108 protein-coding genes and 2 riboswitches (2 of these 110 cut by a window edge) are annotated in these 115,343 nt (G+C 38.5%); of the genes, 30 read left to right on the top strand and 78 right to left on the bottom strand.

Translation table 11 applies throughout. The features are described 5' to 3' along the window. The 6 genes from IGI64_RS09250 to IGI64_RS09275 all read right to left on the bottom strand — a co-directional run. Positions 1–44: the beginning of a DUF5597 domain-containing protein gene (locus IGI64_RS09250; RefSeq protein WP_429940251.1), read on the bottom strand. Its footprint begins 1,462 nt before the window's first position; the window shows 44 of its 1,506 coding nt (coding positions 1–44); its start codon is at positions 42–44; its stop codon lies beyond the left edge, outside the window. Between the two features lie 180 nt (positions 45–224). Beyond that, entirely contained in the window at positions 225–1,298 is a 1,074-nt protein-coding gene (locus tag IGI64_RS09255; RefSeq protein WP_429940252.1) for an ABC transporter substrate-binding protein, read from the bottom strand. Beyond that, the gene (locus IGI64_RS09260) at positions 1,295–2,122 is read right to left on the bottom strand and encodes an ABC transporter permease (RefSeq protein ID WP_429940253.1); all 828 of its coding nucleotides are present in this window, start codon (positions 2,120–2,122) and stop codon (positions 1,295–1,297) included. The genes IGI64_RS09255 and IGI64_RS09260 overlap by 4 nt, the downstream gene beginning before the upstream one ends. Next, the gene (locus tag IGI64_RS09265) at positions 2,119–2,928 is read right to left on the bottom strand and encodes an ABC transporter permease (protein WP_034861427.1); all 810 of its coding nucleotides are present in this window, start codon (positions 2,926–2,928) and stop codon (positions 2,119–2,121) included. The genes IGI64_RS09260 and IGI64_RS09265 overlap by 4 nt, the downstream gene beginning before the upstream one ends. 11 nt (positions 2,929–2,939) lie before the next feature. Continuing rightward, positions 2,940–4,025, bottom strand: coding sequence for an ABC transporter ATP-binding protein (locus IGI64_RS09270; RefSeq protein WP_429940254.1), 1,086 nt, complete (start codon positions 4,023–4,025; stop codon positions 2,940–2,942). 20 nt (positions 4,026–4,045) lie between these two features. Beyond that, on the bottom strand, positions 4,046–4,588 hold the full coding sequence (locus tag IGI64_RS09275) for an XRE family transcriptional regulator (RefSeq protein ID WP_034861424.1): 543 nt from the start codon (positions 4,586–4,588) through the stop codon (positions 4,046–4,048). 225 nt (positions 4,589–4,813) lie between these two features. Between IGI64_RS09275 and IGI64_RS09280 the strand changes: the two genes are divergently transcribed. Genes IGI64_RS09280 through IGI64_RS09295 form a run of 4 tightly spaced genes read left to right on the top strand, consistent with a single transcriptional unit; the run spans position 4,814 to position 7,723 of the window. Next, on the top strand, positions 4,814–5,803 hold the full coding sequence (locus IGI64_RS09280) for an acryloyl-CoA reductase (RefSeq protein WP_429940255.1): 990 nt from the start codon (positions 4,814–4,816) through the stop codon (positions 5,801–5,803). Beyond that, the gene (locus IGI64_RS09285) at positions 5,800–6,540 is read left to right on the top strand and encodes a phosphopantothenate--cysteine ligase (RefSeq protein WP_429940256.1); all 741 of its coding nucleotides are present in this window, start codon (positions 5,800–5,802) and stop codon (positions 6,538–6,540) included. Before IGI64_RS09280 ends, IGI64_RS09285 begins: the two co-directional genes overlap by 4 nt. Continuing rightward, on the top strand, positions 6,537–7,088 hold the full coding sequence (coaC, locus tag IGI64_RS09290) for a phosphopantothenoylcysteine decarboxylase (protein ID WP_429940257.1): 552 nt from the start codon (positions 6,537–6,539) through the stop codon (positions 7,086–7,088). The genes IGI64_RS09285 and coaC overlap by 4 nt, the downstream gene beginning before the upstream one ends. A 17-nt stretch (positions 7,089–7,105) precedes the next feature. Beyond that, positions 7,106–7,723, top strand: a complete 618-nt coding sequence (locus IGI64_RS09295) for an ECF transporter S component (protein ID WP_429940258.1) — start codon at positions 7,106–7,108, stop codon at positions 7,721–7,723. Between the two features lie 567 nt (positions 7,724–8,290). Here the strand turns inward: IGI64_RS09295 and IGI64_RS09300 are convergent. The 13 genes from IGI64_RS09300 to IGI64_RS09360 form a co-directional block, all read right to left on the bottom strand. After that, the gene (locus tag IGI64_RS09300; protein WP_429940259.1) at positions 8,291–9,271 is read right to left on the bottom strand and encodes an NAD(P)H-quinone oxidoreductase; all 981 of its coding nucleotides are present in this window, start codon (positions 9,269–9,271) and stop codon (positions 8,291–8,293) included. Further along, positions 9,268–9,918 (bottom strand): SDR family oxidoreductase, encoded by a 651-nt coding sequence (locus IGI64_RS09305; RefSeq protein ID WP_429940260.1) that lies wholly within the window; start codon positions 9,916–9,918, stop codon positions 9,268–9,270. The genes IGI64_RS09300 and IGI64_RS09305 overlap by 4 nt, the downstream gene beginning before the upstream one ends. 100 nt (positions 9,919–10,018) lie before the next feature. Continuing rightward, positions 10,019–10,480 carry a 6,7-dimethyl-8-ribityllumazine synthase gene (ribH, locus tag IGI64_RS09310; protein ID WP_016623342.1) on the bottom strand — a complete coding sequence of 154 codons (462 nt, stop codon included), beginning with the start codon at positions 10,478–10,480 and terminating at the stop codon, positions 10,019–10,021. A 14-nt stretch (positions 10,481–10,494) separates the two neighbouring features. Continuing rightward, complete coding sequence (gene ribA, locus IGI64_RS09315) at positions 10,495–11,670, bottom strand: GTP cyclohydrolase II (RefSeq protein WP_429940261.1); 1,176 nt, start codon at positions 11,668–11,670, stop codon at positions 10,495–10,497. An 18-nt stretch (positions 11,671–11,688) separates the two neighbouring features. Next, positions 11,689–12,288, bottom strand: coding sequence for a riboflavin synthase (locus IGI64_RS09320; protein ID WP_429940262.1), 600 nt, complete (start codon positions 12,286–12,288; stop codon positions 11,689–11,691). A gap of 1 nt (position 12,289) precedes the next feature. Then, the gene (gene ribD, locus IGI64_RS09325) at positions 12,290–13,345 is read right to left on the bottom strand and encodes a bifunctional diaminohydroxyphosphoribosylaminopyrimidine deaminase/5-amino-6-(5-phosphoribosylamino)uracil reductase RibD (protein WP_429940263.1); all 1,056 of its coding nucleotides are present in this window, start codon (positions 13,343–13,345) and stop codon (positions 12,290–12,292) included. 120 nt (positions 13,346–13,465) lie between these two features. Then, positions 13,466–13,600, bottom strand: a riboswitch (FMN riboswitch). A 99-nt stretch (positions 13,601–13,699) separates the two neighbouring features. After that, the gene (gene folP, locus IGI64_RS09330; protein WP_429940264.1) at positions 13,700–14,485 is read right to left on the bottom strand and encodes a dihydropteroate synthase; all 786 of its coding nucleotides are present in this window, start codon (positions 14,483–14,485) and stop codon (positions 13,700–13,702) included. Then, on the bottom strand, positions 14,478–15,056 hold the full coding sequence (locus tag IGI64_RS09335; RefSeq protein WP_429940265.1) for a non-canonical purine NTP pyrophosphatase: 579 nt from the start codon (positions 15,054–15,056) through the stop codon (positions 14,478–14,480). Before IGI64_RS09335 ends, folP begins: the two co-directional genes overlap by 8 nt. Continuing rightward, positions 15,053–15,616 (bottom strand): GTP cyclohydrolase I FolE, encoded by a 564-nt coding sequence (gene folE / locus IGI64_RS09340; protein ID WP_429940266.1) that lies wholly within the window; start codon positions 15,614–15,616, stop codon positions 15,053–15,055. The genes IGI64_RS09335 and folE overlap by 4 nt, the downstream gene beginning before the upstream one ends. A 6-nt stretch (positions 15,617–15,622) precedes the next feature. Further along, a complete protein-coding gene (folK, locus tag IGI64_RS09345) occupies positions 15,623–16,108 on the bottom strand; it encodes a 2-amino-4-hydroxy-6-hydroxymethyldihydropteridine diphosphokinase (RefSeq protein ID WP_429940267.1) in 486 nt (161 codons plus the stop codon). Then, positions 16,105–16,473, bottom strand: a complete 369-nt coding sequence (gene folB / locus IGI64_RS09350) for a dihydroneopterin aldolase (RefSeq protein WP_429940268.1) — start codon at positions 16,471–16,473, stop codon at positions 16,105–16,107. Before folB ends, folK begins: the two co-directional genes overlap by 4 nt. A 208-nt stretch (positions 16,474–16,681) precedes the next feature. Then, a complete protein-coding gene (gene murB, locus IGI64_RS09355) occupies positions 16,682–17,587 on the bottom strand; it encodes a UDP-N-acetylmuramate dehydrogenase (RefSeq protein WP_429940269.1) in 906 nt (301 codons plus the stop codon). 104 nt (positions 17,588–17,691) lie between these two features. Then, positions 17,692–18,609 (bottom strand): Gfo/Idh/MocA family protein, encoded by a 918-nt coding sequence (locus tag IGI64_RS09360; protein ID WP_429940270.1) that lies wholly within the window; start codon positions 18,607–18,609, stop codon positions 17,692–17,694. A gap of 99 nt (positions 18,610–18,708) precedes the next feature. Between IGI64_RS09360 and IGI64_RS09365 the strand changes: the two genes are divergently transcribed. Next, entirely contained in the window at positions 18,709–19,464 is a 756-nt protein-coding gene (locus tag IGI64_RS09365) for an exodeoxyribonuclease III (protein WP_429940271.1), read from the top strand. A 62-nt stretch (positions 19,465–19,526) separates the two neighbouring features. Continuing rightward, positions 19,527–20,060, top strand: a complete 534-nt coding sequence (locus tag IGI64_RS09370) for a 3'-5' exonuclease (RefSeq protein WP_016623329.1) — start codon at positions 19,527–19,529, stop codon at positions 20,058–20,060. 554 nt (positions 20,061–20,614) lie between these two features. Here the strand turns inward: IGI64_RS09370 and IGI64_RS09375 are convergent. The 4 genes from IGI64_RS09375 to IGI64_RS09390 form a co-directional block, all read right to left on the bottom strand. Next, positions 20,615–21,136 (bottom strand): N-acetyltransferase family protein, encoded by a 522-nt coding sequence (locus IGI64_RS09375; RefSeq protein ID WP_429940272.1) that lies wholly within the window; start codon positions 21,134–21,136, stop codon positions 20,615–20,617. 1 nt (position 21,137) lies between these two features. Continuing rightward, positions 21,138–21,602, bottom strand: a complete 465-nt coding sequence (tsaE, locus tag IGI64_RS09380; protein ID WP_429940273.1) for a tRNA (adenosine(37)-N6)-threonylcarbamoyltransferase complex ATPase subunit type 1 TsaE — start codon at positions 21,600–21,602, stop codon at positions 21,138–21,140. A gap of 404 nt (positions 21,603–22,006) precedes the next feature. Then, positions 22,007–22,987 carry a phosphate acetyltransferase gene (pta, locus tag IGI64_RS09385; protein WP_016623326.1) on the bottom strand — a complete coding sequence of 327 codons (981 nt, stop codon included), beginning with the start codon at positions 22,985–22,987 and terminating at the stop codon, positions 22,007–22,009. A gap of 152 nt (positions 22,988–23,139) precedes the next feature. Then, entirely contained in the window at positions 23,140–23,820 is a 681-nt protein-coding gene (locus tag IGI64_RS09390) for a uracil-DNA glycosylase (protein ID WP_429940768.1), read from the bottom strand. A 125-nt stretch (positions 23,821–23,945) separates the two neighbouring features. On the opposite strand from IGI64_RS09390, the gene IGI64_RS09395 reads away from it, so the two are divergent. Together IGI64_RS09395 and IGI64_RS09400 are read left to right on the top strand one after the other, a co-directional pair. Beyond that, the gene (locus tag IGI64_RS09395) at positions 23,946–24,815 is read left to right on the top strand and encodes a Cof-type HAD-IIB family hydrolase (RefSeq protein WP_034861407.1); all 870 of its coding nucleotides are present in this window, start codon (positions 23,946–23,948) and stop codon (positions 24,813–24,815) included. Positions 24,816–24,843: 28 nt separating this feature from the next. After that, positions 24,844–25,368, top strand: a complete 525-nt coding sequence (locus IGI64_RS09400; protein ID WP_016623323.1) for an LURP-one-related/scramblase family protein — start codon at positions 24,844–24,846, stop codon at positions 25,366–25,368. Positions 25,369–25,818: 450 nt separating this feature from the next. Here the strand turns inward: IGI64_RS09400 and IGI64_RS09405 are convergent, their stop codons facing one another. From IGI64_RS09405 to gloA2, 3 genes are all read right to left on the bottom strand, one after another. Continuing rightward, positions 25,819–26,382, bottom strand: a complete 564-nt coding sequence (locus tag IGI64_RS09405) for a GNAT family N-acetyltransferase (RefSeq protein ID WP_016623321.1) — start codon at positions 26,380–26,382, stop codon at positions 25,819–25,821. 139 nt (positions 26,383–26,521) lie between these two features. After that, a complete protein-coding gene (locus IGI64_RS09410) occupies positions 26,522–26,701 on the bottom strand; it encodes a hypothetical protein (protein ID WP_034861405.1) in 180 nt (59 codons plus the stop codon). 86 nt (positions 26,702–26,787) lie between these two features. Next, positions 26,788–27,168, bottom strand: a complete 381-nt coding sequence (gloA2, locus tag IGI64_RS09415) for an SMU1112c/YaeR family gloxylase I-like metalloprotein (protein ID WP_429940274.1) — start codon at positions 27,166–27,168, stop codon at positions 26,788–26,790. A gap of 309 nt (positions 27,169–27,477) precedes the next feature. Here gloA2 and pnuC point away from each other — a divergent pair, with 309 nt between their 5' ends. Then, positions 27,478–28,218: a nicotinamide riboside transporter PnuC gene (gene pnuC / locus IGI64_RS09420; RefSeq protein WP_034861402.1), complete on the top strand. Its 741-nt coding sequence runs from the start codon at positions 27,478–27,480 to the stop codon at positions 28,216–28,218. Positions 28,219–28,469: 251 nt separating this feature from the next. Beyond that, positions 28,470–30,326: an RNase A-like domain-containing protein gene (locus IGI64_RS09425; RefSeq protein ID WP_429940275.1), complete on the top strand. Its 1,857-nt coding sequence runs from the start codon at positions 28,470–28,472 to the stop codon at positions 30,324–30,326. A gap of 54 nt (positions 30,327–30,380) precedes the next feature. Here the strand turns inward: IGI64_RS09425 and IGI64_RS09430 are convergent, their stop codons facing one another. The 5 genes from IGI64_RS09430 to pcp form a co-directional block, all read right to left on the bottom strand. Beyond that, a complete protein-coding gene (locus tag IGI64_RS09430) occupies positions 30,381–31,067 on the bottom strand; it encodes a hypothetical protein (RefSeq protein ID WP_429940276.1) in 687 nt (228 codons plus the stop codon). 33 nt (positions 31,068–31,100) lie between these two features. After that, the gene (locus IGI64_RS09435) at positions 31,101–31,787 is read right to left on the bottom strand and encodes a hypothetical protein (RefSeq protein ID WP_429940277.1); all 687 of its coding nucleotides are present in this window, start codon (positions 31,785–31,787) and stop codon (positions 31,101–31,103) included. Positions 31,788–31,799: 12 nt separating this feature from the next. Next, positions 31,800–33,623 (bottom strand): hypothetical protein, encoded by a 1,824-nt coding sequence (locus IGI64_RS09440; RefSeq protein WP_429940278.1) that lies wholly within the window; start codon positions 33,621–33,623, stop codon positions 31,800–31,802. 190 nt (positions 33,624–33,813) lie between these two features. Next, positions 33,814–35,082 carry a hypothetical protein gene (locus IGI64_RS09445; protein WP_429940279.1) on the bottom strand — a complete coding sequence of 423 codons (1,269 nt, stop codon included), beginning with the start codon at positions 35,080–35,082 and terminating at the stop codon, positions 33,814–33,816. A gap of 187 nt (positions 35,083–35,269) precedes the next feature. Beyond that, positions 35,270–35,914: a pyroglutamyl-peptidase I gene (gene pcp, locus IGI64_RS09450; RefSeq protein ID WP_429940280.1), complete on the bottom strand. Its 645-nt coding sequence runs from the start codon at positions 35,912–35,914 to the stop codon at positions 35,270–35,272. 248 nt (positions 35,915–36,162) lie between these two features. On the opposite strand from pcp, the gene IGI64_RS09455 reads away from it, so the two are divergent. The 3 genes from IGI64_RS09455 (at position 36,163) to IGI64_RS09465 (ending at position 39,400) form a co-directional block, all read left to right on the top strand. Then, positions 36,163–36,606, top strand: a complete 444-nt coding sequence (locus IGI64_RS09455; protein WP_429940281.1) for a lactococcin 972 family bacteriocin — start codon at positions 36,163–36,165, stop codon at positions 36,604–36,606. 87 nt (positions 36,607–36,693) lie between these two features. After that, positions 36,694–38,739 carry a bacteriocin-associated protein gene (locus IGI64_RS09460; protein ID WP_429940282.1) on the top strand — a complete coding sequence of 682 codons (2,046 nt, stop codon included), beginning with the start codon at positions 36,694–36,696 and terminating at the stop codon, positions 38,737–38,739. 7 nt (positions 38,740–38,746) lie between these two features. Next, the gene (locus IGI64_RS09465; RefSeq protein WP_429940283.1) at positions 38,747–39,400 is read left to right on the top strand and encodes a putative bacteriocin export ABC transporter; all 654 of its coding nucleotides are present in this window, start codon (positions 38,747–38,749) and stop codon (positions 39,398–39,400) included. Between the two features lie 48 nt (positions 39,401–39,448). On the opposite strand, the gene IGI64_RS09470 is transcribed toward IGI64_RS09465, so the two are convergent. The 3 genes from IGI64_RS09470 to IGI64_RS09480 all read right to left on the bottom strand — a co-directional run bounded on the left by IGI64_RS09470 (position 39,449) and on the right by IGI64_RS09480 (position 42,744). Next, positions 39,449–40,393, bottom strand: a complete 945-nt coding sequence (locus IGI64_RS09470) for a DUF979 domain-containing protein (protein ID WP_429940284.1) — start codon at positions 40,391–40,393, stop codon at positions 39,449–39,451. Continuing rightward, positions 40,394–41,083 (bottom strand): DUF969 domain-containing protein, encoded by a 690-nt coding sequence (locus IGI64_RS09475; RefSeq protein ID WP_016623290.1) that lies wholly within the window; start codon positions 41,081–41,083, stop codon positions 40,394–40,396. A gap of 224 nt (positions 41,084–41,307) precedes the next feature. Further along, on the bottom strand, positions 41,308–42,744 hold the full coding sequence (locus IGI64_RS09480; RefSeq protein WP_429940285.1) for a basic amino acid/polyamine antiporter: 1,437 nt from the start codon (positions 42,742–42,744) through the stop codon (positions 41,308–41,310). A gap of 213 nt (positions 42,745–42,957) precedes the next feature. Here IGI64_RS09480 and nrdI point away from each other — a divergent pair, with 213 nt between their 5' ends. Both nrdI and IGI64_RS09490 read left to right on the top strand, forming a co-directional pair. Further along, positions 42,958–43,410: a class Ib ribonucleoside-diphosphate reductase assembly flavoprotein NrdI gene (nrdI, locus tag IGI64_RS09485; RefSeq protein ID WP_429940286.1), complete on the top strand. Its 453-nt coding sequence runs from the start codon at positions 42,958–42,960 to the stop codon at positions 43,408–43,410. Between the two features lie 13 nt (positions 43,411–43,423). Continuing rightward, positions 43,424–43,744: a DUF6506 family protein gene (locus tag IGI64_RS09490; RefSeq protein WP_429940287.1), complete on the top strand. Its 321-nt coding sequence runs from the start codon at positions 43,424–43,426 to the stop codon at positions 43,742–43,744. A 53-nt stretch (positions 43,745–43,797) separates the two neighbouring features. Here IGI64_RS09490 and IGI64_RS09495 read toward each other — a convergent pair whose 3' ends face one another. The 5 genes from IGI64_RS09495 to IGI64_RS09515 all read right to left on the bottom strand — a co-directional run bounded on the left by IGI64_RS09495 (position 43,798) and on the right by IGI64_RS09515 (position 50,091). After that, positions 43,798–45,762, bottom strand: a complete 1,965-nt coding sequence (locus tag IGI64_RS09495; RefSeq protein WP_429940288.1) for a glucose PTS transporter subunit IIA — start codon at positions 45,760–45,762, stop codon at positions 43,798–43,800. A 13-nt stretch (positions 45,763–45,775) separates the two neighbouring features. Continuing rightward, positions 45,776–46,672, bottom strand: coding sequence for an N-acetylmuramic acid 6-phosphate etherase (gene murQ, locus IGI64_RS09500; RefSeq protein WP_429940289.1), 897 nt, complete (start codon positions 46,670–46,672; stop codon positions 45,776–45,778). 1 nt (position 46,673) lies between these two features. After that, the gene (locus IGI64_RS09505) at positions 46,674–47,735 is read right to left on the bottom strand and encodes a DUF871 domain-containing protein (RefSeq protein ID WP_429940290.1); all 1,062 of its coding nucleotides are present in this window, start codon (positions 47,733–47,735) and stop codon (positions 46,674–46,676) included. 233 nt (positions 47,736–47,968) lie between these two features. After that, on the bottom strand, positions 47,969–48,523 hold the full coding sequence (locus tag IGI64_RS09510) for a histidine phosphatase family protein (RefSeq protein ID WP_429940291.1): 555 nt from the start codon (positions 48,521–48,523) through the stop codon (positions 47,969–47,971). 47 nt (positions 48,524–48,570) lie between these two features. Continuing rightward, entirely contained in the window at positions 48,571–50,091 is a 1,521-nt protein-coding gene (locus IGI64_RS09515; protein WP_429940292.1) for an Lsa family ABC-F type ribosomal protection protein, read from the bottom strand. 403 nt (positions 50,092–50,494) lie between these two features. Between IGI64_RS09515 and IGI64_RS09520 the strand changes: the two genes are divergently transcribed. The 3 genes from IGI64_RS09520 to IGI64_RS09530 all read left to right on the top strand — a co-directional run bounded on the left by IGI64_RS09520 (position 50,495) and on the right by IGI64_RS09530 (position 54,222). Next, positions 50,495–51,436, top strand: a complete 942-nt coding sequence (locus IGI64_RS09520; protein WP_429940293.1) for a 2-dehydropantoate 2-reductase — start codon at positions 50,495–50,497, stop codon at positions 51,434–51,436. Positions 51,437–51,641: 205 nt separating this feature from the next. Continuing rightward, positions 51,642–52,544: an oligosaccharide biosynthesis protein Alg14 gene (locus tag IGI64_RS09525; protein ID WP_429940294.1), complete on the top strand. Its 903-nt coding sequence runs from the start codon at positions 51,642–51,644 to the stop codon at positions 52,542–52,544. 337 nt (positions 52,545–52,881) lie between these two features. Then, positions 52,882–54,222 carry an amino acid permease gene (locus IGI64_RS09530; protein ID WP_429940295.1) on the top strand — a complete coding sequence of 447 codons (1,341 nt, stop codon included), beginning with the start codon at positions 52,882–52,884 and terminating at the stop codon, positions 54,220–54,222. A 61-nt stretch (positions 54,223–54,283) separates the two neighbouring features. On the opposite strand, the gene nhaC is transcribed toward IGI64_RS09530, so the two are convergent. Beyond that, positions 54,284–55,678 (bottom strand): Na+/H+ antiporter NhaC, encoded by a 1,395-nt coding sequence (nhaC, locus tag IGI64_RS09535; RefSeq protein WP_429940296.1) that lies wholly within the window; start codon positions 55,676–55,678, stop codon positions 54,284–54,286. 446 nt (positions 55,679–56,124) lie between these two features. Here nhaC and IGI64_RS09540 point away from each other — a divergent pair, with 446 nt between their 5' ends. Further along, positions 56,125–56,994, top strand: a complete 870-nt coding sequence (locus IGI64_RS09540) for a VOC family protein (RefSeq protein WP_016623274.1) — start codon at positions 56,125–56,127, stop codon at positions 56,992–56,994. 890 nt (positions 56,995–57,884) lie between these two features. Here the strand turns inward: IGI64_RS09540 and IGI64_RS09545 are convergent. Then, positions 57,885–59,621 (bottom strand): fibronectin type III domain-containing protein, encoded by a 1,737-nt coding sequence (locus IGI64_RS09545; protein WP_429940769.1) that lies wholly within the window; start codon positions 59,619–59,621, stop codon positions 57,885–57,887. A 289-nt stretch (positions 59,622–59,910) separates the two neighbouring features. On the opposite strand from IGI64_RS09545, the gene IGI64_RS09550 reads away from it, so the two are divergent. Both IGI64_RS09550 and IGI64_RS09555 read left to right on the top strand, forming a co-directional pair. Continuing rightward, positions 59,911–60,783: a helix-turn-helix domain-containing protein gene (locus IGI64_RS09550; RefSeq protein WP_429940297.1), complete on the top strand. Its 873-nt coding sequence runs from the start codon at positions 59,911–59,913 to the stop codon at positions 60,781–60,783. A gap of 89 nt (positions 60,784–60,872) precedes the next feature. Further along, a complete protein-coding gene (locus IGI64_RS09555) occupies positions 60,873–61,520 on the top strand; it encodes a lytic polysaccharide monooxygenase (RefSeq protein WP_429940298.1) in 648 nt (215 codons plus the stop codon). 295 nt (positions 61,521–61,815) lie between these two features. Here the strand turns inward: IGI64_RS09555 and IGI64_RS09560 are convergent, their stop codons facing one another. The 3 genes from IGI64_RS09560 to mgtA all read right to left on the bottom strand — a co-directional run bounded on the left by IGI64_RS09560 (position 61,816) and on the right by mgtA (position 66,472). Next, the gene (locus IGI64_RS09560; protein WP_429940299.1) at positions 61,816–62,763 is read right to left on the bottom strand and encodes a tocopherol cyclase family protein; all 948 of its coding nucleotides are present in this window, start codon (positions 62,761–62,763) and stop codon (positions 61,816–61,818) included. Positions 62,764–63,070: 307 nt separating this feature from the next. Further along, complete coding sequence (locus IGI64_RS09565) at positions 63,071–63,736, bottom strand: HAD family hydrolase (protein WP_429940300.1); 666 nt, start codon at positions 63,734–63,736, stop codon at positions 63,071–63,073. Between the two features lie 87 nt (positions 63,737–63,823). Continuing rightward, positions 63,824–66,472, bottom strand: a complete 2,649-nt coding sequence (mgtA, locus tag IGI64_RS09570) for a magnesium-translocating P-type ATPase (protein ID WP_429940301.1) — start codon at positions 66,470–66,472, stop codon at positions 63,824–63,826. 249 nt (positions 66,473–66,721) lie between these two features. After that, a riboswitch (M-box (ykoK) riboswitch) is annotated at positions 66,722–66,893 on the bottom strand. Positions 66,894–67,066: 173 nt separating this feature from the next. On the opposite strand from mgtA, the gene ndk reads away from it, so the two are divergent. Then, positions 67,067–67,465 (top strand): nucleoside-diphosphate kinase, encoded by a 399-nt coding sequence (gene ndk / locus IGI64_RS09575; RefSeq protein ID WP_429940302.1) that lies wholly within the window; start codon positions 67,067–67,069, stop codon positions 67,463–67,465. Between the two features lie 153 nt (positions 67,466–67,618). Here ndk and IGI64_RS09580 read toward each other — a convergent pair whose 3' ends face one another. From IGI64_RS09580 to IGI64_RS09590, 3 genes are all read right to left on the bottom strand, one after another. Next, entirely contained in the window at positions 67,619–68,485 is an 867-nt protein-coding gene (locus IGI64_RS09580) for a helix-turn-helix domain-containing protein (RefSeq protein WP_429940303.1), read from the bottom strand. 140 nt (positions 68,486–68,625) lie between these two features. After that, a complete protein-coding gene (locus IGI64_RS09585; RefSeq protein WP_429940304.1) occupies positions 68,626–70,683 on the bottom strand; it encodes an LTA synthase family protein in 2,058 nt (685 codons plus the stop codon). Between the two features lie 188 nt (positions 70,684–70,871). Then, complete coding sequence (locus IGI64_RS09590; RefSeq protein ID WP_429940305.1) at positions 70,872–71,408, bottom strand: hypothetical protein; 537 nt, start codon at positions 71,406–71,408, stop codon at positions 70,872–70,874. Between the two features lie 391 nt (positions 71,409–71,799). Here IGI64_RS09590 and IGI64_RS09595 point away from each other — a divergent pair, with 391 nt between their 5' ends. Continuing rightward, positions 71,800–72,222: a hypothetical protein gene (locus tag IGI64_RS09595; RefSeq protein WP_429940306.1), complete on the top strand. Its 423-nt coding sequence runs from the start codon at positions 71,800–71,802 to the stop codon at positions 72,220–72,222. A gap of 58 nt (positions 72,223–72,280) precedes the next feature. Then, positions 72,281–72,511, top strand: a complete 231-nt coding sequence (locus tag IGI64_RS09600) for a hypothetical protein (protein WP_429940307.1) — start codon at positions 72,281–72,283, stop codon at positions 72,509–72,511. Positions 72,512–72,607: 96 nt separating this feature from the next. On the opposite strand, the gene IGI64_RS09605 is transcribed toward IGI64_RS09600, so the two are convergent. Beyond that, a complete protein-coding gene (locus tag IGI64_RS09605) occupies positions 72,608–73,348 on the bottom strand; it encodes a deoxynucleoside kinase (RefSeq protein ID WP_429940308.1) in 741 nt (246 codons plus the stop codon). Positions 73,349–74,171: 823 nt separating this feature from the next. Continuing rightward, positions 74,172–74,651, bottom strand: coding sequence for a GyrI-like domain-containing protein (locus IGI64_RS09610; protein ID WP_429940309.1), 480 nt, complete (start codon positions 74,649–74,651; stop codon positions 74,172–74,174). A gap of 110 nt (positions 74,652–74,761) precedes the next feature. On the opposite strand from IGI64_RS09610, the gene IGI64_RS09615 reads away from it, so the two are divergent. After that, positions 74,762–75,736, top strand: coding sequence for a helix-turn-helix transcriptional regulator (locus IGI64_RS09615; RefSeq protein WP_429940310.1), 975 nt, complete (start codon positions 74,762–74,764; stop codon positions 75,734–75,736). Positions 75,737–75,792: 56 nt separating this feature from the next. On the opposite strand, the gene IGI64_RS09620 is transcribed toward IGI64_RS09615, so the two are convergent. The 13 genes from IGI64_RS09620 to IGI64_RS09680 all read right to left on the bottom strand — a co-directional run bounded on the left by IGI64_RS09620 (position 75,793) and on the right by IGI64_RS09680 (position 91,019). Next, positions 75,793–76,806, bottom strand: a complete 1,014-nt coding sequence (locus tag IGI64_RS09620; RefSeq protein ID WP_429940311.1) for a sugar kinase — start codon at positions 76,804–76,806, stop codon at positions 75,793–75,795. Positions 76,807–76,816: 10 nt separating this feature from the next. Further along, positions 76,817–77,557, bottom strand: coding sequence for a 2-dehydro-3-deoxy-phosphogluconate aldolase (dagF, locus tag IGI64_RS09625; protein WP_429940312.1), 741 nt, complete (start codon positions 77,555–77,557; stop codon positions 76,817–76,819). Positions 77,558–77,568: 11 nt separating this feature from the next. After that, positions 77,569–78,657, bottom strand: coding sequence for a DgaE family pyridoxal phosphate-dependent ammonia lyase (locus tag IGI64_RS09630; protein ID WP_429940313.1), 1,089 nt, complete (start codon positions 78,655–78,657; stop codon positions 77,569–77,571). Then, positions 78,644–79,753 (bottom strand): amidohydrolase/deacetylase family metallohydrolase, encoded by a 1,110-nt coding sequence (locus IGI64_RS09635; protein ID WP_429940314.1) that lies wholly within the window; start codon positions 79,751–79,753, stop codon positions 78,644–78,646. Before IGI64_RS09635 ends, IGI64_RS09630 begins: the two co-directional genes overlap by 14 nt. A 9-nt stretch (positions 79,754–79,762) precedes the next feature. Next, on the bottom strand, positions 79,763–80,851 hold the full coding sequence (locus IGI64_RS09640; RefSeq protein ID WP_016623251.1) for a DUF871 domain-containing protein: 1,089 nt from the start codon (positions 80,849–80,851) through the stop codon (positions 79,763–79,765). After that, on the bottom strand, positions 80,848–81,111 hold the full coding sequence (locus IGI64_RS09645) for a hypothetical protein (protein ID WP_016623250.1): 264 nt from the start codon (positions 81,109–81,111) through the stop codon (positions 80,848–80,850). Before IGI64_RS09645 ends, IGI64_RS09640 begins: the two co-directional genes overlap by 4 nt. Before the next feature lie 11 nt (positions 81,112–81,122). Further along, entirely contained in the window at positions 81,123–82,466 is a 1,344-nt protein-coding gene (locus IGI64_RS09650; protein ID WP_429940315.1) for a PTS sugar transporter subunit IIC, read from the bottom strand. 237 nt (positions 82,467–82,703) lie between these two features. Then, positions 82,704–83,405 (bottom strand): GntR family transcriptional regulator, encoded by a 702-nt coding sequence (locus IGI64_RS09655; protein ID WP_429940316.1) that lies wholly within the window; start codon positions 83,403–83,405, stop codon positions 82,704–82,706. 73 nt (positions 83,406–83,478) lie between these two features. Next, on the bottom strand, positions 83,479–85,194 hold the full coding sequence (locus tag IGI64_RS09660) for a DUF4091 domain-containing protein (RefSeq protein ID WP_429940770.1): 1,716 nt from the start codon (positions 85,192–85,194) through the stop codon (positions 83,479–83,481). After that, positions 85,194–86,561 carry a glycoside hydrolase family 1 protein gene (locus tag IGI64_RS09665; RefSeq protein WP_429940317.1) on the bottom strand — a complete coding sequence of 456 codons (1,368 nt, stop codon included), beginning with the start codon at positions 86,559–86,561 and terminating at the stop codon, positions 85,194–85,196. The genes IGI64_RS09660 and IGI64_RS09665 overlap by 1 nt, the downstream gene beginning before the upstream one ends. After that, entirely contained in the window at positions 86,545–87,441 is an 897-nt protein-coding gene (locus IGI64_RS09670; protein ID WP_429940318.1) for an ROK family protein, read from the bottom strand. Before IGI64_RS09670 ends, IGI64_RS09665 begins: the two co-directional genes overlap by 17 nt. A gap of 15 nt (positions 87,442–87,456) precedes the next feature. Next, entirely contained in the window at positions 87,457–88,803 is a 1,347-nt protein-coding gene (locus IGI64_RS09675) for a PTS sugar transporter subunit IIC (protein WP_429940319.1), read from the bottom strand. Positions 88,804–88,817: 14 nt separating this feature from the next. Further along, on the bottom strand, positions 88,818–91,019 hold the full coding sequence (locus IGI64_RS09680; RefSeq protein WP_429940320.1) for a glycoside hydrolase family 3 N-terminal domain-containing protein: 2,202 nt from the start codon (positions 91,017–91,019) through the stop codon (positions 88,818–88,820). A gap of 185 nt (positions 91,020–91,204) precedes the next feature. On the opposite strand from IGI64_RS09680, the gene IGI64_RS09685 reads away from it, so the two are divergent. Beyond that, on the top strand, positions 91,205–92,377 hold the full coding sequence (locus IGI64_RS09685) for a helix-turn-helix transcriptional regulator (protein WP_429940321.1): 1,173 nt from the start codon (positions 91,205–91,207) through the stop codon (positions 92,375–92,377). Between the two features lie 226 nt (positions 92,378–92,603). Continuing rightward, positions 92,604–93,341, top strand: coding sequence for a LytR/AlgR family response regulator transcription factor (locus IGI64_RS09690; RefSeq protein ID WP_016623241.1), 738 nt, complete (start codon positions 92,604–92,606; stop codon positions 93,339–93,341). Between the two features lie 48 nt (positions 93,342–93,389). On the opposite strand, the gene IGI64_RS09695 is transcribed toward IGI64_RS09690, so the two are convergent. The 3 genes from IGI64_RS09695 to IGI64_RS09705 form a co-directional block, all read right to left on the bottom strand. After that, entirely contained in the window at positions 93,390–94,391 is a 1,002-nt protein-coding gene (locus IGI64_RS09695; RefSeq protein ID WP_429940322.1) for a GHKL domain-containing protein, read from the bottom strand. An 8-nt stretch (positions 94,392–94,399) separates the two neighbouring features. Further along, entirely contained in the window at positions 94,400–94,627 is a 228-nt protein-coding gene (locus tag IGI64_RS09700) for a hypothetical protein (RefSeq protein ID WP_429940323.1), read from the bottom strand. 158 nt (positions 94,628–94,785) lie between these two features. Then, positions 94,786–95,496 (bottom strand): class A sortase, encoded by a 711-nt coding sequence (locus IGI64_RS09705; RefSeq protein ID WP_429940324.1) that lies wholly within the window; start codon positions 95,494–95,496, stop codon positions 94,786–94,788. Between the two features lie 288 nt (positions 95,497–95,784). Here IGI64_RS09705 and IGI64_RS09710 point away from each other — a divergent pair, with 288 nt between their 5' ends. Further along, the gene (locus IGI64_RS09710) at positions 95,785–96,402 is read left to right on the top strand and encodes a hydrolase (RefSeq protein ID WP_429940325.1); all 618 of its coding nucleotides are present in this window, start codon (positions 95,785–95,787) and stop codon (positions 96,400–96,402) included. A 177-nt stretch (positions 96,403–96,579) separates the two neighbouring features. Here IGI64_RS09710 and helD read toward each other — a convergent pair whose 3' ends face one another. Further along, on the bottom strand, positions 96,580–98,736 hold the full coding sequence (helD, locus tag IGI64_RS09715) for an RNA polymerase recycling motor HelD (protein WP_429940326.1): 2,157 nt from the start codon (positions 98,734–98,736) through the stop codon (positions 96,580–96,582). Between the two features lie 270 nt (positions 98,737–99,006). Between helD and IGI64_RS09720 the strand changes: the two genes are divergently transcribed. After that, positions 99,007–99,858 (top strand): MurR/RpiR family transcriptional regulator, encoded by an 852-nt coding sequence (locus IGI64_RS09720; protein ID WP_016623235.1) that lies wholly within the window; start codon positions 99,007–99,009, stop codon positions 99,856–99,858. A gap of 60 nt (positions 99,859–99,918) precedes the next feature. Here IGI64_RS09720 and IGI64_RS09725 read toward each other — a convergent pair whose 3' ends face one another. The 9 genes from IGI64_RS09725 to IGI64_RS09765 form a co-directional block, all read right to left on the bottom strand. After that, the gene (locus tag IGI64_RS09725) at positions 99,919–100,572 is read right to left on the bottom strand and encodes a hypothetical protein (RefSeq protein ID WP_016623234.1); all 654 of its coding nucleotides are present in this window, start codon (positions 100,570–100,572) and stop codon (positions 99,919–99,921) included. Positions 100,573–100,583: 11 nt separating this feature from the next. Further along, positions 100,584–102,716 carry a hydantoinase/oxoprolinase family protein gene (locus IGI64_RS09730; RefSeq protein ID WP_429940327.1) on the bottom strand — a complete coding sequence of 711 codons (2,133 nt, stop codon included), beginning with the start codon at positions 102,714–102,716 and terminating at the stop codon, positions 100,584–100,586. A gap of 23 nt (positions 102,717–102,739) precedes the next feature. Further along, on the bottom strand, positions 102,740–104,020 hold the full coding sequence (locus IGI64_RS09735; RefSeq protein ID WP_016623232.1) for a citrate transporter: 1,281 nt from the start codon (positions 104,018–104,020) through the stop codon (positions 102,740–102,742). A 10-nt stretch (positions 104,021–104,030) separates the two neighbouring features. Continuing rightward, complete coding sequence (locus IGI64_RS09740; RefSeq protein WP_429940328.1) at positions 104,031–105,440, bottom strand: FAD-dependent oxidoreductase; 1,410 nt, start codon at positions 105,438–105,440, stop codon at positions 104,031–104,033. A gap of 322 nt (positions 105,441–105,762) precedes the next feature. Next, entirely contained in the window at positions 105,763–106,647 is an 885-nt protein-coding gene (locus IGI64_RS09745; protein ID WP_429940329.1) for an ROK family protein, read from the bottom strand. After that, on the bottom strand, positions 106,628–107,776 hold the full coding sequence (locus IGI64_RS09750) for an MFS transporter (protein WP_429940330.1): 1,149 nt from the start codon (positions 107,774–107,776) through the stop codon (positions 106,628–106,630). The genes IGI64_RS09745 and IGI64_RS09750 overlap by 20 nt, the downstream gene beginning before the upstream one ends. Further along, positions 107,777–110,389: a glycoside hydrolase family 38 C-terminal domain-containing protein gene (locus IGI64_RS09755; protein WP_429940331.1), complete on the bottom strand. Its 2,613-nt coding sequence runs from the start codon at positions 110,387–110,389 to the stop codon at positions 107,777–107,779. It lies immediately after the preceding gene. Positions 110,390–110,391: 2 nt separating this feature from the next. Next, a complete protein-coding gene (locus tag IGI64_RS09760) occupies positions 110,392–110,844 on the bottom strand; it encodes a PTS sugar transporter subunit IIA (protein ID WP_429940332.1) in 453 nt (150 codons plus the stop codon). A gap of 90 nt (positions 110,845–110,934) precedes the next feature. Next, positions 110,935–112,401 (bottom strand): PTS fructose transporter subunit IIC, encoded by a 1,467-nt coding sequence (locus IGI64_RS09765; RefSeq protein ID WP_429940333.1) that lies wholly within the window; start codon positions 112,399–112,401, stop codon positions 110,935–110,937. 158 nt (positions 112,402–112,559) lie between these two features. Here IGI64_RS09765 and IGI64_RS09770 point away from each other — a divergent pair, with 158 nt between their 5' ends. Then, the gene (locus IGI64_RS09770) at positions 112,560–113,348 is read left to right on the top strand and encodes a MurR/RpiR family transcriptional regulator (RefSeq protein WP_429940334.1); all 789 of its coding nucleotides are present in this window, start codon (positions 112,560–112,562) and stop codon (positions 113,346–113,348) included. Between the two features lie 59 nt (positions 113,349–113,407). Here the strand turns inward: IGI64_RS09770 and IGI64_RS09775 are convergent, their stop codons facing one another. The 3 genes in view from IGI64_RS09775 to IGI64_RS09785 are tightly spaced (at most 47 nt apart) and all read right to left on the bottom strand, a layout consistent with a single transcriptional unit that may run on beyond the window. After that, positions 113,408–114,835 carry a helix-turn-helix domain-containing protein gene (locus IGI64_RS09775; RefSeq protein WP_429940335.1) on the bottom strand — a complete coding sequence of 476 codons (1,428 nt, stop codon included), beginning with the start codon at positions 114,833–114,835 and terminating at the stop codon, positions 113,408–113,410. Continuing rightward, positions 114,832–115,263, bottom strand: a complete 432-nt coding sequence (locus IGI64_RS09780; protein ID WP_430596456.1) for a hypothetical protein — start codon at positions 115,261–115,263, stop codon at positions 114,832–114,834. The genes IGI64_RS09775 and IGI64_RS09780 overlap by 4 nt, the downstream gene beginning before the upstream one ends. A gap of 47 nt (positions 115,264–115,310) precedes the next feature. Further along, positions 115,311–115,343, bottom strand: partial view of a class A sortase gene (locus IGI64_RS09785; RefSeq protein ID WP_429940338.1) — the 3' portion only. Its footprint extends 723 nt past the window's final position; 33 of the gene's 756 nt are visible here — the last part of the coding sequence; its start codon lies beyond the right edge, outside the window; the stop codon is at positions 115,311–115,313.

Genomic DNA, 115,343 nt, shown 5'->3' on the forward strand with positions numbered 1-115,343 from the left:
TAATACCGATTTTCTTTTTTCTGGATTTTATAACTAACAGCCATAATTTGTCCCCTCACTTCGTTATTTGTATCTACAAGAAAAGTATACTTAGTAACCTTTTTCCTTTATACAAAAAAGAGATATTCTATAGCAGGTAAGTAGTCTTTTTCAGAATTTGATGAGACAAAAAAAGCGGCCATCTCAGCCGCTTTAAAAATCAGAAGTCAGGAATACTCTTAAATCTATTTCCGATACATCTTGAATTCCAAGAAACGATCGTTATAGATTCCTAGATATTTTGGTCCTAAATCTTCATATACTTCTAGATGCGAAATGGTTTCGTCATCTGGATAAAATTGCTTGTCGCCAGAAATCTCTTCCGGCAAAAGTGCTTTAGCTTTTTGGTTTGGTGTCGAATAACCGATATATTCCGCGTTCTGCGCGGCATTTTCAGGCTCCAGCATAAAGTTGATGAAATCATATGCACCTTGTTTATTTTTTGCTGTTTTTGGCATAACTATGTTATCAAACCAAAGATTGGAAGCTTCTGTCGGGATTACATAATGCAGATGTTCATTTTCCCACATCATGTCCGCTGCTTCGCCAGAAAAAGTCACAGCTGCAGATGCTTCTTCATTGATCATATACATTTTGATTTCATCTGCCACGATTGCTTTGACATTTGGCGTCAATGTATTCAGCTTTTTCGCTGCCTCAGTTATTTCTGCATCATTTTTACTGTTCAAAGAATACCCTAAACTATTCAAAGAAAGCCCCATTACTTCTCGTGCGCCGTCAATCAGCATCAAGCTGTCTTTCAACTTAGGATTCCACAAATCGTCCCAGTGCTGGATTTCTCCTTCTTTGAAAACTTTGTCATTGTAGACGATACCCAGGGTGCCCCAGAAATAAGGGATTGAGTATTTATTGTCTGGGTCAAAATCAAGATCCAAGAAACGAGGGTCGATATTTTCTAGTCCTTTGATTTTTGAATGATCTAATGGATACAATAAGTTTTCTTTCATCATCTTTTGGATCATATACTCACTCGGAACAGCAATATCATAGTTCGTGCCGCCCTGTTGGATCTTTGTGAACATCGCTTCATTTGAATCAAATGTCTCGTAATTGACTTTATAGCCATATTCTTTTTCAAATTTTTTGATCAGACTTGGATCGATATAATCGCCCCAATTGTAAATCGTGACGATTTCTGCACCTCTCATACCACTTGATTTCTCAAGCTGGCGTACACCGAAGAACAGCACCAAGATAATCAAAAGGATACCTATGAATAGAGACTGTAATTTTTTCATCGTAGTCTTGCTGCCTCCTCACGAACCCGCCGATTTTTGCGGACTTTTTTTGTGCGGTTTTCTTTACTAATGAAGTAATAGCCGATCACTAGCACCATAGAAAATAGGAAGACAAGTGCGCTTAATGCATTGATTTCCAAACTGATCCCTTGCCGTGCACGTGAATAGATCTCCACAGAAAGCGTTGTGAAGCCATTTCCTGTCACGAAAAACGTTACTGCAAAGTCATCTAAAGAATACGTAAATGCCATGAAATAACCGGCAATGATCCCCGGTGACAAGAACGGTAAAATGATATTTTTGATTACTTGGAAATTGCTGGCACCAAGATCTCGTGCTGCATCGACCATCGAATCATTCATTTCCTGCAGCTTCGGCAGTACCATCAGAACCACGATCGGGATACTAAACGCGATATGCGAAAGCAGTACACTTTGGAACCCCAAACTAAAGCCGATAAGTGTAAAGAAAATCAGAAAACTTGCACCAATAATAACGTCTGGAGAAACCAACAAAATATTATTAGCACTAAGTAACGCATTTCTTGAACGGCGCTTCTGTGTATAATAGATGCCCATCGCTCCAAATGTTCCAATAATCGTTGCCAGTAAAGCAGATAAGAAAGCCAGCATAAAGGTATTCAAAACGATAATGATCAATCGTGTATCTTCAAAAACCGCTTGATAATTCTCCCAAGTGAAACCTGTGAAAGAATTCATTGTGCCGCCTTCGTTGAAGGAATAAAAAATCAAGTAGAAAATCGGTGTATAAAGTAAAAGAAAAACGATTGCTAGGTAAATATAAGACCATTTAAACTTTTTCATTTAGAACGGCCTCCTTTTCTTTTCTCACCAGTCAGCAGCATGACCGCAAACATTGCTAAGATCAAAATCACACCGATCGTGGAACCCATTCCCCAGTTTTGTGTGACTAAGAAATGCTGCTCGATAGCTGTACCCAGCGTGATTACACGATTTCCGCCAATCAAACGTGTCAGCATGAATAAGGATAGTGAAGGGATAAAGACAGCTTGCACACCGCTTTTTACACCATTCAAAGATAAAGGAAAAATCACTCGGCGGAAAGTATCATAATTGTTTGCTCCTAAGTCTCGACTTGCACTGATCAATGACGGGTCCATTTCTTCTAATGCATTGAAAATCGGCATGATCATAAAAGGAATCTCGATATACGTCGCTACAAATAGAAAACTAAAATCGGTAAATAAAATCTGTCTCGGAGCAAGGCCTAAGAAATCAAAAAAATTGTTGACACTGCCATGGATACTGAAAATCCCGATAAACGCATAAGCTTTCAATAAAAGATTGACCCATGTCGGCAAAATAATCAGCATCAGCCACAACTGTTTATGCTTCAGCTTTGTTAAAAAATAAGCAGTCGGATAACTGATAAGCAACGTGAACAATGTGATCAAAAATGCGTACCAAACGGAATTCAGTGTCATTGCCAAATAAGTGCCCGAAGTAAAATAGCGGGTATAATTTGTTAAACTAAACTGGCCATCCATATTAAGAAATGATTGATAGATAATCAATACAACCGGTGCAATAACAAATAATCCCAGCCACAAGATATAAGGAATAGAATAGATTCTTCTGATTGTTTTCAACGATTCCCCTCCTACTCTTCGTAACTTTCAAGTCGTGCGTCAAATTCTTCTTCTGTTTCATTAAAACGCATAACATGGATATCTTCTGGTTCAAAAGAAAGACCTACTTTGCTTCCTTCTTTTGCTTTTTTCGTAGAGTGGACCATCCATTCATTTCCCTGTTCGTCATAACAGATGATTTCATAATGCACACCACGGAACAATTGTGTATCCACAGTTACTACCAGTTTGCCGTTTTCTGGAGCTGTCATTGTCAAGTCTTCTGGACGAAGCACGACTTCGACTGGTTCATTCAGACGCATACCGCCATCCACACATTCAAAACGTTTGCCGACAAACTCAACAAGGTTGTCCTCGATCATCGTCCCGTTGACAATGTTGCTTTCTCCTACAAAATCAGCGACAAAATGGTTGATTGGCTCATCATAAATATCCACAGGCGTACCGCTTTGGATGATGCGTCCTTTATTCATGACAAAAATCTCGTCACTCATTGCCAATGCTTCTTCTTGGTCGTGAGTTACGAAGATAAAAGTGATACCTAAACGCTGTTGAAGTTCGCGTAATTCATATTGCATATCTGTTCTCAATTTCAAATCCAATGCTGAAAGCGGCTCATCTAAAAGCAGGACTTTCGGTTCGTTCACAATTGCTCGTGCAATGGCAACTCGTTGGCGCTGACCACCAGACATCTCACTGATTTCTCGGTTTTCATAGCCGGGAAGCTGAACAAGACGTAAAGCTTCTTTGACTTTTTTTGTGATTTCGTCTTTTGGCAATTTTTTGATTTTCAAACCGAAAGCTACGTTATCGAAGACATTCATATGAGGGAATAATGCATAATCTTGGAATACCGTATTTACTTGCCGCTTGTTTGCGGGAACCTCATTGATTCGCTGACCTTCAAAATAAATACCGCCTTCTGTTGCATCGCTGAATCCAGCAATGATTCGTAAAATCGTTGTTTTTCCGCAGCCGGAAGGACCAAGCAGCGTATAAAATCTTCCTTGTTCAATCTCAAAACTGACGCCTTTCAGCACCGTTTCGTCATCATATCGTTTCACAACTTGGTCAAACGAAATAATTGGTTTTCCCACGATTGCATTCCTCCTGTTTCTTACAAATATGATTTTGTCGCTACGATCAGTACTTTGGTTTTTTTATTCAAATGATTTCTCAATTGATGTTTTTCCGTTGCCTGATAATAGATCGACTGTCCTTTTTTCGCTAAATACACCGTTTCGCCTAACTTTAACTCAACAGCTCCTGTTAAAACAAAAATAAATGTTTCTGATAAAGATGGTTCAAAGGTTTTATATTCTCCTTCTCCCTCAAATGTGAGGAAAACAGGTTCCATTTCTTTTTCATTCGAATCTGGAATCAGCCACTCCAGTTCATAGCCGTTTTCTTCATCCAAATAGATCGTATGGTCTTCTTTAGAATAAACGATTTGCGGTTTTGAAGGATCTTGGCGGAAAAATTCCGCAGGTGAGACTCCTAGAACTTCTAAGATTGAAAAAAATGTCTCCATGGATGGTGAACTTAAATCTCGTTCTAATTGCGAGATATAGCCTTTTGTCAGGTCTGTCCGTTCCCCTAATTCTTCTTGTGTCAAATTCTTTTGGATACGCAGATTTCTTAACTTCTCGCCTATCTCCATAACACACCCCCGCATACAAAGTTTTCTATTAGTAAACTTGGTGTTTACTCACTTGTACTAGTATACGAATTTCTCAAAAAAAGACAACCCTGTTTCTTCAACTTTTTTCTTTTCAGAATGATTTTTTCTGACGGATGGTTTAGTGAACGTATTCTAGGAAAGAAACTCGTAAAAAAAATTTGATTTGTGGTATGATAAAGGAAAATTTTGAAAGGAGTTTCTTACGTGAAATCATTCAAAGCTTTGCGCGTGTTAAACAATGAAAGCCCAGAAACAACTATTATGGATCAAACCATTGCGGACCTTCCAGAAGGAGATGTTTTAGTCAAGGTCTCTTATTCTTCCGTCAATTATAAAGATGCTCTTGCTTGCCACCAGCCTAAGATGATCCTTCGCCAATTTCCCATGACTCCAGGCATCGATTTGTCAGGTACAGTAGAAGAAAGCCAAAATCCAGCATTTATACCTGGTGATCAAGTGCTGCTTACAGGCTATGGCTTAGGCGTCAGCCATCCTGGCGGGTACAGCCAGTATCAACGCGTTCCTGCAGAATGGCTTGTAAAATTGCCCAAAGGATTAAACTTGAAGCAGGCGATGCAGTTGGGGACAGCCGGATTTACTGCGGCTTTAGCCGTTGAAGCTTTGCAGCAGCATGGATTAGAAAAAGAACACCGAATCTTTGTCACTGGTGCAAGCGGCGGTGTGGGCAGTATTGCTATCGCTTTGCTTCGTCATTTAGGTTTTACAGAAATCTATGCCCTTTCAAGAAAACCCGAAGCAGATACTTGGCTGCAAAAATTAGGTGCAAAAGAAGTCTTTCAACCAGAAGAATTCTTGCCAGAGCGCACCAAACCTTTAGGAAAACAGCAGATCGATGGACTTATTGATACCGTCGGCGGACAGCAGTTAACTCGTTTACTTCCTTTGATCCATTACGGCGGCAGTGCCGCTTTATGCGGAAATGCTGGCGGCAGTGAATTGGAAACAACTGTATTGCCATTTATTTTGCGCGGGATCAATTTATTAGGAATCGATTCGGTCAATACAAAAAAAGACGTTCGCGAAGCTATCTGGCAGCAAATGGCAGAACTATCTTTTGCTGATACACTTTTAACCGAAGAAATCAGCTTAGAACAACTCCCGGAAAAAACAGCAGAAGTCTTGGCAGGTAATCATCAAGGCAGATTTTTGGTAAATGTAGGTGAAGAAAGTTGAAAATATTAATAACAGCTGGCGGAACAAGTGAAAGAATCGACCAAGTGCGTTCGATCACCAATCATTCAACTGGTAGATTAGGAAAAGCAATTGCCGAGGCTTTTTCTAGCCAAGATTGTCAGATTGATTATGTGACGACTCGCTCCGCGTTGCTTCCTGAAGCACACGAAGGCTTAACGCTCCATTTTATTGAAACGACACAAGAACTGTTCAATCAATTACAAGAACTATTGACAAAGCATTCCTATGATGCAGTAATCCATAGTATGGCTGTCAGTGATTTTACCCCTGTGATGAATGTTTCTGAAGAAGATTTTCTTGAAAAATGGCAAGGTCGTCCAATTGAACAAGAATCTTTTAACAATTGGCTTGCGGAACCTTCTGACAAAGAAACAGAAACAAAAATCTCATCTAATACACAGCATTTGATGCTGATCATGAAGCAAAATCCTAAGATCATCAGCTATTTGCGCCAATGGCAGCCAAATACTTTGCTGTTTGGGTTTAAGCTCTTAGTTGATGTTCCGAAAGAAGAATTACTTGCCGTCGCACAAAAAAGTCTAGAAAAAAATAAGCTTGATTTTGTTTTGGCAAATGACCTTTCTCAAATAAAGGATTCTTTACATCGCGGTTATTTGCTTGATAAAAACGGGAACGTCGAAGAAGCAGAAACAAAAGCGAAAATCGCTGAATTGATTTATCAGAAAGTAAAAGACAGAAAGGAAAATGTACGTTGAAAACGATCCTTTTAGGTGTTTCCGGCAGTATCTCTGCCTATAAAAGTGCCGATATCACCAACCAACTAGTGAAACTTGGCTACAATGTCGAAGTAATTATGACCGAAAGCAGTACGCATTTCATCACTCCGCTGACTTTGCAGTCTTTGTCTAAAAAAGCGGTCCATCTGGATGTGATGCAAGAAAAAAATCCCAGTGTTATCAATCATATCGAGTTAGCCAAACGAGCAGATCTCTTCTTGATTGCGCCAGCCACAGCAAATATTATCGGCAAGTTGGCAAACGGCATTGCCGACGACCTTCTTTCAACTGTCGCTTTAGCAGTGAAACCAGAAGTCCCAAAACTGATTGCTCCTGCAATGAATACAAACATGTATCAAAATCCGATCCATCAGCGGAATTTAGCATTTTTGAAAGAAAACGGCTATCAGGAAATCGAACCACGAGAATCATTATTGGCTTGCGGCGACTTTGGAAAAGGCGCCTTGGCAGATGTACAAATAATCATTGAACAAGCACGTATGGCTTTAAGCCAAAGAAATGTTTAGATAAAGGAAAAGAAACAATGAAAAATACAAAAAAATTTACTTTGACTGCCATGTTTTTGGCAATCATGATTTTATTAGCAGTAACACCTCTTGGATTTGTGCCTTTAGGTCCGATTAATGCAACAACGATGCATATTCCTGTTATTATTGCTTCAATCGTTTTGGGACCTCGCCTCGGCGGTTTCCTTGGCGGAATCTTCGGATTTATTAGTATGATTCGCAGTACAGTTATCCCGACGCCGCTTTCTTTTGTGTTTTCTCCCTTCATTCCAGTGATCGGCACAGACCACGGCAGCTGGAAAGCATTGCTGATTGCATTTATACCAAGAATCTTGATCGGCATTGTTCCTTTCTTTGTCTACAAATGGACGAAGAAATGGCTGAAGACCCAAAAAAATCCAGTGCCTCTTTTCATTGCTGGAATCGCTGGATCATTAGTAAATACGATTTTAGTCATGAATATGATCTATCTGCTCTTCCAGCAAGATTATGCCCAAGTCATTGGACAAACGGGAAATGCTGTTTATGGAGCAATATTGACTGTGATTTTTACTAGCGGCGTGCCGGAAGCTCTCGTAGCCGGAATAGCGACAGCAGCAGTAACAGGTGTTTTGTTGAAATTACAGAGGTCGTGAAAAAGCTGTTTAGACTCAAGCAATAAGATTCTTTTTCCAGAGAAAATGGCTTCTTACATTTTTTATGGAAAAAGCTTATTGCCGCAGAGGCTAGCTTTTGAACACCGTTTATACAGAGGTCGTGAAAGAACCGTTAAGCTCCGAGCATTAAAGAAGAATTTCGTAAAATAGCTTCTCATATTTTGCGAAATTTTGAATTAATGCCGAAGGAGTTGGTTCTTGAACACCGTTTAAGCAGAGGTTGTGAGCAACATGTTCTGCTTCAAGAATTAAGGACAAAAAAGGAAAAACAGCTTCTCATGTTTTTGGCTTTTTTGAACTTAATTCCGAAGAAGCAATGTTGTGAACACCGTTTAAATAGAGGTTGTGAACTCAGCGCTTTGCTTTGAGCAGTAAGGAAGATTTTTCGAAAGTCGCTTCTCAGACTTTTGTAAAAATTTGACTTAGTGCCGAGAAGCAGCTGAGTGAACACCGTTTGCTAGAGGTCATGAAAAATCTGTTCAGACTCAAGTACAAAAGAAAAAAGGAAGCTCAGCATTTGGCTGAGCTTCCTTTTTTCTATGATAGTTATTCAATCGTCAAAATAATTTTCCCGATATTTTTGTCTGCTTCCATATATTGTTGTGCTTGATGCACGTTTTCTAGCGGGAACGTCCGGTCGATGATTGGACGGATTTTCCCTTCTTCAAAAGCAGAAGCGGCTTTCTGATAAAATTCTTGGGTCAATTCCGCTTTGTATTCATCACTTCTAGGAGTCAGCAATGTGCCTGTAAGCTGCACACGTTTATTCATCAACGCACCAATATCTGCATTTTTCACTACTGAACCGCCTAAAGTTCCAATTAATACCCAACGTCCGTCTATTGCGATCGAAGCCAAATTCTTTTCCCAATACGAAGCACCAATAAAATCCAAAATAACATCTACACCACGATTACTTGTTATTTTTGCGATTTCTTTGTCAAATTCTTGCGACTTATAATTGATTGTTTCGTCTGCACCCAGTTGGCGGCAAAATTCCAATTTTTTTTCAGATCCTGCTGTAACGATAACTTGTGCTTCTGAAAGCTGTTTTGCTAACTGGATTGCAGCCGTTCCTACTCCGCTTGCCCCAGCATGGATCAATACTGTATCGTTCTTTTTCAGTTTTCCTAACCAATAAAGCGTCTGATAAGCCGTCAAAAATACTTCAGAAATCCCTGCTGCTTCAGTATAATCCAAGTTATCAGGTACAATCATTGCCCGATCAGCAGGTAGAAGTGCATATTCTGCATACCCGCCTAGATTAACTAAACCGAAAACGCGAGTTCCTTCTGAAAAACGTGTGTCATTACTGTTATTTTTGACCACTTCTCCTGACACTTCGACACCTAATACTGGATAAGGTGGTTTGAGAGACGCATTTTCCCGCCACAGAATATCTGTGCGATTGACCGATGCAGCGTGTACTTTTACTAATAATTGTCCAGGAAGGGGTTCTGGCATAGGGCGATCTACGACCCTCAACATATCCGCTGATCCTGGACGTTCAACCGTTACAGCTCTCATTTTGCAGCCTCCTCGATGTGTGATAAAGCTTCTTTCACTTGGTTTTCTCCGTTAGATAGGACAAGTGTTGTACGTGAGATTTTTGGAAAATCGATTATTTCAGCTAAGACTTCTGCTACTGAACTTCTGCTGATTGTTTTTCCAGCTGTTTTTCCGGGCTCTGTAAGCTGGATCATTTCTTCTGCCTCATTTGTTAAAGCTACAGGCTGGATGATCACATAATCCAGATTGGTTTGGTTTTTCAGCCATTCATCCGCATAATGCTTTGTAATATAATAATCTGTCATTGATTCTGGCCATTTTTCTCGTTCTTCAGCCCAGACAGCACTGATCATGATGTATCGAGTGACAGACGCTTTTTCTGCAGCAATCATCGTTTTGATGGCGCCATCTAAATCTACTTGTAAAAGATTCTTGCCTTGTGAACCCGCCGTAAATAACAGTACATCGATTCCTTCAAATGCATCTGCCATTTGTTCAACAGACCAACTCAAGTCAAATGACTTATATTGGACATTTTCTGCCTTCACTAAAGATTGTGAAGCAACATCTCGTACGCCAGCTGCAACAGTATGTTCTGTATTTGCTAGTTTTTCGATGAGATGACGGCCGATTTGTCCGTTTGCTCCGATTACAAAAATATTCATGTTCATCACCCTTTCACGTTTATAGTACCACGAAGCAGAAAAAAAGGTTAAGAAAGAGCTATGCAGCTCTTTCTTAACCTTCTAATAAATAGAAATGATTTTAAATCTGTTTATTCAACGAAATCATTTCAAGCATTCCTTGCGCAACTTCGCTTCCTTTGTTCCCCGCTTTTGTTCCAGCTCGCTCAATGGCTTGTTCAATCGTTTCAGTAGTCAAAACACCAAATAACACAGGTATATCTGAATCTAATCCAATGTGAGCGACTCCTTTTGCTACTTCGTTTGTCACTAATTCATAATGTGTCGTCGCACCTCTGATAACTGCACCTAATGTCAAGATTCCATCATATGCTTGTTTCTTTACTAATTTTTTTGTGATAAATGGGATCTCAAATGCACCCGGCACCCAGTAGATATCGATATTTTCTTCTTTTACACCATGACGCAGTAAGTTGTCGACGGCTCCGCTCAATAATTTTGAAGTGATAAATTCGTTAAATCGTGCAATCACGATGCCTACTTTGATATCTTCTCCATGAAACTTGCCTTCAAATGTTGTCATTATTTTCTCCTTTTTTATCCAATCGATAACAGGTGATTGAATTTTTCTTTTTTTGTTTTCAAATATTTTTGATTTTCTGATACTGGTTCGATTTCGACAGCGATACGTTCTGCCACATTTATTCCGAAAGAGTTCAATTTTTCGATTTTATCTGGATTGTTTGTTATAAGTTTGACTGTTTTGATACCAAAAGAATCCAGCATACTTGCTGCGAAATGGTAATCTCTTTCATCTGGTCCAAATCCAAGTTCGACATTTGCTTCGAAAGTATCGCGCCCATTTTCCTGCAGCTGATAGGCACGCAGTTTGTTTTTCAGGCCAATTCCTCGTCCTTCTTGCCGCAGATATAAAATCGCACCTTTTCCTTCTGCTTGGATCATCCGCATCGCTTCGTGCAATTGTTCGCCGCAATCACAGCGGTGAGAACCAAAAACATCACCCGTCAAACATTCTGAATGGAGACGAACAAGGACAGGCTCATCGGTTCCACGAATGTCTCCTTTTGAAAGCAGCAGATGTTCTTTTCCTTCTTCTTCAAATAATGTCAAATCAAAATCGCCATAACTTGTAGGCAATTTAACGGTCAAGAGTTCTTCACTTAAATAAGCAGCCAAATCCTCCACTGTAATCATCGGCATGGACCATTTTTCAGCTAATTTTTCTAATTCTGGACGTCTTGCCATTGTTCCGTCTTCATTTAAGATTTCACAAATATAGGCAGCTTCTGATTCGTTGGTCAATTTTGCTAAATCCAGCGCCGCTTCTGTGTGCCCTCTTCGTACTAGCACTCCACCGTCTTTACCAATCAATGGGAAAATATGTCCCGGACGATGAAAAGCTGCTTGTTCCGTTTCTTCTGCTAAAGCTTGGATCGTGCGAGCACGTTCATGCGCAGAAATGCCTGTTGTCGTGTCTTTGTGGTCCACGCTGATTGTGAATGCCGTGCCGAAACTATCTGTATTTTTTTCGACCATTTCAGCTAACTTTAAACGCTTGGCGATCCGCTGAGAGATAGGTGCACAAATCAGCCCTCTTGCCTGTTTTGTCATAAAGTTGACCGACTCTGCAGTTACTAGATCGGCAATCCCTACTAGATCACCTTCCGCTTCTCGATCTTCATCATCTGCAACAATGATCAATTCGCCTTTTCTTAACCGAGCAATCGCTGCTTGGATTTTTTCTCTTTCCATAAAAAAGCTCCTTTCGGCTTACTTGCCGATTTGTTTTGTTTGGTATTTCAAATATTTTCCAATCATGTCTGTCTCGATATTTACATAATCTCCTTGGTTCAATTTTCCTAGATTCGTCTGGTCTTTTGAATGCGGGATCAGACTGATGGAAAAATTGCGGCTGGAGACATCGGTCACTGTCAAACTGACACCATTGATTGCAACAGAACCTTGCGGAATAATTTCTCCATGTAAAAAAGGGGATAGTTCAAAAGTCAAAATCAATGCGTTTTCTTTCGTTCTCTTTTGTAAAAGTCGAGAAGTCACATCGACATGGCCAGCAACTAAATGCCCTTCTAAACGTCCGTTATACATAAGTGCGCGTTCCAGATTCACTTCATCATTGATCTTCAAACGTGAAAATGTCGTTCGCTGAAAAGTCTCCGGCATGATGTCCACTGTAAACTGCTGATTGTCGATTGTAACAGCTGTCAAACAAACGCCATTGATTGCCATACTATCACCAATTCGATAACCGTTTAACAACTGATTCGAGGCTTGGCAAGTCAGTTTGATCGTCTGTCCAGAACGATGCATTCTAGTGATTTTTCCTTTTTCTTGGATAAGGCCAGTAAACATGTCAAGCTTTCCTCCCAGCAATTCGTATATCGTTTCCTACTGCTTCAACTTGGATTTCCGTTAACAGTATTGTTTTTTTGGTGATGCGCAAACTGGAAAAACTAGGCGTATTATTTCCGCCTAATAATTTCGGCGCAATATAAGTAATCAGCTGATCCCAGCATTCGCTTGCTAAAAAGGCATCGTGGATAGTCGCTCCGCCTTCCACGTAAATAGATTGGACGCCTCGTTTTGCTAGTTCTTCAATCACAGATTTGATTGTGACAGTCGATTGAAAAATAACTTCACTATTTGCAGATAAATTTTCTTTAACGTTTTTTTCGGTAAAAATCAATACTGGACCTGTTTCATCTTGAAAGATCTTCAAATCTTTGCGTTCAAAAAGACGGCCTCTTCGATCCAATACCACACGATACGACGGAAATTCCAAATTTCCCGCCGGAAGCAGTAACGGATCATCAATCAAAACCGTTTCACTTCCTACCAAAATCGCTTGATAATTTCCTCGTTCTTCTCGGACTTTTTTATTCGCTTCTTGTCCTGTCAAAGAGGTGCGCTGCTGCTTTAACGCAACTTTCCCATCCAAAGAAACTGCTTGCTTCAATGTGATGAAGGGGCGCTTATTCTCAAAATAAAAGTTGTAAAAAGGATTCAACTGTCGTACTTCTTCCTCCAACATTCCTGTGGTGACCTCAATGCCATGCTGTTCTAGAAGCGCTTTGCCTTTCCCAGAAACAATGGGATTCGGATCAAGCTGTCCTATAACGACTCTTTTGATCCCACTTTCAATGATTGCATTGACACAAGGCGGCTGTTTGCCAAAATGGCTGCAAGGTTCCAGTGTGACATAAATGGTTGAATTAGATAGTTTTTCGGGAGTTTTACATGATTTAATCGCATTTTTCTCTGCGTGTGCTTCGCCATATCTCAAATGAGCACCAGTTGCGATGATTTTTTCTTGATGAACGATCACTGCGCCTACTAAAGGATTGGTGAATGTACGTCCTTTCCCTTTTTGCGCTTCTTGGATCGCTGCTCTCATAAATAGTTCATGCAAAAAAATTCCTCCTTTCCAAACAAAAAAGCCCCGTGGATTCTATCCACGAGGCAAAAAATAGGCAAACTCAAAGAAGCCATGACAAAAAAAGCATACACTTTCCCTATCATTTTTCGATAAGTTTTTCTTCTCCCATCCAGACTTTAACTGTCGGTTCTAGATTCACACTAGATCAACCGCAAATATTGCGGGTCACGGACTTCAAGTTTCCTTGTCACCGTCGGTCGGGAATTACACCCTGCCCCGAAGAAACATATTTAATTCATTTTTGATTATAGAGAACTTTCAGATTTTCGTCAACGATGTATTAACGATATCCTTGATTGAGTGGTTCAATTGTTATTTTCAAGGTACTCAATGGCAAATCTCCCATACCTTCAACGCATCTTTCATGCCTTTTACATTGTGCACACGGACAATGTTTACTCCTTTTTCCAAAACACAAAGAGAGGCTGAGATTGTTCCGTAATCTCGATTAGCCGGTTCATTTTCACCAGTTAAATGGCCAATCACTCTTTTACGAGAAACGCCATATAAACTAGCTATTCCTGGTATGATGAAGGCTTTGGGGTTTCGGATCATTTCGATATTTTCTTCAGTGGTTTTACCGAAGCCAACACCTGGATCGAAACAGATTTTTTCTCGAGCCAATCCTAATTTTTCACATTCTTCAAGTTTTTCCTCATAAAATCGTTGGATGTCTTGCGCTGCTGTCCATTCTCTTTTTCTTTTTCTCGAATGCATGATGATTACTGGTGGTTGATAGTGATGGACGAGCTCTTTCATACCAAGTGTATCTAAGCCTCTGACATCATTGATGATGGATGCCCCAACTTCAAGCGCTGCTGCGGCTACTTTAGGAAAATACGTATCGACAGAAATCGGAATAGTCGAAAAACGGCGGATTTCTTTGATCACCGGAATCACTCGCGCAATCTCTTCTTCTGCCGAAACCTCTACATAACCCGGACGCGTAGACTGCCCGCCAATATCTAAAATATCAGCTTCTTCTTGGATCAGCAAGCGCCCACGCTCAACGGCTTGGGCAGGATCAACATAACGTCCGCCATCAGAAAATGAATCAGGTGTTACATTCAAGATCCCCATGACCTGCTTCTTTTCCAACATCGTATCAAACATGTTCAAGCCTCCTCAATAATTTACGAAATGCCCGAATTCTTGGACTAAAATGATTCCGTTCTTCTAAAGTCATTTCTCCTAAAGTCCTATTTTTTTCAGGAATCCAAATAATCGAATCAAAACCATAACCATTTGTGCCTGTTTGTTCTAAAGCAATCTCTCCCACAAGCTTTTCGATGATTTGGATAGGTTCTTTCCCCGGTCTATAGTATGCAAGGGCGGCCTGCAATACACAAGAACGTTCTTCTTTTCCTTTAAGCAGCTTCAAGATATATTCATTCTTTTCAGTATCTGTTTTGTAAGATGAAAGTTCTCTTGCCGTATAAAGTCCTAAATGATTGGGAAAAGCGGCAAGTTCCAATCCGCCGTCATCGCCCATTACTGGACGATGCAGAAACTTGCCAACTGTTTCTGCTTTGATTAAGGCATTTTCAAGATAAGATTCTCCAGTTTCTGCCGCTTCTGTTTTTTCTCCGTAGCTAAGATAAGAAACGATTTCAACAGAAGAAGCGGCTTTTTGCAGTTCTTGGATCTTTCCTTGGTTGTTGCTGGCTGCGATGATTTCTCTCATCGCAGCGCCTCTAGGAATTCTTGTCTCAGGAGGGGATCATTTTTGAAATATCCTTCATAATGGAACGTTTTTGTCGTACTTCCGGATGCTTTGATTCCTCTCATTGCCATACAAAGATGCTCTGCTTCGATAGAAACCGCAATCCCTGCAGGACGCACTTCTTCTTTCAGCAATTCAGCAATCTGGATCGTCATATTCTCTTGGACATTCGGGCGTTTGGCACAAAAATCGACCATTCGCGCAAGCTTGCTTAGACCGCTCACTTTTTTGCCTGCTGGGATATAAGCAATATGGACTTTCCCAAAAAATGGTAATAGATGATGTTCACACATAGAATAAAAACCAATATCTTTCACGATAACCATGTCTTCTTCGTTTAAACTAGAAAATACTTTGTTCTCTTCGAATTTGTTTTTTGTTACTGAAGAAAAAATTTCTTCATACATATTGGCTACTCGCGCAGGTGTCTCAATCAATCCTTCACGATGAATATCTTCACCCACTGCTTCCAAAATATCCCGAACGGCGTTTTCGATTTTTTCTTTTTGATAACGTTCCATTTTTTTCTACCAACTTTCTTCACAATCGATAATATCCTCAACATTCTGCGTCTCTTTTATCCATTTTTCAAATGATTGCCCAAATAATTCATCCGTTGGGTAAACGTCTCTTAATGGAACGAGTACGAATGAACGCTTTGTTAATTCTTTGTGTGGAATCGTCAAAACAGGTGTATCCATACTGATTTCGTCCATCAACAAAATATCGATGTCAAGGGTTCTGGGACCCCAGCGAATCGTACGTTCTCTTTTCAGCTGCTTTTCGATTGCATTGACCTTTTTTAGTAAGTCTAATGGCTCCAAGCTTGTCTCGATTTCGATCACTGCATTCAAATAATTTCCTTGCGGCACCTCTCCATAAGGTTTTGTTTCATATAGTTTAGATTTTTTCAGTACACGGATGCCTTCTTGCTGATCTAATAAAAACATTGCTTGGGCAAGGTGTTCTTTTCTATCCCCAAGATTGCTTCCCAATCCTAAATATGCTTTCATTTTTCTAAACTTCTTTCTACTTCGATCTCTATATTGTCAAAAATCCCTGAAATCGGCACATGGTATTTTCTAACGCGAAGCAGAATATGTGTCAGTTTTTCTTGATATTTTTCGCAAATCTCTTCCAAAAGCCTTTGAGCAAGTGTTTCCATCAATTTGAATGAATGGTTTTCAACATAGTTTTTGATCAATGTGTAAACTTCTGCGTAATTGATTGTTTTTTCTAAGTCATCATCTGCACTTGGTGCATCAAAAGGTGTTTCCAGTTGAATATCTATTTCAATGTTTTGTCCCAAAACTTGTTCTTCTTCTAGTACGCCATTGAATGTGTAGAATCGCATGTTGTTTATTCTGATTTTTCCCAATCCATTTCCCTCATCTCGTTGTTTTTTTAAAGTAAGATTTTGCTGCAAAATTTTCTATAAAATCTATTGTAGGATAAGATGGACGAAAAAGATAGCGTAAAAGCACGAGGATCGTTCGTCTTTAGACTCTTTTTTCATTGGAAAAACGTTTTATAAGCAACAAAAAGCCCCGCCAGCTGTTTTTTCCTGGCGAGGTTCGTTTTAAACGTTATTCTTTTTCTTCTCCGATGATACGGACTTCTGTTTCTAATACCACATCGAATTTTTTCTTGATTTCTTCTTGGATATGCGCAATCAGATCCACGTAATCTGTCGCTGTTGCGTGATCGATATTCACGATAAATCCTGCGTGTTTCTCTGAGATTTGTACACCGCCCCAGCGCATTCCTTGAAGACCTGCTTGTTGGATCAATTGTCCAGTATAGTGGCCTTGCGGACGTTTGAAGACACTGCCGCATGAAGGATATTCTAAAGGTTGTTTTGATTCGCGCAATTCTGTCAGTTCGTCCATTCTTGCTTTGATCAGATCATATTCCCCTTGCACCAATTGGAATCTGGCAGCCAAAACGATTGCGTCTTCGTCTTGGATTTGACTATGGCGATACGCAAACCCCATTTCTTCTTGCGTCATCGTCCGGATCGTTCCATCAGCAAATAAAATATCTGCTTCAGCAAAAACATCCTTGATTTCTCCGCCGTAAGCACCTGCATTCATATAGACTGCTCCGCCGACACTTCCGGGGATCCCGCAGGCAAACTCAAAGCCTGTCAATGATTCTGCTAATGCTGCGTAAGTTGTATCGATCAATTTAGCTCCGGCTTCTGCTGTGACGATTGTTCCGTCTACACGAATCTCATTCATTTCTGTCAACATGATGACTAGACCGCGGATACCGCCGTCACGAACAATTAAATTGCTGGCGTTGCCCAAAACAAGCCAAGAGATTTCTTTGTCTCGTGCATAATCGACTAATTTTTTTACTTCTTCCCGATTTTTAGGAAATGCTAATACGTCTGCAGGACCGCCTGTTTTCGTAAATGTGTAATTCATCAACGGTTCATCTATCAGCAAAGTGATTTCTGGTAAGCTTTGTACGATTTCTTTTTTATTCACTGAGGATTTTCCTTTCTTTATCAAACGTCTCCATTATTCTATCATGCTCGCCTCCAACTGGCTAGAGGGGCAGAAGAAACGGTTTTTTTACCTAAAAAAGAAAATCAAAACTGATGACGTTCATATTCTCGGAGCATCTGCTCACAGATTTTATGGCTGAGATAAATATTTTTCTGGCGTAAAGCTTCCAAATCTTGTTTTCCTTGGATTTGTTCAAAAAATGCTTCGACCATTGGCTCAAAGCCTCGTTTTACTAGTGTCGTTTCCCAATCGCCAAATTCAATAACATTTGTTCCTTCTGGATTTTTTTGTTCCAAATGAACAAGATTTTCCAGTCGGTACGTCCCTTGTTTGGCTGTTACTTGATAATTTTCAGTATTCGCTCCGCTGTTCAGATCCATTGTGACGATTGCGGCATGATCTTTTGTTTCTAAATGTAAAAAGGCCCACTCTAGATAGCCGTCTTTTTCGCGAATGCGGCTTTTGATATGAATGATTGGATCATCCAATAAGTAAACAGCTGTATCAACCAAATGTAAAAACAGATCATAAATAACAAACTCTGTGGTCTCTTTAGCAGCTATACGGTTTTTTTCTAATGTAAATACCCGTTTGTCAGGTAAAGATTTCAGCGATTCGACCATTGGTGCAAACCGGCGATTGAAACCAACCATCAATAAAACATTTTTTTCTTCAGCTAACGCTTGAAGCTCTTCGATTTCTTGAAGATTGACACTTAAAGGCTTGTCAATAAAGACATGAATGCCTTGTTCCAAACATTTCTTAGCTAACGTATAATGAGCAGATGTCGCGGCATGGATCATACACGCTTCGATTTTTTGCTCCAGCAGCTCATCGATCGTATGATACAAATGGGTAAATCCATAACGCGCACTGATTCTCTGTAATGTCTCTTCATTTCGTGTTGCAAAATAAAAATCAAGTGTTCCTTGATGTGCCGCATAGGTTGGTAAATAAGCCTTTTCCGCAATATTTCCGATTCCAATAACACCAATTTTCATCTATTTTCCCTCCACTTGTTTTGCCTACTTCCATCTTACACTATTTTTCGTTAGAATGAAGAGAAAGAAACCGAATGAAAACGATGGAGTGTGATTTTTTTGAAACTCATTTCTTGGAATGTTAACGGCTTGCGAGCCATTGTGAAAAAGAACTTTTTAGATGTATTCAATGAATTTGAAGCAGATTTTTTCTGTCTGCAAGAAACTAAACTGCAAGAAGGCCAAATCGAGCTGGATTTTCCAGGTTACCATCAATATTGGAATTATGCTGAGAAAAAAGGCTATTCTGGTACAGCCATTTTTGCAAAAGAACCTGCTCAAAACGTTATTTATGGAATGGGCATCAAGGAATTTGATCAAGAGGGACGTTTGATCACTCTTGAATATCCTGGATTTTACGTTGTTACTTGTTATACACCAAATACCCAAAGCGAACTGCAGCGTTTGAGTTACCGGATGCTTTGGGAAGATGCATTTAGAGAATTTTTGCTTAAGTTGGACGAACAAAAACCTGTGATTATTTGCGGCGATTTGAACGTGGCTCATCAAAATATTGATTTGAAAAACTGGAAAACAAACCAGAAAAGTGCTGGGTTTACGCCAGAAGAACGCGAAAAATTCACTACTTTGCTGGAAAGCGGCTTTACGGATACCTTCCGTCATTTTTATCCAGATAAAGAAGGCGTTTATTCTTGGTGGAGTTATCGCTTCAATGCACGTAAAAATAACGCTGGTTGGCGAATCGATTACTTTTTGACGTCAAAACGTTTAACAAATCAGCTGATCAGTGCTAAAATCCATACAGATATTTTTGGAAGCGACCATTGTCCAGTCGAATTAGAGATCAATTGTTAAGCCGCTGTTGAATTTTTTTCTAAAACGTTTATGTTTGTTTTTAAAAGGAGGACTTTTTTGTTATGAATTTTGTAGCGATGGACTTCGAGACCGCGAATCATCAAGCGCATAGTGCCTGTTCCCTTGCCTTAGTAATGGTACAAAATAGTAAGATCGTGGGCGAGTTCTATACGCTGATCCAACCGGAAACTCCTTTTTTCTGGCGAAATATCCAGATTCATGGGATCCATCCCGAAGATGTCAAAAATGCACCAAAATTTCCAGAAGTCTGGAAAGAGATCCAAAAATATTTCCAAAAAAATCGGCTGATCGTTGCTCACAACGCGCCTTTTGATACAAAAGTACTTGCTGGATGTCTCGATTATTATCATTTGGAACAACCAAATTATCTTTCACTTTGTACCGTGAGAAGCAGCCGGCGACTTTTCCCTGAATTTCCAAATCATCGTTTGAATACGGTTTGCGATAATTTATCGATCAATTTGAAAAATCACCATGATGCGTTGGAAGACAGCCGTGCCTGTGCGGAGATCTTGCTGTACCAAGAAAAGCATTTTGGAACGGAACCGTTGAAGAAGTTAGTCACTTTAAAGTAGAGGTTGTGAGCAAAGCGTTTTGACTTGAGCAATAAGACTCTTTGGTGAGAGAAAATGGTTTCTTGCATTTTTTCTCATCAAAGCTTATTGCCGAAAGTCAGCTTTGTGAACACCGTTTATGTAGAGGTCGTGAAAGAACCGCTTAGCTCCGAGCAATAATGAAAAAATCCGTGAAACAGCTTTTCATGTTTTGCGGATTTTTTCATTATTGCCGAAGGAGTTGGTTCTTGAACACCGTTTATAGAGGTTGTGAGCAACATGTTCTGCTTCAAGAATTAAGGACAAAAAAGGAAAAACAGCTTCTCACGTTTTTGGCTTTTTTGAACTTAATTCCGAAGAAGCAATGTTGCGAACACCGTTTATGTAGTGGTCGTAAACTCAGCACTCTGCTTTGAGCAGCAAGGATGCTTTTTCGAAGTCGCTTCTCAGACTTTTGCAAAAATTTGACTTGATGCTCAGCTCAATGCTCTTCTTCTCACTTTAACTAAAAAAGCGCAAAGCAGCTTTCTGCTTTGCGCTTTTTTAGATTTTAAATCTGTTTGTTAACTTCTTTCTTAATTGATCAAATAACGCATCAAATAAACATCCAGAAATTCACCCGCATCGCTTCGTGCTCCCCGCGGCATACGCGCTTCAACCTCAAAGCCCATTTTTTCATAAATGTGCACCGCACGCTCATTTCTTGCTTGGACAGTTAATTCTAGTCGATAGATTGTCTGGCTTTCTTTTGCCCATTCAATCAATTCTTCCATCAATAACGTACCGATGCCCATTCCCCAATACTCTTTCAAGATACTGATGCCGATTTCGCCGATATGCGACACCCGATAATGGCTATCTGCTTTAATTGAAGCTGTCCCAATGATTTGTTCATCTGCCAAAGCAAGGAGCAATACGTTATTTTCACTTTCATATAAAGCATCTAACTGATGAGCCAACAATTCTGGTGTAAGACTCATTCCATTTTCATCCATGACCAAAAATTCTGTCTCGCTGCCGATTTTTTTCGTGACCTCCAGCAGCTGTTCGGCATCTGACGGAACAGCTTCACGGAAAGTTATTGTCAATTCTGTCATCTTACTTGCCCCATTTTTCTAGAATACGTGATTCAAATTTTTGACTTTCAGGACCATATGCGCGGAAATTCACATAGCGTTTATCCAAATCTGTATCACTTTTTTCTAAAATCAGTTCCAAGTAATCTTCCGGTAGTGCTTCCCCCAATAGATTCCCCCACTCGATAACAGATAGTCCATCTCCTTCGAAATATTCATCCAGACCAAGATCGGCTCCGCTTTCTGCTACACGATAAATATCCATATGGTACAACGGAATGCGGCTTTCTGAATATTCACGGATAATCGTATAGGTTGGGCTTTTGATCATTTGGTCGATTCCTAACCCTTTCGCGATGCCCTTTGTTAAAGTAGTCTTGCCTGCTCCTAAATCTCCTGTCAATACTAGGTTATCGCCAGGTTCTGCAACTTCACCGATTACTTCTGCTAATTTTTCTGTCTCCGTCACATCTTTCAATTCGATCATCTTTTCGCCTTCTTCACATTCTTTTTTGTCAGTATATCGCGGATCATTCTTTTTGAAAAGAAAAAAAGAGAACAGCCTCTGCTGCTGCAAGCATCGTTTCCATGACGAACGGGAAACTTTACAACGTATAAAAAATCCGTAAAACATAAAAAGCTGTTTTACGGATTACTTTATTATTGCTAATCAAAATAAGTTTCGCGACTTTTTTTATAAAAAAATTTTAATACTCAAAGCAAAGCCCTGAATTCACGACCTCTACACAACGGTGCTCGCAACCTCTTAATAAACGGTATTCGCGAGCTAGCTCCTTCGGCAATAAGCTTTTTTACTGGAAAATATGAAAATCTATTTCCCAGTAAAAAAGAGTCTTATTGCTTGGAGCTGAGCAGCTCGCTCACAACCTCTTAATCGATCAATGTTTGCGCTGCTGTAATAATCGATAATTTATACACATCTTCTTCGTTTGCTCCGCGTGACAAATCGGATACTGGTTTATTTAGTCCTTGCAAGATTGGTCCGATTGCTTCAAAGTTTCCGAATCGTTGCGCAATCTTGTAACCGATGTTTCCTGATTGTAATTCTGGGAAAACAAAGACTGTTGCTTGTCCTGCTACATCAGAATTTGGTGCTTTCAATTGTGCGACAGCTGGCACATACGAAGCATCGAATTGCAATTCGCCATCGATTTGGTATTGCGGCGCCATTGCTTTTGCCAAGCGTGTTGCTTCCACTACTTTTTCAACTTCTGGTGCTTTCGCAGATCCTTTTGTTGAGAAGCTCATTAAGGCAACTTTTGGCTCGATATCGAATAATTCAGCTGTTTTTGCAGAGTCGACTGCGATTTCAGCTAATTCTTGTGCTGTTGGATTTACGTTGATGGCACAGTCAGAGAAGATGTATTTTTCTTGATCTCTTCCACGAACCATGATCATTGCACCACTTGTACGGCTGACACCTGGTTTTGTTTTGATGATTTGTAATGCTGGACGAACAGTATCGCCTGTTGAATGAATAGCTCCTGATACCATACCATCAGCAACACCCATGTATGTCAGCATTGTTCCAAAGTAATTGACATCTTTCAAGATTGATTCTGCTTGTTCTTTGGATGCCTTTCCATTTCTGCGTTCGACAAAAGCTTCGACCATTTCATCCCAGCGGTCATAGTTATCTGGATCAATGATTGTAAAGCTAGATGTTTTGATTCCTCTTGCATTTGCAGCTGCTTTGATGTCTTCTTCACTACCAATCAGGATCGGTTCTACCAATTCTTCTGATTTCAGACGTGCTGCTGCTCCTAAAATACGTGCATCTGTTGCTTCTGGAAACACGACTTTGATGCCGCGGCGTACGATTTTGAATCTTAAACTATCAAATAATTCCACGAGCTAACCCTCCGATATTTTTATATTAATTATGATACACCATTATCGAAAAAAAGAACAGTTTATTTTATCTGTATTAGTTCTAAATCTTATACAAATAACGTTTTTCACAAATAAAACAAACTGCACTACAACAGGAAAGCGCTGTTTTATTACACTGTTTCAGGTAATTGCCAATCGATTGGTTTTTCTCCTAGTGCAATCAATGCGTCATTGGTTCTTGAAAAAGGTTTCGACCCAAAAAAGCCGCGGCGTGCCGACAACGGGCTTGGGTGTGGTGAAGTAATGATAACGTGTTTGCTTTTATCGATCATCTTGCTTTTTTCTTGTGCTGGTTTCCCCCATAAAATAAAGACGATTGGTTTTTCTCGTTCATTCAATTTTCGAATGATTGCATCTGTCAGCTGTTCCCAACCTTGCCCTCGATGTGAATAAGCCTGTCCTTCCCTTACTGTCAAAACGGTATTCAAGAGCAGTACACCTTGTTTTGCCCAAGAAACCAAATAACCATGCTTGACCGGATGGATGCCAAGATCACTTTCAAGTTCTTTGTAAATGTTCACTAAAGAAGGCGGCACCTTCACGCCTGGCTGGACAGAAAAAGATAATCCATGTGCTTGATTTGGACCATGATATGGGTCTTGTCCTAAAATAACAACTTCTACATCTTCATAAGGTGTGAGCTGCAGCGCTTCAAAAACATGATACATGTCTGGGTGTATTTTTTGCGTCGCATACTCTTCCTTCAAAAAGTTTCTTAATTTTTTATAATAGTCTTTCTGGAATTCAGAAGACAATACCTCTTGCCAACTGTTTTGGATAATTGTTTTCAAATTCTCCACCTCCTACCCACCAGAATAACGCACAAAAGCTTTTGCTACAAGTCTGTATCTTCTCATACAACCTTCTTTGGAATATGTTAAACTATAATCAGAACCAGAAAGGAACGATTAGAATCATGATTAAATTAATTGCATCAGATATGGATGGAACACTTTTAGACGCACATATGGGTATTTCAGAAGAAAATGCTGAAGCTATTCGTTTTGCCATGAGCCGCGGCGTTGAATTCATGGTGGCTACTGGAAGGAATTATCAGGAAGCACGTTCTGCATTAGATGAAGCGGAGATCGACTGCGCAATGATCACATTGAACGGCGCACAAGTTTATGATAAAAAAGGTAATTCTTTATTTACTGTAGCGATTCCTAGTCAGCAAGCAGAAATGATTCTTGATATTTTAGATGAGCACCAAATCTATTATGAAGTAGCAACAAATAAAGGGCTTTATTCAGAAAGCCAAAGCAAGCGGATCGAAAGTTTTGCTTCAATGGTCGCAAGCCACCTTCCCCATTTGACTTATAAAATGGCGATTGCCATGGCTTCTGCAAATCTAGAATTGCTTCATATCAATTATGTTGAAAGTATTCGCGACCTTATTTATGAAGAACCAATCGAAGTATTGAAAATCATCTGCTTCCATACTGAAGGGCCAAAGATCTTAGGACCTGTTGGAAAACAAATTGATGAATTAGGTGATTTGGCTGTCACTTCTTCTGGACAAAACAATATCGAAATCAACCATCGAAATGCGCAAAAAGGAATTGCAGTTGCACATGTTGCAAATGATCGAGGCATCACATTAGATGAAGTAATGACAATCGGTGATAATTTCAATGATGTCAGCATGCTCCAATTAGCCGGTGTAAGTTTTGCTATGGGGAATGCAGAAATCGATGTCAAAGAATATGCTAAATATATCACTGATACTAATTTAGAATCTGGCGTTGGAAAAGCGATTTTGCGCGCAATCGCTGAAGAACTGTAAGTTTTACCTAGAAAAGAGGGGAACCGTTATGTCGGAATTTTTCATTCAGGAAAAACAGCTGAGCCAAGTGACTCGGACAGTGGTCAAAAACCAAGCAGGAAAATCGCTGTTTTTGATGGTGGGTCGTTGGGGAACAAAGGGAGATGCACTTTCTCTTTACGCGATGAATGGTGATTTGGTTGCCTCTATCAAACAGGTCAGCTTGACGTTCGGCACCCGTTTTGAATTATACAAAGGTTTTGAAAAAGTTGGCACGATGCAGAAGATTTTCAATTGGCCTGGTGATTTTTATTATGTTCGTCATCTTCACTGGAGCGTCCAAGGGGATATCTACAACCACCGCTATAAGATCCAGCATTTCAATCAGCCAATCATGACGATGGATAAAGCAACTCTTTTCTTTGGCGACTATTATGTTCTTGATGTTTCTGATGATGAAGATGCACCTATCTGTATCTGTATCGCTGCCGTTTTAGACTATTGGCTTTATCATAAAACGAAGAACAGAAACAAGGAAACAGGAAAACGTGCGGTAGGTTTTACCGCTGAATAGCAATCCGCGGCAACCATTTCATTAGATAAAAACAAAAATTCCGCAAAACAGAAACACGTTTTGCGGAATTTTTGTTTTGGCATTGAATGTTTTTTGTAACTTGTGTTCAAGAACCAACTCTTTCGGTATTAACTCAAAAAAAAGCAAAATATGAGAAGCTGTTTCACGTTTTTTCTATTATTGCTCGTAGCTAAGCGGTGCTTTCACGACCACTACATAAACGGTGCTCAAACGATTGCTTCTGCGGAAATAAGTCCCAAAAAACAAAAATGTGAGAAGCCATTTCTGTTTTTTTGTTCTTATTTCTTGAAGCAGAACATCGTTTTCACAACCTCTACTTAAACGGTGTTCGCAAGCTAGCTCCTTCGTCGATAAGCTTTTTTTCTGGAAAATAGGAAAAGCTATTTCCCAGCAAAAAAGAGTCTTATCGCTTGGAGCTGGGCAGCTTGCTCACAACCTCTTTTGCATATGGTCATACAGATGGCCGCTGATCATTCGCTGGCCAACTACTTCAAAACCATTTCGCAAATACAATTTTTTCGCTTGCGGATTGCCTTCATCGACACTCAATCCGATGGTCGATTTCTTTTCACGAAGAGCAAGCTTCGGTAATGCTTCCAGCAAATGTGTACCGATTCCTTGTCCTCGGAATTTTTCTGATACTGAGATCGAATCCAAGTACCATTCGTCAGGAAAAGTTTCTTTATCCACAAATAACTGCGTGGAGCTATCAATACCATAACGATCTAGAATCTCAATCAACGGCTCATCAATAAATGGCTCTTCTTCTGCAGCATAACCAAATGCAGCTCCAGCGATCTCCCCATCGATTTCCTCGACGATACCGCGTGAATAACTATAACGATAAGCAGGATCTTTGATTGCTTCTTCTAAGATCTGCAGTGTTTTCTCTTCTCCATGTTCCTTTAAAAAAGGTAATTCCATATCTTTTAAAATAACTAATATCAACGGCGCGATAGCTGGACCGTCTTCTTTTTTTGCAAATCGAATCATATAGCCGCCTCCTTAGTGTCAGTTTAACATAAGCAAACAGCATAGAAAACGGTTTATTTTCTATAAACCGTTTAGCTTGCTTTTCTTTTTTTGTGTAGTTTTACTTGGTTACAATTGAACGATGTTATCTTTTAATTGATCAATGCAGATAGTCTTCGATTTTTCGCGTAATAAAATAACCATTAGAAATTTTTCTACCCGCTACTTCTTTGCAGTAGGGACATTCGATTTCCATTTCTTGGCGTGAGTGTTCGACCACATTCTCTACTTCTTCATAATTAAAGGTTTTTCCGCAATTTGGACATTTCATTTTTTCCATCTTCTTCATCTCCCTTTACTTATTAGTTTACTCTTCTCCTGTCAAAATGAAAACTGACAAGCTATTGGATAATAAAAAAATCGGCTCTATTCATGCAGTTCTAGAGGCAAGCCATCTGGATCAAAGAAAAACGTCATTTTTTTACCAGTGTAATCATCATACCGGATTGGCTCCGTTTCGATACCTTTTTCATTTAATTCTTGGATGACTTCTTCGATATTGTCCACTTTGAATGCTAAATGACGTAACCCGCGAGCTTCGGGATAATTCGGTCTTTCCGGCGCATCAGCTATGCCAAAAATCTCTAATTCGCTTTCCCCTAATCTCAAATCCAGCTTATAGTCCTTTCTTTCTTCCCGATAATTCTCTCGGATTACTTCAAATCCTAACAAGTCTACATAAAAGGCACGCGATTTTTGATAATCCGAAACAATGATCGCGACATGATGGATCATGTTCAACTTCATTTTATCCCCTTCTTTCTCTTTCTTCCTATTTTAACCTAAAAGACAAAAACAGACAGATATTTTCTGCGTAATCGCCAAATCCATCTTACAGGAGCAATCTTTTCTTTTTAAGAAAAAAAGCGGATCTCAGCTAAACAGCTAAGATCCGCTCGGAGAATTTTGAAACTTTACAGAAAATATTCATAGAAATCATAACACACATTTTCTTAAAAAGTAAGTCTAGAATTTATTTTCTAAAGTAATACAATAAGTTGTGTTATAAAAATTCGCACACACTACATTTAGTGTCTAAAGGAGTATTCAACTTTCATGAAATCATATATCCATTTCTTGATGCACCAATTAAGAGGGTGGCCGCAACAAAATTATTATCTGTTTTTCTTTAGTTTAGGCTGCCAAGTCATGACTTTGGTTGATCAGCCCATCACTTGGCTTACAATTATTACTTTTATTGGTACCAATCTTGGCGTTTTGTGCATTCTTTCCATCAATGCTGCGAAATCTGTCAATGGCGTTCTTGGTATCCTTTCAGCGATTTGTTTTATCATCGTCGGCTATTCTGCTAAAAATTATTTGAGTATCGGCGAACAAATCGCTTATATGGTCACTCTTGACATCCCTGTTCTTTTAAGTAAAGAATGGAACCATAACATGGCTTCTAAGATCCGTCAATTCACTGGCAAGAGCTGGGTAATTGCTATTTTCAGTACAGTAATCGTTTATTTGGTATCAGGATTCTTGATTGGCCGCTACACAGATGATCCTCGCCCTTGGATTGATGCTATTGCTTTTTCTATCAGTCTTACAGCTGGTGTGATCAGTTTCTTGCGTTACAACAACCAATATTACTGGTGGGTAGCTTCTGGTCTTGCACAGATGGTCCTATGGTACGTTTCCTTTACTCACGGAGCAGCAAGTCTGGCTATGTTTATCAACAGTTCTGTTTACTTGATCAATGACGTTTTAGCCTTCACTGTTTCTCCTTGGTACAATAAAAAAACCCGAGAAAAAATGCAAGAAGCAGAAACCCAATATTTCCAGCATTCATAAAAAAAGAGTGCCTCAATTTTGACCAAGCCAAATAGAAACAGCTGACCTTTGAAGGGTCGGCTGTTTTTTGTTTTATTGCTGAAACATTTTTTCTGCTAAAAGTCCAGAACTACTTTTTCGAAAGTTTCCAAAAGTCGGTCATCCTTGGAACATTTCCCATGCTATCCTCTTTTTGTTGCACAAAGGAGGTGAAAAAAAGATTTTGGTTTTCTTGTACAAAAAATGAAAGCGTTATAAAAAGGAGCTTATTTATGAAAAAACTGTATTTATTGGTATTGCTTACTCTTTCCTTGACTCCGTATTTCGTCTTGCCCACTGCTGTTGTTGCCGAAGCTCATATTGTCCAGTCTGAATTAGCGGAAGAAACGAATTTACCACCTGTTGAATTAGAACCGGCGATTCCGCAAATGACAGCTATCCCCATCAACGCATTCAGTGGATTGTCTTTATCCGCTTTTGCTACAGCTGCCGGCGGAGGAACATTAAGCGCTGGGCTTTTGTCTGGTGCTGCAGCCTCCATTATCGGTCCTGCTATTTTAGGAATTGGTTTAGGCTATACCTTTTATCAATTGGGTCAAGCATTGGGCAGCACCACTGCTGATTTAGCCAAAACGAACCACAACCTTTCCCATTATTTTGATGCTTCTGCGGATGCTCAACAAGAATTAAATCAATTTATCAGGTCTGGGGTCGATTCAACAACGAATACGTATGATTTCTCTGAGTCTCTGCAATCTTATTATGCTCGAAGCAATCTAGGGCATACGATCATGCGGGAATTTCTGACCGGTACCAGTCATCATGGTTCTTATGATTTCGACAAAACAAATGCCCCAGGTTTGAGAAAATCACTTACTTACGGCATCCGCTGGAACATAGAACCCCAACATTCTGTGATTGTCAGAGATACCAGTATGAATGAAAGTCCTATCCACGAAAGTATGTTTTTTGTCTTAGATAGATTTTCGCTAAGAGAAACTTATCGGGGAAGTTCACAGACTTTGCTCATGGTTTCCGGAGAATTGTTCCATACTGATCCTTTTGTTATGGGCTATCTTCGTGAAATTGTTTTGGACATTCCCATGGATTATTTTTTAGAAAGACTAACTACGCCTGAAGAATTTTTAACGTTTATTCGCGAAAACACCCCTTATGAATTTGGTTCGATTTCTGTTCCTTCCCGAGAACGAGCGCGTGACACCGCGGTGAATATGGCACGAGCGTATACCGCACGACATCGCGAAGCTGCAGCCAATTTAACACAACTCATTGCATCGGAAGATCCTATGCAATTTGATCCTTCTGGTCTCGTGGCTAGACTGAACGGACGCCCTGTTACGGCAACAACTTCCGGGAATTTCATCTACGCAGATAACCGAACACCTGTCCCTGCTGATCTATGGCACTCAATCGAATTTATCTACGATGCAGAAGCCATTCCTTACGATGATGCAATAACAATTGACGGGAAACGTGGGGTGTTTGATCCAGCGACAGGACATATAATCGATGTCAACGGAAATATTTTAATGGCTTATACACTCGGTGCAGCATGGACAATAATAAATCATAACCTCTATACTAGTACAGTATCGAAGTGGGAAGAAGATGATTCAAAATGGTATACGCCGTTAGATTTCATTTATGATGAACTGTTTACGCGTGGGCATACGATTAGGGATCATGTTGGGAAAGATAAAAAATTTTTAGAAGCGCGTTTAGATGATAAAGATAAACCTGTAAAAGAAGCCACCACTTTTTATGAACCTATTACGCCGTTGATCATGATCAATGCCGCTATTTTCTCCGCTAAGCCTTATTTAAATGGAACTATCACTGGGATTCCTGGTGTAGATTCTATAACGAGCCCACTTGGTACATCCAAAGTAGGTAAAAACAATAAAATAGTCTTTACTTCCAAGGAAGGTCTATTATCTGGTATTCCAACAGGCTGGGGAATCGAGCGGGTAGATGGAGTCAATAAAATCCATTCAGAAATCCCAGATACACTAGTGACAATTCAGCGTAAAAGTAAACAAGTAAGAAAGAACCGTTACTATTTTATTCTAACTGCCTATCCAGAGATCAGAACAAATTCCGAACATTAAATCAAAAAAGGAATAGGAACTTTTCTTCCTATTCCTTTTTTGATTTTTATCAGCTTAATCGGTCGAAGACGCGCCGATCACGGTAAATCTTTTTCGGGCCGGATCGTACACAGTCCACATCGCTGCACCCCACCATTCTTTGCCATACCCAAAATAATCCGACCAATCGTTATCCCATTGGTAGATGACCAAGTTTTCTTTCTCTGGAAATAAATAATCATTCGTGCGGATGAAATCTTCACTCGTTCCGAAATAAGAACAAGGTGGATGTAAAAAAGCATCTGCGTAATTTTCTGTATCAATCATATGTGGGTTTTCATCTACATGAAAGAAGTGTTTTGAGGTAATTTCTTTTGCATTCATAAGTTCAAGATTAACAGCATAAGACTCTCCAAACGCTTTTTTAAACCTAGAGATGTCGTTTGGGCTATAAAAATAAATATCATTTGTATATCTAATTTCACGAGATGGACGCTTTTTAGCATACTTTTTTCTCTGGCTAATCGTGTATTCCTTCCCATACCTTTTTTCGTGTTCATCTGTAAAAATCGAATCTACTCTCCTGCAATATTGGATATTCAATACTTTTATCATTTCAATGGCGGCTTCTTGGTGGCTTTTTTCTCCCTGATAATCCGTTACTTCAAAAAATGCATAATCTAAGACCATTTTTCCGATGTTTATTCCTTGACTCGTAATTGTTCTCTCAAAATTCTCCGTTTCTTCTTCCAACCATTTCATGGTTTCAGCTCCCTATTCTTGATTTTTATCAGCTTAATCGGTAGCAGACGCGCCGATAACTGTAAATCTTTTTCGGGCCGGATCGTACACGGTCCACATCGCTGCACCCCACCATTCTTTGCCATACCCAAAATAATCCGACCAATCGTTATCCCATTGGTAGATGATCAAGTTTTCTTTCTCTGGAAACAAATAATTATTTGTGCGGATGAAGTCTTCACTCGTTCCTAAATAAGAATATGGCGGATGTAAAAAAGCATCCTCATAATTTTCTGTATCAATCATGTGCGGGTTTTCGTCTACATGAAAGAAGTGTTTTGAGGTAATTTCTTTTGCATTCATAAGTTCAAGATTGACTGTATAAGGCTCTCCAACAGTTTTTTTAAAACTAGAGATGGCATTTGGGCTATAAAAATAAATATCATTTGTATATCTAATTTCACGAGATGGACGTTTTTCAGCATACTTTTTCCTCTCGCTATTCGTGTATTCCTTCCCATGTCTTTTTTCTTGTTCTTCTGTGAAAATCGATCCTATTCTCCTGAAATATTGGATACTCAATACTTTGATCATTTCAATGGCGGCTTCTTGGTGGCTTTTTTCTCCTTGGTAATTCTCTTCTGAAAAAAAGGCATAATCTAAGACTACTCCAGAAATGTCTATCCCCATTTTCGTAATCGTTGTCTCAAAATTCTCTGTCTCTTCTTCCAACCATTTCATTATTTCAGCTCCTTATTCTCCTAACGGTCCAACAGAGATACTTATGGCCGTGAATTTACTGTTTTCAGGATCATACACCGTCCACATAGCAGCTGCCAGTCCATCTTTTCCCTTTGTAAAATAATTCGACCAATCGTTATTCCATTGATAAATAATCAAGTTTTCTTTCTTTGGAAAAAGATAATTGTTGATGTTCTCAAATTCTTCCATTGTTGGAGAATATGGAAAAAATAGGTCAAGAAAGACATCACTATACTTAGTGGTATCTACAGACTCAGATCCATTGCTTAATTCAAAAAAATCGTTTGGCAGGATTTTCTTGGCATACATCAATTCTGGATTGACAGCGTATGGTTGACCATGCGGCATCTCGAAAGCGTTTGAAAAATTAGGATTACGGAAATAGTGCGCATCTGTATACACGATTGCTTTGGGCGCTAGGAAGAGTTTGCCATTCAGTACCTCGATTGTTTTGATCGCAGCTTCTTGATGACTCTCTATTTCGCGATAATTTTCTTCGCTAAAAAGTGTATACTCCAGCTTGATTTTTCCATCCGTGGATTGCGGATCAACTTTTTTATCAATCATCGTTTTTCTAAATTTTTCTGTTTCAGCTTTCAACCATTTTATCGTTCCAGTTTCTTTATCTTGATTTTTATTGTTTCGGTCTAAAGTAGCGGCAATCACGGTAAATTGTTTTATTTCAGGATCGTACACCGTCCACAACACTGCGCCAAACCAATTAGCTCCAAGAATAGACGGAGTTGTATGACTTCTCTCCCATTGGTAAACGATCAAGTCTTTTTTATCAGAAAAAAGATGCTCGTTTGCTTGAATAAACATGTCCTTCGTAACTTGATCATAATAGGAAGGTGTTAAAGATAGCCCTTTGTAATAGGTTGTGCTTTCTTTCTCTTCTTGGGTTCCCAGTGCAATAAATTCTTCTAAAGTGATTCGCTTACCGCTCATAAGTTCAAGTTCAGTGTCATAACTTGCTTTCGATGAATTCCATGAGTCCACTAGTTCAATCATTTTTATAGTTGCTTCTTGATGGCTTTTTTTCTCTTGATAATTTTCTTCCGAAAAAAAGGCATGATTTAATACAACTTGATAGTCAGGATTATTATTATTTTCCTCGCCCGTCATGTACATAAAAGATTCCATTTCTTCAAATAGATGCATCTTTTTTCTAAAGTTCTCTGTCTCTTTTTCTAACCATTGCATCGTTCCAGTTTCTTGATCTTTATCATCCTCTTGAACTTGCTTTTCGTTGTTTCGGTCTAAAGTAGCGGCAGTCACTGTAATTTGTTTCATTTCAGGATCGTATACCGTCCACAACACTGCGCCCGACCAATTGGCGTCAAGAAGAGGCGTATTTGTATTATTTCTTTCCCATTGATAAACGATCAAGTTCTCTTTATCAGAAAAAAGATGATCATTTGCTTGAATAAACATTTTCTTCGTGACTGGGTCAAAATGGGAAGGGGTTAAGGTCATGCCTTCATCATACGCTGTGCTTTCCATCCCTTCTTGGGTTCCCAGCGCAAAAAATTCTTCTAAAGTGATTTTCTTGCCGGTCATAAATTCATGTTCAGAGTCATAAATTGTTTTCGACGCATTCCATGAATCAATTAATTCAATCATTTTTATTGCCGCTTCTTGATGACTTTTTTCCTCTTGATAATTCTCTTCTGAAAAAAAGGCATGATTTAGTACAACTTGGTAGTCAGGATTATTGTTATTTTCCTCGCTCATCATATACATAAAAGCTTCCATTTCTTCAAATACACGCATTGTTTTTTCAAACATTTTCGTTTCTTCTTCTAACCACTTCATGTTTTCAGCTCCTTAATCATTTTTTCTTTATTCTTCACAAGTATATAAGTCTACTGGTCTAGTTTTAGAACTCTTTTTTCCTGAAATAAAAAAATTGGGTTTCTTAAAAAGAACACAAAAAAGACTGCAACTTTTCAGTTAAACAGTCTTTCCTATTTTCATATGCAATGTTTGTTTTGGTCGTAATTTTTCAAATAAACAGTTCTTTGACCAATTTCTGTACTTCTTTTTCTTCATTTTTCAGCATATCCGCAAATGTTTGATAATAAGATAATGCTTTTTTCTGTGTGTCAGTAAAACGATACCCTTTTGCTTGCCATTCTTTTTGGATATTTACTGCGTCGTCTTGGCGAAGCGCCTTTTTGATTTGTTGCCAGCTTTCTTCTGGAAGCGGCAGCGGTTCTTGCTTTTCTTTTCGCAGTACTTTCAAGAAACCATTTCGGAACACACGCGGAATCGAGTAGAAAAAGCCTTCTGTAAAACCGTAACGGCAATATTTTTCCCAGACGATAAAATAGATTTTAGGGTTGATGAACCGTTGCTGCTCCGAAAAAACTTGGATTCGCTGGTGATTTTCTTCGTTTTCAACTCTTTTTGTTTTCCGCAAAATCTGGACGAACTCCTCAAAAAAGGAAGCAGGCAGTTCTGCTGGTTTTTTCTCGGTCAGCAAACCTGACCAATCTTTTCGTAAAAATAATTGATAATTCGTTAAAAATTCTTCAACATCTCTGGTAAGCTCTTCAGAGAAATCCTCAAAAAGTTCTTTTTTTCCATAGCGTTTTTTCGGTGATGCTTCAAATTGAGCCTGCATCGTTGTTATTTCTCGTTCAAGCTTTTGGTAATCTTCAATATAGATAGGCATGTTTGCTTTTTGAAAATCAGCGATTCTGCTTGCTAAAGCTGCGTCCGGAAAATATGGTTGCTTCAAGCGTTGGTTTTGGTAAAGCGCAAATTGATATTCTTGCCACAACTCATGCGGAAAATCGATATTTTGCTGTTTGAGCCATAAAAGCTCATCCATCGCTAAGTCGACTTTGGTCATTCCTTGGTTGATCGAAGAAGCGATTGCTGGTGTCACGTGGAGATGTTCAGCAAAATGATTGATGCCCAATTTGAGAACTTTTCCTGTTTTAGGCGACTTTACGATATATTGTACTTTTAATTCTCTGCCGCATTCACAAAAGAGTTTCTTTTGTCTCCGATCACTGCGGTAAAAGGGATTGATCTGAAAATCAGCAAATACCCAATCAGTCGCTGCTAAATAGTTTTCTTCGATAAAACGTGACTTGATCAGGTAACGGCGATGCTTGTCCACTAGTTCCCGCTGCGTTTTCGTTAATCGTTCATAGATTTCCCAGCGCTGGCTGCTGGTATATTGTTTTGATATTTTGATTGGGTAGTTTTTCTTCCTGATAATGGCTGGAAACCATTCCTGAAGTACAGTTTCCCATTCTTCCATGTCTGCCATCCTTTCGAACAATATGGTCATTTGGGGTTAAATAAATCTGACCAATAGAATAGAGCCTGGGACATAAAGTCAACCAGGCTCCGTTAGTTTAGAAGTCTTTACAAAAAGATAGTATACGTGTTTTATGGTCGAATGCAACCAGAAATTTACTGTTTCTTGTCAGAAAATAGTGCTGATTTTAGTGTGTCGTACCAGCATTTCCTTTGATATCTTGTTCATTTTCAACAGCGGCCTCTACTGCATAAGTCAAAGAAGCGGCAATATCTTCTAAGGACATCGCTGGTGTGCCGACTGGGCGGTCGATTACTTGATCGGGTGAGAAAGGAACATGGATAAATCCGCCTCTGATTGTTGGAAATTCCTTATCGATCATATACAGCAGACGATACATGATATCGTTGCAGACAAAAGTACCGGCTGTATAAGAAATATAAGCAGGCAAGCCATGATCGTTGATATTTTTCACCATTGCTTTGATTGGAAGAGAAGTAAAGTAAGCTGTATCTCCATCTTCTTCTAACGCTGTATCAAATGGTTGGTTGCCTTCGTTGTCTGGGATTCTTGCTTCGGCTAAGTTGATGGCCACTCTTTCCATAGAAACAGCTGCACGTCCGCCTGCTTGACCGACACAGATAACTACTTCAGGCTGGTGCTGCTGGATAGCTTCTTTTAATACTGCACCGCTTTTGCCGAATACTGTAGGGATCTCTAATTTGATGATTTCTGCGCCAGCGATTTCGTCTGGCATTTTCTTCACTGCTTCATATGCAGGATTTACTTTATCTCCGCCAAATGGATCAAAACCAGTTACTAATACTTTCATCTGTTATTCCTCCGTCCGATTGTTTTAACCTATGATTATCTTTAATCTTACCATTTTCCTTGAACAGCGTAAATAAAGGAAATAGGTGTTTAAATAACATAACAAAGTCAATTTAATATTTTCTTATAAAAATTATCCAACCAACCACTTGAAAGCGATTTATTTTACTATAAAATAAAGACTGTCTGATGAAAACATTACCTATACCACTTATCAAACGAAGGAAGTTAAAAACGAGAAAAATAACATTGTTTTTTAAAATTGGGCTTGTTTTAGGAAGTATCATTACTACCATGGTACAAACAGAAGTACATGCCAACACAGTAACAGGATCAAAAAATGAAATACAGATCACCGTTCAAATGCCTCGAACAGGCGGGGTCATTTTGGATGATAACGGAAAAGTGATTGGTACCACAGATCCTTCTCTTGCAACGTATGCCCCTTTAGAAAGCAGAGGATCTGTCCATCTCCCCCGCGGGCATTGGACATACGGAACGCACACTTGGCCTGCTGTGCCAATAGGACAAAAACCTGCTTGGTCAAATTTCAATCATTATGATTTCCGTCACTATGCACGAGCAGTTGTAGGGAATTCATCAAGTACTGTTTACGCTCCGGCAAATCGCTATGCCTATGCTAGCGCAATAGGTAATAGCAGATACACTGGCTTAGCATACTACGACTGGTGATGAGCCGCTTCTAAGTAACCACAACCATGTTTTTATCAGACACCATTAAAAGTTGTTCTCTATTTTAACAGTAAAGGATTACACTTCATGAACAATAAACTTATTCGGTTGAATTTATTTGTCCTTTTCCCTATTCTTTCATTCATGATTTTCTTTTATGTCCAAGAGATGACACAAGAAAGGATCATCGCCGACAGCTATTCGCTTCCTGAACACTACCGACCCTTCGATTTGCCTCGAACAATCCAAGACGATCGGCAAAATTTTTCGAGGAATCTGTCCATTTTGTTCGAAACGGCAGAAGAAGAACAATTGAACGTACTTTTTCGTGAAACAAATGGAACCTATAAAGCGACTAATGGAAAAGTAGATCCAAGTGTTGATTTAGTCGTTACTGATTTTTATTCTAATGCGCCCGATTTGAGAACGCTGCTGGATCAACCTTCAGCAAAGCATCTCTCCACCAAACACTATACGATCAATTATGCTACGTTCAACAACTATCCATCAGCAAAGCTGCCTTCTTTTAAAGAAGCAACAAAATTTGTGGAGAGTCAAAATACAGAGCAGGTATCAGTGTTTATCGAAAGATTGATGACTAAGTATAATGAACTCTACCAGTCCTCATTCACGAGGCAAGATTTTCAATATACCGACCTTCCAGAAACCATCATGTTCCTTGATTTTCGCCCTGTGAGGAATCTGATTATTACCAGTCTGATCTTCTTCCTGTTATTTACCGCTTTATGGTTATTTGACAATGCGAGAAAGTTGTCGATCTTACGCTTGAACGGGCTCTCTTGTGGGAGAATATTATATAAAGTACTGCTAAAACAGCTGCTCTTCCTATTCGCATTGTGTTGTTTTGCTCAATTAATCTTCGATCCATCGATTTTTCTTTCGAGCATGGGCTACCAAGCTGCTTTTTTTGCCGTATCTATGGTTAGCTCACTTTGTGTCGTTTATTTCTTATGCGCCACTTCTTTTACTGAGAAACTCAATAGGAAATCATATGCCAGAACCTTTATTTTTTCACTTTATCTCTTCAAGACAATCGCATTTGTCTGGTGCTTAGCAAGTGTTCTTATTGTTGTCGAACTGGTCAATCTATCACTTCTTCCTTCTACCTATCCGGAAGAATTTTCTGAGTATGCAGTATTTTATAATACCTATACAGGAAAAAACGGCCATGAAGTCATCAGTGTCGAAAACAATGTATTAAGTCCCCAGCAAGACCGCTTGTACCAATACCTAGAAGAAAACGGGATGCTATTGATTGGCACAATCAGCTACTTTATGGAAGAAGAAGAGATCAACCGCAGTATTAGTGTGAATGTCAATTATTTGCAAAAATATCCGATCATCAGTGTAACTGGACAAAAGATAACGATCTCTCCCGAGGAAACACAACGCGTTTTTCTGGTACCAGAAAGATTGGAGGACCAGTTCCAAGAAATCAAAGAAGAGTATTTGCGTGGTTACTTTTTGGATGAATCACAAGCTGATTTTTACTTTATAAAGTCAAAACAAAAGATCCCCACATTCTATCCAGACGAAGAGATTATTCATTATCCGAGCGTCATCGAAGTCCAAACAAGAAACAATACTAAGGGGAACCTTCGGCAAGTCATTACAGGTGCGGGATACTTTGATCCGGTGAAAGTTCCTATCACTCAATCGGTCGAAGAAACATTCGAACCTATCAAAAAAGTTCTGGAAGAAAATTATTTATTGGACAACTATCCAGTACTCACTCCGCTTTCAGAAATCAAAAAAGTAGATTTACAAAGACAAATCGGCGAAATCAAACGACATAGTATGGAAATCCTCTTCGCTGTTTATCTTCTGCTCACGATGATTGCTTATTTGGTGCTGATCTCGATGAAAATCAAAAAACAGAAATATACGATTTGGCGATTGAATGGTATTTCTATGATCAAAACCTATCGTATGATTTTCTTGCCGTTTTTCATACAATATGGTGCATTGGTTTTGTATACGATTTTCACCGATATGCCTTTTGCCTGGATCCAGAGTCTGATTCTTTTTTCTATCTTAGAAATAGGAATGATTTTCCTCACTCTGCACCGTTTGGAAAGAAAAGAAAAAGCAACTATATTAAAAGGAGAATGATATTCCGATGCCTCTTATCCAATTAGATCATGTAACGAAAACCTACAAACAAAAACTTGTCCTTGATGCTGTCTCCTTGTCGATCAACCAAGGAGAATTCTGGACGATCCACGGAAAAAGCGGTGCCGGAAAATCCACCCTTTTGAATCTCTTGGGACTGATTGATTCATTCGATGAAGGAACAGTCGTACTCTTTGGAAAAAATGCACCGAAAATCAACAGCAAAGCAGCTCTTTTACTACGTAGAAATAAAATCTCCTATCTTTTCCAAAATCATGGATTGATTGAAGATGAAACGATCATAGACAATTTGAACATCCCCTTCCTTTATCGAAAGATCAGCCGAAGAGAAAAAATCAAACTGCAGCAAGAAGCGCTTGCTCAGGTATCCTTAGATTATCCATTGAAAACAAAAGTCTATCGTCTTTCTGGCGGAGAAAAGCAGCGCCTGGCTTTTGCAAAACTCCTGCTGGAAGACAAAGAACTGATTCTAGCAGATGAACCAACTGGCTCTTTAGATAACGAGAACCGTAACCATATCTTGGATCTGCTGTTCCAACAGCATCATGCGGGAAAAACAATCATCGTTGTGACCCATGATCCTTATATCATCGAAAAAAGTCCGCGATCATTCTCGATCGATTCTTGGCAAGAAACATAAAAAAAGAGGTTGTGACAAATTTTCTGTCGCAACCTCTTTTTTCATTTTTTATTTAAATAGAATCATATAAACGATTTGGAAGACTAACATAAATACGGCAATAAACCATTGATTTTTGATAACACCGTATTTATCTTTCATTTCCAACATCGCCACTGGTACGATATTAAAGTTTGCGGCCATTGGTGTTAACAATGTTCCGCAGAAGCCGCATGTCAAAGCAACCATACCGACTAACGCTGGATTTGCGCCTTGGCTGAAAACAAAGGGTGCACCGATTCCAACGGTCATAACAGTGATTGCGGCAAAAGCATTCCCCATGATGACAGTAAAGACCACCATACCGACTGCATAAATGATGATCCCGATGTTGACATTGCCTTCTGGGACGATTTTACCGACTTCTGTTGAGATTACTGTTCCAACACCGGCACTTGTAAACACCGCACCTAATGAAGCCAAAAGCATTGGCAGCATACTTAATGGCCCAACTGTTCCTAACATATCAGCTGCATCATCCAAGAAAGTCGTTGGACGGTTGTTGCGAGAGAAGAACATCAAGATTCCCATGGCTACAAATACCCCCACACCAACACCGACTAATGCCCCTAAATTCGTAAATAGAGCAAATAAAATGGCGAATACCCCAATACTTAATGCTGGGATAAAAATCTTCATGCCTAGTTTATCAGACATTTTTTCCATATATTCTTTTGACGGCAAACGGCTATCGCCTTTGCTGACTTTTTTCGCAATTGCCGGAAGTGTCATAGCAAAAATCAAAAGCCCGCTCACTAATGGAGGCAGCCATCTTCCCGCTGCGATCACCACACCAAGGACTGTCCAAAAGAACGCTGTACCATAACGATGCTGATTGGTCTTATCACTTAAGTTTCTAACTCCAGTGTAAATCAAAACCAAGCCCATCACGATGTAAAGGATTTCTAACAACTTATCGCCTAGAGCGATTGATGCGTCCGTAAAAAAGTTCATTTAGCCTCGCTCCCCTTCCTGGTAATATTTCTTCGCGATTTTCTTTTCTTTCCAATAGAAATAAATGCTTGAAACAACTAAAGCGGTCAATGCAACCGGCACAACGACCAAAGCAAGTTGTCCTAAAGAAACTTCGTAGCCAAGATCAGCTAAAGTGGATTGTACAAGCAGCGCACCTGCTCCGCCCACAAACAATACTTGACCAAAGAACCAGCAGATATTTTCCATAGCAGAAGCCATCCCTTTTAATTCTTCTTCATGACGCGGATCGATTTCCAAACCTTTTGCTTCTACTGTTCCTAGAGCCATTGGTAAAATAATTGGACGTACAAAACCGGCAACGCCGCCGAAGCTAACATTGAACGCCGCAAAAATCATACGGAACACACCATAAATATCGATGATCATACCAGCTGAAACTTTTTTGAATCGTTGGATCAGCGAAGCCGCTGATTCTTTCAGCCCATTTCGCTCTAACGTTCCTGTAGCCAACATAATAATAATAAAAATTGCCATTCCTCGATTATTCACAAAACTGCTGCCTAATAATTCCAGCATTCCTTCAATTCCAAGACCGCCCGTTAACGCTGTGACCACCAAAGCAATCATGACGATCAAGATTGCATCAAGTTTCAAAGCAAAACCGACAATGACGATCAATACACCTAAAAGACTAAGATAATTCTCCATTGTATACCCCTTTCAATAACATGTTACTTCCTATTATAAAACAAAAGCGGTACCAATTAACAGAATATTTTCAAAATTGTTTAAAAAAATCAGTAAATTTTCAGATAAAAATAAACGATTTTGACAAATTTTACAGTTTTTTCTTTTTTAAACAAAAAACAGCGCGTGCTTTCCTGCACGCGCTGCCTCTGTTTTTTTCGGCGATTTTTAACATATTGTTTATTTTAAACTTGTAAATAACCTGTTGCAAACAGGATCAATGCCAATAGCCCAATGAAAGACACACACGTCAGCAAGACACGATCTGTCAATTGATGCGTATTTTTTCCTATTTTGACTTGCTGTTCTTTCTGTGCCTTCATATAAAAGAAGATACCAGGTAAAAATAACACTAATACCAACATCACTTCATTAAAAGCAACCACGAGCATGGCCCAGATTTGAAAAGCACTGGCGAATAATCCAACGGTGAATTGGACCCATTCCTTCCTTTGATAAGAAAGTTTCATTTGGTACAATCCTAAGAATAGCCAAGTAAAGAAAATAGCAGCTGTTCCTAATGTATACGCAAAATTATATGCTTGTTCTGTAAATAATAATGAAAGAAGAAAAATATTTGTACAAATCGTTGTCAATATGATAGCAAATGTTGGTGCACCTTTTTTATTGACTGCGCCCCATTTTTTAGGAAGCAAGCCATCTGATGCCATGTTTCGCATGGTTTCGACTGGTAAGATCGTCCATGACAGCCAAACACCGATCAATGAAATGATCAATCCGCTGTTGATGACGATTGCGCCCCATTTGCCGACCATTTTCTCAAAAACATACCCCATTGCTGGTTGTGTTTGGATTGATTGTAATTCACTCATCGGCATTGTGCCGTAAGGAAGCATTGACACAAGGATATAGACAAGCAACAGACCAAAGATCCCTAAAATCGTTGCTTTACCAACGTCTGATTTTTTCTTTGCCCGAGAGCCCACAACTGAAGCACCCTCGATCCCTACGAATACCCATAACATCACCATGATACAGCTAAGAACTTGTTGTGAAAATGGGATTGCTTGTCCGTGGATATCTAAAATAATGTCGCTCGAAAAATTATTGATAAATTGCTGAATCGAAAAAGTGCTGATGGCTACGACAATAAATAAAAACAACGGAACTAATTTACAAAATGTGACTATTGCATTAACAATACTGGCATTTTCTACCCCTCGATTGACCAGCCATGCATAGCCCCATAGGAAAACGGTACTTCCAATGATCGATGCCAAGTTTTGTCCGCCAGAAAAGATTGGGAAAAAGTACCCAAGCGCACTCATCAACAGTGTTGCAAACGCCACATTCCCTAACCAGCAAGTCAGCCAGTATCCCCAGCCGCTGATAAATCCAGCAAATCGACCAAATCCGGCTTCTGCGTAACTAAAAATCCCGCCTTCAAGTTCTGGCCGCTTTTTATTGATATTATTGATCGATAACGAAAGCATCATCATCGCCGCTCCGACTAAGACCCAGCTGAAAAGTGCCGGACCTCCCGCAGATCCCGAGATGTCGGTCATGATCCCAAAAACGCCGCCACCGATTGCTGAGCCAATGACTAACGCGGCAAGGGGGATCAGCCCTATGCCTTTTTTCTGATTCTCGTGTTCATCCATAAATGATTTCCTCCAACTAAAAACCGCTTTTATAAAAGTATAACAAACCTTATTAAATTTTACCCATAAAACGAAAACTCTCACAAAACTATTACTTTATACATTATTTTTCTAATAATTGCCAGGTAAATTGAATGAATATTCATATTTATTTTTACGTTTGCTTTCAAAAAATCATGCTATACTGGAGAAGAAATGAGGGAGGAATCAACAATGAACATTTTTTATATTTCAATCTCGGGAAATACCCGCTCTTTTGCGAAACGTTTGGCAGAATACAGTCGTGAACAACACCAAGCAGAAGAGTCTTTGCCAGAAGTGACATTGCATGAAATCCATGATAATAGTGATTTCAAAAAAGAAACGGAACCTTTTTTCACCTTCGTCCCTACTTATTTAAGCGGTGGAAATGGTGTAGATAATGGAGATACAGAAATCTTGACCGAAACGATGCGGGAATATTTGGAATATCAAGAGAACTACAAATTATGTCTAGGTGTCGTCGGCAGCGGGAATAAAAATTTCAATAATCAATATTGTCTGACTGCGATCCAATATGCAGAGCAATTCGGCTTCCCGTTTCTTACCGATTATGAGTTGCGAGGAACGATTTCTGATATTGAGCGCATCTACGGCATTTTAGCTGACCATTGGAAAAACAAGTAAAGGAGTACAGAACATGGCATTAGAAAATTTACACAAATGGGCGTTCTTTTACTTCTCACCAGATTTCTCTCCTGAAAAGAACACTGTTATCAACCGAAATATTGCAGGAACATGCGAAATGATCACTGTTGGATTTGATCCAAGTGCAAAAATGGACGGTTCGATTTTTGAAATGGCCAAACAGCTGAAAGAAGAAGGTGTTCAGTTTATTGAACTATGCGGCGGTTTTGGCCCAACTTGGACAGCAAAAATCAGTGAAGTCGTCGATATCCCGATTGGTTCTGTTATGTATGGACCAGAATTCCGCAAACCATTATATGACATCATGAATTGATTTTTTTCTATATAAAAAGCGTCCGCTCAATGATTGAGCGGACGCTTTTTTGTTTAGTTTGTTTCTACACCCATTACTTCTTCTTTTGCTTTTGCATTTCCTGTTTTTTCTAATACAAAATGTTTTACATGATCCATATTTGTCAAAAGAACAAGCATAGATGTTTCTTTTCCTGCTTCTTTGATGGCAGCCAAATCTACTTGGGCAAGTAATGTATCAGATGTGACTTCTTGTCCTTCTGCGACTTTCAAATCGAAAGGTTTTCCGCCCAGATCTACTGTGTTGATTCCCATGTGCAACAATATTTCTAAACCACTTTTTGTTGTGATACCGATTGCATGTTTTGTTGGGAACACTGAACTGATTGTCCCGTTGACTGGTGAATAGATTTGTCCGTTTTCTGGTTCAACGAAGTATCCTTCGCCCATCATTTTTTCAGCGAAAACTGGATCACTTGCTTTGTCGATAGATAATACTTTTCCATCTGCTACTGCTGTCAATTGAACGATTGCGTGGTCACTTGGAGCTGTTGCTGTTTGTGGTGTTTCTGTGATTTCTTCCGCAATTTCTTCTGCTTCTAAACGATCTTTTGGAATACCGAAGAAGAATGTTGCCACAAATCCGCCTGCATAGGCAGCTAAAAGTCCAAGAACGTAGCCCCACCATTTTCCATCTGAAATCAATGGGATCAATGCTGCTCCTGATGGTCCAATAGCGATTGCCCCAACATTCCCGATCATTCCGATTACTGCACCACCGATACCTCCGCCGATACATGCTGTGATGAACGGACGGCCTAATGGCAACGTTACACCGTAAATCAATGGTTCACCGATTCCTAAGATCCCTACTGGAAGAGCACCTTTGATCATTTCTGTTAATTCTTTGTCTTTACGGCAGCGAATCCATAACGCTAGAGCCGCACCAACTTGTCCTGCACCAGCCATTGCCAAGATTGGCAATAAAAGCGTGCTTCCTGTTTCATCAATCATTTGTACGTGGATCGGTGTCAAAATCTGATGAAGTCCAAACATAACCATTGGCAAGAATAATGTTCCTAAGACGAAGCCAGAGAAAGCACCGCCGACATTTAGTACCCAATTGATTCCGCCAACCATTCCATCTGAGATAAAACCTGCAGCCGGCATGATCAAGAAAATCTCGATCAAGCCAACAGCTATCAATGATAACGTAGGTGTGACAATAATATCTACAGCATCTGGAACGATTTTGTGTAATTGTTTTTCAATAATAGATAATAGCCATACTGCGAAAATAACACCCAGGATACCGCCTTGTCCTGCTGCCAGCGGTTCACCAGTAAAGAGGTTCATCAATGGTGCTTCTGGATTCATCCCTGTCAAAAGAACAACCGCACCGATTACACCACCAAGTGTCGGCGTTGCGCCAAAGACTTGTGCGGCATTGATCCCTGTATAGATAACAAGATAGCTGAACATACCGTTTTTCAAAATGTTCATCATATCGATATATTGCTGCCATGTGCCAGCATCAAGCGTACCAGCTGTCACCATATTCGTTAATACAGCTGCGATACCCGCTACGATACCTGTTCCGACAAATGCCGGGATCATTGGGACAAAGATATTTGAGATATCTTTTAAAACCGCTTTTATTTTTGAAGGTTTTTGTTTAGATTTTTGTGCTGCTTTCATTTCTTCTGCACGTTCGTTTACTAAGCTTTTGCCTGACGTGTTAGTTGTTTTACCGCCAGAAGCAATCGGTTCGCCAAGTTTGACACCTGCCATGTCGACCATCTGCTGTGCTACTTTGTTTACTTTTCCTGGGCCGATGATTACTTGCAGCTGTTCGTCTTCTACGACACCTAAAACACCAGGAATGGCTTTTAATTCTGCCAAATCTACTTTGTCTTCGTCGTTGATTTTCATTCGTACACGTGTCATGCAGTGGACAATGCTTTGAACATTGTCCATACCGCCAACACCTTCATAGATTCTTTTTGATAACTCTTCTAAAGTCAATTCATTTTTTGCCATGGTTTTTTCCCCCTTATAAGGTACCTTTTACAAACCCATTTGCATCTGCCAATTTTTCTTCAGCTGTTTGCTTGTCGCTATTTGTCAAAATCATTACGATTGCAAGTTTTACATTTTGTTCTGCTTCATAGAAATAAGATTCTGCTGTGTCATAATCGACCTCTGTTGCTTGCATGATGATTCGTTTTGAACGTTCAACTAATTTTTCATTTGTCGGTTTCACATCAACCATCAAGTTGTTGAACACTTTTCCGATACCGATCATGCTGATTGTTGAGATCATATTCAAGATAAGTTTTTGCGCTGTTCCTGATTTCAAACGCGTTGAGCCTGTCAAAAATTCCGGACCTGCATCCACTTCGATCGGAAAATCAGCATGTTTGCTGATTTCTGCATTTTTGTTGCAAGAAATCGTTCCAGTTGCGGCACCTACTGAACGTGCATAATCAAGTCCGCCGATTACGTAAGGTGTTCTGCCGCTTGCAGCAATTCCGATCACCATGTCGTTTTCATTTAGATTCAATTTTACCAGATCTTCTTCACCTAGTTCATAAGAATCTTCAGCACCTTCGACCGCAACTGTCATTGCATCTTCTCCGCCTGCAATCAAACCAACAACCATCTCAGCTTCTACACCAAATGTTGGCACGCATTCTGCTGCATCCAGCACACCTAGTCTTCCGCTTGTACCGGCACCCATATAAATCAAACGTCCGCCTTTTTCGAAAGCACGGATCGTATGTTCGATCACTGGCTCAATGCTTGGTAATTCTTTCGAAACAGCTTCTGCTACTTTTTGGTCTTCACGGTTCATCAAAAGCGCTGCTTGAGCCACGCTCATTTCGTCTAATCCAAATGTTTCTTCGTTTCTGCGTTCTGTTGTTAAATTTTCTAAGTTGATTTTAGTCATTTTATTTTCCCTCTTTACTCATTAGTTGGTAGTTTGTTCCTGCGTGGATATGATCAATCAATGCTATGTCGCTGTCGATGATTTTTGCTGCGACATTCACTCGCTCATCTGCTGGCAGCGGATTCTTGACGATTTGGATCTCACCCATATAACGCAGGTAGTTTTCATTATCGACTGTTACAGATCCCTTCGTTCGTTCAATCGTTTGATTCTGCGGAATATGCGGTATTTCTTTGAACCGCGCTTCTGCACTCCGGATCACATCTCGTGCTTCGTCTTGGCGGTTGACATGTTTGCCAAGTATATAAGTATAGTTTTCTTTTGCGACTGGTTCGACTGTCAGTAAAATCAGCTGCTCCTCTTGGTAGGCACGAAACTGTTCTTGAACGTATTCGGTCAAACCACCGTCGCCAATATAAACAAGATCAGTGCTGCACTGCATTAAATCTAACGCAGCAGCTAAAGGATTGATTCCTCGATGTTCCTCCAATGTTGGCAATCCTGCAAAAATCGGACCTCTTAAAGTCTCATCTCCAGGCACAAACGCTTGGACTTTCATTCCTTGCAATTTCAACCAATCATTCTTTTCAGAAAACCATGTTTTATCTAAGCCTGTTTCTGGTCTTGGATAATAATTATGCCACGCCTCAAGTTGTGAAAAATCCGCTTTGTACTTTTGCAGCTCTTCGATATCTTGCTGTGTGATCGTACTGGCATTCAAACTGATTTTTATTTGGTGTGACCAATTCGCGATTTGCTCATTGGACAAATGATAGTCCATCCGCAAACCAGTGACTCCTATTTCTTTTAACGGCTCAAGATTTTCAAAAGAAAAACCTGCACGTGTCAACGCGTCGCCGGAAATATCTACCATCAAATCTAAATGGTGGCGCTGAGCTTCTTTGCCCAGTTCTTCAAGGCGTTGTTTATACGAGGCAGCATCATCTTCTGGTATGTGCATCGAAGTGAAGATACCTGTAAAGCCATTTGCTGCCATTTTTTGAATGTATGCTCTTTTTTCATTTGTCAGATCATCATTCATAAAAATCGAGAAACCAAACATCTTGTTCCCTCCATCCGTGTATCCGTATTCATTTCACAAGATGAGTATAGCGCTTTCGAAATGAAATTTCAAGCTTTTATAAAAAATAACTTAATTTCATTTCTTGTTATGTGTAAAAAAATCACAGAACCTACGTTACGGCTCTGTGATTTCTGTATTATAAAAACCTTCTTTACTTATATAAAAATAACCTCATATATATCAGCTCTATTCCCTTTTACAGAAAAAACGGCTTATTTGATGCTCATCATGCTTTCTTTTGGTTCAAAAGAAAGCAATTCTGTGTTGTCTACATAAAAGTCAAAGAATGTTTGATTTGGCATTGGGTTGAAATAGGCATTGATTACTCGAATCAGCGAATTATGACAAACCAGCAGATAAACATTTTCTGTATCTGCTAAACATTCTTCTATTAATGGAACGACACGCGCATACATGTCCATCACTGACTCGCCGCCAGGAAAACGTACAGAAAATTCTAAATGAGCTTTTTGGAAAGCATCTTCTTTACTAGGCATGCCATCATATTCCCCAAAGTCCATTTCATATAGACGTTCATCCACGGTCAATTCTAATTCATTCAATTCCGCTACTGCTTGCGCTGTTTCTTTTGCTCTTTGCAGGGGTGAATGGATGATTTTCGTTACAGGGACTTCAAGTTTTGCTACTTTTTCAGCAAGAAGTTTGGCTTGTTCTTTTCCTTTTTCAGTTAACGGGACGTCGGCTCTGCCGCTGACTAACCCTTTTGCATTCCAAGTCGTTTCACCATGTCTTGTTACATAAATCATTATTCCAGCTCCTTCAATCGTTCTCGCCGTCATTGTACACTAATTGTTCAATTGCTGCCAGTTTCCTTGACCGGATGTAATTGGATGACTTGATCCGAGACTTTTTTCAAAAACGTTTGGTCATGTTCGACAAGAAGCATTGCCGGCTGGATTTCTAAAATCAATTCTTCCAATTGTTTTTGGTTGAACACATCAAGATAATTCAGCGGTTCATCCCAAATATACAATTCGGCTGGCTGCGCAAGTGATTTTGCCAATTCGACTTTTTTCCGCTGGCCCATACTCATCTGTTCGATTTTATTGTGGAAAACTTCTCTTTCCATTCCTAATTTACGCAGATTATTCAAAAACGCTTCATAATCCAAATTGTTTTTTTCAGCAAAATCGCTCAATGTCCCTTGGTTATCCACATAATTTTGCCGCACATAACTGATTTTTAGTTTTTGCGGACGTGAAACGGTTCCTTTCGCCTCGCCACCAAAACTATTTAACAGATATTGGATGATCGATGATTTGCCGGAACCATTTGGACCTGCTAAAGCGATTCTTTTGCCAGCTTCAACACTGAAATCAACGGGCTCAAACAGTGGTTCATCATAACTCAGCTGCAATTTTTCAACTTCAAGAAGCCGCTTATGGTGAGATGGCTGGTAGTTGAGTGTCAAAGGATCGATATATTCGATATCTTTCAACAGCTTTTCTTTTTCACCAATCTGACTATCCATACGTTGGACGATTGCTTTTGATCGTTTCATTGCTCGCGCAGCATCAGCACCAATTGCTCCTTTGTCCATGCGGCGCATCTCTGTGTCAATGAACCCGGTATTCTTCTTAGCTTTATCACCTTCGCGAGAACGCGACCACTCCGCTTTTTCAGCCGCTGTTTTTTTCAAACGCCCGATTTCTTTCTTCAGCTTTTCATTTTGCGCAAGTTCAAATGCATCTTTCATCTTTTTCTGTTCTTCATAAACAGTAAAGTTTCCTTGATATAATTCTAATTTGCTTTTTTCGATTGCTAAAACATGATCAACGACCTCGTCAATAAAACTGCGGTCATGGCTGACTACGATGAATCCTTGATTTTTCTTTTTCAAGTATTCCGCTACTTGTTCTCTGCCTCGGATATCCAAATGATTGGTTGGCTCATCGATCAGCGGGAAATGCAGATCATCAACAAAAAGGAGCGCCAGTAATACTTTTGTTTTTTCGCCGCCAGAAAGGGAATCGAAAGGCCGCCATAAAATATCCGGATCAGCTTCCATCAAATTGAGTTCTCTTTCGATCTCCCATTGTTCAAATGTACTGATATCATTCAATACATAGTAAGTTAAACGGTCTGTTTCCTGTGTTTTTTGCGGAAAGTAGACAAACTCCTGTTGATGACTGATTTGTCCTTGATAAGGAAGTTTTCCTTGCAGAATGGAGAGCAGCGTTGTTTTCCCACGACCATTCCGTCCAATCAATCCTAATTTCCATTTTGTGTCAAAGTTCAAATCGGCTTGTTCGAACAGCATCGTTCCTTGATTATCATAGCCGAAAGTTAGTTGTTTGATTTCTATTTTAGACATATGTCTCACCTCATTAAAAAAAGACTAGTCCTATTTTCAGAACTAGCCGACAAGACGAGACACAAAAAGACCCGTACATTGATCGCCTAAGCCAATCCTGAAAATCTGCACACTGCTCCCTTGGTAAAAAAGGTACAGTCTGAATGCAGCTTCAACAAATTGACTTATTTTTTCAATGCACGGATCCCTCACTTCGTTTATTTGACAAAAAGATACCACATCTTTTCATCAGCTGTCAACAAAAAGTAATTTTTTTAAAATGACAGCCTTTAAATAACATTCATTAGCTTATATTTCTTTTTCACGATAAAAGTTTTCCCATTTTCACAAACAAAATAGTCCAATTTTTTGATTTTTTCTATATACTAGACTAGAAAGAACAAATCGTAAGGAGAGAATGTTTATGAAAATTGCTATTGCTGGCGCCGGTGCCATGGGAAGCCGGATTGGACTAATGCTTCATCAAAGCGGAAATGACGTGATCTTGATTGATCGCTGGCCAGAGCATATCCAAGCGATCCGCGAAAACGGACTAATCGCAGATTTCAACGGGGAAGAAGTTGTAGCGAAAATCCCTATTTTTTCTCCAGAAGAAGTTGTTGAAAGCGGCTTGCAAGCTGATTTGATCGTCGCTTTGACGAAAGCGAACCAACTAGATGGTATGTTCCAAGCTATCCAATCAATCATCACAAAAGACACACATGTTTTATGTTTATTGAACGGACTTGGACATGAAGATGTTTTAGAAAAATATGTACCAAAAGAAAATATTTTATTTGGTATCACGATGTGGACTGCTGGTCTTGAAGGTCCTGGAAGAGCAAAACTATTAGGAAGCGGCGAAATCGAATTAGAAAATCTTGAACCTGCTGGCAAAGACTTTGCCTTACAAGTTGTCGACACATTTAAAGAAGCAAACTTGAATCCAGTATATAGTTCAAATGTCCGCTATTCTATTTGGAGAAAAGCCTGCGTGAATGGTACATTGAACGGCCTTTGCACAATTTTAGACTGCAACATTGCAGAACTAGGCGCACAAAATGTTTCTCACTCCTTAGTGACAACACTAGTAGCTGAATTCGCTGTTGTAGCCGAAAAAGAAGGAATCATCCTTGATCAAGAAGAAGTGGTTCGCCACATCGAAGCAACGTACGATCCAAATGATATCGGCCTTCACTATCCTTCTATGTATCAAGATTTAATCAAAAATCATCGTTTAACAGAAATCGACTACATCAACGGAGCTGTTTGGCGTAAAGGAGAAAAATACAGTATCCCAACGCCTTATTGTGCTTTCTTGACACAATTGATCCACGCAAAAGAAGGTTTATTAGACGCAAAATAAAGCTTTTTTAAATAACATCTATTCGAAAAAACAGAGCTTTGCAAAGACTGGACACATAAATGTCCAGTCTTTTTTTGTTTAGCTACAGCTGCATTTCTTCTCTTCGTGATTTTCTTTCTATTATGTAAGCATTCTATTCGCTTTTCCCTTACGAAAAAAGCTATGATAAAGGTACTCTAAAAACTAGTGAAAGCGAGGGAGATTTATGTCTGCAAATTCCGTTTTATTGATTCCTAAAGATAAAGAATTATATTTCTTTTCTTCTATTGCTTCCTTTGACGTTATTTCTGGGAAAGAGCTATTTAATGAATCTTTTTTTAAAGAACATCCATCATTGGACCATTATGAATTGATCATCTTTTTAGATTATGGATTTGACACAGAAATGGCTGCGCGGATTCGTTCGCATGTTTCGGGAAAAATCATTTTATTCTTTTGGAACCATTTCAAAAAGGAACATTTCCAGCTGCTTGAAAAAGCCCAAAATGAGCCGGCAATCGATGAAATCTACCATTTTGATGCACTTGAGGCAAACGCTCTGAAATTGAAACACAACAGTTCTTTTTATTCCAGCGAAATGAAGATTCCGCACAATATCCCTGAATATGATTTATTCTTTGGTGCGACTAACCATGGGCGTAAAGAAAAAGCCGAAGCATTGAAAAAAGAATTTGATGCACTGGGTTTACGGACAGATTATTTTATTCTCCCGCTCAAAGGAAATGAACAAGCTGGTTATCTGCCCTATCCAGAATACTTGGAACGGACTTCTCATTCTGCCGGGATTCTTGAATTGCTTCGCGAAGGACAGCATGGGGTCACATTACGAACATTCGAATCGGTTTATTTCCAGAAAAAGCTGCTTACAGCAAACAAAGTGATTTCTCATTATCATTTTTATGACCCAGAAAACTTCTTTTTATTAAATGAACGACCACTTGCGGAACTACCTGATTTCTTGCATCGACCTTATCGTCCAGTGGAACAAAAATATCTTGAATTTTTCGATGCACAGAATTGGGCAAAACGATTTGCTAATTACGATCCTAATATCTTTAAGGAATATGAATACAAAGAAGAACTATTGAACGAAACAATTGAATTTTAAAAAAATTTTCAGAGACTAGATTTATTTCTGCAGAAATAGATCTAGTTTTTTGTTTTGGTTTTTTTCTTTTACTAAAATATGTTCTTACTACTTTTTTAAATAACGATTGGCACTTTTTCTCTATCGTTCCCTCTTCTTCATTTTCTTCGCTATTTCCCTGGTAATACAGCATTTCTCTACCTTTTACCCTAAAGAGAAGCTTTTCAGGAAATTTCAAAATGATGATTTTTCAATGAGAGTCTCCTAAATTTTTATAGAAGTGTTGAAATTGTCAGAATATTTGGTATTATTAGTCAATAATAAAATTGTTATGTTTATTTCAGAAAAGAGGATGCTTATGGAAAACACCAAACTAAAAAAACAAATGAGCTCGCGGCACATCACTATGCTGGCTCTAGGCGGCGCAATCGGTGCAGGACTATTCAAGGGAAGCGGAGAAGCAATTGGTATTGCCGGCCCTGCTGTTCTCTTAGCTTTTTTAATTGGTGGATGTGTACTCTTTATTGTAATGAATGGATTAGGAAAACTTGTCTTAAATGGTGAAAACCAACAAGGCTTATCTGGGCTTATCCGCCCTTATCTTGGCCATCATTCTGCTGATTTTATCGATTGGGTCTATTGGTCTTTATGGATGATCAATATTATCGCCGAGGCAGTGGCAGCCGCATCTTTCTTGCAGCTTTGGTTCCCTCACGTACCAACTTGGACTTTTGTACTGATCTTAGCTGTGTTGACTACGCTGATCAATCTTTATTCAGTCAAACTTTTTGCTGAAACAGAGTATTGGTTGGCATTTGCTAAAATCAGCGTTATCATTTGTTTGATCATTTTCGGCGTTTATCTTGTGTTCCAGCAAATCATGCATCAAGGGATGATGCCTACATTTAGCCGTTTGACTGATCATGGCGGTTTTTCGCCACATGGAATGAAAGGAATCATCAATTCCTTGTTAGTTGTTATCTATTCTTACGGCGGCTCTGAGCTGATCGCAATTACTGTCAGTGAAGCAGAGAATCCTAAAAAAGCGATTCCTAAAGCAATCAGAGGTGTTATGGGAAGAATCATTTCTTTTTACATCATTCCATTATTGCTTTTATTGATCATCTATCCTTGGAACACTTTGGCAATTACAACTGTCAGCCCGTTTGTGATGATTTTTGAGAAAATGCATGTTCCTTTTGCAGCGGATATCGTAAATTTCGTGATTGTTCTAGCACTTTTCTCTTCTATTAATTCTGGCGTATACGCAGCCTCTCGTACATTGTTCTTCCGTTTGAAAGACAAAGAAGGTGCGGCTAAGAAACTTGCTGTTTTAAACAAACATCATGTACCACAACGTTCTGTTATCTTTTGTACAGGTGTCTTGTACTTAGGCGTTGTCCTTTCTTACTTTGTTGGTGATGATCTATTCGGTTATCTTGCCGGTTCGCTTTCTTATACTGTATTAGTTATCTGGCTGATGATCAGCGCGGCTGCTTTTATTTTAGCGTTGAAACAACGTACAACTTTTGGTATCTTTATCAATTCAGTTGCTCTACTCGTTCTTAGCTTGATTTTTACAGGGATCTTGTTCACGAACTCGATTGGTGTTACTGTTTTGACGGCCATTCTATACTTGGTTATTTTCTTCAGTTATAGAAAAGATAAAGACAGAGAAGCTGTTTCTCTAGCAAACTAAAACATGACAAAAAACCATCGAAGCATGTATGGATGCTTCGATGGTTTTTCGTATTTTTTCTCTATACTTTTGACTGCTTAGTTAAATCCACTTTTGTGATACCTAAGCCAGTGAAGGCACTCACCATCGAGAAAACTGGAGACAAGAGACTAAAGAAAACAAATGGCAAGTAGCTCAATGTTGGAATACCGAATGTACTTGCGACAAAACTGCCTGCGATTCCCCAAGGTACTAAGTAATTGATTACCGTTCCGCCATCTTCCAAGGTGCGGCTCAATACGGTGCGATCAAAACCAGCTTTTTCGTAAGTTTCCTTGAATGCATTTCCTGGTAAAATCACAGATAAAAATTGTTCTCCAATAAACAGATTGACCCCGATACCTGTCAATAACGTTGTCAAAATCAACTTAGGCGTATTGGTCATTTTTTTCGATACAACTTCCATCACTGTAGAAATCAAACCAAATTCAATCAGCAGACCGCCAAGAGATAATGTTAAAATAATCAAGGAAACAGTCGGCATCATACTTTCGATCCCGCCGCGACTCAGCAAGGCATCGATTTGCTGATTCCCTGTGTGTGCAGAAAATCCTGATTCAATAACTGTTGCAAGTTTCGTCAAAGAAGTTTGCGGATGTTGGATCAAGATCATCACGATAGCCACCGCAATGTTTAGCAAAATCGTCAAAATCGCTGGTATTTTTCTCCAAGCACATAACAGCATCAATACTAGCGGAAGCAAGGACCACAAAGAAATCGTAAAATTACTTTCTAAGACTGCTACTACTTCATTGATAGCAGAAAGACTGGTTGTCCCTTCTGTATGGCCTAAAAACATGAATAAAAAGAAAGATAAGACAAATGCAGGAATCGTTGACCACATCAAGTGCTTGATGTGTTTGAATAAATCCACTTCGACGATTGCCGCAGCTAAATTCGTTGATTCAGATAACGGAGACATCTTGTCCCCAAAGACAGCCCCAGAAACGATTGATCCAACGACTAAGGCAGGATTCAATCCTAATGTCGTACCGATCCCAAAAAACGCGATCCCGATCGTCGACATGACAGTAAAGGCACTTCCAACAGCACTCCCAACGATTGCACATACAACAAACACCGAAGGCACAAACCATTGGACACTAATCAATTTAAAGCCAAAAACCATAAGTGTAGGGATGATTCCTGCTTGTATCCACACAGCAATCAGCGCACCAACTAGAATAAAAATAAAGATGGGGATAATTCCTGGTTTGATTCCATTGATGATCCCTTCATGCAGGATCTCTGATGGAAATCTTTTGATGACACCGTACAACATCACAACTCCGATTGCAGCTAATATCGCGACATTCGGCGATAAATGCAGTCCAACCACACTAATGGCGATCCCTGCAACAATTACTATCAACATACAGCTTGCTTCTAAGAAACTTGGTTTTTCTATTCTATTCATAAAAATTCTCCTTTTTGTTTGTATTCTACGTATCAAAAAGGGAATAATATCGTATTACGCCGCCACAGTTCATCTGCCTGCCTCCTTAAAAAAATAAAAAAGCCGTTTTTAAAAGAGGACGAAAAAATTCCGCGGTACCACCTCAATTAAAAACAGACTCGTTTTTCACTTTAACATTATTCAGTTATTGACGTTTTCCCGTAATTCACTAATTAGACTTGATCGGTTCGCAGCAACCACCGACTTTCTGGACAAAACATCTAATTTGCTACTGAAAGAAACGTTTATTTTCACAAAGTTTACCTTCCCGCCCTTTAATTGTCAATAAAAAAATATTAAACATTTTTTTAGCAATGCACTCCGCTCCTCTTTCTCTAGCAGAAGTGATACACTTAAAGCGGATTCAAAAAAAGCAGAGATGCTCTGCATATTTGAGGTGAGATTCAATGGAAAATAAATTTGCTTTTTGTGTTTGGGTCAACGGTTCCGTTCGTGAGATGGCAGACTTTTATTCGCGTATTTTTGAAAAATCAAAGGAAACCAGAATCAATTATTTTTTAGATGATCTCCATGGAAAAAAAGGCGATATTTTGACAATCACTCTTGAATTAGATAACGCAGAATTTATTCTTTTAAACGGCGGTCCGGAATTCTCGACTACTCCAGCAGTTTCTTACGTGGTGGAATGTCCAACCGAAGCACAACTGCATCATTTATGGAGTGCCTTCAGCGAAAAAGGGCAAATTCTAATGCCTTTAGAAAACCATCCAGAAACTGGACTTTTCGGCTGGGTCAATGATGAATTTGGCATTTCTTGGCAATTGAAGGTCAGTGATGTACCAGAGCAAAAAATCACTCCTTGTTTTCTCTTTGCCAATGAACTGTACGGCAAAGCAGACGAAGCTATTAAAGATTGGTTAGACATTTTTTCTCATGGTACTGTGCTTGATAAATCTCAAAAAGAAGACGGTACTGTTTTATGGGCAAAATTCAAATTGTATGATCAAGAATTTTATATTATGGATAACGAAATTCCACATGATTTCGGCTTTACTATGGGCAATTCTTTTTATGTTTACTGTGATGGACAACCTGAGATTGATCGGCTCTTTTATGCGCTGACAGAAGACGGAAAAGCTTATCCATGCGGGTGGGTCAATGATCGTTTTGGCGTATCTTGGCAGTTAGTCACAAAAGATTTAGACGAGCTGCTTGATGGAAAAAATGAAGAAAAATCATATCAAACGATGCAAGCTTTATACGAAATGACAAAAATAGATATTGAAAAATTACGACGTGTTTATATGGATGCTTAATAATAGTGCAAAAATAACACCCGAGTCAGTTTTTTCTAACTGGCTTGGGTGTTTTGCTTTAGACTATTTTTATTGTATAGGGTATGTAATGTTTTTTTTGGTTATATATTATAAACGAATACTGCGATTATTTTGGTGGTGTAACGTTCCACATGTGGTTTTCCTCCTCTCTATCAGCTATCCTTAGTATAATTGGTTGTCAGCCTTTTTTCTCAAAGTGTACAGTATTACAACAGAGAAAAAACAATATTGCTGTTTTTTGTACTTAATGATTGAAAAAGCGACGTTTTTTATAGGAATGTTGCAATCTCATAACAATTTTTTGTACAAAAAAACCGGAACAGTTTCCGTAATATAACTGATCCGGTTTCCGGTTTTTTAAGCATTTTTTTATTTGATGGGTTAATCAGAGAGTCTAGTTTTTCAGGGTGTGTGATGGAATTTAAAATAATAGATTATGTAGAGATTACAAACTTACATTGGTGGTGAAACATCCCACATACTATTTCCTCCTCTCGCTCTAATTGATATGAGTTTATCAACATAGCTTTGCATTTGTTTATTTTGTAGCGTGTTGCAACAGTTTCCGTAATATAACTGTTCTGGCTTTGGGTTTTTAAGCTTTTTTATATTAGCTGTTAAAAACAGAAAGTCTTGTTTTCAGGGTGTGTGATGGAATTTAAAATAATAGATTATGTAGAGATTATAAAATTACATTGGTGGTGAAACATCCCACATACTGTTTCCTCCTCTCGCCTTAACTGACATTACTATAACATAATAATCGATATCGTTTTCATCCCGTGTTGTATTGCAACATTTTTTATTAAGTTGCCTAAACATAATAAATTTTTTCTTGCTTTCCCCAAATTACTTTTTCTAGATTTTATTTAACCAATTCTAGCCCACAATGCTTGTGCGACACTTGGCGCCCAGACACTGATCGATGTATGTTCTTGCAAGCATCGATATTGGATTCCTTGATAGACAACGATATCCCCGACTCTGTAATGAACACCTTCACGCCATTCTGTTCCTTCGATTTGTCCTGATGTTTCTGCAGTAACTGTTTGGCTGAATTCTGACGTGCCGACAGCATTTACTGCTCTTACTTTGTATGAATAAGAAGTGCTTGGCTGAAGGTTTGTATCCGTAAAGCGGGATGTAACCGACTGTCCGATCAATTGATCATTTCGGAAAATCTCATAACGGGTAACTTCTTCTTCTGCAGCATTCCCAGACCATTCGATAGTGATGGTATTTTGCGTCACATTTTGTACAGCAAGATTTCTTGGAGCTGTCGGCGCTGTTATTTGTGCCTCTTCATTTGTTGTCACGCGAACGACATTAGATAGATCCGATTTATTTCCGGCAGCATCCACAGCTTCTACCGTATAGGAATAGTCAGTATTTGGTGTTAATCCAGAATGAACAAATGACGTCGTTCTGCTTGTTCCTGCTAAACGTCCATTTTCATAAATATTGTAATGATCGACACGTACATTATCCGTTGAAGCATTCCAATTCAAAGTCACAGAATTTGCAGTCACACTTGCGGCTCTTAGATTGGCAGGTGCTGTTGGTTTCTCTGTATCAACGATTGGATTTCCTAACAGATTGCCGTATGCTTTAGCAAATGATTCGTTGTATGCTGCTCCTGCTGAATTAAATCCTTCATCCCAATTGACACTCCATGTCATGATTCCTTTCAACGGTGCCTGATTTCTTTCCATTTCTTCAAACACTCGATAAACCACACTTGGATCTTTCACATAACCATTTGCTGCAGCATCCTCATTTGCAGGTAGACCTAACGCTAAACGATTTGCTGGGATTTGGATAAATCCGCTGCTGCCTGTATCAAAAGCTTGCGACATCCCTAATAAGAAGTCATATTTTCTGGCATCATTGTTTTGCGCAATCCACTCAGTTCCGACTGACAAACCATCTCCTGCTTGGTTATAAAGCTGCGGCGCAATAAAGTCATATTCTTCTTTTAGCCCTTCAATATACGGAACATATTTGCCGTTTTCTCTCAAATATGGAAATTCTGGTGCCATTGAGATAATGAAATGCTTGCCTTGTTTCTGATAGTGTTCACGAACGATTTTCAAAGCTTCTGGAATCACTGTTTGGTTATCCCCAGCATCCACAGCTGTCTGTTCCAAGTCGATATCTAATCCGTCAAAGCCGTACGTTTCAACTTGTCGGATCACTTCATCCGCAAAAGCCTGTTCATCTCCTTTATGTAATTCGATATGAGAATCTGCCCCTCCAAGGGAAATCAATACTACACGATTTTCTGCATTCAAAGCAGCAACTTTTTCTCGGAATGCCTGATCTGACATATTATAAGGCTTGAAAGTAGGAATGCCTTCACCTGTCATAAAAGCTACCGGGATAACATTGTAGAAAGGATTGATTTTCTCTAAATCAATATCTGCCGGCTTTCCGCCTTGATATCCTGCCCCGGCACCAGCTGGCCAATTGTGATAATACCCTACAGAAACCTGTCTGTCCGAAATACTCGGCATCAAATCTGCTGCATCTTGCTGCGCTGCTAATACTTGGTTTCCCCCTAGCACTCCGCCTAACAGACACGCAGAAAATAACCACGTTTTTTTCATGTTCATTTTACTCACTCCTCTTTGTTATTTGTTACAGGGTTACTATACTCCTCGAAAAAAGAATCCGCTTTCTTTTGTGTGGAAATGCAACATAAAAAAACAATACAAGCCTATTATTCGTCTTTTTCTTACATACTAAAAATATGATTACTTTATAATTATTTTAAGATTAAAGAAACCTCATCAAATAACATTTCTTTCCACAAATAATAACTTATGTGGTATCTTTCTAATAGAAATCAGTATTTGTTTCTTAAAAAATATCAATACGTATGGAGGAAATAAATATATGCCTAATCATGCATCTCTTATCAGAAAACTAAGAAAGGAACGCGGATTAACGCAAGAACAGTTAACCTTGGACATTTCCCAAAGAGGAACTTTAGCTGCCTTTGAGTCACGGGGTACCAAAATCGGATTTGAATTGTTAACAAAATACCTCGAACGAATGAATATAACACTTACTGAATACCAGTTTTTATTAAATAATAACGAATTGACCAGCAAACAAAAACTAGCGAATCTCTTAGCTTCTCAAGAAAAAGAACTCTCTGAAGAACAAGAAAAAGCGTTGCTTGATGAATATGAAAAAACAGGCGACATCTACTACCGCATCCTTTACGCACAAAAAAAATTAATCCGCGGTTATTTACGCAATCCCTCACTTACTCCTTTTATGAAGCAAGAAATTGCTGTTATTAAAAATCATCTAGATCGTATTGATACTTGGGGACATTTTGAATTATCGATCTTTTCTAACTGTCTCTTCCTTTTTGACGATGAATATATCTTTTACTCTTTTAATCAAAGTGTGACAAAAATGGAGATGTATATCAATACCACCTATTACTCTGACTTGATCTCCAACTTCCTTTTAAACGGCGTCCGCCTCGCTTTCAATCGAGCTTCGCTGCCATTAAGAAAACTTTTCTTAGGCGAATTGAAAAAAACAGCTTTGACCTATAACAAAACCATCGATCTTGCATACTATAAAGTATTTTCAGCTTTTGATAAACTTGTAGATGGAAACCCTTCCTCTATCGGTGAAATCAATACAGGAATTGCTTTTTTCGAGTGGCTTGGACTAACTGAAGCAGTCAATTATCTCACTCGGCTAAAAGAGCAGCATTATCAACCATACAAAAATTCTTCGTTGCAATAACGACCAAAGTGATTTTCTGTCAAATTTATTCCCTATACTACGTTTTGAAAAGAATTCTTTTCAACAAATTTTTGGGAGGGTAATAAAAAATGAAAAAAAGTTTATTGATCAATGCCGGACTAGCAATGGCCGCAGCGGGGGTTATGGCCATCACTACTTCTACAGATGTTTCTGCACACGGGTATATCCAACAACCAATCAGCCGCAGTTACCAGGCATCTTTAGAGAAAAGTACACTTGGTTGGCAAGGTGCGTTTAACAAATACGGAAAAGTTATTGATGATCCTCAATCTTTAGAAGCAGAAAAAGGCTATCCAGAAAAAGGACCAGCCGATGGAAAAATCGCTTCTGCGGATGGCGCTGTTGGCGACTTTATCATGGATACACAAACTGCCACTTTTTGGAAAAAACAAACGATTTCTACAGGAACAAACAATTTTACTTGGAATTATACGGCTACACATCCAACATCAAAATGGACTTATTATATTACTAAAAACGGTTGGAACCCAGATCGTCCATTAACTCGTGATTCATTCGAAAAGATCGGTACAATTTCTGGTGAAGGACAGCAGGCAAACAGAAGACCGACACATCAAGTAACGATCCCAAGCAATCGCGTTGGTTATCATGTGATTTTAGCAGTCTGGGATGTGGATGATACGGATAATGCATTCTATAATGTAATCGATGCCAACATCGTTCCGCGAACAGTACTTAGCGATTTAGAACAATAGAAGAATATCTGAACAGGAAGTAATACACTCCTTGTGAAGTAAACACTAGAAAAAAAATCTAGTTCAACTTCAGCAAGGAGTGTATTTTTTATGCCTATAAATAAAAGCAGTTTGGAACAACGGCTTTTTTGGATGAATAAAATTATAAAACAAAAGTTCGCAGATTCATGCGTAGTATGGGCTTATATCCTGAAATCAGAAAAAAATGTTCTAACTGGATTAAACTAATCTATTTTATCCATTTGACAAGCTCTTTTTCTCAACACTTACGATTCTCAACCGGCTCATCCAGTCATCAATAGGTATATCCGCGAATATTTCCTACCTCTTCAAAACCAGCAGCAGTTCCTTTTTCTTCGAAGATAATGACTTGATTTTTTTTCAATGTAAGCAAAATATCGGTACTTGCTTTTTCTCGGATCACTCGTTCCATCAGCCCTTGCTGTGGGGCCATTAGAGGGTGTCCTTCACTTTGCAAAACTTTGATTTGCAGTTGTAATTCTTTTTGCTTTATCGTAATCACTAGGTATTCTTCTTCATGGAAGATATCTATAATTTTTGCGCCGTGATAAGTAGCTAAACGATATTCTTCTCCAGCAATTTGAAGAATGATGATTAGCCCTAAAAATTCTAAACCAAGAAACGGGATGTCTGCAGCTGAAAAGAAAAACCGTGCATCCGCAGCTTGAAATTGATTACATTGTATCCACAAATAGGCTTTAGGAAAAGAACTTCCCCAATCTTTTTCTAAATAGCCAGAACCATTGGCAAAATCGATTATTCGTCCATTCCAAGATAACTCTCCAGATACTGCATGTCCCATACTTAAGATCCCATGATAACACTCCATAAATGAAAAATAAGAAAATGGGCCCATAATACTTGGTGCATAGCGGGTTCTTTTTAGCGGTGTAAAAGGCCCATAAGTTAGCGTGCCAGTTAATGTTAATTTATTACTTTTTAAGGCAAGTTTGATTCCTTTGTCACTAAACTGATTTTCACCAATCTGAATGGATAAGCAGTCTTTGTTTATAGTTAATTCATCACTTTCAAACATGAAAATTTCTGAGAACTCATGCGTGATAACTTGAATAAAGGGGTACTTTTCTCCTTTTTCATCGATTGAATATCCAGGAATAAAGGAATAGACTTCTTGTCCAATTTGCTGTTTAAAATACCATCCCTCAAAAAAAGGAAATTTTTTCTTTTCTCCTTGATAAAACTGATCTGTTAAAATGACCATTTTTTCTCCTCCATTTAAGCAGAACTATTTTACCAAAGATTTACATAATCCCACTTTTTAAAAAAGTTATTTAAAATAGAAAGAAATAGATTATCCAAAAAATTTTCTTTTAGTTAAGGCATTTATTTCTCACTATTCATTCTATGCTACTCAAAGAGATTTTAGTTAAAAATTGCTCAATCTTGTCTATTTTAAAAAGGCAGGTCAATTAAAGAGAAAAAGCGCGCTCCCTTTTACAGGGAACGCACTTTTTCCAGATTTTTATATTTCTACCATCTACTTGATAGGGAGTGAACCAAATTTTCTGTTAAGACCATAATTTCTCGTTCATGACGATACGAAGATCTTGACCTTCTGCAATCAATTTCAATGAGGCTTTCTCTTCCGGCGTATAATTTCGAACAAAGCTCGTATCCGGAATCAAGAAAACGCCTAATCCTGCTCGCGTTGCACTGGTCGCCCCCACTAATGAATCTTCTACAGCAAAAGCTTCCTCTGATTTAAGAGATGTTTTTTCCAACGCTGTCAAATAAGGAACAGGCGAAGGTTTATTTTCCGATACTTCATCACCAAATGTCAATGTATCAAAATAATCTGTCAATGAAAACTGTGATAGAATCGCTTTTGCACGTTCGGTAACAGTCGTGGTTGCTAAACCTAATCGCAACTCTTTTTCTTTTAAAAACTGCAATGTTTCTTTTGCATAAGGCTTCAATTCGATTGAGCCGTTTGTCAATTTTTCGTAAAAATATTTTTCACGCACACTGCGGACTTCTTGAACTCTTTCTGGCGATCCTGCCATATCAACAAGTATATCAAATGTCTGCTTCCAGTTTTTTCCGCCCCAGCCATCGACAACTTCTTTCGGTACCGTGATCCCAAAATGCTCGAAGCCGTACAGCCAGCCATCGCGGTAAGTTTTTTCTGTGTCTACAAGCAAACCATCTAAATCAAAAATTGCACCTTTTAACATGATATCTTTCCTTTCGAATCTAAAAACAATGGGTCTATTCTATCATGCTTGGCAAAGAAATAACAGGATGTTCGCAAAAAGTTCTTTTTACAGAAGTTCGCCAAATTTTCGAATATAGATTTTTTTGATAACTGTTACGAGCATCAAATACCCTAAAATCGTTACGATCAACCATAGCCAATAGCTTCCTGGCAAGTGTGTCAATCCTAGATGCGCACCGAAAGTTGTAAATGGCAAGAGCGAACCGACCAAGATTCCCAAACCAGTGATGATCGTCATTGCAAAAGATGCTGTACTTTGCACAAATGGGATTTTTGGTGTTCTCAATGTATGAAGCACTAATGTTTGTGTCCACAATGATTCAACAAACCAGCCAGCATGGAAAACAGCAATAAATAATGCTTGTTGTGCTGGAGCCAATGTATGGAAACTTCCTCCGGCAATTGCTGGACAGATAACAAAATACATCAATAAATAAGTCGTAATATCAAAAACTGAACTTGTTGGTCCAAAGTAGACCATAAATTTACCAATCGTTGAAGCTTCCCATTTTTTTGGTTTTGCCAAATATTCTTTATCCATATGATCCCATGGCAATGAAACACATGAAACATCATAAATCAGATTCAAGAATAAAAGTTGTACCGGCAGCATTGGTAAAAATGGCAAGAATGCACTAGCAATCAATACTGAAAACATATTTCCGAAGTTTGAACTTGCAGTAGCTTTGATATACTTCATGATATTTCCGAAAATCTCACGACCAGATAAGATACCTCGTTCCAATACCATCAAGTCTTTTTCTAGTAAAATGACGTCCGCAGATTCTTTTGCGATATCCACTGCAGTATCTACAGAAATTCCGATATCTGCCACTTTCATTGCTGGTGCGTCGTTGATGCCATCACCTAGAAATCCTACTGTATGTCCATTTCCCCGCAAAGCTACTGTCAAGCGAGCTTTTTGCTGTGGGTTCAATTTAACAAAAACGTCATTTTCTTCTGCTGTTTTGGCTAATTCTTCATCATCCATTTGGGCAATTCTTTCACCTGTGATCAACTCTTTGATCTCTAGTCCTACTTGGCGGCAAACAGAGCGAGTCACTAGTTCATTGTCTCCCGTCAATACTTTGACAGCTACACCATGATCTCTCAAAGCTTGCAGCGCTTGTTTTGTTGTTTCTTTTGGTGGGTCAAGGAACGCAAGATAACCAATCAACACCATGTCAGATTCATCTTTGACAGAGAATTCTCCGACTACGCTTGGGTTTGTTTTTTGTGCGACACCAATGACGCGCAACCCGTCTTCATTCAAATCTTTGACTTTTTCCAATACTTGCTGTTCAAGTTCTTTTGTCAAAGGAACAGCGACTCCGTCTACATCAAGGAAGCTAGAGATGCTAAGCATTTCTTCGATTGCTCCTTTGGTGATCATTTGTGTTTTTCCAGCAGCATCTTCGACAACGACACTCATGCGGCGGCGTTCAAAGTCAAAAGGGATCTCATCAACTTTGCGATAGTTGATATTTTCAGTGTCGAGCGTTTCTTCTGACTCTTCAATAATCGCTACGTCCAAAAGATTTTTCAGACCGGTTTGATAATAGCTGTTCAAGTAAGCATGACGTAAAACACGGTCGTCTTCTGCCCCTGCACAATTCATGTGATATTCCAAAATGATTTTATCTTGAGTCAATGTTCCTGTTTTATCTGTACACAACACATCGATGGCGCCAAAATTTTGGATGGCGTTTAGATTTTTGATGATTGTTCCTTTTTTAGCCATAACGTTTGCGCCTTTGACTAAATTCGTCGTAACGATCATTGGCAGCATTTCTGGTGTCAAACCAACAGCAACTGATAATCCAAACAGTACGGCTTGAAGCCAGTCACCTTTCGTAAAACCGTTCAATACAATAATAGTCGGAGCCATCAATGCCATAAAGCGGATCAATAATAGAGAAGTTTTATGGATTCCTAATTCAAAACTAGATTTGATTGGTTTTTCCGTCAATGTTTGTGCAACATGTCCAAACAATGTGTTTTTTCCGACTGAAACAATGATTCCTTCTGCGCTTCCGCTGATAACATTGCTGCCCATGAATACTAGATTTTCGTAACTTGTTTCACTTTGGTCGGCAGCTTCGCAAGGTCCAGCTTTCTTTTCTACCGGATAGCTTTCACCCGTCAAAGCGGCTTGAGAAATAAACAAATCTTTTGATGATAACAGACGCATATCAGCAGGGATCATGTCTCCCGCTGACAAACGTACGATATCACCGCAGACGATTTCTTCCATTGGTATTTCTTCATATCGTCCGTCTCTTTTGACTGCTGCTGTTACTTTCACCAATGTCTTCAATTTTTCAGCTGCTTGATTGGAGCGTACGGATTGGATCAAGCTCATCGTCCCGCTGATAATAACCATTGCAAAAATGATCAATACACCGAAAAGATCTTTTTCGCCGGGCGCTGCCAAGACATATTCAGTGATGAATGAAATAATTCCTAAAGTAATCAGCACCAATGTAAAAGGTGTGATATATGCTTTGATGATTTCCAAAAATAATGGTGTTTTTTTGCCATACGCAATTGAATTATCGCCAAATTTTTCCCGTTGTTCTTCTGCTTGTACTGTTTCAATACCATTTCCTGATGTATTGAAATGTTGAAATAGTTCTTTTTCTGTTTGCTTAGCAAAAGCTGTGTAGATTGTTTGTGTATTTTTCTTTTTTTCCATTTTTCTGTCCTTCTTTCTGTTTCAAACTAAGGACTTAAGGAAATTCGGTAAACAAGCTGAAAACAAATAAACAATAGCCGCTTGTTTGTTTTTTCAATAAGTCCTTCTGATCGGGATGACTGTCGTCCATTTGTTTTCATCTCCTTTACTCTTTTTTGGGGTCAGTCAGGAACTGAATCATTTGCAGGCAAACAAAAAACCTTTCGCCAAAAACTCAGCGAAAGGTTAAAAAAGCGCACAAAAAAAGCTCTCTTGATCTAGTCGTTGAGTTTTGGCACTATACAACGTAAAAAGCATTTGCTTTTAGCTGCCTTATGAAAAGCCTTGTATTCGACAATTCCTGTTCTACCCATTGGCGTCTCTCGACATTTTTGGGCAGCAGCCTGTGTTTGTATAGGAGCCTCACCTAACAAATCTATTCAAATTTCCTTAGCTAATATAACAACCATTTCCCAAAAAGTCAAATACATTTAAAAAAAATTGTTATTTTGACTAAAAAAGATAAATTCTTCGCAATTGCAGCAACGGCTAAAATTTGTCGGAATGATTTTTTGTGTCTATAATAAAATCAATAAGGAAAAAGGAGTGAACGATATGGAAAGAACACTCGTCATCATCAAACCAGACGGCCTTCGCCGACGACTAGCAGGAAAAATCATCCAGCGTTTTGAAGAAAAAGGATTTTCGATCGTCGAAATGAGACAAGAAACAATGTCCCGCGAATTAGCGATGGAACATTATCACCATTTAGTCAATCGAAGCTTTTTCCCGGAATTGATCAGCTACATGACTTCTGGTCCTGTCGTATATATCGTCCTCGAAGGCGAAGAAGTGATCGATCTGGTCAGAAAAATGGTCGGTGCCACAAAAGCAGCGGATGCCGCCCCCGGAACGATTCGCGGCGACTATGCAAAACCTGGAACTGAAAATATCATCCACGCATCCGATTCTCGAGATGCTGCTGAAAAAGAGATCCAACGCTTTTTCGGCTGAGATCATCTAAAAAAAATCATAAAGTACAATCAACCAAATAAACTGCTTCAAGAGATACGTTCAAAAAGGCTGAATCTCCCATTCTGCCAAACTTTGGATCTATGTCTTCGAAGCAGTTTTTCGTTTTTCCTTATCAATAAACGCCGCTGCTCTTTATTCTGCTTTAATCAAGTTCTCTTCTAACAGCTTTCGTTTTTCTGCACCCATCAGATATTCGATTGTACAAAAAAACAGACTTGCTTCTTCCGTTGAAATAACTTCTCCTAATCGTGTCATGATCATTTTTTTGTAATATTCCGACATCAGCCATTCATAAATCACTGCATCTTTTTCTTGCTGCGATAAGCTTTTTTGCAGATCATCATTGATTGAACGTGCCTTTTTCAGCCGATTGCTCTCAATGTAGGTCAAGGTAAGATTGGTCAAAAAACGATATAAGATCTTCTCATGGTTGTGGAAACTTGCAAATTGCCGCATTCTTTTTTTGATTCTCGTATAGTTGCTTTCAATGAAGGCATCGCTGAATAAAAATGGATACTCTGCCAAAATATCTAATTCGAACTGTCCCATTTCTTGAATGTGTGCGAAATACTCTTCGATCTTTTTGCATTCATAGCGCATGAAATCCATTTGAAATTCTGAAAAACGCTGCTTCTCTGTTTTCAAGAACATTTGGATATTCAAAACAAGGTAATAGATATCTGCGGATTTCTTGAATTTCTTTCGATTGTTCGCCACTTCTTTGTAGGGATCGAAATTCTCTTCTTGGACTTTATTCAGAACACGTCGGCTGTGTTTCGTTTTTTTCGGTGCTTCGATCGTATTCCTAAGCCACTCATATTCTGCTAGAGAGATATTCAAGCGGTCTAAAAAAGCTTTCAGTGTCAAAAATGAGATTTTCTTGACTGAATTATTCTCCATTCCGACTAGTGATGTTTTCGAACAGATTCCTTGAGACAGCTGCGTTTGCGTGACTTTCCGGCTGGTTCGAAGTTGTTTGATCAATTCTCCGTCATGCATAATTGGTGAATCCTCCTTGATAAATTTAGATATAGATTTCTGATTCATAATTAGATACGCAGAAATAATCAAACTATTTTCTAAAAACGAAAAAACTCACTTCTTTTTTTAAGAAGTGAGTTTGATCGAAAATCCTGTGCTTATTTCGGATACAAACCGACTGTTGATTGATTCCCGTTTTGAGAATAGACACTCGTTGATTTGCTGCCTTTTTCTTTTTCGATTGCTTGATTTTTTTCTGCTTCATTTTGATAATCATATTTCTTTGGATCAATGGTTTCAAAGCCATTTGGAACATAGAAGCGAAGCAGATTTTCCTGATTCAATTTATCCGATAGGCTGAGTGCTGTTTTCACTTTTTCCTGGTCTTTGTCGATTTCGTCTTTGATACCGAGTTTCTCCGGATCAACGATTTCACCTGTCTTATTGTCGTAGGTTTTTCCGCCTAATTCCGTGTAGTTCGGTGTGACAAAGTTGCCATTTCTAAAAGCGACGACTTGATCATGCTCTTTTGAGAGTAAATCTGTCCCAAAATGAACATATTCTTTGTCGTCCACACCCGCTAAATGAAGCAAGGTAGGCAGTACATCGATTTCCCCGCCATACGTATGGTCCACTCTTCCGCCAGTGTAACCAGGAATATGGATCATCAATGGAACACGCTGCATTTGCGCATTATCAAAAGAATCCCATGTTTCAGGATCTTTTCCTAGTGCTTCAGCCAAATCTTTATTATCTGTATTAGAAATACCAAAATGATCACCATAAATAACAAACATAGAGTTTTGATAAATACCAGAATTCTTTAAATACGTAAAGAATTGCTCTAAGGATTGGTCAAGATAATGTGCCGTACGAACATAATTGTCCACTGTACTGTTCCCCGTATCCAAAGAAGGAAAATCAAAATTCTTGTCATCCGTATAATACGGTGTGTGATTTGTTACAGATAAAAATTTAGCATAGAAAGGTTGTTGAAGATGTTCAAGATAACTTGCTGATTCTTTGAACAAATCTTTGTCCAAAATCCCGTATCCTAATGTCTCATCTGAATCTTCGAAGTATGAACGGTCAAAGAAATTTTCATACCCTAGATTTTTGTATACATGGTCGCGATTCCAGAAACTTGCGACATTTCCATGGAAAACAGCACTGGTATAACCGTTTGTTTGATTAAGGATCGCTGGCGCGCCTTGGAACACATTATCTGATCCAAGTTCAGTAAATAATGACCCTTGCGGCAAACCAAATGTGCCTGTTTCTAACATGTTTTCGGCATCACTTGTTTTCCCTTGCCCTACTTCATGGAAAAAGTTGTCGAAACTGATTGTTGACTGATTTGAAAAAATACTATTCAAGAATGGTGTAACTTCTTGTCCATCTACTTTCATATTGATCAAAAATTGCTGGAAGCTTTCCAAATGAAGGACAATGATATTTTTTCCTTTGGCAAGACCATACATATCTGGATCAGGTTCTGCGTAATGTTCTTTTGTATATTTCAGTACATCATCGATTCCGTTGCTGCTGGCATGTGCGCGTACGCTGCTGGTCATACCTGTTTTGATCCCGTCATAAACAGTATACGCATCGATTCCAAGATATTTGACGATATAAGAACGGTCAAATGTACGTTGCAGCAATTGCGGACGATTGGCTTCGCTCATTGCTAGATTGGCTGAAAAAATCAAGAATGAAAGACAAGTGATCGCGAAGGCCATTGGTTTCTTAAATGGTTTATTGGTCAAACTTACTTTCTTTCGCCACATCCAAATAAGCACACCAATATAGACCAGAATATCTAGCCAATAAATAATGTCGTGGAAATCCATCAAAGCAAACGAACTTCCAGATAATCCTTGCGAAACTTTAGAAAAACCGAGTACTGATTTGATGGTGATGAAGTCGGTAAATTCTCGATAAAAAATAATATTCAGGTATAAGATCACTGTATTTATGATGTCTAAAATCAAAAGCCAGATCAGTGCTGTCCTTTCTTTTTTGACATAGAGCACTAAGCCGAATAACAGCAAAGTCGTCGCTAAAGGATTGAACCATAAAATAAAATGTTGGATCCCGCCTTCTACTCCTAGCGAAAAATCTGTATAGTAAGCAAACATTGTTTTTAACCAAAAAAAGAAGCTTACTAGCAGAACGATATTCAAACGATTCTGACACAATTTTTTTAGCTGCGCCACAAACATCCCTTCTTTCTGAGTTTGGACTTACTTTACACCTTAAAAATGAAAAATCGTGAAAAAAATCATTAGAGGCAGAAAATTTTACTTTTTGTTAAAAAACAAAAAAACTGCTGCAGAGATATCCCCTTTTCAAACTAGGCGGTTACCTCGGTGTCAGCAGTTTATTTCTGTTATCGAGTCTGGCTTTATTGCGCAGGCTCCTGCATCGTTGTCTCTGTGGTACTTTCTTCTGCAGTATTGGTTGTTTGGGTCGGCTGCTGCGTGTTTGCTTTTTTCCATTCTTTCAGCCGATTTGCTACTGTTTCTTCATCAACTTTGTCTGAATAGCTTTTGATTACTTTGCCGTTTTTCATGCGTGCTAATTTTTCACCATCGCTTGCATGCAAAAGCACAAGTAACGATTTGTCTTTGAACTGATATTGCCGCAAAGAAATCGCACTTAACACATCATTGATATTCGTAAATTGATTCTTTTCTTTTCCTTTAGGCAGGTATATCTCTAATTCACCTTTGTCATAATTTTCTTTAAACGTATAATCTTCCCACCAATACGTCGAAAATTCACCTTTGAATTGATCTAACGACTTTTTGCTTGCGATCGTCGTTTCTGGAGTTGTCTGTTTGATATCTGCGTTAGTTTTTCCAGTGATAGCCGCTGAAAGCAGCAGAAAAACAAAAAAGCCTGCCAGCCAGAAAAGCAGAAAGGGTCTTTTTTTCCTCATACCTTCTTTCACTCCCAAATTAAATTCGCCTGTTCTATTATATACTTAATTTGGTTTTGACGAAGCAAAAAAGCGCAAAAAAGCAGAAATAATTTTTCTGTTAAATAAAATAACGTAAAGAGCGCCTTTAGTAATACAGGATATAGGCTCATTTTCTCAAAAATAACTTTTTTACCTTAAAAAATAGTTGTGAAACAAAAGAACGCTCTCACTAAACAGAACGCTATTAGATTTTTGATCTCAAAACTAAGAAAAAACAGATGAGCAAGCGCTTACGATTGTTACATTCTCGTTTTTTATTTATCAAAACGGTTTCATTTTTCACGGATGAGTTTCGTGTTTGCTTTTAGAGTGGTATAATCCTTGTATCCTATTAAACGGAGGCAGGATTTTGAAGAAATTAGCAATGATATCTGCTTTAGCTCTGAGCGTTTTTATATTTTCAGGCTGTACGATCTTTGGTTCTGGCCAGTCAACTGATGAGACAACGGAATCTTCTACACTCGCAGCAGAAGAAACAGATATCACTAACAGCGTCTATACGTTAAAAGTTCGCGAAGATATGGATCTGGTGAGTGGTCAAATCTCGTTCAAAGACAACAAAATGGAATGGACACGTTCTTATAACAAAAACAGCACTGATTCTTCTTCCAGTGAACAAGCGACAACTTTGCTAGAAGATGTGACGATCACCACAAAAGAAGATCAGTACATTGTCACCGGAAAAGAAAACGGAAAAACTGTCGAAATCATTTTTACGAAAGTCGGAAACTTTCGAATCAAGGACGAGAGCGGTAATATCTATAGTCTCTGATTCGTTTTCGAGAAGTATTCAAACAGAAAAAAACAAGTATATGAATGAGGGTATTTTTATGAATGAAGGGCAAGAAAAATTTTTAGCATTCTTTTTAGCAAATGCAAAAGATGATCAAAAAGAAGAAGCAAAACAATTATTGATGAACAGTTTTGCAGAGCAGCAGCAGAAAAAAATGACCAGCGCAGAATTCGCGGAATTAAATGAGAAGCTTCTGCCTTTGATCAAACCAGAAAGTCTTGAGACTGTTACACAAGCAATGATGCATTTTTCACAACAATTATCATAAACAGCAAACCCCAAAAACGCAGCTGCGTTTTTGGGGTTTTGTTATTTATTAAATTTTTTTACAACTTTTCCTAAAAGCATATATTACAAAAAAGGACTATTCAGAGACTTCTGATGTCTTTTCTGTCAACGTTCCTAAAATTTGACCTTTTGCTGGCTGGTTCTCTGTATAGTAGCTTAGATGTGTTTGGTCTGCTACGTCCATTTCTGCCAATTTTGCTTTGATTTGTTCGATCACTTCTCCGGCATGTTCTGGATTTTCTACAAAATCATAACGGTCGCCGTCGATTTGGATTTTTGGACAAACATCAAATTCATCGTACCAGCGATTATATCGCTCATTTAATGAAGCATAATAGTCATAAAGCGTTTGATCGCTTTCCAACTGTTCATAATCACGCCCTCTTTTTTTGATACGTTCCAACATCGTAGGAAGAGAAACTTTGATATGGACCATCAAATCCGGTCTTTTTTTCGGTGCTACATCATCTAATTCATGAAGCATCGTGTCGAGTAAATGATCGTATTGCTTCACTTCCATCTCGCTTACTCGTCCAAGATCTGCGTTTAGATGAAACAAAAGACTGTCTTCATAGATTGAACGATCCAATACGTTGTCATCGTTGATCAACGCATTTTTCATTGCTAAGAATCGCTTGTTCAAAAAGAAAATCTGCAGTAAAAACGCATATTGTTCAGGATTCGAATAAAATAAAGGCAATACCTCATTATCCTCCACATTCTCATAAAACGGACGAGAGTTGATCTCGTTAGCAAGCATATCTGTCAAACTACTTTTTCCCGCACCTATTGTTCCTGAAATTAAAATCACTGACATACAATCCTTCCTTTATTATAAATACCACCTATAGTGAAACATTGACGCTTTGTCGACGAATACCTATTCGATATCTTTTTTATTTTGGGATCTGCTTATCAAGCCCATTCAATTATTGGATCCCAATGACTAAAAATCTATTCTCATTCTACTCCTAATTTTCTTAAAAAAAAGACTAGATTTTGTGTTTTATTAATGGTATGAAGAAATCAAAACACAATATATAGTGTTTTTTTAAATCCTTACTTATGTATATGGAGCTAACGAAAATAAAAGTGATATTGTTATTTTTAAATAAAAAAACAAAAACAGCTGTAAAAGCTGTTTTTGCAGAAACGAACACGCTCGCTCAAAAGATAGAAGCAGGTAAAATGTTGCTGTGGAAAAGAGCTGTCTTTAAATTTCAATGAAACATAACAGAAAAAATACACTCAGATTTGCGTCCGCCAATAACGAAGTCTGCTTTTTCTTATCGGTTTCGCTGAAATCTAAAAGTAAACGCAGCTGCGGTATTTATCCAACGACTGGATTTTTCGCTTTTCTTTCGTTAAAATAGTTCCAAACGGCACTGCTTATCGACTATGGCAAGTTGATCGGTCAGCATCTGTTTCCTTCTCTTCAAGCAGCTGCTACTGCTTGAAGAGAAGCCTTTTTACTACCTCTATCTGACAACTATCATACTGAAATCTTGCCCCTGACGTCAAGAAAAAGCAGAAAAATACGAAAATCTGTTCTGTTTTTGCACCAAAAATCTGTAAAAGAACATTAAGCCCTCTTTTCTCCGACCATTTCTTCTAGTTCTCTTGACTTTTTCCTAAATCGATTACTGTTTTACCACTGGAATCCACAGTTCTCCTGTAAATGAACCTGCTTTTTCTTCTTCCACGATTGCATTTGGTCCGCCAACATACGCATACCCTTCCAAAGCCGGCAGCACTTGACCAAAACCTGCTCCTGTCAATGTTTGGTTTAATTCTTCCGCAGTTTGGCCTTCACCTTTTACAACGACATACATCCCTTGCGGAAATTGGATTTGACGCCCATTTTCTTTTGAAAGTTCTTGGTCAGAAAAAACACCTACATAGTACATCATTTTGTTGTTTACCGCTTCATTGACTGTTAAAAGGGAAGCCGTTTCAGCTATTTTTCTTAATTCTTCTAATTCGCCGTTTTGTTTTACTTTGTTATAGAAATCTGTTTTTTCTTGATTGATTCCTGCAAAATCGTATGCATCGCTTTTTAACTCCACTCCGATCCCAAATACTGTAAAGCTTTCTTTTTCGACTAATTCATAGTTTGACATATTTTTTCCTTCTTTCTTTGGATTTTCCATTGGCAAAACTTTTAAGATTTGCTTTCTGCAGTTATAATAGTCCTTAATAGTGTCAAAAAATGAAACTGTTTAGGAGAATTATGAAAAAAACGGAACGAATCAATCTCATGATGCGCTATATCAACAATCGTGCTTCCTTTACCATAGCTGAATTGATGCAGGAATTTCAAGTCTCCCGCTCGACGGCTATCAGAGACATCAAAGAAATCGAATCGCTTGGCCTCCCTCTAATTGCTCAAGTTGGCAGAGACGGCGGTTATTTCGTCATGCAGAATTCTTTACTCCCATCGATTCGTTTTTCCGATAATGAAGTCAAGGCTTTGTTTATTGCCTTCATGGCTACGCGAAACCAGCAGCTTCCTTATTTGAAAAGCCGGCAGTCTTTGACAGAAAAATTACTAGGACTTCTTTCTGGTCCACAACAAGACGACCTTGTTTTGCTGAATAAAATACTGCTTTTTGAAGGGACGCATCCCAATAATCCTGACTTGCTTGATTTATCAGACCTTCCACATCCGATTTTAGAAAAGTTGATCAGCTCTTTGTTGACGGATCAAGTACTTACGCTCTGCTTTCGGGACAAAATCGAACCTTTGCCGATTTTGCTGCTGCATCTTTTTTTAGAAAAAGGAAGCTGGTATATCGAAGCACTTGATTTAAAGAACGCGCAAAAAAAGATTCTTTCCGTGGATGCATTGACCGATGTCCAGATTGCTTCACAGATATCTTTGTCTTTTGTAAAAAAACAGAAGCAGAAAGCCTCCTCTGAAAAAGAAAGTGCCAACTTGATTTTAGAACTAAAACGTCAAGCAATTGCACAGTACAAAAAATACCATCCTTTCAAGTTCACGATTGCTTACTTAGATCCGTATCAAACACAAGGTATTCTCAAAGCAAAAATCACCCTTGAAGATGCGGCGGAGGTTGCTGCAATCGCGGATTGGATCTTATTTTTAGGAACAGATTGCACGATCCGTTCTATACCACCTGAAATCAAAGAAGCGCTGAAAGAACGTACAGCAAGGCTGTTGGGTTCTTTGGCGCTCGACGACTAAATAAAAACGCAAAGTATGGGGAAGTACTTTGCGTTTTTTGCAGTTTTTGTATTTTTTTATCGGATCAAGTCTCGTTCTGGTTCTTCCAATACTTGACGCACTTGCTCTCTAGTGGTTAAAGGAACATCTCCTTGGATTGTATGTGCCAAGATTGCATTTCCGACTGCAAACAAGCTTGTCTTTTCTAAAGGCCACTTTTCTGCATAACCTAGCAAAATTCCAGCGGCATAGGCATCACCTGCACCGATTCGATCAAGGATTTCCAACGTATATTCAGGTGTTCTGATACTTTCATTTTCTGTGATCAGATAACCGCTTAGACTCTTTTTGCCTGCCTCGCTTTTTCTTTTTGTTCCTGCAAACCAGCTGATTTCATATTTTTCTAGAAAACGGCGGATCAATGCTGTTTCTTGTTCTTCGGTGTTGATTTCTTCCACAGGCGCCAAGTTCAGTAATTCGGTCAAATCCCGCACAGAGCCAAACACGATCGAACTGTAGGCGAGAATTTCTTCATACCGCTGCTTCATCAACTCTTTTTTACCTTCTTCTTGGTTCAAGCTTGGTCGGAAATTAAAATCGAAACAGACCGTTTTTCCTTGTTCATGTGCTTTTTTCGCAAGATAAATCGCTGTTTCTGCTGTTGCTTCTGTCAAACTCAAACTGATACCGCAAATATGGACAAGATCTACAGCATCGATAAATTCTGGAACAGCGTATTCTGTTTTTTGGGATAATCCAAACGAACTGTTATGTCTGTTTTGGTAAGTCACGTGGGTCGCACGAGCACCATAACCCATTTCAGCAAAATAAGTACCAATATGCTGATGATTTTTCGTAATGTATTCGGTACAGATCCCAAGACTTTTCAAATTACTTAAAGCTGCTTCGCCTAAACGGTTGTTCGGAAGGGTCGTCAGCAAGTAGCTGTCGACACCAAAATGAGCAAGATTTCCTACCAAATTGACTCCTGTACCTGTGTAAGCCATCCGCAATGTGTGCGTCTGTTCTAACATCAAATGTTCAGGCGGTGTCAATCGCAGCATGACTTCGCCAAACGCGCCGATTTTCATTTTTTCCACCTTACTTTACTAGTTTTTTCATGATATCTGTCAATGTCTTCACATCTTCTACACGCGTATCCCCAGTTTCTTTGTCGATGATCGAACTGTAAACATGCGGAATCACTTTTTTCACGCCAGCGTCTAATGCGATTTTGACGATTTCTTCAAAATTGTCTAAGTCGATCCCGCCAGTTGGTTCCAAATAAAAATCATGTGCGGCACAAGCTTTTGCTACCGCTTCATATTCTTCACGATGAGCCAAACCTTTCATTGGGAAATACTTGATCGAACTGCCACCCATATCTTTCAGTAATGCAATCGCTGTTTCGATGGGAACGACCGCTTCTGGAGCAGCTGAACTCAACGGACCGGTAGCGATATTCACATAACCAGGTTTGCCTGTTGGAGAAACCAGACCATTCACGACTGTTTCTGATTGTCCTAACAGAGCTCTTGAAGCACCTACACCAGTGAATACTTGATTTACATGTTGTGGTTGAAGTACTTTAGATAAACGAGAAACCATTTGACTTTGATTCGGATCACCAGCACCTAAACCAACAGACAGTGCATTGTCTGTTGCCTCTTGATAACGTTTCATGTCTTCGATTGCTTCTTCATCTGTATTGTAATTTTTTGAAAGAACACCTAGAATCACATGTCCTTCTGCTGCTTCATAACAAGCTTTTGCATTTTCTACTGAGTTGGCTAAAACATTTAAACAAATACGGTCTGCTAAATAATTTGGGGTTAATGTCATCGCTGATTCTCCTATTTCAAGATTTCTTTTAGTCTTTGAATGATTTTTTGCATTTCCTGCTCATCGACAGAACGAATATCAAATTCGATGATACCGTTGTTTGCTTGATATTCTCTTGTGTAGATGGCAGAATCTTTTTCTTTCAGTTCTTTGATTACGTCTTTTGCAGATTTTTTTCCTTCTACTTTGATGCTTGCGCGGTAGATGTCTCTTCCTGCGCCATCTTGCACGATTTTTGCTTCTAGCGGCAATTTATTGAGTGCTTCAATGAAGGGCTGAAGTCTTTGCTTCATTGATTCGCCGCTTTCGCTGCCATTTTGCAAATAATCTGTGACAGCTTGGGTAAAACCTAAAACATTGTCTTTGCCGATCTTCATCGCACGTCCGATTCCTTTGCCTTGCAGACGCGTCCACTCTACAAAGTCTTTTTTGCCGATCACTAAGCCTGCACTTGGCCCTTCGATTGCTTTAGCACCAGAATAGATAACAAGGTCTGCTCCTGCTTCCAAATACTTGAACAAATCTTCTTCGGCGGCTGCATCCACGATCAATGGAAGATCATATTTTTTTGCGACCTGTGCAGCTTCGGCAACAGTCAGCATGCTTTTTTGGACGGTGTGGTGGCTCTTGATATACAAGATTGCCGCGGTCTGTTCCGTAATCATCATTTCCAGATGTTCCGGCGTACACATGTTGGCATAGCCGGCTTCTATCACTTTTCCGCCGCCTTGTTGGACCATTACTTCCACTGGTGTACCATAATCAACATTATGACCTTTTGGCAATACGATTTCTCTTTTAGCGATTTTTTCAGTGTAAGGATGATACACATGGTAAAGACTTCCTTGACCAATGACTCCGGCAATTGTTTGGGCAATCCCAGCTGAAGCAGAAGAAACGATCTGAGCATCTTCTGCATGGAGAAGTTCCGCTAAATAAGCGCCTGTTTGCCGAAACAATTCTTCCATCTCGAAAAAGTGCGTACCGCCGAAACGCTGTGCTTCCATCACTTGTTCTGAGACTTTTGAAACGCCTAAAATCGTCATTCTTCCTGACGCATTGATTACTTCTTTTAATCCAAGTTTCTCATGCAATGTCATAGATCTTTCCCCCAATTATCGTCGTTACAGGTTTGATTTGCTGATTGATCGTCCGCTTATTGCCGTTTGAATCGATCAGTTCCTTTTCCTCTTCTGCAAATTCAAAAATAGTAAAATCGGCATCAAAGCCTTCTTTGATCAAGCCTTTAGCAGTCAAATGGAAGTTTTTAGCTGGTACTTCGGTCACTTTCTGCAAGATTTCTTCCCAGGTATAACCGATTGCATGCAGTTTTTCCATCGTTGTGGCCATATCATAGACTGGACCATTTTCACGATTACGAATATAGATATCTGTACTGATCGAATCTGCCTTGATCCCAGCTTTTTGTGCGATTTCTGCTACGTGAAAATTAAAGCTGTCGGTTCCGTGCCCAATGTCAAAAATGATTCCTTTTTTATAAGCTTCTTCGGCTTCTTCTTTGATTGTATCAGTTTCCTGTTCTAAAATCCCGTTTGGTTTGCCGTTGAAACAATGAGTCAAAATATCTCCTTTTTCCATCAAAGATAAGATATCTGCTAGTTTGGGCGGCGCAGAACCAATATGGACCATCAATGGAAAATGACCATTTTCCTGTTGGATCTCTTTCGCTAATTCTAACGGTGTGATCCCATTTTCACCAATAACAGTTTTGCTCATTCTGGCTTTGATCCCGACAATGAATTCAGGAAATTCATTGATGCGGCTGCGGACAAGTTCTGCTTTTATTTTATCTAAGTCTGCTAATTCATCTTGGGCGACAATCCCCCATTTAGAGATGTTGAGCAGAGCATAGACATTGGTTTTTGTTGTTTTTACCTGGTCATGAAAAGAAGCGATATTTTCTGCGCCTGTCGTTCCTGCATCAATAACAGTGGCAACGCCTTTTTCGACACCGATCTTGTCTGGATAATCATAATAAAGTTCCATTTTCTCAAAACAATGGACATGATCATCGATCCATCCAGCAGATAAATACTGAGAATCTGCCAGCGTATGGATTTGTTCTGCCTCTTCATTGATTTCAGCAGCGATTTTTTTGATTTTTCCATTTGAGAGACCAATATCGAATATTTTCCCATCAATTGTTCTGGCATTTTTGATCAATACATCTAACATGATATCCTCCTATTTTTCTGTAAATTTGAATTTGGTCCAAGGTTTAAGAAATGGTAATAGGATTTTCTCTTCTTCGCTGATTTGTCCTACTTTGTTTTTTCGTGTGTCACTATGAGGTTCTAATACGATTTGCAATTCGTTTTTGTACTTGCCGAATTGATCATTTCCGATCACGACATCTCCTGCTTGAAATTCATAGATATTATCGTGAGGAGGATTTTCGTGATTTTTATATTTCTTGCGAACTTCTGTAGAGCGTACCACTTGATGCGTGATATCTCCGCGACGGAAATGTTGTTCATTTTCTACGATTTGCCGTTCAGTCTCGCTGATTTCAGGTACATATTCAATCGCTAATTCCAATTGATAACGATCTAATTTACCTAGAGCTTCTAATTCTTTTTCGTCTGCGTAAGCATTGCCGATAATGACGTCATCAATCAGATTGGTTGCGAAAAGGTGTTTTGCCGCGGTCGCAACAGGCAAGTGCCGATGCATTTCCAAAGTAGGCAGCCCGTCATTAATATCCCATGGTCCAATCGATCCTTTTTGGGAAGTGATAAAAGCAGCTGTGCGAATCCCTTTTTCTTTGAAGCGTCTGCTGCACGATTCGAAAAAGTCATAAGGAAGTGCTGTTCCTTCTTGCGGGTAAAAGTTATGACAACCATATAAAAACGGTTCGTTTGCTTGATAGGTCAAAATATTATCCAAATAAGCCACGTCATTGCTCATATTCAATTCAATCGCTAACTGATAAGGATTATAGGTCAGAAAAGCTTCCTTGTTCCCGTCAAAACCAACATCCAAACGAATACCGTCCGCGCCTAATTCATGGAAAAAGCTCAAATCATCATAAGAAATCTCCAATTCATCAAAAAGTGTCGGCACGACATCTAGGATCGTTTCAAATCCAAGTGATTTAGCATAAGTGATCAGCTCTGTAAATTTCTTTTTCACCGCTTCTTTTCCGTCTGTCACTTCTAACATACTCATAAAAATCCGGCTAAAACCGTGTTTATGTGCTAGTTCCAGATATTCTTTGTCAGTTTGGAGATCACTGTGGTTTGGGTAAAGGGAAATCCCTAATAAACGTTTCATACTTCTCCTCCTCGTTCCATTTTTTCGAATTTTTTGCGGTATTTATAGGCAATGACTGTGCTTGAAAAAACCGTTGCACCCATTACCAGCCAATTATTTGGCAATAAAGCTTTTGTCAATACGATCGAAGCAGCGATGAAAATCACTGCAGCGATCAAAACAAATCGTAATTTCATTGTATCGAGTACTTGCGGAAGTCCTTCTTTTTCAAGATAGATATGACCAAGAAAAAAGAGGACCAGACATCCAATAAGTTCCATTTTTCCACCTGCTATTCTTGTTCTTGTACAATACCGCCCATTGTTTTTTCTTCCGCTTTTTCAGCTTCTAATTCTGCAGCTTCTCTTTCAAGCTGTTGTTTTTCAAATACTTTGAAGAATGGATAGTAGATACCTAGTGTGATCAAAAAGTTGAAAATAACCAATCCGCCAGCTGCAACACTCCAGTTGGTACTCATCCAAGCAGCGATTGGCGCAGACATCGCAAATGGCAATCGAGCCACCATCATTGGGATCAATCCGCTGACTGTCAAAATATAAGACAATGTCGTCGTGATCAGCGGTGCAACGATGAACGGAATACCAAGAACAGGATTCATTACGATTGGTGCACCAAAGATTACAGGTTCATTAATGTTGAACAGACCCGGTAAAATAGATAATCGTCCTAGACTCTTCAAGTATTTTGATTTAGAAAACATGAACAATGTCACTAATGCTAAAGTTGTACCTGCTCCGCCGATCCAGATAAACCATTGCAGAAATTGTTCGGTAAAGATATTCGGCATTTGATGCGCACTCGTACCAGCGTTGAACGCATCGATATTTTCAGCGATTGAAATATCCCAGAATGGACGAATCACTGGTCCCATGATTGCTGGACCATGAATACCTAATACCCAGAAGAAGCAGATCAAGAATACTGTCAGCAGTCCGCCGAACAAGCTGTTTCCTGCAAGCACACCTTTCAAAGGCATCAGCAGCTGACTTAAGAAGCCGTTCAAATCAAATCCAAGCATATGACGGATGATCCAGAAGAAAATCAAGATCACTGCCCCTGGAATCAATGCGACAAAAGAATTTGTTACTTCCGGCGGTACACCGTCAGGCATCTTGATAGTTATTTCTTTTTCAAGGAAGAAGCGATAAATCTCTACTGAAATAATTGCTGTAACGATTGCTCCAAATAATGAACCAGAACCAAGATTCGCAATATTGATATAACGACCAGCTGTGATGACATTTGCTACATCCTCTGCGACACGCATTGGTGGTGCAGCTACGATCAAGAAAGACATCAGTGCTAAGATCCCAGCAGTCAGCGAATCGACTTTGTAGCTTTTTGCCAATGAAGAAGCGATCCCAAATGTTGCGTATAAAGCTAAGATCCCTACAGTATAGCGAAACGGAATATCTAAAATTTCTCGATATGGTTCAATAATTGCTGCTACTGATTCAATTGGTATATTCAGCAAAATCGTGAAAAATGAACCGACGATCGTCAATGACATCGTCGCAATGATCCCTTTTCGAATGGCGGTCATATGTCTTTGTGTACCGATCCGATTTGCTATCGGCATGATTTTTTGTTCAATAACCCCTACAAATTTATCCATCTTTACTGCCCCCTAATAATAATTCATAACATTATAATGTTTACATTTGAATAATAACATACTCTATCCTAATTGTAAACGGCATCAGGAAACGTTTACAATTTATCTCACTTATTTATCATTTTTTGGTTCTTTTTTGGTAAAAAATATCCCTGCTGCCTGCAATTCATCCAACAGCATCTGTGCTGTTTTTTTTGCAGACGGCAGGGTTCATCCTTACTTTTTTGTTGACGAAACTCATGCTTCGTAATCGATTCTGTAAGGATGAAGATTTGTATTGTATAAAGCTTCTGAATATTCAATGATTTGATTTGTTTCTGTGATCGACTTCCTGATACGCTTGATTCCTATCGTTTCGTCTGTCTGTAAGATTTTTTGTTCTGCTGCTGTCAGATGAACAGCTGCAAAATCGTCTTCAAAAGACTGGATCGCATATCCTGCTTGAGTCATCAGACGATACAAAGATTCTTGTGCAAATTCTTCTTTGCTGAATTTTTCCATTTGAACAGGCAGGTAATGTCTGAAATAGATATAGGGTTGTTCATCAAGAAAATACAGTCGTTCAAAAAGCAAGACTTCTTTGCCGTAATAAGTAAATAACGGCTGTTCAGGTTGAAGATCGATTCTTCGCAAATCAATCGTTTCTTTGCGGACTTTCAGTTGTGAATCTTCTAAAATCTGGGTAAAACTTGCTGCTTTTGCTAACCGGTTATAGGGACGATTGCTTAAAACAGTCGTGCCTCTTCCGCTCTTTTTCTCTACATATTCATCTGCAGCCAAAAGCTCGATTGCTTTTCTGATCGTGATCTTGCTGACTTCAAAAAGCTGCTCTAGCTCATTTTCTGTAGGAAGCATTGAACCTACTGGATATTTTCCGGAAAAGATACCTTCTTTTAATTTATCTGCAACCTCTAAATACAGTACCCGTGTTCTTCTCATAGCTTCACCTTTTCTGATTATTCTAATCAAAGAATAACATCATCCAGGCTTCTTTGCAAAACTTGCGGCAAGTTTAAGAAAACAAAACTTCTTTTTTTGAAAGGATAGTCAAAAGCTGTGTACGCATTTTTTCAAATGCGGCAAAATCCGGGATTTGGAATTCCGGATTGCTGTCATGAGAATTACTCATCCATTTCTGGGTATCTGTTTCTTTCAGAAAGTCAGCTAAAATCGCTGCTGTTCCTTCTGCATCCGCAGCTTCTGCTGTTTTCCAAAGATAAAAATCTTCTGCAACACGTTTCAACTGTTTATAACGTAAAGATAACAACAGGTTACCAGAGACTGACGGATAAATCAGACAAAGATCACCAATCGGCAGATTCGTTGTATTGTAGCGGATATCTTCCCGCGCGTTCTCCGGCCAGCAATTGTACGCCCAACGAAGCAGACCGTCCATTTTGAAGTGATGAGCAAACGTACCTAAAATACGTGTTTCTGACAAGTCGCTGTGTAAAAATGTGTTTGGACGATCTGGGTAGTTGCAGACATAATAAGAACGTTCTGATTTTTCTGTCAAACGCTCATGATTCAAGCATGTGCAATAATAAGAAGTCACAGGATGAGAAACTTCTGGCAGCAATGCTTCCAACACAGCCTCTTTGTCAAAAGCTACCTTCAATTTGATATTCGGTTCAACTGCCTTCAACTCTGCCAACGATGCTTTGAACATCTCTAATTCATTGGCTTTTGGTTCATCTGATAAAATGCGGACTTTTTCAAACCAGCCGTTTTCTTTGAAATACGCAAAAACTTGCCGCATATATTCTTGAAGTTCTTCTTTTTTCTCAATAAAGGCGAAAGTTCCCTTCGTTTCATCAAAGTAGCGGATCACTAATTTTTCTGGGTAATCCAAATTTTTGATTTGAGGGAAAAATGGCGGTTTCCAGACACCCAAAAGACCGAAAACACTGATTTCTTGATCAATTCCGGCGTCCATAAAACAACGGATATAACGGTCAAGATGTGTGAAATCACAACTAATCTTACCTTCTTTGTTTTTCGCCACTTGTACCATTGAATATTCATAAAGGTTGGCTGGATAATCTTTGATGATGTAATTGAACCAGCCTTTCCAAGGGATTTCTCCAGCAATGACAGTGATCGCTTTTTGTCCGATTTCTGCTAGACTTTCAGCCATTTTTCGTATCAATTCAAAATGAGCATCTGACCAAAGTTCGACTTTGAAGCTGCGGGCTAAATTTGACGGCTGCTGCCAGATATCCAAGTAAAAAGAATCTGCATAATCTTTAGGAAAAACATACTCAGAAACTTCCACTGTGATTTTTTGTTGCAAAATCAGCTCCTCTTCTTGGGTAAAACCAGCCCGATACACTCGAACTTCTGCTTCATATTCGCCGCTTTTGGTCTCTTCTGTCACAGGCAGCTCCACATAAATTGGTGCAAAACGATCACCAGGATACGTACGTGCTTTTTCTTCAAGCAATTTATCTGCGTAAAAAATATCCTCTTTCCCGCAGTAATACTCGACAAAAGAAACTGTTGCATCAAGCGCTGTGCGTACTTCTACACGATAAATCGGGATATCGATCGAATCAGGAATCGAAAATTCCTGATTCAATACATAATGGTTTGTATGTCCGTCTCGAAGAAGGATCTGGAAGCTGCCAAAACTGTTTTTATCGATCCGCAATTTTTGGATAGAAGCAGGCTTCTCTTGAAAAAGCTGTGTCGAAGCTTTGTATTCTTCATTTGCTAGGATCATTTCCATCATTTTGCTTCACCCAATCCATTTTCGTTGATCACTTTTTGATACCAATAAAAACTGTCTTTCTTATAACGTGCTAAGTCTTTCAACTCATCATCTGTCCGATTGACATAGATAAAACCATATCGTTTTTGGAATCCTTCATGTGTACTGATCAAATCAATCGCGCTCCATGGACAATAACCGATGATCTCAACACCATCTTCTGCAGCCAGCTCCATTTGACGAATATGCTGTTCTAAATAATCAATACGGTAATCATCATGGATCTTGCCATCTTCTGTCAGTGTATCTTTTGCGCCAATCCCATTTTCAGTGATCAAAAGCGGTAGACGATAACGAGAATAGATTTCATTTAGTGTAAATCTAAACCCTTCTGGATCAATTGGCCAGCCAAATTCTGTCATTGGCAGATTCTTGTTTTCTTGTGTTTGGAAAAATCCTGGTATGCCAAATCCGCTTTGCTGATCGATTTTATTTTCTTTTGGATAGTATTTTGACACGGTCATCGTATTGTAGTAATTAAAAGCAATGTAATCACACGTACCTTCTTTTAAGATTTCAGCATCTTCTGTGGTGATTTCTGGACAAGCGCCGATTTTCTCTAGTAAATGCCAAGCGTTATGATTGTATTTTCCGTAAACAGCAACATCCAAGAAAAGCCAATTGCGCAAGGCACTCATATAAAGAGCAGCCATTTGATCTTCAGGTTTATCTGTCGCAGGATAAACGCTGGCGATATTTGGCGCCGGTCCGATTTTTCCTGGATAGCCGCCGTCATGATAATTTTTTGTGACTAACGCTTGGGCAACCAGCATGTGATGGTTTTCTTGAAATTTCTCTTTCATCGATTTATCACTTGTACCGATGATCGATCCAGCTAAAGCCATGACATTTTGCTCGTTGATCGTCTGCCAATATTTTACATCTTGTCCAAAAGTCTCAAAAAGCAGTTGGCAGTAATCAGCGAATGCTTGGATCGTTTCTCGATTTTCCCAGCCGCCTTTTTCATATAATGAATACGGCAGATCAAAATGGAAAACAGTAACGATTGGTTCAATATCATTTTCAATCAATTGCTTGATCAATTTTTGATAAAAAGCAAGACCTTCTGGATTTTTCTTTCCGTCAGGCATGACTCTGCTCCATGAAATCGAAAAACGATACGCTTTCAAGCCTAATTCTTTAAATAAGCGAACATCTTCTTCAAAACGATGGTAATGGTCGGATGCTATTTTAAAGTCACTTGTTCCTTCTGGTATTTTTTTCATATCTTGAACAGAAGGCCCTTTTCCATCCTCATTCCATGCACCTTCTACTTGATAAGCACTTGTGGAAGCGCCCCATAAAAATTTATCTGATAGTTTCATCTAATTGTGCTCCTTTCGCGGCACCAATCAAATTTGCATCGGATTGGAAGCAAGCCGCTTCGATTGGGATATGCGGGATCGTTTGGTCGATCATCGGCGAGAAATGGAAAATTTGATTATAATGTTTCTTGATTTCTTTGATCAGGAGCGGCTGTTGGCTGATGCCGCCCCCAATTACCAATTTCTCAAGATCGATCAGACATTGCAGATTGAAACAAAGCAAGGCTGCGCGTCTGCAGTAATTACTGAATACTTGCAGCGCTTGTTCGTTTTCTTGTTGTTCTAATAAACGAAAGACTTCCAGTCCATCTGGCTCGCATTCAAACACTGTGGCTAATTCTTTGACTAAGCGAACGGCTGATAAGTTGATGCCGACAAATGATTCTAGGCCGCTGACCGCTTGATCTTGGATAAGAAAACTGACTTCGCCCGCTTGGCAATGTGGTCCTTTTCTGACTTTTCCGTCCAGCAGCAGGCCCACGCCGACGCCTGTTCCTAAGATGACAGCTGCGCCATTTTCTTGTTCTTTCAGATTGCCATAACAAACTTCGCCTAATGTTGCCGCTTTTGCATCATTTTCTACAAAAACCTTCACAGGCAGCCGTTTCTCGATTTCTTCCTTCACATTTACTTGATCTAAACCGGCAACAGCGCCGCCAAAAAGGATCAATCCATTGTCTTTCACGGCACCAGGCACAGCGATTCCAACACGCTGAAAGTCTTTTTCGTTATAACTTTTGATAAGAGCGATCAAGAAATCAATCCACTCGGAAGCATCTGCTTTCGGTGTAGGCGTTTGTCTTTTTCCTTCAATGGCTGTTTCTTTCACTAAGGCGGATTTGATAAACGTCCCGCCGATATCGATGCTTAATGTCCACATAACCTTTCTCCTATCTTATGCTTGAACTTCTTTTTCATTGATTTGATTGATTGTCATTGTTTCTTCTTCTTTTTCAGCCGCTTTTTCTAATTCGTATTCGCGTTTGTCTGCGATTTTGATGAATGGATACCACATTGCGACCCCAATCGCGATACAGATAACCATTAAAATCGTATAGTTCAAACCGCCAGATAGAGGCATTTTAACAAAAGTTGGGGTTGTCCAAGGAAGCAGTGACATGGTTGGATTAAATGAGATTGGCAAAACAGTTGTTACTAATCCCCAAGTGACAAACCCTGCAATCAATTGTGTAAAGATTTGTGGGATAAAGAATATCGGATTCAAGATGATCGGCATACCAAACATCAGTGGCTCAGTGACATTGAATAACGAAGGAACAAGAGCTAGTTTTCCTAATTGACGCAATTTTGTTGATTTTGAACGAATCATGAAGAAACTTACAAAGCCCATGAAACCAGAAGCATACATACCCATGTAGACAACTGAAGGAATCAAATATGGCAATGGTTGACCTTCTTGGAATGCTGCAATATTACCAACGATCATTGTCATGCTGATAGCGCCCAATGGTCCTTGCAATACAGCGTTATGGATACCGAAGAACCATAAGACAGATAACAATTCTACAATAATGATAATTGAGATTGGACTTGCAACTAATGAGTTAAGCGGTGCGTTGATCACATCGATAAAGAATTGGAAAATCGTGCCAGAAGCTGTGTAACCAAATAACACACGTAAAATAAAGACAGCAACAAAGATGATCGTAACGACGAAAACTGGTGATAATGATTGTGTAACCATTGGCGGTACACTGTCAGGAAGTTTGACCATCAGATTTTTCTTCGTTAAGAAAGCATAGAAACGAGTGATGATCAATGCAACCAGCATCCCGATGAACAAGCCTTGTCCGCCAAGATAGTCTAATTTCAACGCGCCGATTGCTTGCTCTGTTGCTTGACCGTTTTGTGTCACAGTTGTCATGATCGTTTGCGGCATCAACATGATAAAACTTGCTAAAGAAATGATTGAAGCATTTCGTTCATTTGTCCCCAATTGTTTTGCGTAAGAAAAAGCTAAACTATAAACGACATAAAGTGAAAATACACCAGTTGCACCATTTGTGATGGCTTCAACATGTGGGAAGATCCCGACACTTTTCAGAAAATCGATCCAACCAGGGATAGGAAAATTCCCAATAATTGTGATAAATGCAATACCCAACGTGATTGGGCTTGTTCGGATAAACCCTTCCATCAATGCTGCAAGAACCTTATTTTTTTGTAATTTCTCTGACATCGGCAACAATTTGCTGCTTAAAAATAGCTCTAATTTCCCCATTTTTATTCTCCTTTTTAAATAGTTATTGTCATTTCATCTTCTGAATCCAATGTACTTAAATAGAAAGTAAATTCACCATTTTCAATATGTTTTTTTCCTAAATTGTCAAAAAAGGACAGCTCTTCTTTTTCCAAAACCACTTCTTTCGAAACGGTTTCATTTGGTTCCAAGCTTACTCTTTGGCTGGCTGCTAATCTTTTTACAGGCTGCACGATGGAAGCTGTGTGTGCTTTTACGTAAACATGGATCACTGTTTCTAACGACTGTTTCGATTCGTTTGTCAACGCATAGCGTAAGCTGATTTTTTCTTGATCATACTCATTAGTTGTCCAATTTCCAGACACAGTGCCATAACTTTTCCCTGTACCGAATGCAAAAAGCGGGTCATTTGATTCATCCATATATTTTGAAACAAATCGTGTCGTATGAGTGCTGTTTTCTAATGGACGCCCCGTCGAACTATGTGCATAATAGATAGGTATCTGCCCTTCGCTTCGCGGGAAAGTCATGGATAAACGGGCGCTTGGCTGTGCTTTTCCGGATAATAGATTTGCGATTCCAACGCCGCCCATCGTACCTGGGAACCAAGTCACGAGCAAACTTGAAAAATAAGGCTCAACATCCGTCAATACTAGCGGACGACCGGTGTATAAAACACCAACGATTGGTTTTCCTAACTCTGATAAGCCTTTGATGAGGCGTTTCTGTTTTTCTGGCAAGGTCAGTTTTGCTTTTGAGGCCCCTTCTCCACTTTCTAGGAATTGTTCGCCAAAAGTCAAAACGACTACATCTGCCGATTTTGCAGCTTCTACTGCTTGCTGATAAAGCATCGATTCGTCTTCGATTGCGCCATTCAGCAACTTGATGCCTTCTTTCAATGGCCCGAATGAGTCATAGGAATCAAAGAGATTGAATCCTTTAGCGAAGGTCAAGTTTTCTTTGGCAAAATTTTGTTCCATCCCTTCTTTCAACGTTATAGTATCTTGCGGTTTCCCACTGACAGAAGCCCAAAAACCAAGTGTCAATCTGCTTTCGCCATAGGGTCCGATAACGGCGATTTTTTGGTCAGAAGTTAAAGGAAGTGTTTGCTCATTTTTCAAAAGCACACAGCTTTTTTCGACTAATTCTACTGCTAGCGCTTTCGTTTCTTCTGTCAAAATCTCACCGGTATTTTCTTCTTCCAATCCGCGGTATGGATTTTCAAAAAGGCCCAATTTATTTTTTAGGACTAAGATACGCCAAACCGCTTCATTGATCAGTTTTTCGATTTGTGGATCTTCTGCTAATTTTTCTAAAGAATTTGCATAAACAGAAGTCATCATGTCCATATCGACTCCAGCTTTCATTGCTTTTTCAGCAGAGCCTGCCTGATTTTTTGTATAACCATGAGCTTGCAATTCTTCAATGGCTGCATAATCAGAGATCAACAGCCCTTCAAAACCAAAACGTTCACGCAAGATATCACGATTCAGCCATTGATTTCCTGTAGCAGGAACCCCATTCAATAAGTTGAAAGCGGTCATTACAAGTAAACAGTTCGCTTCGATTGCTGCTTGATACGGCTGCAAATATTCATTGAATAATTTCTGATTGGACATATCAACAGCACTGTATTCTCTCCCTGCTTCCGGCGCGCTGTAACCAGCAAAGTGTTTGATACATGCACCGACATGGTTTTTCGCAATCGTTTCAGCAATCTCTCCTTGATAACCAGTCACGACACTTTTTGCGAATTCTTTTGCGGTATACACATCTTCTCCTGGCGATTCCATCACTCGTCCCCAACGCGGATCCCTTGATAAATCCAACATTGGCGAGAAAAGAACATGCAAGCCGCTTAGATAACTTTCCTTTGCCGTAGCTTCTGCTGATTTTTTGATTAAAGAAAAATCATAGGAGCCAGCTTGTGCTAATGGAATCGGAAAAATCGACCGAAAACCGTAAATAACATCTGACATGAAAAGCAGCGGAATCTTGTGTTTACTTTCTTTCATGATTTTCTGTTGGATTTCTTTTAATTTATTTGGGTCGTTCACATTGTAGATCGAACCTATTTGATAAAGATCAAAGTCTTCTGGAAAACCTAATTCTTTTGTTGGTCCTGTATTCATGACACCACTGTCCGTAAACAGATCACCGTTCAGCTGAACAGTTTGTGCGATTTTCTCTTTCAGTGTCAATGAATCAGCAAGCTGCTTTAATTCGCTTTCTTTCATATTTAGTTTTCTCCTTTTTGTAACCGTTTTTACATTTTTTATTATAGTTAGATTCTTTTTCCTTTTATACAAAAAAAGAAGACTCTATATCACAAATGTAAAAAAACGTTAAAAAAGTCTATTTCATTCTTTTTCTTTTTAGAATAAAATGAAGATAAGTTTAATTCAGGAAGAAGGCATTTACTATGGATACAGCAACAATGGAACGTATGATGGATTTGTTATACAAAAAATACTTGATTCCTTTAGTGTTATTTGATGAAAAAGATACTGCAATACATCCTGCTATCACTTGGGATACTCATCAAATAGCTGCTACTTATCTGCAACCTGCCAAACAGCAAACAGCCTTGCTGTTCAATGATTTTTCTTTTATGTATGGCGTAATCCCTTTCCAATCTGAAGGGAAAAATTATTCAATGATGTTTGGACCTTGCGGCGTCATCGGTTCACCAAAAGAAAAGCTTCTTTTTGATGATCATGAATATCTTTACGGCATCCACTACACGAAAGAATCTCCTGAAGCATTTGAAGAATTTGCCCAATTGATTTATAGTATCTTTACCCATCAATTACTTGAAAAAGAACAGATTTCTTGGATTTATAAAAAAGAAAAGAAAAAAAATCGAACCACCGATCAGCGTTTAGAAGAAAATCTTTACGACCGCCGTATGCAGGAAGCAACTTTCGATTCTTATCAGTTCGAACTCCGTTATACCGAATATATCAAGCGGAATCAGCCGGAAAAAATCGAATGGCTCTTCAAAAAAATGCAAGAAACCTATAAAGTAGACTTGTCCGAAAATCAACTGGAAGGCCTAAAATTAAAATTTTCTGCTTTTGTTGCCGTATTGACGCGAATCAGCATTGATGAGGGCGTCCCAATCAACCAAGCATTCAGTTTATCTGACGCATTGATCCAAGGTCTCTTCGGCATCCATTCTTCCAGCGAATGGCACGCTTATATAAAAGAAGCAACTTATCGATTCATGAACCTGATTCACCAGCAGCCGTTATCAGGAAAATCCATGCCTGTGAAACAACTGATCAATTATATTGATGGACATATTTATGAACGTATAACAATTGAAGAATTAGCAAGTAATCTTGATAAACACAAAACACATCTTTCTGCGTTATTCAAAAGGGAAACAGGACAAACGATCCATTCCTATATCCAAGAAAGAAAGATTAATGAAAGCAAACACCTTTTATTATTCACAGACAAAAGTTATAAAGAAATTGGTCAAATCTTATCTTTTGCAAGTCAAAGCCATTTCATTCAAGTATTCAAAAAAATAACAGGTCTTACACCAAAAGAATACCGAAATCAGCACTATGCTTACTCTGTCCACTAAGCTTCTCTATACAAGCATCTTGCTCTTAAAAACTGCAAATTTGTTTGCGGTTTTTTTATCTCTATAGAATAACACCTTTTATTTTACTTCAAACAAGTACACAACTCTACATCAAAGTATCAATTATTATCAAACATTCATGAAATATTGAACAAATTAATTAAAACATAGTTGATAATCTGTTATACTACTTACAGAAAAAATATGAACTTAGGAGCGCTCATTGATGAAGATCTATTACATAGAAGATAACCTGTTCCATCAAGAACTTTTTAAAAAAGAATATAATAAGCATGAACTTCTGAATAATGTCGATATGCACATATTTCCAGCAGATAAATTGGAAAGCATTTATAAAGAGTTGGACTCTTATTCTTTTACTTCTTCTGACTTTTTTATCATTGACATAGATTTAAAGACGCTCCATACCGGGATTGATTTTGCTAAAAAAATCCGTTTATTAAGTCCAAATTGCTTTATTATCTTCTTGTCCAATGACAGTACGCGAGGAATTGAGATCATCAATCGGCAAATTCGTCCTGACCGCTACTTAAGCAAGATCCATTTAGAAGAAGTATTTACAACGATTGAACAAATCTTGCTTTCAAAGCTCAACAATCAAAAACAAACATCCGATATCATCGAGTTGAAAGGTACAGGGAAAACATTTCTGGTCGATCCTGACGAAGTCAACTATATCGAGACGATCACCGGTTCACGTGCGTGCTTGGAATTTTACGGGATACACGAAAATTTCATCATCCACGATAAAATGAAAAACATCAAACGTAAATTTGAAAAACATCAATATTTCAATGACTTGAAAAGTTTTTCCATTAATCCCTTCAATATCAAGGAAGTGGACAAGCACACGATGGAAGTCATTTTTAAAAATGATGAAACATTGCCGCTCAGTTCAACAAGTATCAAAAAATTATTGAACTACATCGATCATCTGAAATAAAAAAAGTGCGCTGACCAGATTTCTTTACTGGTCAGCGCACATTTTTTATTAAATCTCATCCACTGTCAATTCTAATTCAAACATAGAGAATGGTTTGACATATCGTACTTGATAAGCGGCATTCGTATATTCTTCAGTGATTTTCGAAAAGTTATACAACCCCAAGCCGCCATCTTTTTTTGAGGAATAACCTCTTTTTAATATTTCTCCCAAGCTGACTCCTGTCATGTGAGCAGGATTGCTTATTTTAAAATAAAACTGTTCGGGTGTCTGATCAATGAGAATCTGGATGGGCGCATCTTCATCTGAAGAATAATGCTCTAAAGCGTTGTTCAACGCGATCGAAATCAAGCGAATCAAATCGATATAGTCGATATTGACAACTGTTACAGGATTCAACACTTTGATTTCATAAGGAAGCTTTTGCTGGTCCGCTTTTTCCATAAAACCGTACAATAAGCCGCGCAGAGCAGAATCATTGATTTTTTTTATCGGATCATGTCTTACATCATCAATGGTTTCTAACGAATACTTTTTAAGATGTTCCAACAAAGAGACCGATTCTTCTGCTTCTCTGTTGCTCAAACTGTACTCTAAAGCCTCGATATAATTCAAATAATCATGACGAAATTCATCAAGTTTCGCATAATATGCTCGCGTTTCTTGTTTGTCTTTCAAATAAGATTCTAAAAGCTGGTATTTTTTTTGATGGAAAACAAATACCACAAATAACACTGTATAAAAAAGATTATACAGCAGCACGATGACCGACGTCAGAAGATAATCCAGCGAATGAAAATTGAACGTGGCATGGATCGCATACAAGCCCCCCATGACGAGGGTGGAAAAAACAGTTATTCCCTTCAATTTTTTCGTATAGCCGCTGAAGTAATCAAAAATGTGGTATTTCTTGTCCAAGAATCTCGTATAATAAAAGAGACAAGCAGCAAGCAAAATTTCAAAGACAACACTTACCCCAACATGGAACGTTCCTACATATCGCGGAAGATCAAAGGCTATGAAAAAAGAGATGCCGCTGATGTTCAGCAAAAGATTGTTCAACATGATACTAAGTAAAAATTATTGACTAAAAGGTAGACAAAATAACACTGCAATACATAAATCAGCACCACGAACAAAACAAGGTACTGCGTAAACACTAGATTAAGGATAAATAATACTAAATAAATATAACTAAAGCGATTTCGTATTTTCCCACGGAACAACAAATGATTGCACATCAGCACATTCGTATAAACACCAATAATAAAAATAACTATATCCATAACGAGCTGCCCCCCACCACCTTTACATCCATCATAGCAAAAACAAGCTGGAAAAGCAGTATTTTACTTTATTTATAAGCTCTTCCAAAAACGAAAAACAGCTGGACAGAATCAAACAGATTCTGCCAGCTGACACTTCGATCAAAGCATTTCTTGCTCTAAAAAGTTCTAGCTGTTACGTTAAAAGCATTTCTCATTTCATCTGTTGCATCATCGATTGGTGTTACTTCAACCAACTCGCCTTGAACCACAAGACGCGTGATCGCATCCATGTCACCACATGTTATCAATGTGACAAGCTCTTTGTCCTCTTCAACGTTCAGCAATTCGGTCGCAGTTGGATCGACTTTCTCTTTGAATGTTGCCTTGTATGTATATACATTAACTAAATCAGTAACGTAGATCTTGTCTCCTAGATTCAATCTTTCTAAAGGTGTAAATAACAGGTCTGGATTATTTGCTCGGTGACTAGCTAAAGCATAATTGCCTTCACCCATCTTTTGATCTGGTGACAATGTTCCTGCACCGTACAATAATGCCTCGTTCGAAAGACCTTTAAAAATCGGCAAATTGATATTGACAGAAGGTACCGCTACCCCGCCGATCACTAGCAGATCCGCTTTGCTCATTTGTGCTCTGATTACTGCCTCTGAACTCATCGATTCTACTGCATCAAAGTCAAAAGGAGCATCTTTTTCTTGGTTTTTTTCAATTGTTTCTCTGTCGACATTTTTAAGCGAGTAGCTTTCTCCAGTACTTTTCACAAAATAATCTTTGATCTGTTCATTGAAAATCAAGGCTAATCCTACCAATAAAAGCAGCAAAAGTAATAAATTACCTAACCATTTTTTCCATTTATTTTTTTTCAATTGGTTCGTTCCTCCAACGTTTCTTCAGTTTTTAGCAACAACTGCAGGCCATTTTGTTATCCTGATTTTAAATTGAAAAGACTGTTTTGTCTATTTTTTTCCTCTAAATAGATAGTATGCTTAACTTAAAATGAAAAAGTTGCCATATAAGCCACTTTCATTTTCTTTTTTTACATCTCATTATATACTTTTGGTGTTCAATAACAGAACCATTATATAACATTTGCTTTTTTTGAAAAGGCTTTATATGAAATAAGTGAATGATTTTATTTCAAAGAGGTGTAGACAATGACAAGTTATGACAAAAGAGAAAACGACGCCCTTCTCACTCCAGAAAATACTGTATTGGCGTTCATCGATTATCAGCCGACACAAATCAATTCGATCAATTCCATGAATCGATCTGAGCTTATCCGCAACGCAGAAATCGTGATTGAGATGGCAAAACTTTATAACATCCCGATCGTTTTATCGACAGTAAATGTTGCAACCAGCCGTAACCAAGATACGATTCCAGTGCTGCGAAAAGCAATTGGCGAAGAGACACCTTCCTATGATCGAACATCGATCAATGCTTGGGAAGATAAAGAATTCAATGAAGCAATCAAAGCAACTGGCCGCAAAAAAATCTTGATTTTAGCACTTTGGACAGAAGCTTGTCTGACTTTCCCAACGTTAGATGCGCTTCGTGAGGGGTATGAAGTGTATCCTATCGTTGATGCAGTCGGCGGAACTTCACCTATTGCCCACGAAACAGCACTTCGAAGAGTCGAACAAACGGGTGCAAACCTAACATCTATTGCACAATTAGCCTGCGAATTACAACGTGATTGGAATCGCAAGGAAACTGTACCAGGATTCGATGAAATTTTAACAAAATTTGGTGCTTTCTCGAACTTGCGTTGATTCTTTTGAAAAACAGGAACAAAAGAATCGATGGAAGACAGCCAAATATTTCCACTATAAAGAATAACATTAAAAAAAGAATTCCCTAAAACAGCCTTTTCTGTTTTAGGGAATTTCTGTTTGATGCTTTTTTTTATTTTTACAACGTTCTTCAGACACGAAGATTATGCTGGTTTATTAATCTTTAAATAGTGGTGTTTTTTCTTGTTCATAAGTTACATATAAAGATTTCATTCCTCTAGAAACCACTGTATAAAGAATCTTTTGATCACGCTCATCGCTATAATTTTCCGGAGAAGCATTGTATACAAGGATGTGATCAAATTCTAGTCCTTTTGATAACCCGCTTGGAATAATCTCGATGTTCATCTCTGCTTGTTCAGCTAGCTGTTCTTCCAAAGCTGCTGTTTCGGCTTCTGTTTTTGTAATAATCGTCAATTTCTCACCCTTTAATTTTTGGCTGATGCTTGTCAGTACGTTCAAAAAGTCCTTTGGTGTATTCGTTTGATAAAACTCTGGCTCAGCCCCATCAGGACGGATTGGAACGATTTCCAGCTCTTCTTTCGTTACGGCTAGCTTGCGGAAAACTTTTGTTATTGCACCACTAGAACGGTAACTATTCAGCAAATCATAGCGGAAAACTTCCTTTTTCCGTTCCTTCATCATAGAAGAAATCTCCGAAAAAGTCATATTCGCATTAAAGATTGCTTGATTTTCATCACCGACCATCGTCAAACTGCTTTTTGGAAAAAGATTAGACAAAAGATAGATTTGTGCTGGTGTGTAATCCTGTACTTCGTCGATCAGAACAAATCGCATCGAGCGAACTTGAAGTTTTTCAATGAATCTATGTTGGATCACCAATAAAATCACTGCTTCATCTAGAGTTTTCGGCTGATTGCTGAATTGATACTTCTTATTAGTAAAGTCAAAATATAGCGTATCAAGCAAGGTGTTGCTGTCGATCCATTGATTGTTTCGGATTGCTGCTGTGACTTTACGGTATTTTTTGGCTAAGTAACGTTTACCATAACGCAAGATGCTTTCTTCAGAATCGTCTCGGATCAGCTGACCAAAATACGCTTGTTGAGATTCTTCAGACAAAGAGAGAATTTGATTTTGCGTTTCTCGTTCTGCTGCCATTTGGATGACTTTTTCTTCCCAAAAGCTAGTTAGTCGAGCTTTCACCGCTTGGATACGATCAACTAACGGCAAGTTTTCTGGTGTTTCTTGATAGAATACTGCAATCTGTTCTTTTGAAATAATCGTTTTTCCTTTTTGTTTGATGGTCCGGAATGTTTTTTCTGGGTCAAATGACGAAATCCCTTTTTCCTGAATAAATTCAATAAAAGCTTTACTGCGGATGATTTCTGTCTGCTCATCCACTTCTTTTGCCCCGATTCGCTCAAAATAAACTGTTTCTTCTTCCAAAGCTTCTCTGAAATATTGGCCGGCAAATTGCAGCATGGTCATATTCGTTGGATTTTGTTCGCCTAAAGAAGGCAAAACATCTGAAATATAAGAAATAAATTTATCATTTGGTGAAAGAATCAAGATATTTTCAGCAGTGATCTCTTCTCTCAAAGAATACAAAAGATAGGCGATCCGCTGCATGATCGTTGACGTTTTCCCACTTCCTGCTACGCCATTTACCAATAAGATTGGATGCATCATGTCACGAATAATTTGATTTTGCTCGCTTTGGATCGTTGCTGTAATATCGCGCATCTGACTGGTTGAATCTTGGGACAATGCTTCGATCAGAATATCGTCCTGGATTGCGATTGCGGTATCAAAAAACTTCAGCAGCTTGTTTTTATCAATAACAAACTGTCTCCGATTAGCAATCGATACATCGATTTGGTTTTGGCGTACTTTATAAGAAGAAGCGCCAATTACATTGTTATAGAAAAGTTCTGCAATTGGTGAGCGCCAGTCATAAACAAGCGTTTCGTCTGCTTTGTCTGTAAAGCCGTTTACACCAATATAAAAAGCTTCTTCTGGTTCGTCATCAAGAAAATCGACCATGATTTTCCCAAAGTAAGGCGCTTCTAACAACCGTTTTACTTTCTTCAATGCGTTATCTGCCGATTGGATTTTCAAATTCATTTGATCGATTTCACGATTTTTTTGTTCAATCATCGCAAATGTATCTAGATTATCAGATATATTATCAAAGTTCAGCCGAATATCCCGTGCTTCTTCGGCAATATTTTTTCTGCCTTCTACTCCAGATTCCTGTACTAGCTGTGTTAATTCTTTTTCAGCTTCTTGCAATTTCTGATAGACATCTGACAAGTATTCTTGCTCTTTTTTTAATTCTGTGTTGACCATACACATAACCCCTTTTAATAGAATAGCGGAACTAATTATCATATACAAAAATGAACTGTTTGGCAAGTGAAAAATATTTTAGGGATTGGACATTTATTTTTACCATGAAAATTTTTTTCATTGATTAAACAGCGACAGGACAACTTATACATCTGAAATAATCTTTTTTTTGCAAAAGACTTTTCTTTTTACTGATTCAAACTGATAGTATTTTCTTCAAATCGCTTTCTTTTCTTGTTATAATAGTAGTTAAAGAAATGAGGAGATCTGATGCAATCAGCTGTAATATTAAAAATAAAATCACTTGAATCATCATTTACTACGAGCGAATATGAAATCAGCAAGTTCGTCCAAGAGAATCCTGATTTTGTCATTTCAAATACCATCACGAATCTTGCAAAAGCCATCAATACTTCTGAAGCGAGTATCAATCGGTTTTGCAAAAAAATCGGTTATAAGGGATTTAATAAATTCAAGATTGCTTTAGCACAAAGCAATTCACAGTTTGAAACAATCCAATCAGAAGCGGATGAATCGAACTTAGTAGAATACATTACCATGGATTATCAAAAAATGCTTAAAAATACGTGCGCGATGATTGATGCAAAAGATATTGAGGATGCTGCTTCTCTGATTACGTTGTCTAGAAAAGTGTTCATTCTTTCTATTTACACGACATCATTTATCAGCAACGAATTCGCTTTTAAGCTTCGTCAGATTGGATTAGAAGCTGTCACCTTAAAAGAACACTTGGAAATCGAATTGGCTATTGAAACAATGAATAGCGATGCCACATTGATTGCGGTGGTTCCATCCGTAATCAGTAAAGATATTATTCCTTTACTATCAAAAATAAAGAAAAAAGATATCAAGATTATTTTATTATCCAGCAATGATAATCCAAAAATCAACGATATGATCGATATCAAATTTATTATTCCTGATCATGTGATGGCGAATAATTCGTTGGTTTTATCGAACTCTTTGATGAACTCGTTAGTTTTGGATATCATTTTCGCTACGATTTTAAGAGACAACCGCGGCTTACGTCAAAGAAAACTAAGCAGTGATATGATCATCAATTCCTTTCAATCTGCTGATTCCGCCGTTTATGAGTGGTAGGTTCCGTGATTTTCCAACAAAAAACAGACCGCAAATTTTTTTGCGGTCTGTTTTTATTATTTAGAACACTGCAATCGTCTTTCTTTGCACTTTATCCAAATAGCAGATTTCTTGGAATTCTTCATATTCTTCTTCCAAATCTTTATAAGAAAGTTCCTTTTTCTGCAACAAAAAATAATAATCAAAATAGTTTGGTAAATATTCCAACTTCAATAATTTTTTCGCAAAAGCATTCGCTGCAATTTCACTGGTTCGTTGGATTGCGGCTTTTCGCGTATGGCTAAAAAGAGTCAACCGTACAACGGAGGGCAAGATTTCTGACACATAGCGATTGCTTTCATTCTCTAAAAAGTGAAAAAACTCATGGGCTAAGATTACTTCGTTCATCTTCGCTAATCCAAAATGATTGGCTTCAGACAATTCTTTTACTGACTCTTGATAAAGATAAACAACTGGACTTCCTTTTTTGTTTTCTTCAAATTGCGCACGCAACTGGACCTTAAAGAAGCGGCCATCATGCGGCTCTCTTTTGATTATGATTTTCTTTTGCCTGTAAAGTTCATCTATTTTTGTCTCTGTTTGCTTTGCTGCTGTGCTTTCCCCGATTTTCAAAGATTCTTCAATATAAGATAAGATTTTTTCTTTTGGTATTTTATGAAAAAACATATCTTGTTTTAATTCCAGATAAGCTAGGAATTGATCCGTAAACTCCATATTTCGTCTCCTTATTTGTAAGCGACAGCAATGATTTCTTCATCTTCTGATAACGTTTCTGTTTCGACATCCATGATTGAAGTCAATTGTTCGATTGTCTGCATTCCTGTCAAATCAAGCATCTTTTCTTTATAAAATAAGAAAACTTTTGGTATGGTTGCATTTGCATCTGAATAAATCGTGTATTGATCCACAAAATCTAAGAAATCAGATGCAGTTTGTGCTTTGGAAAATTTATAATGATAGGCGTTGCTATGTTTAAAACGAACGATTCCTTCTCGGTCAACAATACAGATATTGTTTCGTTTTTGTTTGAAAAAGAATTTTCTTTTCGTGATTTCTGCATCTAGCAAATGCCAACGTCCTACATTTGCAATATGCTTCACTTGTTTTGCTTCGATACCCAGTGCCTCTGAACTTATTTTAGCTAATTCTTCTTTCGTTGCTTCTTTTGCGCCCAGATTTTTTTGACGCAACTCTGTAGCACCCGTAGCAATTGCTCGAACGATATTTCTCTGTGTATCTATTTCAATGTTGACTTCGACTGTTTCTTCATTTGCCCCCGATTGGATAATTTTTTCAATGACATCACTTCGAATTTTTTTGATATCACTTTCTGTAGGATTAGTGATTGAACGTTCGATTTGTTCTCTGACCATTGCCAAAGCAACGCCAATCGTTGAGATATAAGGTGCATTTTTTGCTAGTTTCCATTTATAATCAAATTGCTCTGCCAACGCAGGCACGACGATTGCTCCTGAACCACCGCCGCCAACAAGTGTAATAAAATTCCGATCCATCTCATATTCCTGAATAAGCTCGTCAATAACTGGCTCCAATTTTTCGACAGCTAAACGCATGACCGTTCTTGCAGCTTCTTCTGCTGTTATTCCGAGATATTCACCTAAAGTCTTCCAGGCCATCTTGGTTGATTCTGCATTTGAACGGGCGTAATCTTCTTCTGGCACATACCCTAGCAGATTTGCTGCACCAGCTAAAGTATAGGAATAAGATTGTCCCGTACTGCCTTTGATGATGACATATTCATTTGGATCGCCTTCTTTTGGTGAAACAAATTCGATTTTTGGTTTTTCCAAATTTTCAGGCTGCGTAAAACATTCATACTCCAACCCGGCAATATGAGCGCTTCGAGGACCGATATCCATGATTTTCCCATCTTTCACACGGATCATACTGCCGCCTGCAACTGCCAATGTTCGAACATCAAGTGATCGAAGATAAGTTTTATGTCCGCCGACCTGCGCATATTTGATCATGACTTTCCCGTTTTTGATTACAGAGATATCGACACTTGTGCCGCCGACTTCGAAAAAGATGCCATCGCTGACTTTCTCATACATCAAGGCTCCTGCGACACCTGCTGCCAGCCCTGAAAGCATCGTTAAAATAGGACGCTGCCGCACTTCATTGATATTCATTACGCCGCCGTCACAACGCATAATCATCAAATTAGTTTTGATTTGTGTGTCTAGTACTGCCGTTTCTGTCATATTTGCTGTCTGCATCATTTTAGGAATCAGCGAAGCATTGACTACAGCTGTTCGTGTTCTCATTTTTAAGCCGTATAATTGAGAGATCTCATGTCCGCCTGTAGAAAAAAGATGCTGTTTTTGAGCTGTCTCAATGACATGTTTTTCATTTTCTGGATCATCTACAGAATAAGCTTCGCTAGCAACGATTACTTGGCAATCTTCTTGCTTCAATTCTTGGATATTTTTTTCAATTTCTTCTGTTGTCAATTTCGCTGAATCGATAAATCGATGCTCAGAACGCAGATATTTGTTTGGTGCTAATTCGATATGCTCGATGGCTGTTTCTTTTTTTGCAGTTCGCATATCAAAGCCTGTTCCCATCCCAATAATACCGACTTTTGCAACATCACCTTCCAGCAAAGCATTTGTCGCTTGTGTCGTTCCATGTGCAATAAACACGACATCTTCAGCAGCTAGATTATTTTCCTGCAGAAGTTTATTGATGATTTTAACGATCCCCTGTGCTACACCTTCTTCATGCGTAGTCGGAATCTTTAATTTTGCAATAACCTCGTATGTTTCATTATCGATTGCCACGGCATCTGTAAATGTGCCTCCAACATCAATGCCGATCCGTATTTTTTTCCCCATAACAACTACCTACCTTCTTTTGTTCAATACAAGAAAAATGAAGCTACGATCAATCCAATAAATGTAGAAACTGTGATCCAGACAATCGTTTTCTTCAATACTTCATTCACATCGTTTTTTGTAAAATCAGAAACCCAAACATTATGAGAATTTGTCGGATCACAAACAGATTGGACATTACTGTCTAACCGCAGAGCGACCATAGCAGCAATAGGATTCATCCCGCCTGCTACAAGTAAAGAAATAATACCGCTGCCTAATCCCCAAACATTTAGCGGACCGCGATAAATCGCTAGCGGAGATAATAAACCAAAAACCAGTACAAACATCAATTGATTATGCGGGATCATCATCGCGATGGCAGGTTGTAAAATAGCTGAAACCTCAGCGGACATCACTGCATTCAAAAGCATCCCGATCCCAATCATCAATCCTGCTGCGCCGGCAACTTCTTGGATTCCTTCAACAAAAGAACTGCTGACTACATGGATTGGGTTTTTTGGTGTGCTCAAAATCAGTACTGCCAAAATTCCGACGATGATTGAAGCAACTAAAGGAACTTGGAACGCAAATACTAAAATAACGGGTATAACTGGCGAAATCAACGCAATCGTTCTCACTTGTCCGCCTTTTTTCTTTTTCACAGGCATTGCCCAGGCTTTACGCTTTTTACCGCTGAATTGAACAAAATAAATAACCATGATGACAGAAACGATAATGAGCGGTAATCCAACAAGCCATGAATAAGCAGTAACTTCTTCCAATCGCAAACCTAATACATCGATATAAACAGCCAATGTCGAAACTGAGAATGTGACTCCGATCCCATTAGCTAAAAGCAAGATGATACCACTGATCATCGGTGATAATCCTGCTGATATCATGATCGGGATAATGATTGTTCCAACTAAAATCACCATTCCTAAACCATTACTAGCTGCAAATATCACTGAACAAACAACTAAGAACGATAAAGCAATCGGCAAAGCCTTATCGCCTGCCATCTCTGCTGCTTTTTTAATAATCGTTTCCGTAATGCCGACTTTTGACAAAACTTTCCCGAAAAGCGAACCAAAAATCAAACCAGAAACCGCCGTAGACATCCGCATTGAACCTGCTTCTAAGACATCTTTCACTAATGTAAACTGATCTGGATCTTTTGAAATGATCGTAATGCCGGCAATCAAAGAAATCGCAATAGCCATAATAGGCAAAGCTAAAATCGTAGGAACCTTTCTCGTCATCATCAAACCAACCAAAACAAAAAATACAAGCAAGATGCCAATCAACTGTATCATTTCCATCTTCTTCCTCCTAAATTTCGAGATAACTGCCTTGTTCCTTTAATAAGGACTGTAATTGGCAGATATCGATTTCTTTTACATCTTTTTCCTGTTTTGCAGAAAGAGCGGCCGCCGTCCCTGCTGCTTGACCTAGTGCTGTCATCGTTGGCGTAGTACGGATAGCTGCTTGCGCCTCAAACGAAGCGGAAACGCAACGTCCAGTAACGATTAGGTTTCCCCATTCCTTTGTCAGCATGATCTCGTAAGGAATTTGATAATATTTGTCAAATACTGATTTATCAAAAGAGTCATGAGCTAATTCTTCCTTTTGGTCAACATGGACAGAAATCGTTCCTTCGCCTTTTGGATTATGGATATCGATTGGATAACCAGAATGAGCAATAACAGAAGGGAAAGATTTATTTTCAAGTACATCTTGATTCGTCAACGTATAGATGCCCTTGATTTGTCTTGTACCTCTGACACCAACACTTGGACCTGTATAAGCGATTTTCGCATCTTCAAATCCAGGAATCGAAGAAACTAAAAACGCATACAATTCTTCACACTGTTTTCTGCCAAGCATCTCTGCACGGGTCAAGCTTTCAGCAGATACTCCGCTCTCATTGATGATCCTAGAAGTATTCATGATAAATTCTCCGGAGGTATTTGTTTCAAAAAATAAAATATCCTCTCTTGGAATACTTATTCTTCCTTCTTTTTTTGCTTGATCAAATTCTTTTTCAAAACCAACAAAAGAAAGGATCTCAGTATTTTTCATCACAGATAAGTCGCGATTGAGCCGAGGGAACTTTTCTGGATCATCAAGTACAGCTTTTCTCAATTTTTCTGTATCGACATTATAAACTTTCAAATTCATCGTCATCGGCTGCATCGCTTCATCTTCTTCTCGACCTAATTGATAAGGAACCCCCGCAAGAAAAGCTAAATCGCCATCGCCTGTAGCATCAATAAAAACATGGCTTTTGATGGAAGTTACGCCATCTTTATTAGCGACAATGATTTCTTTGATTTCGCCTTCAGCTTCAATAAAATCAATCAAATACGTATGGAACAAAACGTCTGCTCCAGCTTCTGTCACCATTTCGTCGAGAACGATCTTTAATCCTTCTGCAGAAAATGGCGTAACGTAAGAAATATAATTTGTAGAATCCAACACATGACCAGGCGAATAATTTTTTTCTTTGAGACGCTGGACCATTTCTTCGCCTAAACCTTGAATCACTTGCTTTTCACCTGCAAAAAAAGTCATCATCGGACCAACACCATTTGCTGTCAACGAGCCGCCAAAATAACCATTTTGATCAATAATCAATGTTTTCGCGCCATTTCTTGCTGAAGCAATTGCCGCAAATACGCCAGACATCCCTCCGCCGATTATGACCACATCATATTGCTTTTCTAAACCTACTATCTTCAAAATCGAATCCCCTTTCTGTATCCGTTTACAAAAACTATATTACCTTAAAATCTTTTTTTGTCAATATCTATGAAAATTATTTTCAAAAACATTTTTCCAAGCCCACTCAAGTTTAAAAAAACACACGTAAAATCGTAGAAAAGAGCTTTGTAAAACTTTTTACTACTATTCGTGCTGAAAATTTTTTACAAGTGTTTGGGTATTTTTTATTAAATAAGAACCACTACTATCAATAAGCTTAAAAAACCAGAAAAATAGGGAACCTCCTTTCTGGTTTTTTAAGCTTATTGATGATTTATTTTTATACCTTTAAAAAAGACGTTCATTTTTTATTTTCATAGGTTTGCATCCAGTTAAAAACTGCTCCCATTAAATTTGCATCATTTCCATACTTTGAAAATACCACGTTAGGTTTTATTTTGTAATTTGGACGTTTTTTTAATAGTTTTTCCAATGCTTTTTTTAAATACAACGCAAACTGTTCATTCTGGCTCACTGCTCCTCCAATAACTATGATTTCTGGATCAATAACATATTGGATTGTTAAGATTCCTATAGCCAGATAATCAATCTGTTTTTGATAAAACATTTCAGTTTGTAATTCTTTTTTTGCTTCTTCCAATAATTCAACGCCGCTCGCTGCTGTTATTCCATATTTCTTTCCTCTTTCAAGTACACCTTCGAATCCAACGTGTCCGCCTAATGAATGATAGCTGCTTTCTGACACATCGTTATCTACCAGCATATACCCCAATTCTCCAGCTGATAAATGTGCGCCTTTTAAAATTTCCCCTCTTGTATAAATCGCTCCCCCAACGGCTGTTCCGATCACAAACATGACTGCGCTTTGACATTTTTTTGCTGCCCCTTGCCAAATTTCCCCTAATAAAGCACAATTCCCATCATTTTCGATTGCTATAGGCAACGAAATCCTTTCTTCCAAATCCTTTATCAACGATTGGTTAATCAAATAACTTAATGCTGAAGAACCTGTGATACGTTTGTTTTTTTGATCATATATCCCTGGCGAACTAATAGCTATCCCTTTGATTTTATTTTTTTGACTGCTTTTTAGTTGAAGCAATCGAAGCAGATCCTGATAAGTTTTCGGTGTAGGTTCTTTTCCGCTAGTCAAAAAAGCTCCTTTTTCATCTATTTCTGCATATTTTATATTTGTTCCACCGATATCAAAAGCTAAATAAGTCAATTTTCCACCTCCTGATCAAGTATAGGTACATAGCTAGTCCTATAAAACATACCATTATGAAAAACAAAAGAAGCGTCTTACTCTCTATATGATCTAGTAAAACCGCATAAATCTGCGCGAGGACTACCCCTGATAAATTTGCAAAAAACGTAAATCGAAAAACAATAGTGCCGGCCAACTTTCTGCCCACTCTGTTTTTTATGAATTCTACACACCCGAAATAAAGGAAAGCAAAACTTACACCGTGAAAAAGATAACTGAGTGTAAAAATTATTGGATGCGGGCTGACATAAGCTAAAACCCATCTGATACAGCAAAAAATGAACCCAAGAAACATCACAAAACTTGATGAATATCTTCTCACAAACCAATCTGTGGAATAAAAACCAAACATCTCAGAGATACAGGAACCGATAAACACCGCAATACTGCTGTATAAAGCAGCTTCTGTCAACTCAAGAATATAAACCTCTTGATAAAAACTATTCAACAAATAACCGAAAGAATTTGGTACAGTAATGATAAATGTACAGCAGATCAAAAGCAGATTATACGTTAGCGGAAGCTTCTTTTTAGAAGTGATTCTTGGTTCTTTTTGTTCCGGAACACTGACAGGATGATTGATATTCAAGTAAAAAAGAAGCCCATTGATAAATGCAATAAGCAGAAAAATATTGCGCATATCATTCGTAAGCATCAATAAAACTGTGATAAAAAAGCCGCTTGTTGCATAGCCTAATGATCCAAACATCCGAAATTTTCCAAATTCTTCTTTATGATAACTTGATCGAATAAGAATCGATGTTTCAAAAAAAATATCTAAACCAGTTGCCCCGATCTGATAAATAAGAAATGTGAACAGAAAGATCTCCCCTCCAGGAAGAATATAAAATAGGAGGGAGAGAACGATTCTTAGACTCAACGTGCAGCGAATCACCTTTTCTTTTAAATAACCTCGGTCTAAAAATTTTCCATATATAATAATCGAAAAGATAATCACTATTTGAATCAATGATAATAAAGATAGCCCTAACTGCTGGCTAATTCCTTTAACCGCCATCATAGGTTCATATTGGAAAATCAAAGCCGCCGATAAAAAAGAATAGAGGAACATTTGTATACGAAACATTTATTTATACCAAAGTTTGATTGTCGCAATATCATATGGTGCAATGAATTGCATTTCTTTTTCTGCTTCTTCACGACAATTGATAAAAGAATACTTTTCAAATTTTTCAAATTGTAATGTATGGATTGGCAACTCTTTTCCTGTTGGATTAGATAGACGTAAAACAAAACAGTTTTTATCATATAAAGAAGGTGAAAATGAACTATCAAATCCCTCTGTTTCAATAGACAAAAGAGAATATGAACGAACCTGTTTTTTTGTAGTAACAGCTGGTTGGATTTTGTTATCTAATCGATGGATAAATTTATTCAACAGCTGATTTTGATAACAAATAGAAGTATCGCTGTATTCTGCCCATTTTTTACTTGTCTCATACTCGTCAAACGCTCCTTCAGAAATCGAAAAAGCAAATTCAAAAATCATGTTTCCTAATAACTCCGCTTTAGGCGTCGGCATCATAACATGTCCTTTTTTCGTCGTATCTCCTGATGCGCGCCCTGGTCGGTAAGTTAGATTAGGCTTTCCTAACTGGCTTGTTGATGCAAATAAAGTCAAGTACAGGCTGCCGTTCTGCACTTGATATTCTTTGATTCCTTTACCAAAAGCAGAGAAATGATACTGTTTATTTTCCATAGAGACACTTTTATCATAAGGTTCTAAATCAATTGGATACTCTACATAATTTTGATGCCAATTAGTTATTTCTTCTGTTAAAGCATTTCTGCGAATGAAGCCAAATGGTACAGAAGCAATCGATTGATTATTTTCAATCCCAGTATTTAGTTTAACTCTCAAGCGATGACTGAGTAGTTGATTTTCAACTTCCAATGTACAACGAATCAAATCACTTTTCTTTTGTAATTGGATCGACAGACGCAGACCAAGATTTCCTAAAGCGCCTTCTTCTTTTAAGCGATCTGCTAATGTTTTAGGTAAATCAAAGGTCCCTTCTAGAATCATTTCTTCTACCAGAGAAGATTTACGAATCTGATGTTTTTTCAGTCGTAATAGGATTGGCTGATCATTCTTCAATGGTGAGAAATCATACGTATCGCCCTCATTTCCAATATCTTCAAATTGAAGAAAATCTGTGAGTTTGATTTCATTTTTGTATAAATCTAAGCAATCACCATCGACAGTTATTTTATACGTATCATTTGTGATGCTGTTAGTCATCTCATTTTCTTGCAATCCCTCTAACTCAGCTTCTTTTTCATCAATATCGCAGATGACAAAACCCATACTTGGAATCTGAACCTTTGCTAATACAAATAAACGATAATATGGGTCTTCATTGATATATTTTGGCCCTTCTGGTGTTTCTAATAATAAATTATCTTTTCCTTGGAAATATTCCTCTTTAAGAATAACTGCTTCTTCTATATTGGAAAGCGAGATATTTTTAGTTGGCGTCAAGAAATCGATTATCTTATAACCATCAAATGGTTTCGATGTCGTATTGAACACGATTACTTGTTTTTCAGATAAATCCAGCTTTTCAGAAAAACGTTTGACGATATAGTTTTCGATTCCTTCTGCAATTTCTCTTGCTTCCTTCATACGATGCAGGATGTCGTCGGCTACTGCATCAGACACACATCCTCCCATACTGTCATGTGCATGTCCTTCTAAGATTTTTTTCCAAGCAGAAATCAATAATTCATTACTGATTTTTATTCCATGGACATTCGCAATAGCCATCAGCGGTTCTACACGCTTAATCAGCATTTCCTCAATCAAGTAATTGGTACGTTTGATATCATAACGGACAGATCCAATCGATTTATGGACACGTGTTGTACATGGTTCTCTAAATTCGCCTTCATACTCAGGCAGATTTTCTTGCGTACGCAAATAAGAAAGAAAGTCTTCATAGGAACTAGGAATAAATTCATAATCTGTTTTCTCACTGATTGATTTCAATGTTTCTGGCAAATCAGGAATAATATCTAATTGGTCTCCTCCAGCTGGGATCAATAGTTCATTGGAATCGGTCAAAGATTCGATTTTTTTGACAGCTGGTAAAAGCCGTTCTTCTAAATATTCTGGTGTATCTTTCAAAAAAGCTGCTGTACCGTATCCGTCTACCAAATTCGCAGCAATGATTTCTTTTTCTCCCAATCCTTTCCATTTGAAATAAGGTCCAGAAACGTGTTTTTTAAAATTGATTCCCCGCCAAAAAACCAAGTTATCAAACCCGCAATTTTTTAGGATCGTCGGAATTTGCGCATTGAACCCAAATGTATCTGGAAGATATCCGATCTGCATTTCTTGTCCATAGCGTTTTGAATCACGTACCCCGATCATCAAGTTTCGAATAAATGATTCTTCATTAACAAAAAATGCATCTGTCTGCGTATACCAAGGCCCAATAGCTAATTGTTTATTGGCTACTAATTTTTTTATATTTTCTAATTGATCTGGATTCAAATTCAGATAATCATCCAGAATCGAGGTTTGACCATCCAAACAAAAATGTGCTTCTGGATTACGTTCTAATTCTTCAATTACTTCATCAAAACAATTGTCGCTCAGCATCCATGCATCCATTGTGGTAAAATACCATTCCCGATCCCAGTGCGTATGATTAACCACATGTACTTTCTTTTTCATAATCAAACCCCCAACTTTTCTGTAATCAACTGATAAATCATTTCACTTGTAGTTGCCGCTTTGAGTTCCTGTCTAAACGTTGTATCGATCAATGAGCGTGCAATCAACGATAAATATTTCAAGTGTTCTTTTGCAGACTGTTCTGGTATCAGCAAAACAAATGAATTCGTGATATCAGATCCATCTAAACTGTCCCAAGGTATCGGATTTGTTTTAAAAAATAATAACTTTGGGCTTTTTACTGTCTGGTCTTTACAATGAGGAATCGCGAAACCTTCTTGAAACCCTGTTGTTTGCTGTTCCTCGCGCTCTTTTAATCCCTCAAAACAAGCTTGTTCTGCTTCCACGTAACCTAATTCCCAAGCTTGGTGTGCAATCTGCTTGAATAAATCTTGCTTATTTTCTAGAGACTCTGTTGGAAAGAAAATATTTTCTTTTGAAAAAATCATTGTCATTTTGTTCCTCTCCTTTAATATATGCTTTTACCAAATAATTTTTTTTATTAATCTGCTGAAACATAGAAAATCTAAATAAAGAGCTTCTTTCTAACTCAACACTCGTTTTCTTAAGAAGAAACGATAGAAGAAAGCATTGATTAGCGAAGCAAATAAAATTGCTCCTATCCATAACAGCCATGACATATTCGGTCCGGTAGTATAGCCGACAAATGCTCCAAGCGGTGAACCGATACCGCCATAAAATTGGATACCCATAGCTGCTACTAAGGCGCCTGAAATCCCCGATGAAATCGTGTTAGCAATAATCAATGAAGGATGGGCCGCAGCAAAAGGAATCGCACCTTCTGTTACACCTACCAGCCCCATAACGATTGCTGATGAACCTAATGCTCGTTCTTCTGTAGAGAAATATTTTTTAAACAAAATCGTTGCTAGTCCTGCTCCAAGCGGCGCTACGGCGATTGCTGCCCCTGTTGCTGCTTGAGGAATCGCATTTACACCTTGCGGACCAAATTGATTCATGGTATCGACAAAAATCGCGGAAGAAACAAGCATTGCTGTTTTATTGATTGGACCGCCCATATCGACACCCATCATCCCGCCTAAAACAGCTCCGTAAATAATTGGTGCAGCAGCATAGTTGACAGTAACATTGTTGATTACATCATAAAGTGCGTTCATACCAATCGCAATCGGCTGCCCAATCAGATAATAGATCACAACAAAAGACATAAACGTTGCAATAAGCGGAATAATCAAAATTGGAACAACTGGTTTAATCAATTCAGGCCATTTGATTTTTTTCAAAAGTTTGACCAGATAACCTACACCAAAACCAACTAATATCGCACCAAGAAAACCAGCACCAGTTTCTGTGCCCAAAAAACCTGCATCATTGATAATGTATCCAGCAATAAAAGCTGGCGCTACAGCAGGTTTGTCTCCAATCGCTCGAGCAACACCTGCGGCAAAAACTGGTATCATCAATGTAAAGCCGACCTTACCTAAATCAAATAGTTTAGAAAAAAATTCACCACTTGCATTTTCAGTAAATCCCCAAACTACTAGATTGGCATCGTTTGGATCGGGATGAAAAGCAAAAGCATTTGCAATTGCTAACAGCAACCCAGCAGCAATAGTGATAGGGATCATGTCTGTTAACCCAGACATCAAATAACGGACAAATTTATTACTTGATGTTCCTATTTCCATAGAACCATTGATTTTTGTCCCTTTTCCTCCAAACACCACAGCATTTTTTTCAGCCTCGGTCAACACAGCCTTTGGATCTTTCAATACAGTATTTGTGTCGACTTCTATTAACTTTTTACCTACAAATCTGCTCTTATCGATCATGATATCTGCTGCGATCAATACTAAATCTGCCTCTTTTATTTCTTGTTCTGTCAGTTCATTTTCTGTGCCAATCGTCCCTTGCGTTTCAACCTTTGCTTCTATTCCCAACTCTTCTGCTGCTTTTTCGATTGCCGCTTGCGCCATATAAGTATGCGCGATTCCTGCCGCACATCCTGTCACACCCACTAGTTTTTTCATGGCTTCTGTTCCCCTCTCATAATTTAAAAATAAATGCTATTGAAATAAAAGCGCTTTCTTGATAGAGTATAACTTAGCAGAGAACTTATTTTCAATATGTATAGTGAATTTGGAAATTTATTCTCAAAAAGATATCATTGCAGAAAGGAATCTTAATAATGAATGATGTTATTTTACGTATTAATAAAATTTATGATGCCCTTACACATAATCAAAAAGATATTGCTGATTTTATGATCCAAAATCCAGAACTCATCTCTTCAATGACCGTAAAAGAACTTGCTATAAAAACATTCAGTGTTCCTAGCGCTATTATTAAATTCTCTAAAAAACTAGGATACAGCGGATTTCAAGAATTGAAATTCCAATTTTCAAGTGGACAAAAAATCCGTTCGAACGAGGACAAACTTCTCTATCCTTATTCGTGTGTCAATAAAGTTATTACTACTTCTGCATATAAAAAAACAGTCGATCTGCTGGCAAAAACAGGAAAAATCTATATTTTGGCTCATCAGATGTCGCAAATTCCTGCAAAAGATTTTTATTTTAAAGTACACAAAGTCTCCCCAGCAAAAATCCTCTTTTTTCAGTCCTTTGAAGAACAGTTGAGAAACATCCCTATCCTTCAAAAAAATGATGTTATCTTAATGATTTCCAATAGCGGCGAGTGTGAAGAAATCATTCAATGTCTTTCTTTTCTTCCTGAAGATTGCTGCAAAATACTGATTACTAACGGCATCCATTCAACAATCAGCAAGCATGCAGATTTAGTCATTTCTATAGGATGTCTGGAAGAAGAAGAACTTTTTTTCAAAGAAATACCTACCTATTCTAGAAATGCTCTTTTATTTTTGTTAGATCATTTATTCCTTGATATGATCCGTCCTGATTTAGAAAATAATCTAAAAACCATAAAAAATTCTAGTGAGTTCTTTATCAATCGTTAACAAAACTACCTTGAACAAGCAGCTGTATGCTCATTCAAGGTAGTTTCTTCTTTTCATATTCATGTATTCTCGATTTTTTCTTCATATTCTGCTTTTTTGATTTCCAACATTACATTCGTCAAGTTCACCCAGTCGACAGAACGAGGCGGGTCTAACCAAACGACAACATTGACAGCTTCATCATGGTAAAGATTATTTACATTTGTAATAACTATATCGGGCTGAGTAGCTGCTTCTGGATCAATTACTGAGACATTCAGATTGACATAAAATTCCAGATTTTTTTTGATGAATCGGTTATATCCTTCGCCATACGAAAAATCAATCAAAATGTTGATTGGCTTATTTACCAAATGGATAGGCATTTGTGTAATCAGCAACATCAAATAGTTGAAAAACAAAAAGACTTTCACTTTTTCCAAACGTTCAGATTCTTTACTTTTTTGATTGACGTATTCCAAGGAATGGAAATAGAACTCAGGATAGTTTTGTTTAAAAAAAGTAATATTCATCTCAAATTGCTCAAAAATATCGATTGGATAATATAACACATTGAAATGAATTTTAGACAGTTCTTCTTGCAATGTCTTTTTTATTGTTCCATTTAGTTCTGTAAATTTTTCTTCAAAGCTGGAAATAAATTGCTGATTCAACTTATTTATTTCTTCGTTGCTGTCTATGTTTACACAATTTTCTGCTAGTTTCCCATGAAGATACAGCCAAAAAATCATACTATAGGTAAAAGTTTTGGAAGCTTTTGGGTAAAAGAATTGAAATTCTTGAAAACAGATTTCGTTAAAAAAACTGGTCACACCAGCATCGATCTCTGTATTCATCTTCCCATCATTTTCAATAAAAATCGCCAAATAATGAAATAATTTTTTTTGCTCAAATGCTGTAAATACGTACTTTTCAGACAATGTTTCCATCAACTGTTTTGCTTCTCGAATCGTTCTAACTGTGTACAGTTCCTTATAAGACAAATTAGTTATAGAAAACAGATTGTACAAAAAAAGATTGATATTTTTTTGGTTGCCTGTTAGTTTTTTCTTTTCAAAAAAAATCTGATACTTTTTGAGATTTTTCTTCAACTGCTGTAATGTACTATAAGCAACAGAATAGCTCACATGATTTTTTTCAGCAAATTCTTCCATTGATCGATAGTTTCTTTTAAAAAAAGAAATAACAAGCCCCATACCAAGAGAATTCGCAATATAATGAGACAATAAAACTTTACTAGAATAATTTCCATCGATTTCCAAAGTTAGTTCGCCTTCTGAAGCAGACAAGTTGAAACTTTCTTCTAAACCTAACTGTTCAATATCTTCTTGGGTTTTCTCAATTGTCTTCTTTAAGATAAATGATGAAAACCCCATATCTTCCTGGATCTTTAAGAGAGATTCTGACAGTGTCACGCTTTTTTCCAAATATTTTAGTAAAGAATAGCAGCGTTGGTCATCTTTGTTTAAAAAAACACCGTAATTCATAAATCATCAATTCTTTCTTCTCCATAAATGGCTATCCCCGCCAAATCACTTATCAACCTCAAATAAAAAGACTCCTCCTCATTTGCTCCACCGCTCCCAATACTAGGAAAATCCGTCACACGATTTTCTTCTTCCTCATCAAAAAGATCGTCTGTTAAAATCACCTGTGCTCTTTTTTTAGGCTTCTTTTTCTTCTTTTCTTTACGTATTTTTTTGGGTTTGCTGTTTTCAATAACCTCTGATTCTTCTGTGCTTTCTTCCACGTTCTCTACTTCTTCTGACTGCTCTGTTTCAGTCGAAATCCCTCCGTCACCGTAGTTATCGCCGTCAATAGGTTGGACTTCTTGATTTGGATTTGTCGGATCATAGATTGGATTCTTTCTTTCTGCACTTGCCTCTACGCCAGAAAATTGTAGAATCGATATCAAAACAGAACTCCACAATAATATATTCCTGTGCTTATTCATAACGTCTCCTACACAAATCGCCAAATGCAATAACTTGAAAC

The sequence above is a fragment of the Enterococcus sp. DIV0210g genome (genome assembly GCF_050559705.1).
Classification (GTDB): Bacteria; Bacillota; Bacilli; order Lactobacillales; family Enterococcaceae; genus Enterococcus_B; species Enterococcus_B faecalis_A.

Bases quoted from the DNA above. Each gene is read 5' to 3' on its own strand.
- IGI64_RS09495 (WP_429940288.1), bottom strand. From the start codon at position 45,762: ATGGCAAAAAATGAATTGACTTTAGAAGAGTTATCAAAAAGAATCTAT.
- IGI64_RS09430 (WP_429940276.1), bottom strand. From the start codon at position 31,067: ATGAAATGGTTGGAAGAAGAAACGGAGAATTTTGAGAGAACAATTACG.
- IGI64_RS09700 (WP_429940323.1), bottom strand. From the start codon at position 94,627: ATGGATATAGTTATTTTTATTATTGGTGTTTATACGAATGTGCTGATG.
- folK (WP_429940267.1), bottom strand. From the start codon at position 16,108: ATGAAAGCATATTTAGGATTGGGAAGCAATCTTGGGGATAGAAAAGAA.
- IGI64_RS09520 (WP_429940293.1), top strand. From the start codon at position 50,495: ATGAAAATTGCTATTGCTGGCGCCGGTGCCATGGGAAGCCGGATTGGA.
- ndk (WP_429940302.1), top strand. From the start codon at position 67,067: ATGGAAAGAACACTCGTCATCATCAAACCAGACGGCCTTCGCCGACGA.
- helD (WP_429940326.1), bottom strand. From the start codon at position 98,736: ATGGTCAACACAGAATTAAAAAAAGAGCAAGAATACTTGTCAGATGTC.
- IGI64_RS09475 (WP_016623290.1), bottom strand. From the start codon at position 41,083: ATGGAGAATTATCTTAGTCTTTTAGGTGTATTGATCGTCATTGTCGGT.
- IGI64_RS09775 (WP_429940335.1), bottom strand. From the start codon at position 114,835: ATGAATTACGGTGTTTTTTTAAACAAAGATGACCAACGCTGCTATTCT.
- IGI64_RS09765 (WP_429940333.1), bottom strand. From the start codon at position 112,401: ATGAAAAAACTAGTGGGTGTGACAGGATGTGCGGCAGGAATCGCGCAT.
- IGI64_RS09375 (WP_429940272.1), bottom strand. From the start codon at position 21,136: ATGACAGAATTGACAATAACTTTCCGTGAAGCTGTTCCGTCAGATGCC.
- IGI64_RS09640 (WP_016623251.1), bottom strand. From the start codon at position 80,851: ATGAAACGTTTATTAGGGATTTCCCTTTACCCAAACCACAGTGATCTC.
- IGI64_RS09465 (WP_429940283.1), top strand. From the start codon at position 38,747: ATGCCTCTTATCCAATTAGATCATGTAACGAAAACCTACAAACAAAAA.
- IGI64_RS09720 (WP_016623235.1), top strand. From the start codon at position 99,007: ATGCAATCAGCTGTAATATTAAAAATAAAATCACTTGAATCATCATTT.
- IGI64_RS09730 (WP_429940327.1), bottom strand. From the start codon at position 102,716: ATGGGGAAAAAAATACGGATCGGCATTGATGTTGGAGGCACATTTACA.
- gloA2 (WP_429940274.1), bottom strand. From the start codon at position 27,168: ATGAAGTTGAACATGATCCATCATGTCGCGATCATTGTTTCGGATTAT.
- IGI64_RS09530 (WP_429940295.1), top strand. From the start codon at position 52,882: ATGGAAAACACCAAACTAAAAAAACAAATGAGCTCGCGGCACATCACT.
- IGI64_RS09445 (WP_429940279.1), bottom strand. From the start codon at position 35,082: ATGGAAGAATGGGAAACTGTACTTCAGGAATGGTTTCCAGCCATTATC.
- IGI64_RS09505 (WP_429940290.1), bottom strand. From the start codon at position 47,735: ATGTTTGGTTTCTCGATTTTTATGAATGATGATCTGACAAATGAAAAA.
- IGI64_RS09675 (WP_429940319.1), bottom strand. From the start codon at position 88,803: ATGGGGAAATTAGAGCTATTTTTAAGCAGCAAATTGTTGCCGATGTCA.
- IGI64_RS09645 (WP_016623250.1), bottom strand. From the start codon at position 81,111: ATGGAACTTATTGGATGTCTGGTCCTCTTTTTTCTTGGTCATATCTAT.
- IGI64_RS09770 (WP_429940334.1), top strand. From the start codon at position 112,560: ATGAATGATGTTATTTTACGTATTAATAAAATTTATGATGCCCTTACA.
- murQ (WP_429940289.1), bottom strand. From the start codon at position 46,672: ATGACTAAAATCAACTTAGAAAATTTAACAACAGAACGCAGAAACGAA.
- IGI64_RS09370 (WP_016623329.1), top strand. From the start codon at position 19,527: ATGAATTTTGTAGCGATGGACTTCGAGACCGCGAATCATCAAGCGCAT.
- IGI64_RS09255 (WP_429940252.1), bottom strand. From the start codon at position 1,298: ATGAAAAAATTACAGTCTCTATTCATAGGTATCCTTTTGATTATCTTG.
- ribH (WP_016623342.1), bottom strand. From the start codon at position 10,480: ATGACAACATTTGAAGGCAAGTTTCATGGAGAAGATATCAAAGTAGGC.
- IGI64_RS09655 (WP_429940316.1), bottom strand. From the start codon at position 83,405: ATGAGAAGAACACGGGTACTGTATTTAGAGGTTGCAGATAAATTAAAA.
- IGI64_RS09440 (WP_429940278.1), bottom strand. From the start codon at position 33,623: ATGAAGTGGTTAGAAGAAGAAACGAAAATGTTTGAAAAAACAATGCGT.
- IGI64_RS09525 (WP_429940294.1), top strand. From the start codon at position 51,642: ATGTCTGCAAATTCCGTTTTATTGATTCCTAAAGATAAAGAATTATAT.
- IGI64_RS09725 (WP_016623234.1), bottom strand. From the start codon at position 100,572: ATGGAGTTTACGGATCAATTCCTAGCTTATCTGGAATTAAAACAAGAT.
- IGI64_RS09550 (WP_429940297.1), top strand. From the start codon at position 59,911: ATGCCTAATCATGCATCTCTTATCAGAAAACTAAGAAAGGAACGCGGA.
- IGI64_RS09690 (WP_016623241.1), top strand. From the start codon at position 92,604: ATGAAGATCTATTACATAGAAGATAACCTGTTCCATCAAGAACTTTTT.
- nrdI (WP_429940286.1), top strand. From the start codon at position 42,958: ATGAACATTTTTTATATTTCAATCTCGGGAAATACCCGCTCTTTTGCG.
- IGI64_RS09395 (WP_034861407.1), top strand. From the start codon at position 23,946: ATGATTAAATTAATTGCATCAGATATGGATGGAACACTTTTAGACGCA.
- IGI64_RS09300 (WP_429940259.1), bottom strand. From the start codon at position 9,271: ATGAGAGCTGTAACGGTTGAACGTCCAGGATCAGCGGATATGTTGAGG.
- pcp (WP_429940280.1), bottom strand. From the start codon at position 35,914: ATGAAAGTATTAGTAACTGGTTTTGATCCATTTGGCGGAGATAAAGTA.
- folE (WP_429940266.1), bottom strand. From the start codon at position 15,616: ATGGAACGTTATCAAAAAGAAAAAATCGAAAACGCCGTTCGGGATATT.
- IGI64_RS09545 (WP_429940769.1), bottom strand. From the start codon at position 59,621: ATGAAAAAAACGTGGTTATTTTCTGCGTGTCTGTTAGGCGGAGTGCTA.
- IGI64_RS09405 (WP_016623321.1), bottom strand. From the start codon at position 26,382: ATGATTCGATTTGCAAAAAAAGAAGACGGTCCAGCTATCGCGCCGTTG.
- IGI64_RS09470 (WP_429940284.1), bottom strand. From the start codon at position 40,393: ATGAACTTTTTTACGGACGCATCAATCGCTCTAGGCGATAAGTTGTTA.
- IGI64_RS09335 (WP_429940265.1), bottom strand. From the start codon at position 15,056: ATGAGAGAAATCATCGCAGCCAGCAACAACCAAGGAAAGATCCAAGAA.
- IGI64_RS09460 (WP_429940282.1), top strand. From the start codon at position 36,694: ATGAACAATAAACTTATTCGGTTGAATTTATTTGTCCTTTTCCCTATT.
- folP (WP_429940264.1), bottom strand. From the start codon at position 14,485: ATGTTTGATACGATGTTGGAAAAGAAGCAGGTCATGGGGATCTTGAAT.
- pnuC (WP_034861402.1), top strand. From the start codon at position 27,478: ATGAAATCATATATCCATTTCTTGATGCACCAATTAAGAGGGTGGCCG.
- IGI64_RS09605 (WP_429940308.1), bottom strand. From the start codon at position 73,348: ATGTCAGTGATTTTAATTTCAGGAACAATAGGTGCGGGAAAAAGTAGT.
- IGI64_RS09410 (WP_034861405.1), bottom strand. From the start codon at position 26,701: ATGGAAAAAATGAAATGTCCAAATTGCGGAAAAACCTTTAATTATGAA.
- IGI64_RS09630 (WP_429940313.1), bottom strand. From the start codon at position 78,657: ATGACATTGCATGAGAAACTTGGATTAAAAGAAGTAATCAATGCGTCA.
- IGI64_RS09565 (WP_429940300.1), bottom strand. From the start codon at position 63,736: ATGTTAAAAGGTGCAATTTTTGATTTAGATGGTTTGCTTGTAGACACA.
- IGI64_RS09435 (WP_429940277.1), bottom strand. From the start codon at position 31,787: ATGAAATGGTTGGAAGAAGAGACAGAGAATTTTGAGACAACGATTACG.
- nhaC (WP_429940296.1), bottom strand. From the start codon at position 55,678: ATGAATAGAATAGAAAAACCAAGTTTCTTAGAAGCAAGCTGTATGTTG.
- tsaE (WP_429940273.1), bottom strand. From the start codon at position 21,602: ATGATCGAATTGAAAGATGTGACGGAGACAGAAAAATTAGCAGAAGTA.
- mgtA (WP_429940301.1), bottom strand. From the start codon at position 66,472: ATGGAAAAAAAGAAAAATACACAAACAATCTACACAGCTTTTGCTAAG.
- IGI64_RS09260 (WP_429940253.1), bottom strand. From the start codon at position 2,122: ATGAAAAAGTTTAAATGGTCTTATATTTACCTAGCAATCGTTTTTCTT.
- IGI64_RS09710 (WP_429940325.1), top strand. From the start codon at position 95,785: ATGACAAGTTATGACAAAAGAGAAAACGACGCCCTTCTCACTCCAGAA.
- IGI64_RS09480 (WP_429940285.1), bottom strand. From the start codon at position 42,744: ATGGATGAACACGAGAATCAGAAAAAAGGCATAGGGCTGATCCCCCTT.
- IGI64_RS09275 (WP_034861424.1), bottom strand. From the start codon at position 4,588: ATGGAGATAGGCGAGAAGTTAAGAAATCTGCGTATCCAAAAGAATTTG.
- IGI64_RS09555 (WP_429940298.1), top strand. From the start codon at position 60,873: ATGAAAAAAAGTTTATTGATCAATGCCGGACTAGCAATGGCCGCAGCG.
- dagF (WP_429940312.1), bottom strand. From the start codon at position 77,557: ATGACATTAACCCCAAATTATTTAGCAGACCGTATTTGTTTAAATGTT.
- IGI64_RS09320 (WP_429940262.1), bottom strand. From the start codon at position 12,288: ATGTTTACTGGCCTTATCCAAGAAAAAGGAAAAATCACTAGAATGCAT.
- IGI64_RS09400 (WP_016623323.1), top strand. From the start codon at position 24,844: ATGTCGGAATTTTTCATTCAGGAAAAACAGCTGAGCCAAGTGACTCGG.
- IGI64_RS09620 (WP_429940311.1), bottom strand. From the start codon at position 76,806: ATGAAAATCGGCGCGTTTGGCGAAGTCATGCTGCGATTGACACCGCCT.
- IGI64_RS09540 (WP_016623274.1), top strand. From the start codon at position 56,125: ATGGAAAATAAATTTGCTTTTTGTGTTTGGGTCAACGGTTCCGTTCGT.
- IGI64_RS09735 (WP_016623232.1), bottom strand. From the start codon at position 104,020: ATGGAAATGATACAGTTGATTGGCATCTTGCTTGTATTTTTTGTTTTG.
- IGI64_RS09680 (WP_429940320.1), bottom strand. From the start codon at position 91,019: ATGAAAGAAAGCGAATTAAAGCAGCTTGCTGATTCATTGACACTGAAA.
- IGI64_RS09760 (WP_429940332.1), bottom strand. From the start codon at position 110,844: ATGACAATGATTTTTTCAAAAGAAAATATTTTCTTTCCAACAGAGTCT.
- IGI64_RS09615 (WP_429940310.1), top strand. From the start codon at position 74,762: ATGAAAAAAACGGAACGAATCAATCTCATGATGCGCTATATCAACAAT.
- IGI64_RS09490 (WP_429940287.1), top strand. From the start codon at position 43,424: ATGGCATTAGAAAATTTACACAAATGGGCGTTCTTTTACTTCTCACCA.
- IGI64_RS09305 (WP_429940260.1), bottom strand. From the start codon at position 9,918: ATGAATATTTTTGTAATCGGAGCAAACGGACAAATCGGCCGTCATCTC.
- IGI64_RS09425 (WP_429940275.1), top strand. From the start codon at position 28,470: ATGAAAAAACTGTATTTATTGGTATTGCTTACTCTTTCCTTGACTCCG.
- IGI64_RS09360 (WP_429940270.1), bottom strand. From the start codon at position 18,609: ATGAAAATTGGTGTTATTGGAATCGGAAATATTGCGGAAAAGGCTTAT.
- ribA (WP_429940261.1), bottom strand. From the start codon at position 11,670: ATGGAAAGAGAAAAAATCCAAGCAGCGATTGCTCGGTTAAGAAAAGGC.
- IGI64_RS09560 (WP_429940299.1), bottom strand. From the start codon at position 62,763: ATGGTCATTTTAACAGATCAGTTTTATCAAGGAGAAAAGAAAAAATTT.
- IGI64_RS09750 (WP_429940330.1), bottom strand. From the start codon at position 107,776: ATGTTTCGTATACAAATGTTCCTCTATTCTTTTTTATCGGCGGCTTTG.
- IGI64_RS09665 (WP_429940317.1), bottom strand. From the start codon at position 86,561: ATGAAACTATCAGATAAATTTTTATGGGGCGCTTCCACAAGTGCTTAT.
- IGI64_RS09650 (WP_429940315.1), bottom strand. From the start codon at position 82,466: ATGGATAAATTTGTAGGGGTTATTGAACAAAAAATCATGCCGATAGCA.
- IGI64_RS09660 (WP_429940770.1), bottom strand. From the start codon at position 85,194: ATGGAAATGATCCTAGCAAATGAAGAATACAAAGCTTCGACACAGCTT.
- IGI64_RS09295 (WP_429940258.1), top strand. From the start codon at position 7,106: ATGAAAAATACAAAAAAATTTACTTTGACTGCCATGTTTTTGGCAATC.
- IGI64_RS09670 (WP_429940318.1), bottom strand. From the start codon at position 87,441: ATGTGGACATTAAGCATCGATATCGGCGGGACGTTTATCAAATCCGCC.
- IGI64_RS09685 (WP_429940321.1), top strand. From the start codon at position 91,205: ATGGATACAGCAACAATGGAACGTATGATGGATTTGTTATACAAAAAA.
- IGI64_RS09580 (WP_429940303.1), bottom strand. From the start codon at position 68,485: ATGCATGACGGAGAATTGATCAAACAACTTCGAACCAGCCGGAAAGTC.
- IGI64_RS09515 (WP_429940292.1), bottom strand. From the start codon at position 50,091: ATGTCTAAAATAGAAATCAAACAACTAACTTTCGGCTATGATAATCAA.
- IGI64_RS09600 (WP_429940307.1), top strand. From the start codon at position 72,281: ATGAATGAAGGGCAAGAAAAATTTTTAGCATTCTTTTTAGCAAATGCA.
- IGI64_RS09610 (WP_429940309.1), bottom strand. From the start codon at position 74,651: ATGTCAAACTATGAATTAGTCGAAAAAGAAAGCTTTACAGTATTTGGG.
- IGI64_RS09635 (WP_429940314.1), bottom strand. From the start codon at position 79,753: ATGTTAGATGTATTGATCAAAAATGCCAGAACAATTGATGGGAAAATA.
- IGI64_RS09590 (WP_429940305.1), bottom strand. From the start codon at position 71,408: ATGAGGAAAAAAAGACCCTTTCTGCTTTTCTGGCTGGCAGGCTTTTTT.
- IGI64_RS09755 (WP_429940331.1), bottom strand. From the start codon at position 110,389: ATGAAAAAGAAAGTACATGTGGTTAATCATACGCACTGGGATCGGGAA.
- IGI64_RS09510 (WP_429940291.1), bottom strand. From the start codon at position 48,523: ATGATTTATGTAACAAGACATGGTGAAACGACTTGGAATGCAAAAGGG.